Source organism: Variovorax durovernensis (genome assembly GCF_977011995.1).
Genome location: NZ_CDRNCW010000001.1, coordinates 1121224 through 1235112, shown reverse-complemented (window position 1 = coordinate 1235112; position 113889 = coordinate 1121224). Strand labels below are relative to the sequence as shown.

Below are 113889 nucleotides of genomic sequence, written 5' to 3'. Positions count from 1 at the left end.
AGCCGTGACATTTTGCTCACGCTTTCCGCCTTTTTTCAGCGTTACAAATAGTGCTTTGTGGCCCCGTGCTACGTAACGCGTAACGGGTTTGTACCCGTAACGTAACCCTTTCGCGCGTTCCCGGCGCCGTAACGTTCCCCTCCCCACTTCATGGGAGGTCGCACGTGGCTTCCAGAGGGAAAAATTACTTTTCAAAGTGTTGCTCAGCCGATCGTCCTTCCCCCTGGACCCGGCTGGCGGGAAGCTGGCCGCCATCCTGCTTACACCTTTTGGCTAGCACAGCTGAGCGTGAGTCTTGTGGTTTTCTCTTGTTGATACACGGAGTTACTGTGTATAACATCCACCTCGACAGCCTTTGTTAACACTTCCTGAAAGGGGTAAATCATGCTTAGCCAAATTACTCGTTTTTTAAAGGACGAGGAAGGCGCGACCGCAATTGAGTACGGAATTATTGCGGGCCTTATTTCCGTTGCCATCGTCGGCGTTCTTGCCGGTGGTGACGGTCTCGGCGCCAAGCTTTCCGCTGTCTTCACAGCCATTACCACCAAGGTCTCTGCCATCCCGCTGACGTGAAATTGCATCCGTCGCTTTCTTTCCTGGTTTTCCTTAGCTCTTCCGAAGAGGTTTCATCATGATTAATTCCATCATCCGTTTCCTGCGCGACGAAGAAGGCGCGACCGCTATCGAGTACGGAATCATTGCGGGACTGATCTCCGTTGCCATCGTTGCAGTGATTCCGGGACTGGGCACCAAGCTCGCACTGGTTTTCACCACCATCAACAACAAGCTGATCATCCCGAGCTGAGCCTTCGACCAAGCGATGCAATTGGCGTGTTTGCTGTGGTTGCTGTTCGTCGCCGTCTATGACTTCCGTCAACGCCGCGTCCCCAACTGGCTCGTGCTTGCCGGCGCCGCAGTGGCGCTGGCCGCACTCGCCCTCGGGATGCAGCCCTTCGGCATCGAATGGTCCACCGCACTCACGGGAGCGGCCGTCGGCTTCGGCGCCTTGCTGCTCCTGTACGCCGTTGGCCTCATGGGAGCTGGCGACGTGAAATTCGCAGGCGCGCTCGGACTCTGGGTGGGCCTGCAGGCATTGCTGCCGATCTGGGTCGTGGCCAGCCTGCTGGCAGGCCTTCACAGCGCGCTCTGGCTCGCGCTGCAGCGCTGGCCCGTGGCACCGCGGCTGTCGCTGATGTTGCTGGGGCGCTCGTCGGCGGCCAGCAACGGCACAGCGCCCGCAACGGCGCGCAGGCGCATCGTTCCTTACGCGGCCTATCTCTCTTTGGCCACCGCGGCCTGGATGGTCTGGGGGCGACAGGGCTAGCAGTCACCTGCCTCTGTCACAGCAGGCCCTTCATTCCTCCAATCCCATGATCGCTTGCCCCCAAATCTTCATCCGCCGCCCATGATCAACCTCACCAAGATCCTCGCCGCCATCCTCGTGCTCCTGGCCATCGCACTCGGTGGCTATGCCTGGATGCTGAGCCGCCAGGCACCCGCTCCCGTCGCTGCGGCCACGGGTCCCTCCGCGGCCCCCACCAAGGCCAAGGAGGTGCTGGTCTACCCGGTCGTCGTGGCAGCCAAGACGCTGCCCGCGGGCGAGGCGATTCCCGCGGATGCACTGCGCGTGGAACGCCTGACGATCAACCCGGCGGGCGCGTTCCAGGACGCGTCCGTGGCGGCCGGCCGCGTGCCGGTGATCGATCTCGCCGAAGGCACTCCGCTGATGGAAAACCAGCTCGTCTCCGGCCTGGCGCTGCGCGTCGCGGAAGGCGAGCGCGCCGTCGCGATCAAGACCGACGAGATCATGGGCGCGGGCAACAAGATCCAGCCCGGCGACTTCGTCGACGTGTTCATCACGCTCAAGTCGGACGGCAAGGACGTCGACCGCAGCCAGGCACGCCTGCTGCTCTCCCGCAAGCGCGTGCTGGCCTTCGGCAGCGCATCCGTCGATGGCATGCCGTCCAAGGCACCCGACAAGGCGGCCGCCCAGCAGGCCCAGCGCAACGAGATGGCGCGCACCGCCGTGCTGGCGGTGCCGGTGGACGAGGTGAACCGGCTGACCATCGGCGACGCCAGCGGCCGACTGATGCTGGCACTGCGCAATCCCACAGACATGTCGCAGCCGGACCTGAAACTCTTTGCCGAACTTCCCACCGCATTGCAACCTGTGTCGTCCAAGGCGGGCGAGGCGCGCCGCGCGCCACTCGAAGGACTCGATCTCGCACAGGCCGGCCTGACCGCTCTCGATCTGTCCACCGGCGGCAAGGGGTCGAGCGTCAAGCCCGCGGCCGTCGAAGCGCGCGCGGTCGCCGCCACCACGAGCCGGCGCGCCGCGACCGGTACCGGCACGCGCGGCGGCCTCCAGGTCGAAGTGATTCGCGGCGAGCGCAGCGAAACCGTGAACTACTGATCGAACAGCCAGCAGATACCCGCCTTCCAGGAAGAACACATGCACCACACGCCTCGCGCGCAATCGACCCGAGCCGCTACCAGCAGCAGCCCCGTCCAGGTTTCATCGTGGCTGCTGCGCCCGTCCCTGGTCGCCCTGTGCGCGATGACGCAAGCCGTCTGGCCGCTGGCATCCACCGCCGCCGATGCACAGACCGCAATGCAGCAGCCCGTGCAGCGGGCACTTGTCCTCGATGCCGGTACGCAGAAAGAGCTGCTGCTCGACAAGGGCATCGACCGCATGGCGATCGGCGACGAGGCCGTGGCCAACGTCACCATCACCCGCAAGACACCGAGCTCTGCCGCGGCACGGCTGATCGTGACCGGCAAGGCCGCGGGGCGCACCTCGCTGATGGTCTGGGAAAAGGGCAGCACCGTCGCCACCACCTACCCCGTCGAAGTACGGCGCCGTTCGTCCACGCTCACCGGCACCATGGACAACATGATCACGCACCAGGCCGCGCGCGAGACCGCGCTGGCCAGCACCCCTGAGAAGACGGAGCTGATCGACCGCTCGGTGGTGAACGTGCGCAGCAGCACGGTGCAGGTCGAAGTCAAGGTGGTGGAATTCAACCGCAGCGTGCTCAAGCAGGCAGGGCTGAACATCTTCAGCACCCGCCCGAATTCGAGCGGATTCAGCTTCGGCGTTTTCTCGCCGTCCTCCCTCTCGTCCGCAAGCTTCGCCGCCAATGGCCAGATTACTGGCACATACAACAACCCGCTGGCGCAGGCCTTCGACCTGCTCTTCAACTTCAGCAAGGCCGGCATCGGCTTGAACGTCGGCTTCCTCGAAGGCAACGGCATGGCCCGGGTGCTTGCCGAGCCCACGCTGGTGGCGCTGTCGGGCCAGAGCGCCAGCTTCCTGGCCGGCGGCGAGTTGCCGATTCCCGTGCCGCAGGGACTGGGCACCACGAGCATCGAGTACAAGCCTTTCGGCATCGGCCTCACGCTGACACCGACCGTGCTTTCCAACGAACGCATCGTGCTCAAGGTCGCGCCCGAAGCCAGCGACCTGGACTACACGAACGCACTCAACCTGAACGGCATCGCCGTGCCCGCCATCACCACGCGCCGCGCCGACACCACGGTGGAACTGGGTGACGGCGAGAGCTTCATCATCGGCGGCCTCGTCAGCCGCACCACCTCCTCGAACGCCAGCAAGGTGCCATTGCTCGGCGACCTGCCGATCATCGGCACCTTCTTCAGCAAGAACAACTACCAGATGAGCGAGAAGGAGTTGGTGATCCTGGTCACGCCGCACCTGGTGAAGCCCATTGCGCGCGGCACCGACCTCGCACCGTACCTGCCCGGCGGCGCCGAACAACGCGACGGTGCGGTGTGGCGCTCGTACTTCCTCGGCGGCTTGATCGACACGCCGGTTCCCGGCTTCTCCCGCTGAGCACGATGACGCGGACCATGCATCGCAGCAGGCAGGCCCCATGAACGCTCCACGCGACAGCATTCCCGAGACAGGCAGCGAGACCTACCTGTTCGCGTCGAGCAACGGCAGCCACATCACGTGGCTGACCGATGCGCTCGGCACGCTGGGGTCGGTGGTGATCCTCGCGCCGGACACCAAGTCGATCGACGAGCGCATCGCACTGCTCGGGCCGGTGGCGGTGTTCATCGATTTCTCGCCCGACCAGGGCGCCAACGCCATCCAGCTCCACCAGCGCCTGAAGCGCGACTGGCCGACGCTTCCAGTGCTGGCGACCGGTGTTTCGGCCGAACCCGCCGCCATGCTCTCTGCATTGCGCGCGGGGGTGGACGACTTCATCGACATGGCCGCGCCGCCCACCGATGCGGTAACGACGCTGCGCGCCCTGCTCGACCGCCGCAGCACCCTGCAAGGCGGCACACGCGGCAGCACGCTGGCATTGCTTGGCGCGCGTGCCGGACTCGGCGTGACCACGCTGGCAACCAGCCTGGCCCTCACGCTGCACGACCAGCTCGCGCAGGCACCCGCGCGCCCGCCGGGCCGCAGCTCCAGGCACGGCGTCGCGCTGCTCGACCTGGGCCTGCCGGCACGCGACGGCCTGCTCTACCTCGACACGCAAAGCGGCTTCAGCTTCGTCGACGGCGTGCGCAACCTGCGCCGGCTCGACCAGACCCTGCTGCACACGGCGCTGGCGCACCACACCAGCGGCGTGGCCATCCTGCCGCTGCCCGCGAGCCTCGCGCAGGTGCGCGAGATCTCGCATGCCGACTCCGTCGCGCTGATCAAGCGGCTGGCCGACTTCTTCGACTTCCAGGTCGCAGACCTCGGCGGCTTCTCGACCATCGACTTCATGGCGCAGACGGTGCGCGAGGCGCAGCAGGCGTGGGTCGTGTGCGACCAGAGCATCGGCGGCATCGTGTCCACCGCCAACATGCTCAAGGAACTGCGCGCGCGCAACGTCGAGACCGAACGCCTCTCCCTGGTGGTCAACAAGTTCGACAGCCATGTCGGCCTCACGGCCAAGGACATCGCCGAACGGCTGGAGCTGCCGCTGCGCCACGTGCTGCCTTCGCGCAGCGCACAGCTGATGGCGGCCGCGAGCCGCGGAGAAATGCTGGTGCGCACCTCGCGCAGCGACCCCTACGCGCAGGCGGTGACGGGCCTGGCCCGCAGCCTGCACCAGGAATACATGTCTGCCACGGGCCAACCTCCGGCCAAGGATCCACGCTGGGTTGCGCTCATGTCGCAAGTCACCGGCCTCTGGAAGAGTTCACACGAAGGCTGAACCCATGTCCACCGATATCGAATTCGCCGACGACGACCAGGCGTTCATCAACTCCCAGCAGTTCCAGGACATCAAGAGCTGGACGCACGACCACCTGCTCAGCCGCATCGAGGAGCTGGGCGCGGAGTTCGGCCGCTGGTCGCGCGCCTCGATCCAGCAGTTTGTCGAACTGGAGGTCGACAGCTTCGTGCGGCTGCGCCGCGTGCCGATCAACGACCGCGAGATGCAGCTCATCTCCGACGCGCTGACCAAGGAGCTCGCGGGCTTCGGGCCGCTGGAAGACCTGCTCAACGACCCTGCCGTGGAAGACATCCTGATCAACGGCTACCAGAACGTCTACGTGTCGCGCCACGGCATGCTGGAGCGCGAGACGGTGCGCTTCGCCGACTCGGAGCATGTGATGCGCATCGTGCGCCGCATCCTCGCGCCGCTGGGCCGCCGGCTTGACGAGTCGAACCCGATGGTCGACGCGCGCCTGCCCGACGGCGGCCGCATCAACGTGATCATCGAGCCGCTGGCCATCGACGGCCTCTCTGTGTCGATCCGCAAGTTCCGCAAGGAACCGCTCACGCCGATGGACCTGGTGAAGCTCGGCACCTTCGACGCCGGCATGGCGCAGTTGCTCGAGATTGCGGTGCGCGCGCGCTGCAACATCCTCGTGAGCGGCGGCACCAGCTCGGGCAAGACCTCGCTGCTGAATGCGCTCGCAAGCTACATCCCCGCGCGCGAACGCGTCATCACCATCGAGGACACGGCCGAACTCTCGCTGGGCACCAGCCACGTGGTGCGGCTCGAAAGCCGCCCCGGCGGCTTCGACGGCACGGGCGTGGTGTCGATCCGCGACCTGCTGCGCAACAGCCTGCGCATGCGGCCCGACCGCATCATCGTTGGCGAAGTGCGCGGTGCCGAGGTCATCGAGATGATGCAGGCCATGAACACCGGCCACGAAGGCTCGATGGGCACCATCCACGCCAGCTCGCCGCGCGAATGCCTCTACCGCCTCGAAATGCTCGCGGGCTACCAGGGCAGCGAGGTGAGCCTGCGCCGGCAGATCGCCAACGCCATCGATTTCATCGTTCAGATCGGGCGCCTGTCGGGCGGCCAGCGCCGCATCATTTCGCTGAGCGAGGTCACGGGCGTCAACGACAACGTGGTCGCGATGCAGGAGCTGTACCGCTACGAGCCGGTCGTCTCGCCCGATGGCGAGGAACGCGACCGCTGGGTGTCGCTGGGCATCGCGCCGCACTCGCCCAAGATCACGCGCTTCCGCCAGTCGATGTCGCGCGCGCATGGAGACAACCGTGCGTGAAGCCCTGCTCGTCGTGGCGTGCATCGCGCTGCTGATGGCGGCGGCGGGGCTCATGCTGTGGCAGTGGGCGAAGAACAGGCAGGTGCGGCTGGCCACCGAGCGGCACCTGAGCCAGCAGATCCTCGCGACCAGCACGGCGACCACGCCGATACCGATGCCAGTGAGGGACAGGGAGCTTCCGGGAGAAGGAATGTCGTCGACCTTGACGACGGACCCGTGGCTCGACACCGGCCCCGCGACCACCGAAGCCGCGCATGTCAGCCTGCTGGAGCGGGCAATGCCGGGCTGGCTGATCGGGGTTGTCGAGCCACGCACCATCGCTCTCGCGCTTGCCGTGATCCTCGCGCTCTGCATGTTGATGGGAGTGCTGGTCGGCTGGCTGGCAGCGACAACCCTGCTGTTCGTACTGCTGCTCGTCGGCGGCTTCATCCTGTGGCTGCGGCTGCAGAAGTTTCGCCGCAAGCTGGTCAACCAGCTGCCGGGCTACATCGACGCGATGGTGCGCCTCATCACGATCGGCAACTCCACGCAAGCGGCTTTCCAGCTTGCGATTGCCACCACGGAAGCCCCCCTTCGCGGCCATCTGGAGCGCTCGGCAGCGCTGGTTCGCGCTGGCGTAGACCTCGATCGCGCGCTGCATCAGACCGCCACCAACTTGCGCATCGAGGAGATGTTCCTGCTGGCGTCCATCCTTGGTCTAGGCGTGCGCTACGGCGGCCGTGCGGACCTGTTGCTCGAACGCGTGGGCAACTTCATGCGCGACCGCGAACAGGCAGAACAGGAGCTGAATGCACTGTCCGCGGAGACACGTCTTTCGGCATGGATCCTGGGCCTGCTACCGATAGGCGTAGGCGGCTTCCTGATCATCACCAACCCCGGCTACTTCATGGGCATGTGGAACGACGAGACCGGCCGCATCCTCATCTATTCCTCCGCAGCTCTGCAAGTAGTCGGCGCGGCGCTTCTCTACCGTCTTGCGAGGCTGGCATGACGTTTACCTCCAACCAGTTGGCCATCTTCAGCCTGGTACTGCTCGCACTGGGGCTGATTGCCGGTGCGGGCGCCCTGATCGCGGCGGAGTTGCGCCGTGCGCGCAGCGGCCAAGTCATCGGCCGTGCCATCCGGCAGGCTGCGCTCACCCCGGGACCGCAGTCGGTGACCACCGCCGAGGCGGAAGCCGAAGGTGCATTCAAGCCCGAGCTCGACCTGCCCTTCCATTGGCTGGATTCAAGGCTTGGACGAGCCTTCGTGGCGGATGAAGACCGCAACATCATCGACCAGTGCGGCCTGTCGTCGAAGCGGACGCAGTTGATCTTCCTGGTGTCCCGTATCGGTCTGGCTTTCATTTTTCCGCTGCTGGCTTACCTGCTCTGGAGCAGCGGGCACGAGCAGGGCACAGTCGTCTCAGTCTTGGCCGCCTGTGCCGTGCTCGGGTTCATGGCGCCCAAGTGGGTGCTCGGGCGCATTGCCGCCGGCCGGCGCGAGCGCGCGGCTGGGGAGCTACCGCTCTTCATCGACCTGCTGCGCCTGCTGCAAGGCGTCGGCCTGAGCCTCGACCAGAGCCTGCAGATCATGGCGACCGATTTTTCGCACGTTCTGCATGTGCTGGGCTATGAACTGGGCATCGCCAACGCGCAGTACAGCCAGGGCCGCACACGCGAACACTCTCTACATCGCCTAGCGACGCTGCACAAGAACGAGAACCTGCGGGGCCTTGTCTCGCTACTGGTGCAAGTCGACCGCCACGGCGGCGCCGTGCAGGAGCCGCTTCGCGTCTTCAGCGATCGCCTGCGGGAGAGTAGGCGTTCGGAGTTGAAAGAGCGCATCGGCAAGATCACCGTGAAGATGACCGGCGTCATGGTGGTTTCGCTGCTGCCGGCGCTGGTCATCGTCACGGCGGGTCCGGGCTTCATCGCGATATTCCGTTCATTGGGAGCGATCAGTAAATGACTCACTTTGACCCCTCCATGCCCCCGTGCTCGCACCGCGTGGCTCGCATGCTCACCTTTGGCGCGATCATGGCCTCGGCCCTTTTCGTCAGTGGATGCAACCTCCTCAAGGACACGTCCTCGGCCTATGTCGCCAGCGCCAACGCCCAGGAACGCGCGGCCGCCGAGGCGTCCGCGGAAACCAAGTCGAGCGCGAACATCGACAGCAAGGCCACCTACCTCAAGCTCGTCGAGCAGATGCAGAAGGATGGCCTGTGGTTTGCATCGCTCGCGCATATCGACGCGCTCGAGCAACGCTGGGGCGTGTCGCCGGAATCCACTCGGGTGCGCGCCGATGCCTTGCGCCAGACCGACCAGGCCGCGCTGAGCGAGCAGGCCTACAAGCGCCTGATCGGCACACCGCTGGAGAGTGCCGGCTACCGCGGCCTCGGCCTGCTGGCTGGCGCGCGTGGCAGCTACGCGGAGGCCGTGCAGTTCCTGGGAAAGGCGCAGCGCCAGACACCGACCGATGCCCTTCTGCTCAGCGACCTGGGGTACGCCAGCCTGCGCGCCGGACAGATCGAGGAAGCCCGGCTCCCGTTGATGCAGGCGCTGCAACTGCGCCCGGACAGCACGCAGGCCCAGTCCAACCTCGCGCTCTACCTGGAAGTCACCGGCCAGCGCGAGCAGGCGGACCGCTTGATGGAAGTCAACCGCATGCCCGCGGCCTCGCGCGCGGCCGTGCGCGAGGCCGCGCAGCAGATGCGCACAGGCGGTAATCAGCCGCTCGCGGCTACCGGCGCGGCGCCAGTCGCCACCGCACTGCGGCCGCTTGCGAGCACTCCGCAGCCCGTGCGCGACGACACCGTACCGCCCCCGTTGATGCTCAAGGCGTCGCGCTGGGCCGGCATGGGCGGCCTGCGAACGGCCAGCCAGCTGAACCCGTCCGTCGCCGACTCCGCGCTGTCGATGCCACCGAACTCCACCCCACAAGGTACCCAATGAAAAAAGAACACGCCCATCGCCTCGCCCTGCTGGCCGCCGTGTTGGTGATCGCTGCGCCCGCTGCAGTGGCACAGGAGGCTGCGAAGCCGGTCCAGCCGGAAGCACCTCCGGCCGCCGCCCAACCGGCACAAGCCGGCCCGGAAGAAATGAACACGGCAGGAGAAGTGGTCTATGAGCGGCTGCAGGTCGGCGACGCCACCCGGGGCTTGCTCGCATGGCAGCGCAGCGGCGAAATTGCCTCTCCCACGCCGCGTCCGATTGCCGGCGACGTGGCAAGTCGCAGCTACGAGCGCTACATGAAAAGCTTCGAGTTTCCGATTCCGGAACGCATGAGTTCGATCGTGAAATCGTCCTCAGCGGGGAGCGGCGCGAGCAAGTAGCGCTCGCTACTGGTTTGACGGTCGGAAGGTCACCATGAAATCACCGGGCATTCGTACCTCGGCACGCAGCCAGCGCGGCGTGTACGCGGTCGAGTTCGCCCTGGTGTTTCTCATCCTGTTTGCGTTGATCTACGGAATCATCTGCTACGGGATGATTTTCACGTTTCGCATGGGCTTGCAAAACGCGGCGGAGGACGGCGCGCGCGCGGCACTGCAATACCAGAATACGGTGGATGGTCGCAGGCAACGGGCACAAACCGTGGCGGGAATCCAAAGCAACTGGATGCCTTCCATCGTGAATCTGGCACCGACGGCAAAAGTCTGCACCGTCGAAGACGGCAATTGCGTTTCGCCCAAATGCGGAACCACTTGGGTCATGCGTTGCCAGGTCGTCGTGACGATCACCGCAAGCAACCTTCGTGCATTGCTGCCGCCGCTTCCGAATTTCGCGGTTCCCGATCAGATCGTCGGTCAGGCCACCATGCTGCTCGACGGAAAGTCGCAATGACCACGATCAAGAGAGCATCCCTCGGCAGAGGCTCGGCCAGGCTGCAGAGTGGCTTGGCCGCGATCGAGTTCGCACTTGTATTCGTGGCGCTTTTCCTTGCCGTTTATGGCGTAGCTTCGATCGGCGCGGTGCTCTATGTACAGCAGGTTGTTTCGCGCGCCGCCGAGGACGGTGCAAGAGCAGCCTTGCAGCTGAGCCTTGATGTCGCAGCCAACGACAGCCGGGTCCAGTCCGCCGTTTACCAGTCCCTTGCATCGTCGTCGATAACGCCTTCCGCGGCAGGAAGCTCCATTGCCTCGAAGTTCGCCTGGCTGAAATCCAATGTGCCCGCGAGCCTGATCACCGTGGATCTTTCGATTCCGACTCAGATCACGGTGAAAGTCGCGTACCCCTATGGGAACAATCCCATCGTTCCCCCGCTTCCATTTACGGGACTTGCTGTTCCCACCAACTTGCGGGGCAAGGCAACGACGGCCAAGCCCTTGCCTTGAGGTTTCTATGGGGCCACTCTTTCAAAGACCAGCATCACATCGGAATCGGCAGCGTGGTTCCGTGCTGGTCAACGCGGCCATTGCATTGAGCTTGATCATCATCACGCTAGTCGGCACCGAGATCGGGTATCTGTTTTTTCTGAAAAGGGAATTTCAGAAGTCAGCCGACCTCGCAGCGCTGTCGGGAGCCCAGGCTCTCACCACGAGCAGTTGTACCGAAGCCGCAGCCGCCGCCATTTCGAATGCATCGCAGAATCTGCCAACGGGGTTTCAACTGAACTCGGCCGATGTGGTCTGCGGTCGCTGGGATCCGTCGAGCATTCCGGGGCCCAAGTACTTCTCCGCAGGTGTAGCGCCTTTCAACGGTGTGCAGATCTCGTTGCAGCGAACACCTGCGATGCTGCTGACGGGAATCTCGGGTGGCATTCAACGCCAGATTCAGGTGCAAGCGCTTGCGGTCAAGGATGAACCGTCGGTTGTTTTCTCCGTGGGCGCCAAGCTCGTCGATGTAAGCCCCGGAGGCGCGCTGACCTCTATTCTGAAGATCGCAGGCGTGAATGTGGATAACGCCTGCGTCGGTTGCTACACAGGACTCTTGACCGCCAACATCTCCGCGGGAGACTTGTTGAATGCACTGGGAATACCAGTGAGCGCGGACCTGACGGTTGGCGGCTTGAACGCACTCCTGGCGGCCAAGAAGGTCAGCATCGGGCAACTCGTCAACGTCATTGCAACCCTTGCCAATCAAAGTGGCCTCCTGGCCGCCAACGCGCAGCTTCTCGGTGCCCTGGTAAATGCCGGCATCAATGTCGACTCCCTTCTCGTGCAACTCGGCACCGACCCCGCGGCTACCGACGGCTCGAGAGGCTTGTTCACTGTCATCAAGGCTCCCACGAGTTCTGCAGCCCTGAACACCCAGATCAACGCCTTCGATCTTCTGAAGACGGCCCTCAGTGTGGGGACTTCGGAACACGCCGTGACGTTGAATCAGCAACTCGGTGCACTGGGACTCAATGTCGAAGCACGTGTCATCGAGCCGGCATCCATCGGAATTGGCGGTGTAGGTACGACGGCGTACAACTCGCAAATAAGAGTTTTCGCATCCATCAACACGAACACGAGCATCGTGGGCGGCATCCTGAGTACCCTGGCTACGCAAATAACCCTTCCGATATCCATCGACATCGGAAACTCGCTCGGCACCGTGACCAACATCGACTGCAGTTCGACGCCAACCAAGGCGACCATAAGAGTCGATGCTCCTCTTCTCAGCGCCTGCATCGGACAGATCTCCTCCACCGCGCTGTGGTCCAAATCGAATGCCTGCCTGACCGATCTGCAACCCATGTCCCTGGTCAGGATCCTGGGCGTAGATTTACTGGCGGGAAAAGCATATTTGCCAGCCCTTACCAACTCCAGCCAAGTGGTCCTGTCTCCGGGCGATACCGTCACCACTGGAGGGAACCCTCTCGCAATCGGCACCACGGTTTCCACGCTCCTTAGCGACCTCTTGAAACTGCTTCTCGGGAATGCGGGAACTGGAAGCGGAACACCTGCGACCCGTCCTGCAACGCCGGCCATTGCCGCTACGCTGGCGAATCACTACATTCCGACGACCACCGGTGCCAGCATGAACCAAAGCGCAGTCGACGCCGTTCAGGCGGCCCTGACTGCCGACGGCTTGACATGGAACCGCCCCCTGCTCGGCCTGCTTTCGCAGTCGATGCCTTCCGAATGGGCCGGCAACGTGGCCAGCTGCAAGACTTCATTCAGCAGTTATCAGACTTCCTGCGTTCGCTCCGCGCTGGTCGACTCGCTGCAAACCGCAAATCAGAACGGACTCCTGACTGGCATCTTGAATGGTCTGGTACAACTCATTTCAGGCCTGCTCGGAGTCGGCTCTTCTGACGGCGGCACTCCTCTGCTGGCAGGCCTTCTCGGTCCACTGGTCAATCTGTTGCAGCCGGTCCTCGATGTCTTAGGCAAGTTCGTTTCCGATCTACTGCAGATGCTGCTTGGACTGCAGCTCGGACAGACCGATGTTCACCTGCATTCCATCAGCTGCCGCAATGCGAAGCTCGTCTATTGAAGAAAGCCGGAGCAAGTTGCCAATTTCTTATCGTTTCAAATGAGCTCTCCCGCCAATTTCGACGAACTCGACCTCTTTGTCTGGGAGGGCAAAGCCGACATCCTCGACCGCATCGCGCGTTGCATGGCGAGCTTCGACGTGGAGGTGATCCGGGCCGACGGGCTGCCGCCGCCAGCGCCCGAGCGCGGGGTGGCGCTGCGGCCTTCGGTGGCGATCATCAGCGTCACGGTCATTGACGGCGGCGGGCTGGCGCATGCGACGGAGCTGTTGCAGGGCATGCCGGTGATCTGGGTCGCGGCGGGTTCGCGCGAGCGGGACTCGCGCACCTATCCGCCCGAGTACCTGCACGTGCTGCCCTACGACTTCACCTGCGCCGAGCTGCGCACGATGGTCGCGAAGCTGGTGCGGCAGTTGCGCGCGCGCGAGGTGGCGCCGCAGGCGCCCGACGTGCTGGTGGCGCACTCCGACGCGATGAAGTCGCTGCTGGCCGAGGTGAACGCCTTCGCCGATTGCGACCACAGCGTGCTGGTGCGCGGCGAAACCGGCGTGGGCAAGGAACGCATCGCGCAGCAGCTGCACCTGGGCCATCAGCACTACAGCAAGGGCGCTTTCGTGGCGGTGAATTGCGGCGCGATTCCCGACGGGCTGTTCGAGTCGCTGTTCTTCGGCCACACGAAGGGCTCGTTCACGGGCGCGGTGCATGCGCACCGCGGCTATTTCGAGCAGGCCACGGGCGGCACGCTGTTCCTCGACGAAATCGGCGACCTGCCGCGCTACCAGCAGGTCAAGCTGCTGCGTGTGCTCGAAGACAACGCGGTGACGCGGCTCGGGGCGACGTCGCCGGTCCGCGTCGACTTCCGCCTGGTGGCGGCGACCAACCGCAACCTGCGCGAGATGGTGGCGAGCGGCGAGTTCCGCGCCGACCTTTTCTACCGGCTCGCGGTGATCGAGCTTCATGTGCCCAGCCTCGAGGAGCGCGGCGAGGTCGACAAGATCGCCATCTTCAAGGCCCTGCTGAGCAACGTGCTCGGCGACGAGCTGGAGACGCTCGGCGAAACACCGCACTGGCTGAGCGACGCGGTGGCCGAGACCTACTTCCCGGGCAATGTTCGCCAGCTGCGCAACCTCGCGGAGCGCGTGGGCGTGATCGCGCGGCAGCTGCACAGCTGGGACCAGAACCTGATCCAGCGCGCAATTGCGCTGACGCGCGGCACGCCGACACCGACGATCTCGGCGGACCGCAACGGCGCGGGTGGCGGCGGCGGGATCGGGCTCGACGGCAGCAGCGACCGCAAGGGCTGGAACAGCAGCGAGCGCAACCGCATCATCGCGGCGCTCGAGGTCAACGACTGGAAGCGCCAGGACACCGCGCAGCACCTGGGCATCAGCCGCAAGGTGCTGTGGGAGAAGATGCGCAAATACCAGATCCTCGACGGCGAACCGGGCATCCCCGAAGACGCCTGAGCTGCACCGCCACGACGCCGGTCAGGGGGTCGAAAGGCGCGGGGCTTTGCGCAGCAGCGGGTTCGCACCTGCCGGGCCGGCGGCGCGCTCGACCACCGGTTCGCTCGCGCATGCGGTGTTGCTGGAGATGCACAGCGCGCCCAGCAGGCCGTCCTCGGTCAACGCAGGCCGGCTCGGCGAGCCGAAGAGCCGGTCGATCCATCCGTTCGGTCCCACCGGGTCGATGCGAAGTTCACCGGTGGTGCGCGCCAGGCGCAGCTCCGAGATGCGCAGGTCGAACACGCCGTCGATGTAGTCGAACAGCAGCGTGTAGTAGTCGAGTTGCGCGTCGAGCACCTTGGGCAGGGTCTCGCGGCCGAATTCCATGAGACGGCGGCGGCCGCGGAAGGCCTGGCCCGACGTGCTCACGGCTTCCATCAGCTGCCGCTCGCGCTCGCGGCCCGACACGGTGCGGGCCCATGAGGCGGAGGTGAGTTCGAACAGGTTGAGCTTCACGCCTTCGAGCTTGGCTTCCTGGTTAGTCACTTCGGCCAGCGCGGACTTCAGCCGCAGTTGCCGGTCGAAGCCGTTGCCGAAGTTCCAGTTGAGTTCGAAGCCCGCGCGCGTCGGGTTCTGGGTCACGTCGCTCGGGTCCCTGGTCTTGACGACGACGGCGTCAAGGGTCGGATACAGGCTCGCGTCCTGCTGGTCCGCCAGCGCCCTGGCGCGATCGATGCGGCCCTGGGCTTCGGCAATCTCGGTGCTGCGCGCCTCGGCGCGGCGCAACGCTTCTTCCTGCGAGCCGATACGCCATTGCGGCGGTGCGGCAAGCACGGGCAGCGACTCGGCGTTGGGCGAGAACTTGAAGTAGTTGCGGAACTTGGCCATCGCCTCGTCGCGCTGCGCCTCGAAGTCGGACTCGCGCGCAGCCACGAGCGCGCGGCGCGACGCGGCCATGTTGAGGTCGTTGTCGCCGGTCACGCCCAGCGCGACGCGGCGGGCTTCGGCCTTGGAGAGCTCGGCGACCACCTCGGTGGCCTTGTGCGCGATCTGCTTCTTCAGGTCGTAGCGCTGCACCTGCAGGTAGGCGGTCAGTGCGTCGAGCACCACTTTCTGCGAGGTGGTGATGACGGCCTCGTCGTCAGCCTGGTTGCCGGCTTCCGCGGCGCGCTGCGCGGCGCTCATGCCGCCGCCGTCGAGCAGGCTCATGCGGGCCTGGGCGGTGAGCACGGTGTAGCCCTGTGTCTTGGCACCGGTCGCGCCGCTGTTGTAGTTGCCCGATGTCGTGCCGAAACTGAAGCGCGGGTAGCGCGCCTGCTTGGCCGCATCGACGCCGTAGCTGCTGGTGTTGGCGGCGGCCTGGGCCGTCTGCACCTCGGGGTAGTCCTGGGACAGCGCAACCAACGCCTGCTTCACCTGCTGCGCATAACTGGCCGCGCCCAGCGACGGCGGGGACAGGCGGCGCGCAAGCGTGAGCGGCAAAGACGGCTCCTGCGGCGCCTGCTGCGATTCCTGTTGTTGCTGTTCCTGCGCGAAGGCGGCGGGCGGCAGCGCTAAGCTGGCGCACAGCGCCGCGCACACCACACCGGTGCCCGTGCGGCGCCGGCTGTTCAAGGGTGCGTTCCTCATGGTTCGCGGAAGGCTTCGCGCCGCAGCTTGAGCACGGGACGCAGGATGTACCAGATGAACGGATCGGTGCCGACCCGCAGGTCGACCTCCGACTCCATGCCGGCGGTGATGCGGTTCTCGTCGCGCCCCACGTGCGACTGCGACATGCTGATGAGCAGCCGGTAGTAAGGCGCGCCGTTCGAGATGGCGGGGTCGCGGTCGGCGTCGGCGGCCACCAGCTTGACCTTGCCGTCGACGGCGCCGTAGCGCAGGTAGTCGTAGGCGGTGATCTTCACGCGCGCCGTCTGCCCCACTTCGATGAAGCCGCGGTCGTTCGGGTTGAGCCGCGCCTCGACCATGATCTCGTCTTCGTCGGGCACCACTTCGAGAATCGACTCGCCCGGCTTCACCACCCAGCCGGGGCTGGAGTTGCGCAGGCCCTTGACGATGCCGTCCGACGGCGCCTTCACCACCGTGCGCGAACGCTGCGTGCGGGCCCGTGCGAGGTCTTCGCTCAGGCTTGCGAACTGGCGCTCGACGGTGGCCAGTTCGTCCGATGCGCGGCGCCTGTAGCGGCCTTCCGCCTCTGCCATCTTGGCCTGCGCCTCGGTGATGGCGGCGTCGGCCGAGACCACGCCCTGACGCGCCACCGCGAGTTCGCTGCGCACGCTCTCGACCTGGCGTCGCTTCTCCAGCACCTCGACCTGGCCGACCAGCTTCTCGCTGAGCAGTTGCTCGGAAATCTCGAGTTCCTTCTGCATCAGTTCGAGCCGGTCACCGAGGCCCTTGACCTTGGCCTGCTGTTCCAGCTTCTTGCTGCGCGCCTGCTCCAGTCCCGACACCGCGCCCGCCATGACGCCGCGCTGCTCCAACGCGCGCGCCTGGTAGGCGCCGGTCTCGCCTTCGAACACGCCCTCGTCGATGTCCTTGGCAAAGGAATCGCGGCGCAGCGGCTGGCCCCGGCTCTCGGCCATGAGGCGCACGCGCGTGGCCTGCGTGGCCGCGTAGCGCGCCGTGAGTTCCTCGAGGTTGAGGCCGCTGCCGCCCAGGTCGATCTCCACCAGCGGCTGGCCCGTCTTGACCTTGTCGCCTTCCTTCACCAGCACGTTGCTGACGATGCCGCCTTCCAGATGCTGGATGGACTTGACGCGGTCAGAAGGGATCACGCGGCCCGGCGCGACGACCACGGTCTCCATGGGAAAGCCCAGGCCGATCAGTGCCAGCACCGCGATCGCCCCGCCGATGATCCATTGCCGCCGTCGTCCCTGCGGCGATGTCTGGGCCGCGCGCTTGTCCTGCTCGTCCTGCAATATTTGCGGAAGGTCTGATTTCAAAATTTGCGGCCCCCGTCGCTCGTCGTGTTCACGCCATGGAGCGGGTGGCCGCGGCCCCCGCGCTGTCTTCGGTATCGCCCACCGCCACCAGCGGCTTCTTCACGCCGAACAGCTTGGGCACCATCACCGCCGCGGAGCCCTGTTCGACGTTGCCCTGCCCGGTCACGTGGTAGACCACGGTGGCCGCGGAGACGATGCGCAGCGAATGCGTGACCACCACCACGGTGCGCACCTTGGCCACCGCGAGCATGGTGGCGAGCAGGTTGCGCTCGCTCTGGAAATCGAGGTCGTTGCTGGGCTCGTCGAGCACCAGCACCGAGGGCTTGCGCAGGAAGCTCATGGCCAGCGCGAGCTTGCGCCGCTCGCCGACAGAGAAGCCCGTGCCGCCCTCGCCCACCACGGTGCGGTAGCCGTCGGGCAGGCGCGATATGAAGTCGTGCGCGCCGGAGAGCTTGCAGGCCGCGACGATCTGCTCGTCGCTCTGGCCCGGCGCGCCGCGCCGCATCACGTCGACCAGCGCGCCGCCGAACCAGTAGACCTCTTGCGACAGATAGCTGATCCAGCGCGACAGCTCTTCGCGGCCGAACTGCGAGAGGTCGTATTCGCCGATGCTCACGGTGCCGCGCGTGGGCGTGTACAGGCCCGACACCAGCTTCACCAGCGTCGACTTGCCCGCGCCGTTGCGCCCGACGATCACGTGCAGCCCGCCGGGGCCGATGTCGAGGTCGACGTTCTCCAGCACCTGCTGCTGCGCGTTCTGCGTGAAGCTGAAGCTCACGTCGCGCAGCGTGACGCGGCCCAGCGGCTGCGGCAGTTCCATGCCCGTGGGCGGCTTCTCGACCGGCTCGCGCAGCACGGCTTCGAGCCGCTTGGCGGCTTCCTTCGCGGTGGCCAGCGAGCGCCAGTTCGACACCAGGCCGGCCACCGGCTGCAGCGCCTTGAGTGCCAGCATGTTGGAGGCGACCAGGCCGCCCACCGTCATCCATTGCTCCATCACCGACACCGCACCCACGGTGACGACGATGACCGAGAACACGGTCAGCAGCACGGTGGTGCCGTCACGCGCGGTCTCGATCTGGCCGTTCTTGGTGAAGCTCTCGGTGAGCCAGGCGTTGTAGGTCTGGCGCCACATCTCGATGGTGGGACCGTCGTTGGCCTGCGTCTTCAGCGTCTCGCGCGCATGGCAGATCTCGGAGGTGATGCGGTCCAGGCCGCGCCCGCGTTGCACTTCCTCCACACGGCCGGTGCGCACTTCGTCGGCCCACCACCACGCCAGGAAGGACATGATGGCCAGGAACACCGCCACCACCGGCAGCACCGGCAGCGCGACGATGCCGATCACGATCAGCGCGAAGATGGCCATGGGCAGGTCGAAGATCGACTGCGCGAGCCCGCCGGTGACGGTGCCGCGCACCGAACCCACGTCGCGGAAGTACAGCTGCCACGACGACGCGGGCCGCGACTCCAGCGCGCGCAGCGGGCGCGACAGCATCGAATTCAGCAGGGCACCCGACACGCCGTGGTCGATGATGGCGCCCGCGTTGCGCAGCAGGCGCGAGCGCCGCGTGCGCAGCCAGAACTCGATGCACAGGAAGAAGAAGATGCCGCTCACCAGAGCGGCGAGCGTCGAGGTGCCGCTGCGCGACAGCACGCGGTCATACACCTGCAGCAGGAAGATCGAAGGCAGCAGCCCGAACAGGCTGATGGGGAGCGAGCGCCACGCCGCGCCCTTGACCAGCGGATAGGCCGCGCGAAACGCTTCATGCAACGCGCCCGCATAGGGACTGGCACCAGGTTCGTCTGGCGTGTCGGCAACCAACTGGCTGGGCAGGAGGAACTTGATCATGGGGAAAAGCCGATCCGTCGGGCAATGACGCCTGTCTCATTATCAACTGTTACCCAGCTGTTACAAGGCAAAAATTCACTCTCCACGCGACTCAGCACACAGGCACGCGCACCTTCGACGGCTTGGCTTTCACAGACTGCTCCGGTCCCGGTTGCGCGGCGCTTCCCGTTACCGCGCAACCGGCCGGACTCCCTGACCTGACAGCTTTCGTTTGATGGGGCAAACCCTCTGCGAACACCAATGCGATGTTGGCGCACAACAGCATGCAGAGCACCCATGCGCACAGCAGCTGGAGCCAGCCCAGCCACCAGCGTCGTGGTACCGCCGGTGCCTCATGCTCGTAGGGCGAATGCAATAACGCGTTCCATCTCATGGCAATGCTTTCAAGACCCGGGCAAGCCGGGAAAGACCGATGCCCGCCGAGCTCTTGGCCAGCACCCAGTCGCCCGGTTGCAGGAGGCCGCCGAGCGCGGTGGACAGGTCGGACACATCGACGAACCAGTGCGAGCGCACCTTGGTGCGAATGCGCGTGTGCAGCGCCCGCATCAGCGGGCCGCACAGCAGCACGCGATCGGGCTGCGAGGCCAGCAACTCGGCCTCCAGGTCAAGGTGGTGGCGCTGCGCGGCGGGGCCGAGTTCCTGCATGTCGCCGAGGATCGCCACGCGGCGGGCCGGCTCGCAGGGGGCTTGCGACAGCATCTCCAGCGCCGCGCGCATCGAGCTCGGGTTGGCGTCGTAGGTCTCGTCGATCAGCTTGAAGCTGCCGCCGCCGATGTGAATGGTGTGCAGCGCGCCGCGCCCGCCCGGCGGCTCGAAATGCGCAAAGGGCTCGACCGCCGCGGCCAGCGGCAGGCGCAGCGCCTGCAGCGCCGCGAGCGCGGCAATGGCGCTCGCGCCCATGTGGCGGCCCGGCGCATTGAGCCGCAGCTGGAAGGGCTCGCCCATCACCAGCGCCTGCACCTCGCCGTGGTCGAAGGCGAGCAGGCGCACGTCGGCGTCCTTGTGCTCGCCGCAGGTCACGATCTGCAGCTGCTGCGTCATCGCGGCTTCGGCGAAGGCCGCGAACTCGGGCATGTCGCGGTTCAGCACCACGCTGTCGCCAGGGGCCATTGCCTGGAAGATGCGGCTGTCCAGCCGCGCAGCGGCTTCCGAAGGGCCACGGTGCTTTTGCGACGCGGCCGACAGCCCGGTCACGACGACGAGCGAGGGCCGCACCAGTTGCGCCGAGGCCGGCATCTGCGATGCACCCATCTCCATCACCCAGTAGGCCGCGTGCCGCGGCATGCAGGTCATGTTCCAGGCGATGCCCGAAGGCAGGCTGATGTTGCCTTCAGGCTGCGCGACCTCGCCCCACACGGTGAGCGCGCCGGCCAGCATGGCGGTGACGGTGCCGCTGCCGGCGCCGCTGCCGAGCACGCCGCACACGCGGCCGGTGAATTCGCAGCGCGCATGGTCGCCCAGCAGCAGCACCGACTGCAGCACGTTCTGCACCTTGAGCACCGGCACGCGCTTGTCGAGGTGCGGCTTGGGGTCGGTGCACAGCACGGCGGCGGCAGGCTGCAGCACGCCCTTGAGCGTGACGGCCGCCAGCGGCGTCTTCGACGGGCGCGTCTGGTGGTCGAACACCACGCGGCCCTTGCGCATGAAGGAGCGCTGCGTCACGCCGCTGGCGCGCCAGCCGTCCTCGGGCTTGACGACCCACTCGCCGCCGGTGACGCGAGCCATCTCGCTCGCGGTCCAGGCCGGGCCGTCGTCGCGCGCGCCGCCGCCGGTGCCGCCAACACCGCTGGCCGCCGCCAGCGCGCGGCGCTCCAGCAGGTAGCGGTGGTAGGCCACGAAGCCCGATACGTACTGCTCGACGTCGTCGATGCGCACGCGGAACGAGTGATGCCGGATGAAGAAGGATCCCACCACCGTCGAAGGCCGGCGGAAATACATCGCCATCTCGGGCCAGAAGAAGCCGTTGAGCAGGTAGTGCGCGCGGTAGTCGAGCGCGCGGTAGAACTTCTCGGTGTCCAGCTCGTCGAGCAGGTGCCGCATCGCGGGCATGCCCTCGAGCCGCTGCAGCATCTGCTGCGCGGCCAGCATGAGTTCGAGCAGCGTCGGAAACGTGGTCTTGCGGTCGAGCACGAAGTCCAGGTACCCCGCCACGTTCTGCAGGCCGAAGCGAAAGTATTTTTCCTGCGGGCTCCAGTGCGTGAGCTCGTTGACGCAGCAGCTCAGCCAGTGGTCGTGCGACTGCCATTGCTGGCCCGCGATGAAATAGTCGAAGGCTTTTTCGACCACCGCCAGCCACTGCGGGTCGCGCGTGAGGCTGTACAGGCGCATGAGGCCGTAGACCGCCTCGCCGTCGTAATAAATGATGCGCGAGGCCTGCTTGACCGATAGGTCGGTCGCATGCAGCACGTGGTTGAAGCGGCCGGTCTCCGGGTCTTGCAGCGACGCGATGCCGAGCGCGAGCTTGTCGATGAGCGGCAGCCAGTGGCGCGTGTCCATCAGCTCGCAGTACTTCACGAGCGCGAGCACGCAGGCCGCGTTGCCACCCAGCTTGATCTCGCCGCCGGTGTCCACCAGGAAGGCCGCGGCGCGGCCGTCGGCCAGCGTGTAGTCGCGGATCAGCCAGCTGGTCAGGTGGTCGATCGCGCGGTCGATGGCCGAGCGCAGGGTCTCGTCGCGCGTGAGCTCCCATGCTTCGAGCATGGCGTAGACCGCGCTCGCATGGCGCATGGCGTCGTAGGTCGGAATGCGCCGGTCGAAGCACGGGAAGTAGCCGTACACGAACAGGCCGTCGCTCTGCACCTGCCGCGCGAGGTACGACGAACCGCTGCGCACGAGGTCGAGCACCGATTGCGGGTTGAGCGCCGGCAGCTGCCGGCGGCCCGCGTCGAGCCCCGTGCCGACGAGCTTGTGCACCACGCCGTCGGGCTGGCAGAACACACCCACCATCGCGAGCAGGTAGACCGGCTGTTCGGCCGGCATGTCCAGCGGCGGCGCGCGCTCGAAGCGGGCCAGGCCGTAGACCTCGAAGTTGCGCGGGTTCACCACCGAGTGCGCGATGGTCGAGTCGCCACACAGCATGGCGTTGGCATTGAGCTCCTGCTCGGTGAAGGCGAGCTCGAAGTCCTGGTCGAAGGCCAGGCCGAGGCGGAAGTAGTTGCGCTTGACCGCGGTGAGCTGCGTCTTGAACTGCACCCACTCCATCGGGCTCGCGCCCTCGACCCAGTCGATGCGCAGCCACGGCGACACGATGCCGCGCTCGCGCACCCAGCGCCCGACGGACTCCGCGCCCTCGCGCCATGCCGTCTCGAAGTCGGCGGCGCGCGCATGCACCACGTGGGCACGCTGCGCGCCGTCGCTGACCGAGAAGAACAGCGTGAACGCCGGGTACGGGGCGGGCAAGGCCGCGCACACCGACACCAGGCGTTCATGGCAGGCATGGAGCTGATCCTGGAAAGACATCATGCGGCCCCGATCGAATGCGGGAAACCGGTCGCGCCCGTCATCTGCCCATGCCTCGACGTGTGCGCGGACCGGAAACTGCCGTCGAAGTCATCGCTTGGCACCGGCTTCAGCGGTAGCTGAATTCGGCGCGGCGATTGAGCTGATAGCCCTCCTCGGTGGTTGCGAGCGACGCGGGTTTCTCCGTGCCCCAGCTGATGGCCTCGATGCGCTCGGCCGGCACGCCCAGTTGCATGAGCGCGCGCTGCACGGCGTCGGCACGGCGCTGGCCCAGCGCCAGGTTGTATTCGCGGCCGCCGCGCTGGTCGGTGTTGCCTTCGATCACGACCCGGCTCGACGTCCGGTTGCGCATGTAGCTCGCGTGCGCCTCGACGATCTTCACGTACTCGGACTTGATGTTGTATTTGTCGAAGTCGAAGTAGACGATCTTCGACACGCCCGCCGGGCCGTTCTGCACCGGCGGCGGTGCAGCGGGCTCCACCTTCGCCACGGCGCTCGCGCCCTTGTTCGAGTAGTAGTAGGTCGCGTCGTCGCGACCGGTCTTGGGTGCCGCGCAGCCGACCAGGATTGCTCCGAGTGCGACGATGGCCAGTATCCGGAAATTCTTTTTCATATCCAATCCTTTCGCGGGACAGGCCGGTGGCGGCCTGTCCCTGGTGCTTCCGCTCCCCACCCCTCCTTCTGCTGTTCTTGTGAATCAGCCCAACAGGCCGTGAAGGATGTTGGTCACCGGCGACAGCGCACTGCCGGCCGGGCTGTGTTCGACCAGGCTGGTGATCGGCGTCACGACGTCGGTCACCAGCGGCGTGGTCACGTGCTCCACGGTGTTCACCACGCTGATGACGACATCGGTCACCGGTGCGGCCGCATGGGACGCGCCGGCCAGGATGTCGGTCACCGGCGCCGTGGCATCGGACGCCGCGTGCGTGACGTTCGAGGCGACCGAGCTGACGGTGTCCGTGACGCCGCTGGCGACGCTGCTCACCGGCTGCAGGATGTTGGCCACCGGGCTGCTGCCACCCAGCAGGCCGCCGAGCAGTCCGCCGACGAGGCCGTCGTTGCCCAGCAGGCTGCCGACCAGGCCGTCGTTGCCGAGGACACCACCGAGCGCGCCACCCGAGCCGGTGCCGCCACCGAGCAGGCCGCCCACGAGGCCGTCACTGCCGAGGACGCCGCCGAGCAAGCCGCCTTCGCTGCCGCCGAGAACGCCACCCAGGACGCCTTGATCGCCCAGCACACCGCCGAGCAGACCACCGTCGGTGCCGCCACCCAGCAGGCCGCCAACGAGGCCGTCGCTGCCGAGGACGCCGCCGAGCAGGCCGCCTTCGCTGCCGCCGAGTACGCCGCCCAGGACGCCGTGGTCGCCCAGCACACCGCCGAGCAGACCACCGTCGGTGCCGCCACCCAGCAGGCCGCCCACGAGGCCGTCGCTGCCGAGGACGCCGCCGAGCAGGCCGCCTTCGCTGCCGCCGAGTACGCCGCCCAGGACGCCGTGATCGCCCAGCACACCGCCAAGCAGACCACCGTCGGTGCCGCCACCCAGCAGGCCGCCAACGAGGCCGTCGCTGCCGAGGACGCCGCCGAGCAGGCCGCCTTCGGTGCCGCCGAGTACGCCACCCAGGATGCCGTTGTCACCCAGCACGCCGCCAAGCAGGCCGCCGTCACCGCCGAGCACACCGCCCAGCACGCCGTTGTCACCCAGCACGCCACCGAGCAGGCCACCGTCACCGCCGAGCACACCGCCCAGCACGCCACCGAGCAGGCCACCGTCGCCGCCGAGCACTCCGCCCAGCAGGCCGTTGTCACCCAGCACGCCACCGAGCAGGCCACCGTCACCGCCGAGCACGCCGCCCAGCACGCCGTTGTCACCCAGCACGCCGCCCAGCAGGCCGTTGTCACCCAGCACGCCGCCAAGCAGGCCACCGTCGCCGCCAAGCACACCACCCAGCAGGCCGTTGTCACCCAGCACGCCACCGAGCAGGCCGCCGTCGCCGCCGAGCACACCGCCCAGCACGCCGTTGTCACCCAGCACGCCACCGAGCAGGCCGCCGTCGCCACCGAGCACACCGCCCAGCAGGCCGTTGTCACCCAGCACGCCGCCAAGCAGGCCACCGTCGCCGCCGAGCACGCCACCCAGCAGGCCGTTGTCACCCAGCACACCGCCGAGCAGGCCGCCGTCACCGCCGAGCACACCGCCCAGCACGCCGCCGTTCAGCAGGTTCGCCACGCCGTCCGTGAGGTAGTCCACCTGCGTATCGACGGCATGCAGCACCGCGGTCGTCGTACCCGTGCCCAGCAGTTGATCGGTCAGCGGGCTCAGCAGGCCGCCGACGCCGTCGGTCACCTGGCTCACCACGCTGTCGACCGGGTCGAGCACGTTGGGGCTGTTCGAGTTGAAGGAGGTGCCGAGCACCGGGCCGAGCAGGCCGTCGACCGTGTCGGTCAGGCTGTCCGTGAGGCCGACCACCGGCGTGAGCACGTCGCCCAGGCCGAGGTCGCCGAGAACGCCGTGGTTCAGGCCGTTGGCCACGCTGCCGACAACGCTGTCGACCGGGTCGAGCAGCGCTGCGCCGGTACCCGGCGTGCCGCCGTTGCCGATGCCGCCCAGCACACCGCCGAGCACGCCACCCAGCAGGCCGTCGCTGCCCAGGAGGCCACCGACCAGACCGTCGTTGCCCAGCAGGCCGCCAACCAGGCCATCCGGCCCGAGCAGTCCGCCGCCGAGGCCGTCGCCGCCGAGCACGCTGCCCAGGCCGTTGTCGCCCAGCAGGCCGCCGACGAGGCCGTCGTTGCCGAGCAGGCCACCCACCGGGCCTTCGCTGCCCAGGAGGCCGCCGACCAGGCCGTTGTCGCCGAGCACGCCGCCGAGGAGGCCGTCGTTGCCCAGCAGGCCACCCACCAGGCCGTCGTTGCCGAGCACACCGCCGAGCAGGCCGTCGCCGCCCAGCAGGCCGCCGACCACGCCGTTGTCGCCGAGCAGGCCACCCAGCAGGCCGTCGTTGCTGAGCAGGCCGCCCAGCGCGCCGTTGTCGCCCAGCAGGCCGTCGACCACGCCCTTGTCGCCGAGCAGGCCGCCGAGGGCACCGCCCAGCAGGCCGTCGTCGCCACCGAGCAGGCCGCCGAGCGGGCTGTCGGTGATCAGGCCGGACACCACGCCATGCTCGCCGAGCAGGCTGTCGACCAGGCCGCCGTGGCCCAGCAGCTGGCCGGTGAGGCCGTCGCTGCCCAGCAGGTTGGACAGTGCACCGTCGCCGCCGAGCAGGCCACCGACGAGGCCGTCGTCACCGAGCAGGCCACCCACCGCGCTGCCTTCGCCGAGCAGGCCGCCCAGCAGGCCCTGTTCGCCAAGCAGGCCGCCGGTGAGGCCGCCGATGGCGCCCTTGTCTCCGAGCAGGCCACCCACGAGGCCGTCGCTGCCCAGCACTTCACCGAGCAGGCCGCCGACGACACCCTTGTCGCCCAGCAGGCCACCGACCAGGCCGTCCTGGCCGAGCAGGCCGCCGACCAGGCCCTTGTCGCTGAGCAGGCCGGACACGAGGCTGCCTTCGCCCAGCACGTTGCCGAGCACGTCGCCGATGACGCCGTCCTTGCCCAGCAGCTGGTCGGTCACGCCGCCGAGGCCCAGGGCACCGGTCAGGCCGCTCACGATGCCGTGGTCGCCGATGAGGTTCTCCAGGCCGTTGTGCAGCGCGTCGGTCAGGTAGTCGACCTGCTGGTTCAGCGTGCCGAGGATCTGGTTGGTGGCGCCGGCGCCCAGCAGGCCGTCGAGCGCCGGGCTCAGCGCGCCGCCCAGCAGGTGAGTGACGTCGGCGACGGTGTTGTCGACCGGGTCGAACTCGTTGGGGTTGTTGGGCGTGAAGGTGGTCCCGAGCAGCGGAGACAGCACGTTGTCGACGACGTCGGTCACGCCGTCGACCACGTGGGTCACGGGGGTGAGCGCACCGCCGAGACCGAGCGCGCCGCTGACGCCGTCGACGACGTGGCTGACGAGGCCGTCGCCCGGATCGAGGAGGTGGTCGCCATCGGCGTCGGCGTCTGCATCCGCATCCGAGTCGGCATCTGCATCCGCGTCAGCGTCCGAATCGGCGTCGGCGTCGGCATCCGAATCGGAGTCCGCGTCGGCGTCTGCATCGGAGTCGGCATCTGCGTCGGCATCCGAGTCGGAGTCGGCGTCAGCGTCTGCATCCGAGTCGGCATCTGCATCGGCATCCGAATCGGAGTCCGCGTCGGCGTCGGCATCCGAATCAGCATCGGCGTCTGCATCGGCGTCGGCATCGGCATCGGCATCGGCGTCTGCATCCGAGTCGGCGTCCGAATCCGCGTCGCCGTCGGCATCGGCATCCGAGTCCGCGTCGGAGTCCGCGTCCGCATCGGAGTCAGGTGTGGTGGGCGTGGTCGGGGTCGTGGGCGTGTTCGGATCGCCGGAGGACACGAGCAGCGGAATGCCGGACGTGCCGCCACCGCCACCGCCGCTGAGCGCGGCACCCAGTGCCGCGGCACCCAGGGCACCCAGCGCGAATTCGCCCAGGCCGATGCCGCTGCCGGCAGCGAGCTTCTTGGTCACGGCCAGCGCGGCCGCGTCGGCGTCGCTGTCGGGCGGGGTCACTTGCAGGTCGCCCGAGGCGACATCCACATTCACTTGTTCGAGGCCGCCCGGCAGCTTGGTCGAGCCGATGGTGGCGTCGGTGCCGCCGGTGAAGACGCCGGCCAGCGGCGCCTTGTTGGTGGCGGAGCCGGGGAACAGCACGTTGGCGTGGCCGTCTTGCGGCACGATCACGCGGTCACCGGCAATCAGGGTCTGATTGCCATCGACCGGAATGCGGACACCGTCGCGCATCACTGCGACGCCGGGCGTGGCATTCGATAATGTCCCGATGCTGGCCGGACCGGCAGCAGCAGCGGGCGCCGCCGAACTCAACGCGCCGGGAGTGCCGAGCGGAGTAACGGTGGCCTGGGCAATGACAACAGGAGCTGCGCCATTGGCGGCGGCAAGTCCTTCGGTCGAAACGGTCGATGCTTGTGGAGCGTTCATGGCAGCCTCTGTGACAAAAGATGCCTACTAAGGGGCAACTAGCGTGCCGCTTTGGTCCAGCCCCGTGCCAAGCTGCTTGCCGATGACGCAACCTGTTGATTTGTATGGATATTTTTCTTTTTGGCGGCCTGCCGGCCATGTGTGGAAACAGCTCGTAAGCAGGTCATTTCGCGATTCGTTACGTTACGGCGTAACGCTTCGTACCCGGAACGCCGGACACATCGAGCCCCCGAAAAAGCGACCTTTCGGCTGACCTCCTCACCCGTCTTCACCCCTCTTCGCCTTCCCTACCCTTCTCGCACCTATCTATATATGTTCAACCCCTCCCAGGAAGACGTGCGCCGCTTCTTCTGCGACGTGTACGCCAAGCACCGGCAGGGCTTGCCGATGGAAGCGCTCGAGACCATCGCCGCCGGCTGGATCGACCAGCACCCCGAATATCACGAGGACCTGGCCGATGCCGACGCGGCGGTCGCGCGGGTCTATGACGGATCGAACGGGCGCGAGAACCCGTTCCTTCATCTGTCGATGCACCTGTCGATCAGCGAGCAGTGCTCGATCGACCAGCCGCGCGGCATCCGCCAGGCCGTCGAGTTGCTGGCCGCGCGGCGCGGCTCGCTGCTGCATGCGCACCACGAGGCAATGGACTGCCTGGGCCAGATGATGTGGGAGAGCCAGCGCGCCGGCCGGCCGCCGGATGGCGAGGGCTACGTCGCCTGCGTGCAGCGCCGGGCCACGAAGGACTGACCCCCAGGCTGCGCGCACTTCGTGTCGCTTCGCCAACCCCCTTGCAGGGGGCAACACCTGCGGCCCGGCAAAGCCGGTTCCGCGGCGTTCCTGGCGAAAACCGGCTAGCCGCCGCGCTTTTGTCTGGCCGCTGGTGGCACCGCCCCCTGCTCTTTGGCCGCCTCGCGCAGCAGCGCGGCCATCGCGGCGCGCAATGCCGAAGGCTCGGCGTCGCTGCGCTGCAGCAGGCCGACCGGCTCCTCGGTGCCCGCCGTCTCGATGCGCAGCCGCACCAGGCGGCCTTCGGCCAGTTCGCCACGCGCGGCGCCCAGCGGCGTGATCCACACCGCGTCGGACACCGCCACCAGCGCGCGCGCCACCGCCACGTCGAGCGTCTGCAGCGCATTGGTCGGCAGCACCAGGCCACGGGCCGACAGGAAGCTCTCGGTGTTATGGCGCGGGATCGTGCCTTCGCCGTACACCACCAGCGGATAGCCGAGCACCGCCTGCACCGACGCCGCCTTCAGCGCCAGCGGATGCCCCGCCCGCACCGCGAACACCAGCGGCTCGGTGTGCAGCAGCTCGAAGCTCAGGCCGCCCATCAGGCGCGGATCGCTCATGCGGCCGACCACCAGGTCGAGCTCGCCGGCGCGCAGCTCGTCGAGCAGCGCGCCGTTGGCGGCGCTCTTCACCACGATCTGCACCTGCGGCCAGCCGTCGCGCAACCGCGCCAGCGCCGTCGGCAGCAGGGCCGGCGCCACGCTCGGCAGCGCGCCGATGCGCAGCCGCTCGATGCGCCCGCCCGCCGCCGGCGCCACCGCCTGCGCGCTGGCATCCAGCGCCTCCAGCACGCGCAGCGCATGCGCCAGCAGTTGCTCGCCGGCGGCCGTGAGGCCCTGCACGCCGCGCCGGCCGGCCTTGCTGCGATCGACCAGCCGGGTGCCGACGATGGCCTCGAGTTCGGACAGCGTCTTCGACACCGCCGGCTGGCTCAGCGCCAGCCGCTCGGCAGCGCGCGCGAGGTGCCGCTCCTGCGCCACGGCGACGAGGCAGCGCAGATGGCGCAGCTGCACGTTGCGCAAGAAGTCCTGGCGAAGATCGGTGGGGGTTTTCAATGCCTGCTGGTTATTGATAACGGAGCAATCTTCAATTTACATCATCGAACGGTGCTTCGAGAATCTGGGCTTCCGGATTCGTCCCACGACAGGAGACAACGTTCATGTTGACCAAGACCAAGGGCAGCTCGCCCATCCTCACCCCGCGCGACTGGGAAGCCCATCCCAGCTACGTGTACCCCGGCTACAAGTCCACCGTGAAGCGCGGCCCGCAGAAGCCGCTGATTCCGCTGAAGGCCTCGCTCGGCGAGCTGCAGCAGCCGGTGTACGGCCACGACAGCATCGGCGAGTTCGACCACGACCTCACGCGCAATGCGCGCAAGAACGGCGAGCCGCTGGGCGAACGCATGATCCTCACGGGCCGCGTGCTCGACGACCGCCGCCGTCCGGTGGCCAACACGCTGGTCGAACTCTGGCAGGCCAACGCCTCGGGCCGCTACGTGCACAAGGTCGACCAGCACGACGCGCCGCTGGACCCCAACTTCCTGGGTGCGGGCCGCTGCCTGACCGACAGCGAGGGCCGCTACCGCTTCCTCACCATCAAGCCCGGCGCCTATCCCTGGGGCAACCATCCGAACGCCTGGCGTCCGCAGCACATCCACCTGTCGCTGTTCGGCCAGAGCTTTGCGAGCCGCCTGGTCACGCAGATGTACTTCCCCGGCGACCCGCTGCTGCAGTACGACCCCATGGTCACCGGCACGCCCGAGCGCTACCGCAACCGCCTGATCGCCGACTTCAGCCTCGACATCACCGAAGAAGGCTACGCACTGGGCTACCAGTTCGACATCGTGCTGCGCGGCGCAGACGAGACCCCTTTCGAGAACCGCTGAGCCAGGAGACGCAAACCATGTTGATGACCGCACAGGAAGCCGACTTCGGCCAGACCCCCTCGCAAACCGTGGGCCCGTACTTCGCCTACGGCCTCACCGCCACGCAGTACGGCTACGACTTCGACCAGCCCTTCGATGCCGTGCTCGCGCTCGACAACGCCAGCGGCCAGCGCATCCGCCTCGAAGGCCGCGTGATCGACGGCGACGGCAACCCGATCAACGACGCGCTGGTCGAGATCAGCCAGCCCGACGGCGAGGGCCGCTATCCGCAGACGCCCGAAGAAGCGCGCGCCATCGGCTTTCGCGCCTTCGGCCGCGTCGGCACCGGCACCACCGAGGGCAACCGCTTCGTGTTCCACACCGTGAAGCCCGGTGCCGAGTCGCCCGGCGAAGCACCGCACATCAACGTGATCGTGCTGATGCGCGGCCTGCTGCTGCATGCGTTCACGCGCGTGTACTTCAGCGACGAAGCCGAAGCCAACGCGAAAGACGCAGTGCTGCAGAGCGTGCCGGCCGAGCGCCGTCACACGCTGATTGCGGAGCGCGTGGAGCAAGGCGGCGCGGTGACCTACCGCTTCGACATCCGCATGCAAGGCACGGACGAGACGGCCTTCTTCGACATCTGATCTCAGGGAAATCCCGGACAAAAAAATGCCCGCTCTCAGCGGGCATTTTTGTTTTGAACCGGGGCTGCTTATTCGGCGCCGTGGTGGATGCGCGACTCGGGCACCGTCTTCAGTTCGCCGGGCAGCGAGCTGATGTAGGAGGCCAGCGTCTTGAGCTCGGCCGTGGTGAACTTCTTCTCTTCGACCTGCTGGCCCATCACCGCGTTGGAGCGGCCGAGGTGCGGGTTGTTCTTCACGCGGTACGACTTGAGCGCGACGAACAGGTAGTCGGCATGCTGGCCGGCCAGCTTGGGCACGGTGCCGTCGTTCGGCGTGTTGAAGTTGGCGCCGTGGCACTTGGTGCAGCTGTTGTCGGCGTTGCGGGTGATGAGCGCCTCGACGTTGGCGGGCGTGGCCTTGGCCAGCGTGGAGGGCGGTGCGCCGCCGTCCTTCAGGCCGAGCTGGCTGTAGTAGGCAGCGAGGTCGGCAATGTCCTGCTCGGTGAGCGTGTCGGCAATGGCACGCATGGTGGGGTGCTTGCGGTCGCCGCCCTTGTACGCGGTGAGCGCGGCCGTGATGTAGGTGGCGCTTTGGCCGGCGATCATCGGCACCTTGTGGATCTCGGGGAAGCTGGCCTGGTAGCCGATGATGCCGTGGCAGCCCACGCACATGGCTACCTTCTTTGCTCCGTCCTGGGCCTTGCCAGTGACTTGTTGGGCTTCAGCCGAGACCGTCACGCAAGCGACAGCAAGGGCAAACATCGTGGTCAACAACTTGTTCATTTTGCGCGCACAATCTCGTGGAGAGTACAGTTTTTCGGATCAACATTCGATTATATGCAGGGGTCCCCTGGAACCCTGTGCAGGCCAACCCTGAGGCCGCACGACGCAAATCGAGTGTGTTCTTTTCTCCACCCCGGCCTCAGTCCCACTCATCTCACTCATGAAATTCCAGGGCTCAGACAATTACGTCGCCACGAAAGACCTGATGCTCGCGGTCAACGCGGCCATCACCCTCAAGCGTCCTCTGCTCGTCAAGGGCGAACCCGGCACCGGCAAGACCATGCTGGCCGAGGAAGTGGCACAGTCGCTCGGCCTGCCGCTGCTGCAGTGGCACATCAAGTCAACCACCAAGGCACAGCAGGGCCTGTATGAATACGACGCGGTGAGCCGCCTGCGCGACTCGCAGCTCAAGGACCTGGACGGCGGCGAGCGCGTCAGCGACATCAACAACTACATCATCAAGGGCGTGCTCTGGCAGGCCTTCACGGCCGACCAGCCGGTGGCGCTGCTGATCGACGAGATCGACAAGGCCGACATCGAATTCCCGAACGACCTGCTGCGCGAAATCGACCGCATGGAGTTCTACTGCTACGAGACGCGCGAACTCATCCGCGCCAAGCACCGGCCCGTGGTGTTCATCACCTCGAACAACGAGAAGGAACTGCCCGACGCCTTCCTGCGCCGCTGCTTCTTCCACTACATCAAGTTCCCGGACGCGGAGACGATGAAGCACATCGTCGCGGTGCACTTCCCCGGCCTCAAGCAGGAGCTGCTCACCGCCGCGATGAAGACCTTCTACGACGTGCGCAACCTGCCCGGCCTGAAGAAGAAGCCCTCCACCTCCGAGCTGCTCGACTGGCTCAAGCTGCTGGTGGCCGAAGACATTCCGCTCGAGGCGCTGCAGAGCAAGGACGACAAGGTCGCCGTGCCGCCGCTGGTGGGCGCGCTGCTCAAGAACGAACAGGACGTGACGCTCTTCGAGAAGCTCGTCTTCATGCAACGCAACAACCGCTGAACCCATGAGCGGCCAGAAACACTCCACCAAGCAGCTCATGAAGCTGGGCATTGCCCAGGCGGTGCTGTTCATGGTGGGCGCGATGCTCGGTCGCGGGCTCGGGCTGCTGCTCGGCCTCGACGCCTTCGGCAGTGGCGAATACAACAAGCGCGAGCTCTTCGGCATTGCGCTGATCGGCCTGGGCGGCGGTGCAGGTGCACAGGCTGCGCGCGTCTGGTACGTGCACAAGTACGGCGATCCGCGCGGCTGAAGCCGGCGCAAGCTCAACCTCGAACAGAGCCGGAGAAAAGATGGCGTTCGTCGAACCTGTCACGCTGAAGGCCCGCGGCCTCGCGCTGGTGCCGCTCTCGCTCGCGCACGAAGAAGGCCTGCGCGCCGCGGCCGCCGACGGCGAACTGTGGAAGCTGCGCGTCACCTCCGTGCCCGAGCCGCAGGACACGCGCGCCTACATCGAGACCGCGCTCAAGACCGCCGACCGCTTCGCCTTCGCCGTGACCGACGAGGCCACCGGCACGGTGCTCGGCAGCACCAGTTTTCACGACATCCTGCCGGCGGTGAAGCGCGTGGAGATCGGCTACACGTGGTACGCCGCGCGCTGCCAGCGCACCCACGTCAACACCACCTGCAAGCTGCTGATGCTCACGCATGCCTTCGACGCGCTGGGCTGCAACGTGGTGGGCTGGCGCACCGACAACTTCAACTTTGCGTCGCAGCGCGCCATCGAGCGCCTGGGCGCGAAGAAAGACGGCGTGATCCGCGGCCATGCGATGCGCCGCGACGGCACCATCCGCGACACCGTCATGTACAGCCTGCGCGCGGGCGAATGGCCCGAGGTCAAGGCACAGCTGCTGTACCTGCTCGACAAGCCGCGCGGCTGACTGACAGACACACAAGGAGCGCCCCATGCTCATCGACTTTTTCTACACCCTGCGCTCGGCCAAGCTGCCGGTGTCGGTCAAGGAATACCTCACGCTGCTCGAGGCCCTGCAGGCCGACGTGGTGGGGCCGAACTCCGACGGCGCCTACGGCATCGACGATTTCTACTACCTCTCGCGCACCGCGCTGGTGAAGGACGAGAAGCACTACGACAAGTTCGACCGCGCCTTCGCCGCCTATTTCAAGGGCGTGGAGATGCTGACCGACTTCACCAAGGAAGTGCCCCTCGACTGGCTCAAGAAGACGCTGGAGCGCGAGTTCACGGCCGAAGAGAAGGCCAAGATCGAGAAGATGGGCTGGGACGAGCTCATGGAAACGCTCAAGAAGCGCTTCGAGGAGCAGAAGGAACGCCACGAGGGCGGCAGCAAGTGGATCGGCACCGGCGGCACCTCGCCCTTCGGCAACGGCGGCTACAACCCGCAGGGCATCCGCATCGGCGGCGCGGGCAAGAACAAGAGCGCCGTGAAGGTGTGGGACCAGCGCGCCTACAAGGACTACGACGACACGCAGGAGCTGGGCACGCGCAACATCAAGGTCGCGCTGCGCCGGCTGCGCAAGTTCGCGCGCGAGGGCCATGAGGAAGAGCTGGACCTCGACGACACCATCCATTCGACCGCGGCCAACGCCGGCTTCCTAGACATCAAGATGCGGCCCGAGCGCCACAACAACGTCAAGGTGCTGCTGCTGATGGACGTGGGCGGCACCATGGACGAGCACATCCAGCGCGTGGAAGAGCTGTTCTCGGCCGTGAAGACCGAGTTCAAGCATCTTGAATTCTTCTACTTCCACAACTGCGTGTACGACTTCATGTGGAAGAACAACAAGCGCCGCTTCTCCGAGAAGTTCGCGACCTGGGACATCCTGCGCAAGTACAACAAGGACTACAAGCTCATCTTCGTCGGCGACGCGACCATGAGCCCCTACGAGATCCTGCAGCCAGGCGGCAGCGTCGAATACAACAACGAAGAGGCCGGCGCGGAATGGATCCAGCGCCTCACCCACACATTCCCCAAGTTCGCGTGGATCAACCCCGAGCCGCAGGGCGTGTGGCAGTACCGCCAGAGCATCGCGGTGATGCAGCAGCTCATGTCCAACCGCATGTATCCGCTGACCTTGCGCGGCCTCGAAGAGGCCATGCGCATGCTGTCGAAGTAAGTAGGACGAAGCCGGCGATCTGGCGGGGCCTTCAGGAACCGGCCGGGCTTGCTGTCAGAATCCGCCCATGTTCAGGGTGGTTCCAGTTTCCTTGCCGGCGTGGTGGCCGGCTTTGCTTTTTTCCGGCGTCCTGCTTCTGCAAGGCTGCAGCCTGCTGCCGAAGAAGGAGCCGTCCGAAGGCAAGCCCGTGGCCGGCCTCGTGCGCGGCGGCAGCGCCGCCGATACCACCAAAGACGACAAGAACACAGACGACAAGAAGGACAAGGCAGACAAGCGCGACGCCTTCACCGTCGACGTGCGCGGCCCCGAGGCCGTGCGCGACTACCTCGCGCTGCACCTGGAAATCCAGCGCTACCGCGAGCTCGACGACCTCGGCGCCACCGAAATCTCCCGCCTCATGGTGGCCGCCGAAGCCAATGCCCGCGAGCTGCTGGGCACCCTGGGCTACTTCACCCCCACGCTGACGCTCGAACTCAACGAGACGCCCCAGGGCGCCAAGGCCCCGCGCGAGATCGTCATCAGCGTCTCGCCCGGCGAGATCACCAAGGTGAGCAATGTGCAGATCAGCTACGGCGGCCCGATTGCCAATGACGCCACGGCCGAGGCCCAGCGCGATTCGATCCGCACCGGCTGGGCCCTGCGCGCCGGCCAGCCCTTCACCCAGCAGGCCTGGGACGAGGCCAAGACCACCGCGCTGCGCAGCCTCACGGCCAAGCGCTTTCCCACCGGCAACATCGAAATCAGCCGCGCCGAGGTCGATGCCGACCGCCACGAAGCGCGCCTGAGCGTCACCTACCAGTCGGGGCCGGCCTACAAGTTCGGTCCGCTGGTGCTGCGCGGCATCCAGCGCTACGACCCCGACGGCGCGCGCCGCATCGCCCGCCTGCCCAGCGGCCAGGACTACGACCAGCAGAAGCTGCTCGACGCCCAGCAGAGGCTGGCCAGCAGCGGCTACTACGATTCGGTGTTCCTCACGCTCGACACCGAAAGCGGCAACCCGCTGGCCGCGCCCGTCATCGCGCAACTGCGCGAGGCGCCGTTGCAGAAGGTGGTGCTGGGCGCCGGCTTCACCACCGACAACGGCCCGCGCCTGTCGGTCGACCACATCCACAACCAGGTGCCGCTGCTCGGCTGGCGCGCGGTGTCGCGACTGTCGGTAGACCGCGACATCAAGTCGCTCAGCACCGAGCTCAACGCCATTCCCGACGACCACGGCTGGCGCTGGTTTTCCGGCGCGGAGCTGAAAAGCGAGCAGTCGGGCAGCTACGTTGTCGACAGCGGACGCCTGCGCGGCGGGCGCAACAAGTCGAGCGACCACATCGACCGCAGCTACTTCCTGCAGTACGACTACTCGCAGAACCGCGGCACCAATGCACCGCCCTCGGCCTCCGCCGTCACCGCCAACTGGGGCTGGACCGGGCGCTACTTCGACAACAACTCCGCGCCCTCGCGCGGCTTCGGCCTTGCGCTCGAAGTGGCTGCGGGCTACACGCTCACCGGCGAGCAGACGCCCTTCACCCGCACCTACGCCCGCTGGCTCGGCGTGGTGCCGCTGGGCTCGAGCGACGACAAGGAAACCAACGCGCGCCGCAGCCGCCTGCAACTGCGGCTCGAAGGCGGCGCGGTGGCGGCCAAGGACACCGCGCAGATCCCCTCCACGCTGATGTTCCTGACCGGCGGCGACACCACCGTGCGCGGCTACAGCTACAAGCAGATCGGCACCGTTCGCGCCGACGGCACGACCGTGGCCGGCCGCTACCTGGGCGTGGCGAGCGTCGAGTGGCAGCGCCCCTTCGTCTACAACAACAAGCTCACCGACTGGGAGAGCGTGATGTTCGTCGATGCCGGCGCCGTGGCCGACAAGCCCGCCGAGCTCAAGCCCAAGGTGGGCGTGGGCGTGGGTGCGCGCTGGCGCAGCCCGGTGGGGCCGGTGCAGGCCGACCTCGCCTACGGCGTGGACAGCAAGAGATTCCGCCTGCACTTCCGCCTCGGCTTCAACTTCTGATTGCCTGCCGATGCAGACCGACGCCAACAACACCGATCCCGCCGCCACGCCGACGCCGCCCCCCGCCGTGCGGCGCTCGCGCACTCGCCGCGCGCTGCGCGCATTCGCCTGGACCGTGCTCGGCCTTCTCGTGGCCGTGCTGCTGCTGGGCGCGGGCGCGTGGTGGTGGCTGGGTTCGAACAAGTCGCTGGCCTTCGCGCTCGCACAGGCGGCGCAGCGGCTGCCGGCCGGGCAGACGCTGGAAAGCCGCGACGTCACCGGCTCGCTGCGCACCGGCGGCCACATCGGCTGGCTCAAGTACCAGAGCGAAAGCATCGCCGTCGAAGTGAACGACGCCACCATCGGCTGGCAGCTCGCGCCGCTGTTCCAGCGCAAGGTGCAGCTCGGCGAGGTGCATGCCAGGCAGGTGCTGATAGAAAAGCGCGGCCCGCCGAGCGACAAGCCCACAGAGCCGCTGCAGCAGCTCGCGCTTCCGGTCGACGTCGACGTGCCCTTTCGCATCGACGAAGTGCGCTGGGCCGGCCCGCCCGCGCTGCAGGCGCTCAACCTGTCGGGCAGCTACAGCTACAAGGCCGCCGAGCATGCGCTCGAGGTCAAGGGCGTGGACATTGCCGACGGCCACTACAGCGCGCGCGTCAAGCTGCAGGGCCCCGCGCCAATGGCGATCGACGCCTCGCTCAACGGTCGCGTGAAAGCGCCGCTGGCCGAAGACCACGACATCGACGTGCTGGCCGAAGCCACCGCCAAGGGCACGCTCGCAGGCACCGAGGCCCGCCTGCAAGTGGCCGCCGAGCTCAAGCCCGCCGAGGAAAACGCCGACGCCCCGATGGAAGCCAGGCTGCAGGCGCAGATCGCGCCGTGGCTGCCGCAGCCGGTGATCGATGCCAAGGCCGACCTGCGCAACGTGGACGCCTCCAGCCTGTGGCCCGGCGCGCCGGAGACCCGGCTCACCGGCACCGTCGAACTCACGCCCGACGCCGACACCGGCCCGGCCGCATGGAAGGCCTCGGCCGACATCCGCAACAGCGTGGCCGGCCCGTGGGACGAGGAGAAGCTCCCGGTCGAACAGGTGCAGGCCCGCGTCGGTTTCGACGGCACCAGCTGGACCATTCCCGAAGCCACCGTGCGCGCAGGCGGCGGCCGCATCGACGCGGCCGGCAAGTGGAGCCCCGCGCCCGCCCCCTGGCAGGCCCAGGCCACCGTGCGCGGCGTGCGGCCCGGCGCGCTGTACAGCGAGCTTTCCGGCGCGCCGGTGAGCGGCACGATCAAGGCGGAGCAGAAAGAAAGCACCATCAGCTTCGACGCCGCGCTGCGCGCCGAAGGCGGCGCCGGCAACAAGGCGCTGCCCGGCTTCGCGCTCGACCGCGCGCTGGCCCAGGGCCAGTGGAAAGACCAGGTGCTCGACCTGCGCACGCTGCGCATCGAAGCACAGCGCGCCAGCCTCGACGGCAAGCTGCAGGTGCGCGTGGCGGACCAGGCCGGCAGCGGCAAGCTCAACCTCGTGCTGCCGGGCGGCAGCGCGCAGGTCGAAGGCCGCATCGCGCCCACCACCGGCGGCGGCGACATCAAGGCCAGCATCGACGATGCCGACGCCGTACAGCGCTGGGTGCAGGGCCTGCCGGGGCTGTCGAACGTGTTCGCGAACGCCAGCGCCAAGGGCTCGGCCAAGCTCGACGCAAGCTGGCAGGGCGGCTGGCAGACCATCCAGCGCCGCCTGCAGAACGCGAACGCGCCGGCGCAGCGCGGCATTGCCGAGCCCACGCTCAAGGCCATGCTCGGCGTGCCCCGGCTCGACCTGCACCTGCCGGCCTCGGAGCCCGGCGCCGCCGCCACCGCCGTGCAGCTGAACGGCCTGCGCGCCGAACTCGCTGGCAGCCTCGCGCAAGCCAGCCTCACCCTGCAAGGCGAAGCCACCACCGGCACCCAGAAATTCACCATCGACACCCGCGCCAGCGGCGGTCTCGCTGGCACCGACCAGTGGCGCGCCGCGCTCGCCAGCCTGCGCCTGCAGGCGCAGGACAGCGCCCGCCCCGGCGCCCCCTGGGTGCTGGAACTGAGCCGCGAAGTGACGGCCACCATCCGCAGCACCAGCGGCAATGCCGCGCGCCTGGACGTCGAAGCCTCCGCCGCCGCGGCCACCCTGCGCGGCCCCGTGCCCGGCACCGTGCGCATCGACTGGCAGCCGCTGCGCTTCAGCCAGAGCGGCACGGCGCCCAACCGCGTGTTCCGCGTGCAGTCCAAGGGCCAGCTGCAGGGCCTGCCCATGGCCTGGGCCGGCGCGCTCGGCGCCAACACCACGCTGGGCGAATACGGCATCAGCGGCGACCTGATGTTCGACGGCGACTGGGACATCGACGCCGGCGACACGCTGCGTGCCAAGGCCCGCATCGCGCGCCAGAGCGGCGACATCCGCGTGCAGGCCGGCGAGGCCGCGCTGGTCACGCGCATCGTGAGCACCGGCACGGGCACCGCCAGCGAACGCACCATGAACTCCGCCACCGCCCCCAACGGCGTGGAGGCCCCCAGCACCCCGGCCGGCCTGCGCCAGGCGGAGCTGCGGCTCGATGCGCAGGGCGACGCCGTGCGCGCCACCCTGGCGTGGGACAGCGAACGCGCCGGCAAGATCAACGCCGACATCGACACACGCGTACAGCAGCGCGCCGGCGGCTGGCAGTGGGCGCCCGACGCGCCGCTGGGCGGCACCATCAAGGCCAGCCTGCCCAACCTGGGCGTGTGGTCGATGCTGGCGCCGCCGGGCTGGCGCATTGCCGGCACGCTCGACGCCGCCGCCACCCTGTCGGGCAACCGCGCCGTGCCGGGCTGGAACGGCACGCTGGGCGCCGACAAGCTCGCGCTGCGCGCGCCCGTCGAAGGGCTGGACCTGCGCGACGGCCGGCTGCGCGCCTCGCTGAACGGCGAGCGCGTGGAAATCACCGAATTCACGCTCAAGGGCGGCGCCGGCAGCTCCGCGCGCATTGCCGGCCAGAGCGGCAACCGCAGCACCGCGGCCAGCGAGGCCCGCTCCGACGGCGGCACGCTGTCGGCCACCGGCGACCTCAGCTGGGGCCCGGCCAGCGGCACTGCATCGGGCGTGCGCATGGCCATTCAGGGCCAGTTGCGCGCGCTGCGCGTGCTGGTGCGCACCGACAGGCAAGTCACGCTGTCGGGCGACCTGCAGGCCAGGCTGGACAACGGCCAGTTCACCGTGCGCGGCAAGCTCAAGACCGACCGCGCCGTCATCATCCTGCCCGACGAAACCGCGCCCAGCCTGGGCAGCGACGTCGTCGTGCGCTCCGCCGCCAAGGACCGCGAGGCCGCCGAGGCGGCACAGCGCGAATCGGAGCGTGCCGATGCCCAGGCCGCGAAGCCGCAGACCGCCAAGCCGCCGGACATCGTCGTCAACTTCGACCTGGGCGACGACTTCGCGGTGCAGGGCCGCGGCATCACCACCCGCCTGGAAGGCAACCTGGAAATCCGCAGCACCCGGCTGAACGCCCCGCCACGCATCACCGGCGAGGTGAAGACCGTGAAAGGCCAGTACCGCGCCTACGGTCAGCAACTCGACGTGGAAACCGGCGTGGCCCGCTTCAACGGCCCCTTCGACAACCCCGCGCTGGACATCCTGGCCATTCGCCCGAACCTGTCGCAGCGCGCGGGCGTGCAGATCACCGGCACCGCGCAGTCGCCGCGCGTGAAGCTGTACTCCGAGCCCGCCCTGTCGGACGCAGAAACCCTGTCATGGGTGATTCTGGGACGCGCATCGGCCACCAGCGGCGGCGAATCGGCGCTGCTGCAGCAGGCCGCGCTGTCGCTGCTCGGCAAGATCGGCGGCAGCGGCTCAGGCGGCAGCCTGGCCAGCCGCTTCGGGCTGGACGAACTGGGCTTCAAGGGACCGGGCAGCGGGGGCGACCTGCGCGAATCGGCGGTGACGCTGGGCAAGCGGCTGTCGAAGGACTTCTACATCACGTACGAGCGCAGCATCGGCGGGACCTTCGGCACGCTGTTCATCTTCTATGACCTGACGACCAAGCTCACGCTGCGGGGGCAGGCGGGGCAGACGAGCGGGCTGGATCTGATCTATACGGTGAAGTACGACTGAGGGCGAGAGCCCCACGGACTTGGCGTTATTCCCGTCGAATCAAAGGTGAGCTCTTGTTACAGTAACGGCTCAACGAGGAGAAAAAATGATCAGAGTCGCTACCGCAGTCATTTCCCTGGCTGTTATCGCTGGCTGCGCCGGAAAAATGGACTACGTACGCCCCAAGGCTCCGACGGCCGTGGAAAACACGAAGATCATCAACAAGTCACGCCAGGCCGTCTGGGATGCAGCGGTGCCCCAATTGGGCAAGGAATTTTTCGTCATCAACAACCTGGACAAGTCGTCGGGTCTGATCAACATCAGCTATTCGGGTGACCCGGAAAAGTATGTGGACTGTGGCCGCATCATCTCGTACGTCAAGAACGCGCGCGGTGAACGCACTTACGACTTCCCGGCAGCGAAGCAGCAGATGGAATACGAGGTCATGACATCCAATCTGTTCTTTCTGAGCAGGCAGATGAATCTCGACGGGCGCGTCAACCTGATTTTTGAAGAGATCGGCCCAGAGCAGACACGCGTCTCAGCCAACACGCGATATGTCTTGAAGCTTGACCATACCGTGCGCGACGTCAATGGACGCTCCGTCAACACATCCAACAGCATTGCATTCAACACGAATACCGCAGCCAGTTTCCCGCGTCCTGAGAATATGGAGGCCGTCAACTGCCGGTCGACTGGACTGTTGGAGCAAGATCTTCTGTCGAACATCAGGTAAACAACACACGTCCAGGCGGGACCGGTTCCAGACGCGCTAAACTGCGCCGCGTCGTTCGGCTCTTGCCAGCGTACCGCCGTCTTCGTAGTTCAATGGATAGAACGGGGTCCTCCTAAGACTCAGATACAGGTTCGATTCCTGTCGAAGGCACCAAAGACCCGAATCACGGCGTCTCATCCAACATCAGAAACCCGCACGCTTCAAGGCGTTGCGGGTTTTTCTTTGCCCCGCCGCCTCTCACGGAGACACGTTTGCTCGGCAGATGAAGGGCAAGCGGCTCGCCCTCACGCATCGACGAGCCCGCCCGAGCTCAGTCAAGCACATTCACCCCCTGGTCGCGCAAGCGCTGCGCAAGCGACTCCCAGCGCTCGGCTTCCCAATCGGCAAGGCATTGTGCGAGCAGTGCGTGCGAATGCACCTCTGCTGTGATCGTGATTTTCCGGGAGCGCAGCCATCCAGCCTTTTCGGTCCGCACGAAGTGCACCTGATCGTAGGGCGCTGCATCCATCGGCACATGACTCACGTACAACTCAGCCTTGGCGCTCGGAGCCTGGAAGACGATGGCTGGCAACGGCCCCTCCTGGGTTTCGTGCCACGCCCCCATGACACTTCGCCAATCAACCGATCTGACAAGCGCAATGGCTGCTTCAGCGTTGTCGACGCGGCCGATGTCAGCGGTATCAGTCGAAGGAAGGCCGAATTGGATGGTTGTGTACTGGAGCATGGATTCGGATTCGTTAGCGCCCAGCACGGTACTTTGCTGCCGGGCGAGATATCAGACCTGGCTTTGATCGTAAGGCCAGCCGATTCCAGACTTCCTCGCTCAGAACGGCCCGCCGAACCGGCTGGCAATCAACAAAGGTCAGCCCTTTGTGACGTGACATCTCCCCGAATCACTTTCCCATCCGTTCCGAGAAGTACTGGGCATTTCCCGTTGCCTATGCAGCCCCGTTCCTCTCTACAGTAAACGCCCTCGTCACCCGACACCCCACCAAGTGGGCAAGGAGCGCATCCCCTTCAAGCACCTGAACGAATGAACCGCACCGCCTCGCAGCGGGTCATCGGCGCATAGCCGCATCGATGCAAATGCGAGGTCTTAAAAGGCGACGGCCGGGATGCGTCAACACCCCGGCCGTCTGACCAAGTGAAGTGCCCAACCTTGGAAAGGATGCACCCCAAATGGCTACCCGGAATATAGCCCGCCCCTCCACGCCCGTAGCTCACGCAGAGGCCCCGCGCGACGCGGCAACGCTCCTGGAGGAAAAGAGCACGCAGCTCTACTCGCTGCTCTGCTACTGCCACGGCAACGGCCCACCACAGCAGGAAGATGCAGGCCCCGAACATCGCGGCAATGTGTTCTGGCTTGCCTCTGAATTGGCAAGAGAAGTGATGAACCTGATCCAGGTCTGCATCCCTCGAGAGCGATAAGGGACAGGCAGCAGGCGGCTGCGGTGCGGCCCCGTCAGCAACGGCGATCCCCAAAGCTAACATCGCCCGCACCGCAAGCACTTGCTCGTGTTCCCTGCCTTCCCCCCATGTCCCTCGCCCTGCAGTTCATCGCCGCCATCGCCCTGCTGGCCGCGCTTCACACCACCGTGATGGCCGTCCTCGCCCGCGTGCTCGGCATCGCAGTCCGAGAGGTGTCGCTGGGCTTTGGCCCGACTCTGCTGTCCGTGGGCATCTTCCGCCTGCGCGCGTTGCCGTTCGGCGGCGCTGTCGTGCTCAAGAACACGCTCACCGACACCAAGCCGGACGATGCCGCGCCCGATTGGGCCGACGACGCCTTCGACACCCAGCCGCGCGCGGTGCGCGTGCTGCTGCCGCTGTCGGGCATTGCCGCGCTCATCGCCGTGGCCTTCGCGTTGCGGCCCGACGCGGCATGGAGCAGCCTCGTCAACGGCTTTCCGCAGATCGTCACGGGCGCTCTCTCGCCGCTCTCCACCGCGCAGCATCTGCTCGGCGGCGCGACGAATGTGGGGTCGCTCGGCTTCGCATCGTTGCTCGGCATGCTCGCCGCGAAGTTCGCCGCGCTGAACCTGCTTCCGCTGCCGACCATGGGCGGCGGCCAGGCCTTGCTTACGTTGCTCGACCCATGCCCGCACGATCAGCCGCGCTGGAAAGAACTGCTGATGCAATGGTCTGCGTGGCTGGCAATAGCGCTGGGCGCGACATGGATCGTGGCCATCGGCGTGTTCCTCGCACGCTGAAGAAAAGATGAAGAAAACAAGGCCGCAAAGCCCTGCGGCCCCAACTGTTAATTACTGGTAACACGGCACGGCTCCAATCGGGCGCGGGAACGTTCCCAGCCTTCTTCATCGCAGCCCCCGTGACTTCTGCCACCGCCCCACGCCCTCCCCGCTCCCTCAACATCCTCGGCCGCCGGCTGCTGGCCACTTTCAGCGTCGTGCTGCTGCTGACCCTCGCGGGCTCGGGCATCGGCATCTGGTCGCTGGCCAAGGTGACTGGCGCCACGCATGAAGCCATCCAGCAGAACGGCGTGTCTGAACGCCTGGTGGTCGATGCCTATCGCCTGCAGGCGATCAATGCCGAGCGCTACAAGGCGATGGCGCTGAGCTCCGAGCCCGAGGTCGGCGAGATCCTGGCCGCCGACATCCAGGCGACGGAGAAGCAATACAACGAGCTGATGCAGCAGGTCGACCAGCGCCTGAAGTCGGAGCCCGACCGCGCGCTGCTCGCGCAGATCGAAACCGCGGGCACCGGCTTCAAGGCGACCGTGAAAGAGCTGATCGCGGCGCGAGATTCGGGCCTGACGGAGCGCATCCGCAACGTCTATTCGCAGCGCTTCCAGCCGGGCTCGGCCGCGCTGCTGGCGGCGGTGTCCAGGCTCGCGCAGGCGCAGCGCGACGCCATGGACGCAGCCGACACCCGCATCGACGGCCTGAGCGCTTCGGCGCGGCTGGCGCTGGTGGTGTTCTGCGCGGCGGCGCTGCTGGTGGGCGCGGTGCTGGCGCAGTGGCTGGTGCGCAGCATCAGCAGGCCGATCCGCGCGGCCGGAGAAACGGCGCAGCGCGTGGCCAGCCTCGACCTGCGGCAAGACATCGAAGGCCACGCACGCGACGAGGCCGGGCAGATGCTGCAGGCGCTGGGCGCGATGCAGGGCGCGCTGCGCGAACTGGTCGAGCGGGTGCGCGAGTCGGTGCAGAACGTGCGCGTGGCGGCCGGCGACATGGCGCAGGGCAATTCGGAACTCTCATCGCGCACGGAAGAGGCCGCGTCGAGCCTGCAGCAGACGGCCGCCGCGCTGGAGCTGGTGATGCACAACGTGGCGCAGTCGAGCGAGGCGGCGGGCCGGGCCGAGCAGATGGCGGGCGCCGCGGCCACGGTGGCGGCGCAAGGCGGCGAGGTGGTGTCGCAGGTGGTCGGCACGATGCAGGACATTCACCGCGCGTCGCACAAGATGGCGGACATCATCGGCGTGATCGACGGCATCGCCTTTCAGACGAACATCCTCGCGCTCAACGCGGCGGTGGAAGCCGCGCGCGCCGGCGATTCGGGCCGGGGCTTCGCGGTGGTGGCGGCGGAGGTGCGGCAGCTGGCCACGCGCTCGGCGGCGGCGGCGCGCGAGATCAAGGGGCTGATCGAGAACTCGGTGCAGCGCATCGAGGCCGGCACGCAGCTGGCCGACAACGCGGGCCAGACGATGAGCCGCATCATGGCGTCGATCCAGCAGGTGGCGGGCACGGTGAACGACATCACCGAGGCCACGCACGCGCAGACGCGAGACATCGGCCAGATCAACACCGCGGTCTCGCGGCTGGACCGCATGACGCAGCAGAACTCGGCGCTGGTGGAAGAGTCGGCCGCCGCATCGCAAGGCCTGCGCGACCAGGCACGCAGCCTCGAAGCGCTGATCAGCCAGTTCGTGCTGCCGGGCGACAGCGAGGCCGCGCAGCAAGATGCGCAGTGGCTGCCGGCACGGGCGGATGCTTCTTCTTCGGCTCGCAAGGCGCGGCTGTCGGCAACGCCCAAAGACCGTCTGCTGCCGGCTTGAGCAGCCGCCTCAGCGAATCAGGTCCATCGAGGCGATTTGCGGCGTGACCTTGGCTTCGGTCGCGGTCAGCAGCTGCCCGTTCGATTCCTTCCAGCACATGAGGTTGGTGATGCCCGAGCCCGCCGGGCCGGGCGCCTGGATCGACACCGCCTTCCAGCCCTTGCATGCGCCGCCCACGGTGGTGGGCCGGTCGAGAAACACGTACTCGGTGCCGGCGTCGATGCGCATCACCCCCACCACGCCGGGTGGAAACGGCTTGCGCGTCTGGGCGGATGCCGCGCACGCGGCGGCGGCCATGACGATGCCGATGAAGAAGATCCGTCCCATGCCTGCTGCTCCGGTGTTGTCGAGGCCGGATATTACTTTTGCGCTTCGGTCCGCTCCCGCCACGGCTTGTGCACCCCGTCGACCGACCGCACGCTGACGAACTGGCTGGCCCGCAGCTTCAAGCGCTCGACGGCGGCATCGAGCGAGGGCTGGGCCATGATCACGACCTCGCCATGCCGCAGGCCGTCCAGCGCGATCTCGGCCACGCCGGCATAGCCGCCGCTCACGCCTTGCTTGAAGTGGAACGAGCAGGACCAGCCGCCCTTCAGGTCGACGGAAATGGGATGTGAGGTCAAGGGTACGCGAGAGCTCTGGAACTGCCCGGCGCCATGCGGGCGGGCGTGTCCATGGATTGTTTTTTTGGCGGCTCCAGTGTCGCGACGGCGCCGGCAGCGTCAATCCCATGAACGGGTTAATTGGCGCGGCGCATGGCCTGCCTCATCCCCCGTTTCCGTGATGGTCCGAAGACATCAAAGCCGTTTCAATCGGCGCCTCGCGGCAGCGATCGGTGCGCCGCATTGGAACTGTCTTCAGAAGAATCAACGAGGAGATCGAACATGGATCGGAGAAGGTTTGCGCTCAGCGCAGTGGGCATCGCGGTGTTGAGCGGATGCGGTGGCGGTGGCAGCGGAGGTGGCGGTGGCCTCGTCTTTCCACCGGTCGGTGCGCCGCCCGCCCCCGCCCCCGCCCCCGCCCCGGGCGAGCCTTCCGCGCCGCTGCCGCCCGCGCCGCAACCGCCGGTACCGCCCGCACCCAACCCACCGGCGCCGCCGGCCGGCCCCGAGCTTGCAACGCCGACCTTGCTGCCTGCAGCGACCATCCTCACGCAAAGCATCGTCAACAAAGACAACGATGCCGGCGTCGGCCCCGGCCAGGCGAACTTCTGGGACCTGCGGCCCGACTTCTGCATCGGGGATGGCTGGAACAGCCAGTTCGCGGGTGCGCTGGCATTGAATGTGAAAGTGGACAGCAGGTCGGAGGGCTTCGACAACGACCAGAAGTTCAGCGAGCTGACAGCGCTGGGCCCCGAGATGACGGAGGCAGACGGCATGAAGGTCGTCTCGACCACGACCGACCCGCAGTTCCAATCGAACGGTGTCGCGGCATTCCTGCATGCGGTGCCCGATGCACGGCTGCAGCAGACCTTGGACCTGCGGCAGGCCGTTGGCCGAGTGGACTTCAGCTGGAGCGGCATATGGGGCGTGGAGCGCGGCAACTTCGTTGGCAACGGCGATGGCGTCTCGGAGCCGGCCTTCATGCAGGTGGTGGTGCGCGACCCCAGCGGTAGGATGCTCAAGACGATCTTCAAGACCGAAGCCGGCGTCCAGTCAGGCTCGTGGGGGTACGTCCGGCTCACTGAATTCGCCGGCCAGGAGGTCGTGCTGTCGTTCGAACAATGCAACCGTGGCCAAGGCACGTCCATCGAGATGGTGTCGGTGAGTGACAACGCACGTCCGCCCCGCGAGTTCATCGTCAACGGCGACTTCCGCGCCGGCCTGTCCGGCTGGACCGTGTCGCAGACGCGCGGCGTGCAGAACGTCCGCTCGGCCATCAGGACGCTGCGCAATCTCGAGGTGCAGCGCACCTTCTACGCACAACCCAACCAGTCGTGGGGGCGCATGACGGACACCTTCCACAACCCCACGGCATCGTCCATCACGGCCAAGGTGACGTATGCCAGTTTCCTTGGCTCCAACGGCGCCGGCGTGATCTACCCGCCGGCTGGCGCGCCGCTGAAAGGGCTGACGGTGTGGGACGGCAATGGTCAGAGCCGCGACGCGGGCTTCGTCTTCGGCGCGGCGGACAGCGTCGACTACACCTCTACCTCGACGCTCAACACATCGGACGGCGACGGCGTGGTGAGGGTGCAATTCGACATCACGGTGCCGGCCGGTGGCACGATCACGCTGGCCAACTTCCTGATCCTGGCGGGCACGAACACCTGGATCGGCGCCACGAGCACCGCGGCCCGCGCCACCGAGGTGGACACGCAGGCCGCCGCCATTGCCACGAACTTCCGCACCGACGTGCTCTACCAGCGCGGCCTGACACAACTACAGCTGGACACGCTGAAGAACTTCTGAGCGCAGCAAGCCCCCAGGGCACTCACACCACCCGGTGCTCCTCCACCACGAAGGCAGTGATCTCCGCCAGGAAGGTGAGCGCATGCGCCATCGTCACCTGCCCCTGCGGCGACGCGAAGGCGGCGTTCAGCGTGTCGGTGTCCTCGAACCACAGCTCGACGATGCCGTCGATCGGCAACTCGGGGTAGCCGCAGGGCGTGCCCTTCACGAACTCGCGCGCGGTCACCACGTTCTGGCGGTAGCCGCTCACGCCCGGCATGCGGCGCACATGGTCGGCATGCACGCGCCATTCGCGCCGGAAGTCTTCTTCGGATTGCGCAGCAGGCCGGCGCAGCAGCGAGATGCGCTTGAGCAAGCCATGAAGCTCCTGTGGCAGCGCGATGACTTCGGTCTGCGCGACGCTCACGATGTGCAGGCCACCCAGAAAGTGCTCTTCGTCCGCGCGGATGGCCGCGGCCAGTTCACCGTGGCCGAAGGCTTGCGAAGCCTGCGCGGCCTCGTCGAAGCGCAGTTGCGAGAAGCCGTCGAAGTCCCACGGCCCGCGCGCGAAATCGATGCCGCGCTGCAGCCGGTCGACCACCAGGTTCTGCCGGTAGCCGCGCAGCGTGGGCAACTGCGCCACCAGCGGGCCGTGCCTGTCGCGCCAGTGGGTGCGAAAGGCTTCGTCGGTCCACGCGGGCTTCTTGCGGATCAGGCCCATGCGCAGGTTGGTGGTGGTCGTCGTCGGCTCGGTCATTGCGTGCTTGTGTCCTTGTCGCTGGATGCCGCGGCTGCTTCGGCCCGCGCACGCGCAAGGCCCGGGGCGCGCTTGGCCAGCCACACGCCGTGGCGCACCGGCCAGCGTTCGTAGCCGGGGTCCGCGCCGAGCGCGGCGGCCGCGTGGTGCGGCCAATAGGGGTCGAACAGCGCCTCGCGGCCGAGCGCGATCAGGTCGGCGTCGCCGGCGGCGAGCACGGCCTCGGCCTGCTGCGCGTCGACGATCATGCCGACGGCCTGCGTGGGCACCTGCGCCTCGCGCCGGATGCGCGCCGAGAACGGCACCTGGAAGCCCAGACCGCGCGGCACCGGCAGCGCGCGCGTTTCTTCCGTGAGCCCGCCCGACGAGCAGTCGATCACGTCGACGCCGCAGCGCTTGAGTTCGCGCGCGAGCACCACCGAGTCGTCCAGGCTCCAGCCGTCGAGCGTGCCGTCCACCGCCGACAGGCGGCAGAACAGCGGTTTGTGCGCAGGCCATGCGGCACGCACGCGCTGCGCGATTTCCAGCGCCAGCCACATGCGGTTATCGCGGCTGCCGCCGAGCGCGTCGCCCCGGTGGTTGGCGTTGGGCGACAGAAAACTCGCCACGAGGTAGCCGTGCCCGAAGTGAAGTTCGACCACGTCGAAGCCCGCCTTGTCGGCCCGCACCGTCGCATCGACGAAATGCTTCACGACCGAGGCAATGCCGTTGGCGTCCAGCGCGCGTGGCGCCGACCAGCCCGGCCCCGCCGCAAGCGCGCTGGGCCCCAGGCGCTCCCAGGGTTCCTCATCGGCTGCCATGCGTGAGTCGCTTAGCGCCGCGCCGCCTTCCCACAGCGGCTCGCTGCCGGCCTTGCGCCCCGCATGCGCGAGCTGCACGCCGATGGCGCTGCCCTGCGCGTGCACGAAGTCGACCACGGCCTTCAGCGGCGCGATCTGGCTGTCGTTCCACAGCCCGAGGTCGGCCGTGCCGATGCGCCCGCGCGGATCGACGGCGGTGCTCTCGGTAAGGATCAGCCCTGCCCCGCCGAGCGCGAACTTGCCCAGGTGCACCATGTGCCACGGCGTGGCATGGCCACGGTCGGCGGCGTGCTGGCACATGGGCGAGATCACGACACGGTTGGCCAGCGTGAGGCCGCGCAGTTGCAGGGGCTGGAACAGCAGGGGGAGAGAGTCGGACATGGAGGGCAGGATTCAATGCGCCGCTTGGGGCACGGTGGTGGCGGGCCGCGTGCCGAGCCAGGTGCCGCTCATCACGGCGGCAAAGCCGAGCAGGTGCCACCACGTCAACGCTTCGCCGAGCAGCAGCGCCGCGAACGCAACGCCGAACACCGGCACCCAGTAAAGAAATACGGCCGTGCGCGCCACGCCGATGACGGAGATCGCACGGTTCCAGATGAGGTTGCCCGCCGCAGTGGCGGCAATGCCGGAGAACAGCACCAGCGCCCACGGCCATGCGCCGGGAAACAGCTCGGCCGTGCCCAGCCGCGAAGGCCCGAGCAGGGTGTGCACCACCAGCATCGCGGTGCCGATCATGTAGATGACCCAGCTGATCGACAGCGGGTCGATCTGCCGCGCGAGCTGCTGCACGCCCACGCCGCCGACCGCGAAGCTCACCACGGCCAGCGCCAGCATCAGGTCGCCGATGCCGGCGCGCGACAGCCCCACGCCGGGGTGGCTCAGCACCACGGCTGCCACGCCCGCGAAGCCCAGCGCCACGCCCAGCATGCGCCGGGGCGTGAAGCGTTCGCGGAACACCAGCGCGGCCATCAGCGCCGACACCAGCGGGCTCAACGCCATGATGAGCGCACCGTTGGTGGCCGTGGAGCGCAGCAGGCCCTGCGCGAACAGGATCTGGTTGGCATAGACCATGAGGAACGCGCAGCCCGTCATGGCCCCGAGCTGACGCGCGCCGAGCGCAGGCACGCCGCCCCGGCGCCACAGCACGATGGCCGACAGCGCCACGCACGCCACCACCATGCGCAGCGCGGCCAGCGGCAGCGACTCGAAGGACGTGGTCAGCGCCTTCACGGCGGACACGTTCACGCCCCACAGCACCATGGCCAGGAGCATCCAGCCCTGCACGGCGGCGGGTGTCGCGCCAGGTGGCGGTGTGGACTGTTTCATTTCAGATGTTCGAGGAGCAGTGCGCGCCCCGCGAAGCGTGGGCCTTTCGGGAGCGCCCGCGGAACCGGCTCTGCCGGGCCGCAGGGTGCGCCCCCGCGAGGGGGTGTCCGAGCCACACGAAGTGGGCGAGGCTGGGGGTGGTCAACCTTCCAGTTCGTTCCACATCTCGATGTCGCGCTCCGCGGTCCAGATGCGCGGGTGGACGTGGCCGGTGGCTTCGTCGTACGCGCGGGTCACGTCGAAAGGCATGCAGTGGTCGAAGATCACCCAGTGGCCGTAGGTGGGGCGCAGCGCGGCCACGGTTTCCTTGTAGATCACGTTCAGCGTCTTGCCCGCGGCCACGCCGCTGTTGACCAGCGTGTACACGTCGGAGATGAAGGCGCGCGTGGAGGCGATGGCCTTGCGCACGTCGCCCGCGTTTTCCAGCGCGGCGCCGCGGCCGGGCACCAGCTTCTCGAAGCCGAAGCCGTCGAGGCGGTCGAGCGTGGTGGGCCAGTCGCGGAAGTAGCAGTCGCCGGCATAGGCGGTGCTCTGGTATTCGACGAGGTCGCCGGCAAAGCAGATCTTCTGGTCTTCGAGGTAGGCGATGGTGTCGCCCTTGGTGTGGCCGCGGCCCACTTGCGCGATCTTCACTTCGAGCTTCTTGCCCAGCCACACACTCATGGTGCCGTCGAAGGTCATAGTGGGCCAGGTGAGGCCCGGCGGCACCGATTCGACATTGCGGAACAGGCGCGGGAAGCGGCCGATCTCGCTGGCCTTGTCCTGCTCGCCGCGCTCGACGATCAGGTCATAGGTGTCGCGGCTGGCAATGATCTGCTCGGCGCCTTCCTTGAAGTAGGCCGACGCGCCCAGCACGCGCACCGCGTGGTAGTGGCTCAGCAGCACGTACTTGATGGGCAGCGGCGTGACTTCGCGGATGCGGCGGATCACGTCCTGCGCCATTGCCGGCGTGGCCTGGGTGTCGACCACCATCACGGCTTCGTCGCCGATGAAGATGCCGGTGTTCGGGTCGCCTTCGGCGGTGTAGGCGTAGGCATTCTCCGAGAGGCGGGTGAACGAGACCTTCTTTTCTTCGAGGTCGGCCTGGCTGGCGAATTTCCTGGTGGTGGCGGTCATTGGATGTCCTTTGAAGTGAGCGGTGGAGTCAGTGCGTGCCGAGGTACGCGGACTTCACCTTGGGGTTGTCGAGCAGTTCGCGGCCGGAGCCTTCGAGCGTGATGCAGCCGGTTTCGAGCACATAGGCGCGGTCGGCCACGCCCAGCGCCTGCTTGGCCATCTGTTCCACCAGCAGGATGGTGAGACCCGAGCTGCGCAGCTGGCGGATGGCGTCGAAGATGTCCTTGATGATGAGCGGCGCGAGCCCCAGCGACGGCTCGTCGAGCAGCAGCAGGCGCGGCTCGCTCATGAGCGCGCGGGCAATGGCCAGCATCTGCTGCTCGCCGCCCGACAGCGTGCCCGAGGGCTGGTGCTGGCGCTCCTTCAGGCGCGGGAAGCGCGCGAACTCGCGTTCGATGGCGCTCTCCACGAAAGCCTTGTCGTTGCGGCGCGAGTAGGCGCCGAGCATCAGGTTCTCGCGCACCGTCTGGTCGGGAAACACGCCCCGGCCTTCGGGCGACAGCGCCACGCCAAGGCCCACGCGCTTGTGCGAGGGCACGTGCGTGCAGTCGTTGCCGTCGATCAGCACGCGGCCCGCGGCCACGGGCTCCAGCCCGACGATGCTCTTGAGCAGCGTGCTCTTGCCGGCACCGTTGGCGCCGATGATGGTGACGACCTCGCCCGCGCGCACTTCCAGGCTCACGCCCTTGACGGCCTCGATGGCGCCGTACGAGACCTTCACCGATTCGATTTTCAACATGATGGTTTCGGTCTTTCTGCTCAGGCAGCCACGGCTTGCGCCTGCGGTTCTTCGTCGTCGACGCCCAGGTAGGCCTCGACCACGCGCGGGTTGGCCTGCACTTCGGCGGGCTTGCCTTCGGCGATCTTGATGCCGTAGTCGAGCACGATCACGTGGTCGGAAATGGACATCACCAGGTCCATGTGGTGCTCCACCATCAGGATCGACACGCCGCACTTGCCGATGCGCAGCAGCAGTTCGCCGAGCTCGGCCGTCTCCTGCGGGTTCAGGCCGGCGGCGGGCTCGTCGAGCAGCAGCAGTTGCGGCTCGGTGGCCAGCGCGCGCGCCAGTTCCACGCGGCGTTGCAGGCCGTAGGGCAGGCTGCCGGCGGGCCAGTGCGCCAGATGGCCGAGGCCGACCAGGTCGAGCAGCTGCAGGGCGCGTTCGCGCGTGGCGCGCTCCTGCTTGCCGGCGGTGGGCCACGCCACCAGCGACGACAGGAAGCCATTGCTCATGCGGCTGTGGCGGCCCAGCATGACGTTGTCGAGCACCGACAGGTCCGCGAACAAACGCAGGTTCTGGAAGGTGCGGCCCATGCCCAGGCAACAGATGGTGTGCGCCGGCTGGCCCACGATGTTCTGGCCCAGGAAGCGGATCACGCCCGCGTCGGGTTCGATCACGCCGGTGAGCATGTTGATCATGGTGCTCTTGCCCGCGCCGTTCGGCCCGATCAGCGCATGGATGTGGCCGCGCTGCAGGCGGAACGACACGTCCTGTGCCGGCTTCACGCCGCCATAAGACTTGGTCACGCCCTGCACCACCAGCAGCTCGCCTTCGCCGCCGGGGCCGATCTGCCCCGGTATGCCGTTGCCGCCGGTGCCTTCGCCGCGATGGCGCGACTTCATGAACCACTTGTTGAACAGGCCCACCACGCCGCCCGGCATGACGTACAGCGCGAACAGCAGCAAAAAGCCGTAAAGGAAGTGCTGCGCCGAGGGCCAGCGCGCCAGCAGCGCGTCGGTCAGCGTGAGCAGCACCGCGCCCACCAGCGGGCCGTACATCGAGCCCGCGCCACCGAACAGCACCAGCAGCAGGATGAAGATCGACAGGTGGAAGGTGATGAAGTCGGAGTTGATGTACTGGTTCTGCTGCGCCACCAGTGCTCCCGCAATGCCGCATGTGACGGCCGCGACCACGAAGGCCATGACCTTGGCGCGGTACACGCGCACGCCCACGGAAGACGAGGCGATTTCGTCCGCCTGCAGCGACAGCAGCGCGCGGCCGAAGCGCCCGCCCAGCAGGTTGCGCAGCAGCAGGTGCAGCGCGGCGCACAGCACGATGCCGAGGATGACCCACTGCGTGGTGTCCAGCGGCGCACCCTTCCAGGTGAGCGGCCGGATGCCGTAGATGCCCTGCGCGCCGCCGAACACGTCGGTCCATTCGCCCACGAGCTTCTCGACCACGATGCCGAAGGCCAGCGTGACCATGGCCAGGTACGGCCCCTTCACGCGCAGCGAAGGCAACGCGATGAGCACGCCGCACAGGCCAGAGATGACGGCGGCCAGCGCGAGCGCGAGCCACGGGTCCATGTCGGTGCGCGAAGTCAGCAGCGCCACGCCATAGGCGCCGGCCGCGAACAGCCCGGCCTGGCCGAGCGATTTCTGTCCCGCATAGCCGACCAGCACGTTCATGCCGGCGGCGCACAGGTAATAGACGCACATCATGAAGGCGATGCGCAGGTAGTAGTCGTTGCCGGACATCGACACGATGCCGATCAGCACGGCCGCGAACGCGACCACGCCGGCGGGGTGGGCGAGGCGCTTCATACCTTCTCCACCGTCGAGCGGCCGAACAGGCCCGTGGGCCGGAAGGCCAGCACCAGGATGACGAGTGCGAACACCGCCACCTCGCGCCACTGCGCCTGCCACAGGTTGACCATCGACTCGAGCACGCCGAGCAAAAAGCCGCCGATCACGCAGCCGCGCGGATTGCTCAGCCCGCCGATCATCGCGCCCGAGAAGCCCTTGAGCCCCACGGTCAGCCCCATGAACAGCGATGCCTGCGCGATGGGCGCGAGCAGGAAGCCCGACAACCCCGCCAGCGCCGAGCTGACGACGAAGGCGCCGATCATCATCGCGTTGGTGTTGATGCCCATCAGGCTGGCCACGTTGCCGTTCTGCGCCACCGCGCGCATGGCCTTGCCGACCATGGTGCGGTTCATGACGCGGTCGAAGCCGAGCATCACGACCACGGCCACGCCCAGCGTCAGCAGTTCCTGCGGGCGCACGCCCACGCCGAACATGCGGATCACGGTGTCGCCCACCGGCGCGGGCACCACCACGGGCTTGGGCCCCCAGATGGCCAGGCCCACGCTCTGCAGGATCACGCCGAAGCCCAGGGTGCTCATCACCCACGCCATGCCGGGGCGGCCCGCGAACGGGCGCACGCCCAGCACATAGAGCAGCCAGCCCAGCAACCCCATCACGCCGAGCGCGGCCACCAGCGCGAACAGCTGCGCGCCCGCGCCGGGGATGGCGTCGCCGAAGGTGGTGGAGTCGAAAGGCTTGCCCAGCACCAGGAACAGAGCGCTCATGCCGATGAACGCGCCGGCCGAGACGAACTCGCCGTGCGAGAAGTTCAGCGTCTTGGTCGTCGTGAACGTGATGCTGAATCCGAGCGCCACCAGCGCATAGGCACCGCCGACGGCGAGCCCGCTGATGAGCGCCTGCAGGAGCGCTACAACCATGGTCTGTGTCTCTTCTTGCTTCTTGCTTTGCTTACTGCTTGAAGTCGGCCGGCTTCAGGCCGTCGATCAGCGCGTCGCTGTAGGGCAGCAGCTTGCCGTCCTTCCAGCGGATCCAGACCAGGTCCTTGGCGGTCAGGGCTTCGTGGTTGGTCTTGCTGAAGGGCTTGTCGTAGGTCTTGAGCACGCCCTGCACCGGCGTCTTCAGGTCTTCGAGCGCGGCACGCACGGCGGCGCCGTCGGTGCTGTTGGCCTGCTTCATCGCCTGGGCCAGCAGTTGCATCGAGTCATAGCCATGCAGCGCGAAAGAGAACGAGCCCGGCGCCTTCAGCTTGCTGCCGATGCGGTCGAACAGCTTCTGCTGCGCGGGCGTGCGGGTCTCGCTCACGGTACGCATGAAGATCGGCTTCTCGGCCAGCGCCTTGCCGGCCGCGTCGTAGAAGGTGATGTTGTCGGCGGCCCAGGAGGTGAGCGTCAGGGGGAAGTAGTTGATCTTCTCCATGCTGCGCACCAGCTGCGCGATGGGCGTGCCCTGCGCCCACACCACCACGGTGTCGACGTTGGCGGCCTTCATCTTGCTCAGCTGCGAGGTCATGTCGGTGTCGCCGACGCCGAAGCGCTCGGTGGCCGCGATCTTGATGTCCTGCAGCTTGGCGATTTCTTCCATGTCCTTCAGGCCGCCCTGGCCGTAGCCGGTGGTCTCGGCCATGAGGCCCACCACCTTGGAGCCGGCGGTGTTCTTCTTCACGTAGGCCATGAGCGCGGCCACCTGCTCGCGGTCGACCATCGACACGCGGAACATGTAGTTGTCGGCGCCGGGGCTCATGGGCTTGGTGATGTCAGTGCCCGAGCCCACGTTGCCCAGCACCGGAATCTTCTTCTGGTTGGCAATGTGCTTCCACGCCATCGCGTTGCCCGAGTTGGTGGGGCCGAACACGGCGACCACCTTCTCGTTGTCGATCAGGTCGCTCATGTTCTGGATCGACTTGGGCGGGGCCGACACGTCGTCGCGCGTGACCAGCGCCAGCTTCTTGCCCAGCACGCCGCCGGCGGCGTTGATGTCGGCAATGGCCGCTTCCATGCCCAGCACCGCGGCCTGGCCGCTCTGCGCCGAGGGCGATGCCGACAGGTCGCCGTTGTAGCCCAGCTTGATGTCTTGCGCCGAGGCACCGGCGGTGAAGGCAGCGAACGCGGCCGTGGCGAGCAGGGTCTTGTACAGACGAAGGGTTTTCATTTTTTGTCTCCTGATGGATTGACGGACGGGGAAGCGATGGGAAAGCTCAAGCGGCTCAGACGGCGAGGAAGCCGCCGTCCACCGGCAGCACGATGCCGGTGACGTAGCGCGACATGTCGCTGGCCAGGAAGATCACCGGGCCGACGAGGTCTTCGGTCTGGCCGACGCGGCCCATGGGGATGCGCGTCATGAACGATTCGAGGCGGCCCGGGTTGTCGCGCGTGGCGGCGGTCATGGGCGTTTCGATGACGCCGGGCGCGAGCGCGTTGACGCGCACGCCGGCAGGCGCCAGCTCTTGCGCGAGCGACTGCGTCAGCATCTTGATGGCGCCCTTGGAAGGCGAGTAGCCCAGGCTCGCGCCCTGCCCCGCATAAGCGGCGATCGATGCGATGTTGATGATGGAGCCCTTCGTCTGCTTGAGCACCGGAATGAAGGCCAGCGTAGTGTTGAAGGTGCCGTGCACATTCACGTCGATGGTCTTCTTCCAGTTGGCGGCGGCGTTCGGGCTCGCGGTGGTCTCGCGGATGATGATGCCGGCGTTGTTCACCAGCAGGTCGACGTTGCCGATCTCCTTGCCCACGCGCTCGGCGAGCGCATGGCAGGCCTCGGGCACGGTCACGTCGAGCACGAAGGACCAGGCTTCGCCGCCTTCATTGCGCACCAGTTGCTCGGTCTCGCGCACGGTGGCTTCGTTCATGTCGGTCACGACCACGCGCGCGCCGGCCTGCGCCAGGCCGAGGGCAAGCGCGCGGCCGTTGCCCTGGCCCGCGCCGGTGACGAGGGCGAGGCGGCCTTCGAGCAGGCGCGGCGCGACGTTGGAGGGAAAGGCCATCGGTGTCTCCTTCTATCTATGTATGTACGGAATGCGGATGCGTCGGCTGGCGCAGAGCTCAGGCCTTGCGGCTCACCGGCACGGCTTCGCGCTGCTCGACCTTCAGTTGCGCCGTTGCCGTGGCCTCGGCCTGCGCGAGCTGCAGGCCCGCCACGTAGCCGAAGGTCAGCGCCGGGCCGAGCGTGATGCCCGCGCCGGGGTAGTTGCCGCCCATCACGCTGGCCGCGTCGTTGCCGACGGCGTACAGGCCCTTGATCGGCTGGCGGTTGGCGTCGAGCACGCGTGTCTTCTCGTCCGTGACGAGACCCGCGAAGGTGCCGATGTCGCCGACCACCAGCTTGATGGCGTAGTACGGGCCGTTCTCCAGCGGCGCGACGCAAGGGTTGGGCGTGACGTTGGCATCGCCCTGGTAGCGGTTGTAGGCCTTGCTGCCCTTGCCGAAGGCGGGGTCGTCGCCGGTGCGCGCCCCCTTGTTGAACTCCTGCACGGTGGCTTCGAGCGTGGACGGCGCAATGCCGATTTCCCTGGCCAGTTCGCCGACGGTGGCGCCGCGCTTGAGGTAGCCGCTCTTCAGGTGGCGGCCGATGGGCAGCGGCGCGGGAGCGACGCAGCCCAGGCCGTAGTTGCGCAGCGCCTTGTGGTCGCACAGCAGCCAGGCCGTGACCTCGGGCTCGCCGTCGCTTTCGCAGGCCTTGACCATCGCCTGCACGAAGTCGTGGTACGAGTTGCCTTCATTGGCAAAGCGCCTGCCCTTGGGCGTGACCGCGATCACGCCGGGCTTGGCGCGGTCGATGAAGTGCGGCATCACGCCCTTGGTGCCGTCGGGGCGGGTGGTGACCGAAGCCGGCACCCACGCGGCGGCATGCGGAATAGTGCCGTCGACGCGGCCGCCCACGGCTTCGGCCAGGCGCAAGCCGTCGCCGGTGTTGGTGGAAGGCGAAGGCGAGTAGTGCTCCTTGCCGGTCGGCGCGTGCGGGAAGAGCTGCTTGCGGCGCTCCACGTCGTACGGGAAGCCACCGCAGGCCAGCACCACGCCGCGCTTTGCAACCACGCGCACGCTCTTGCCTTCGTGCTGCACCACCGCACCGGAGACGCCGTCGTACTCGACCACCAGCTTCTTCACCGGCGACGACAGCCACACTGGAATGTCCAGGTCCATCGCGGCCTTGGCGAGGCGGCCGGCCAGCGCGTTGCCGTTGGTCAGCGTCATGCCGCGGCCGTGGCCCAGCACGTCCAGGAAGTGCCGGGTCAGCCGCTTGGTGACGTACCAGAACGAGGTGGGCGACTTGAAGGCCCGCATGAAGTGTTTGATCTCGGGGCCCGAGCCCAACATCATCCCGAACACGGTCAGCTCGGGCAGCGGCGGCGCCAGCAGCTTGACGCGCTTGCCGAGTTCGCGGCCGTCGAACGGGCGCGTGACCATCGAGCGGCCGCCCTGCTGGCCGCCGGGCGCTTCGGCGTGGTAGTCGGGGAACACGGGCGGCATGTCGAACTGCACGCAGGTGTTGCGCGTGAAGAAGTCGATCGCCTTGGGGCCCATGTCCAGGAAGGCACCGACGCGCGCCGCATCGAAGTGCGTGGTGGTCTCGTGCTTCATGTAGGTGAGCGCGGCGCCCTCGGGTTCGTGAATGCCCTGCTCCGTGGCCAGGCGCGTGCCCGGAATCCACAGCCAGCCGCCCGAACGCGCGGTGGTGCCGCCGAAGCGCGGCTCCTTGTCGACCACCAGCACCTTCAGCCCCTGCGAAGCCGCCGTGATGGCGGTGGACATGCCCGAGGCGCCGCTGCCGACGACGAGGACGTCGCATTCAAAAGTGTTCTGTTCCATCTCTGCCTGTTTCGCCTGTTTGTGTACGACTTAAGTTGCGGCGGAGTTTAGGTAGCGATATTGATATGGTCAAGTCGTTTAGTTACCATCAGATGATCAGTCATCATCGATTGACTGTGACCATATCAGTAGAAACCCTGATGGATATACTCGCCCCCACCCTCATTCCCCACGCCGGGCGCCCCATGGAAAAGCCAAGACGTGGCATTCAGTCAGTCGAAATCGGAACCCAGCTGCTCGTGGCGCTGGGTCGGCACGTCGCGCCAATGGCGCTGCGCGACCTGGGCAAGGCCGCGGGCGTGCCCGTCGGCAAGGCACACCCCTACCTCGTCAGTTTTCTGAAGGTCGGCTTCGTCGTTCAGGACGGCGCGGGCCGCTACGAACTGGGGCCGCTGGCCCTGCAGCTGGGGCTGGCCAAGCTGCAGCGGCTCGACCCGATCAAGGAGGCGTCGCCGCTCATCGAGGCGCTGGCCTCGGAAACCGAACAGAGCATCGCGGTGGCCGTGTGGGGCAACTTCGGCCCGACCGTCGTGCGGCTCGAGGAACCCATCCACCCGCTGCACGTGAACCTGCGCACCGGCACCGTCATGTCACTCGCCTACACGGCCACGGGGCGGCTGTTCGCGGCCTACCTGCCGCCCAAGGTGGTCGAAAAGATGATGCTCGAGGACCTGGCGCGCACCCGCCCGGCAGACGGCCGCGGCTCCACCACCGAGCTGTCGCACTCGCAGATCGAGGCGCTGCTGGTCGAAACCCGCCTGCACGGCATGTCGCGCACGCTGGGCCAGCCGATCCCGGGCATCGATGCCTTCTGCGCGCCGGTGTTCGACTCGACCAACAACCTGGTGCTGGGCATCACGGCCATGGGCCCCGAAGCCACCTTCGACAGAGACTGGAACGGCCGCGTGGCCGTGCCGCTGAAAGCCTGCGCACTCGAAATCTCTCGCAGGCTCGGCTTCGTGCCGATCGACGAAGCCGGATGAAGTTAACCTCGCGTTAACTACCAATGATCAACTTTTAGCGTCAATTCTTCGCGATTGACAGCGTGAGTGTGACTTTCTGCATCCGGGGATGGACCGCGGCCGTTCGAAGTCTTCTTTAATCGGGGTCGTTCATCCACCAGCGAAACCGCTCACGCACATATGAGGTTCGGAAGCCGCCGCAACCTGGTCGCCCCGCCTGAAGACCGCTGCTACCCCATGCACGGCACGGCCGCCTGCGTGATGGCGCTGACCCAGAGCGGCGCCTCGGCATCGGAACTGCTGCGCGGCACCGGCCTCGATGAAAGCGAGCTGCTGTCGCATTCGAGGAAGGTCTCGTATGCGCAGATGCAGGTCATTCTTCGCAATGCAGTGGCGCTGTCGCCGGGGCCGGAAGCGCCCTTCGAGGCGGGCCGGCGCGTCAGCCTCGCTTCGCTGGGCGTCTGGGGCCTGGGCATGACCAGCGCACGCACCTACCGCGAGCTGGCCGAGTTCGTGGTCAAGTACCAGTGGGTGCTGGGCCCCATGGTCGCATTCGGCTTTTACGAGGCCGACGGGGAAGCCTGGTGGAGCTACACCCCGCTGCTGGTCTCGGACGCGCACGGCGCCGAATACCGTCTGAGCATGGAATTCGCTATCTGCATGGGCTACAAGCTGTCCGAGATCGCCTTCGGCCCTGACTTCAAGCCTCTATCCGTCTCGCTGCGCTACGAGGCGCCCGTGCATGCGCACCTCTACGAAAAATTCTTCGGCTGCCCCGTGCGCTTCGGCCAGCCGGTCGACAGTTTCTATTTCGATCCGGCCCTCCTCGAGCGCAGGATGCCTCACGCCAATGCGATCAGCATGGCGATGGTGCGCGCCGGCTGCGACGTGCTGCTGAAGAAGCTTTCCGCCCGGGTCGGCATCGAAGCGCGGGTGCGCGCCCTGCTTGCGGCGCAGCACGCGGAAAAGCCCGCGCTCGACATCGATGACATCGCGGGCGAGCTGAAGATGAATCCGCGCACTTTGCGGCGCAGGCTCCAGGAAGCCGGCACGTCCTTTCGCGGACTGCGCTCGAACGTGCTGATGGACCAGGCCATTGCCTACCTTCGCGACACCGACCTGACGCAGGAAGAAATCGCGGCCCGGCTGGGGTTCAGCGACGGCTCCAACTTCCGCCAGGCGTTCAGGCGCTGGACCGACCAGCAGCCCGGCGCCTTCAGGCCCAAGAGGAAATCCGGCGCGCCACCGCAGGGCGAATCGGGACAGTTGTAGGCACTCGCCCACGCGCTTGACTAGCTTTCTCCCGCATGCACCGGCCGCGGCTGCGGCGAACCTTCAGGCTTACTTAGTTGGCTTTGGAGACCTGAACAATGAAAAGCATCATCCTCTGGCTTTGCGGCGTGCCCCTGATCGTGATCATCGGCCTGAAGATCTTCGGCATTCTCTGACCCTCACAGGAAACATCCCCCGGTTGCTCGAGAGACGGTTCCTCCTCACGGCGCATCCGCGTCGTTAAGCGCTCCTTCGGGAGCGTTTTTTTTGGGCCGCGCCCGGTGAGCGGGTCAGTGGGTTTCGCGGCGCAACTGCTGCACGTCTTCATGCAGCGACAGCGCCCATTCGCGCCGGTCGCGGCCGTGCGACTCCTGCGGCTCGCCGTAGCGCACGATGGCCAACAGTGGCGGCGCGCGCAGCGTGTTCCACAGAGAGGCGAGCAGGTTGTCGTCGCCGATGTAGCGCGGCGCCTGGCTGGTCTCGCCGGTGGCGGCATCGGCAAAGCGCAGCGCGGCGGGCAGCACCGGCGCACCCGAAGAAATGGCCGCCTGCAGCAGGTTGGCATGGAACGGCAGCAGCCCGCGCCCGTCGCTGGTGGTGCCTTCGGGGAACACGCCGATCAGGTCGCCCTCGCGCAGGGCCTCGGTCATGTGATGCACCACGCGCAGCGCGTCTCGGCGGCGCTCACGCTCGATGTAAAGCGTGCCGGAGCCGGTGGAAAGCGTGCCGATCAGCGGCCAGCTCTTGACGTCCGACTTCGACACGAAGCGCACATGGCGCGCTGCGTGCAGGCAGGTGATGTCGAGCCACGACAGGTGATTGCAGATGAGCAGCACCGGCCCTTGCGCCGGCGGCGTGCCCTGCACCTTGAGCGTGATGCCCATGATCTGCAGCATGCGCCTGGACCACGCCTGCACGCGCGCATTGCGCTCTTCCTGCGGCAGGCTGGGGAACTTGTGGCGAATGGTCCACCAACCCACCACCGCGTGCCCCACCGCGTGCAGCAGACGCGAGCAGGCCTTCAGAGAATGAAGCATAGGGCGTGCGTCCTCTCAGCTTTCAATGCGTGATCGCGGAACACCGCGGAGCCGGCTTTGCCGGGCCGCCGGTGTTGCCCCCTGCAACGGGGTTGGCGTAGCGACACGAAGTGCGCGAAGACTGGGGGTGAGCTTCATTTCTAGCCGTGGACCACGCGGCCGGCGACCAGCGTATGGCGCGCGCGGCCCTGCATCGGATAGCCGGCGAACGGCGTGTGCTTGCCCTGGCTCTTGAGCGCGTCGGGCCGCACCTGCCATTCGAGCGCGGGGTCGACGATGCACAGGTCGGCCACGCCGCCTTCCACGATGCGGCCGATGCCGGTGTCAGCGTCGGCGGCGGCCAGCAGGCGGGCGGGCGCCGAGGTCACGACCTCGATGGCGCGCGCAATGCCCGCGCCGCTGCGCTCGCTCCACAGCAGCGCGAGCGGCAGCAGCAGCTCGAGCCCGGTGGCGCCCGCTTCGGATTCGGCGAACGGCAGCGTCTTGGCGTCGGCCTCGACCGGCGTGTGGTCGGACACCAGCGCGTCGATGGTGCCGTCGGCCAGCGCGGCCGAGAGCGCATCGCGATCGCCCTGCTGGCGCAGCGGCGGGTTCAGGCGGGCGCGGCTGTCGAAGTAGCCGATGTCGGTGTCGACCAGGTGCAGCGAGTTGATGCTGACGTCGCAGGTCAGCGGCAGCCCCTGCGCCTTGGCGTCGCGCACCAGCGCCACGCCGCGCGCGCTGGAGATGCGGCACAGGTGCACCCGGGCGCCGGTGGCCTTCATCAGCTCGACGATGGTGAAGATGGCGATGGTCTCGGCCGACACCGGCACGCCGGCCAGGCCCAGCCGCGTGGCCAGCGGGCCGCTGGCGGCGACGCCCTTGCCCAGGTCGCGGTCCTGCGGGCGCAGCCACACTGTGTAGCCGAAGGTGCTGGCGTACGACAGCGCGCGCTGCAGCACCTGCGTGTCGGTCAGCGGCACGTCGGCCTGGCCGAAGCCGATGCAGCCGGCCTCGGTGAGCTCGGCCATTTCGGTCAGCACGCCGCCGGCAAGGTTGCGCGTGAGCGCGCCCAGCGGGAACAGGCGGGCGCCCTGCAGCTTCTCGGCGCGGAACTTGAGCATCTCGACCAGGCCGGGTTCGTCGAGCACCGGGTCGGTGTCCGGAGGGCACACGAGGCTGGTCACGCCGCCGGCAATGGCCGCGGCCATTTCGCTTTCGAGCATGCCTTCGTGCTCGTAGCCGGGCTCGCGCAGGCGTGCGGCCAGGTCGACCAGGCCGGGCGCGACGATGCAACCCGTGGCGTCGATGGTGCGCTCGGCCTTGAAGCCGGCGGGAATGCTGGCGCCGATGCCGGCGATCTTTCCGTCGGCGATGACGATGTCGGCTTTTTTGTCGGTGCGCGATGCGGGGTCGACGACGCGGCCGTTGGTGATGTGGATGTTCATGCGTCTGTACTTCCGGTGACAGTCATGGCCTTTTCGGGAAACACCGTGGAACCGGCTTTGCCGGGCCACTGGTGTTGCCCCCGGCAGGGGGTTGGCGAAGCGACACGAAGTGCGCGAAGACTGGGGACGAGCAACATGTCTATGCTTCGTTACCTGCGACGATGCTCATGACGGCCATGCGGACCGCGATGCCGAAGGTGACCTGCGGGAGGATCACGCTCTGCTTGCCGTCGACCACGGCGGAGTCGATCTCCACGCCCCGGTTGATCGGGCCCGGGTGCATCACGATGGCGTCGGGCTTGGCCAGTTGCAGCTTCTCCGGCGTGAGGCCGAAGGTCTTGAAGAACTCCTGCGACGACGGCAGCAGCGCGCCGCTCATGCGCTCGTTCTGCAGGCGCAGCATGATGACGACGTCGCAGTCCCTGATGCCCTCTTCGAGCGTATGGAACACGCGCACGCCCATGCCGGCCATGTCGGCGGGCACCAGTGTCTTGGGGCCGACCACGCGCACCTCGGCGCAGCCCAGCGTGGTGAGCGCATGGATGTCGGAGCGTGCCACGCGCGAATGCAGCACGTCGCCGACGATCGCGACCGTGAGGTTCGAGAAGTCTTTCTTGTAGTGGCGGATCGTGTACATGTCGAGCAGCCCCTGCGTCGGGTGCGCATGGCGGCCGTCGCCGGCGTTCACCACGTGCACATGCGGCGCCACATGCTGCGCGATAAGGTACGGCGCGCCCGACTCACTGTGACGCACCACGAACAGGTCGGCCGCCATCGCGCTCAGGTTGGCGATGGTGTCGAGCAGCGACTCGCCCTTGGTGGCCGAGGAGCGCGCGATGTCGAGGTTGATGACGTCGGCGGAGAGGCGCTTGGCCGCGATCTCGAAGGTGGTGCGCGTGCGCGTGCTGTTCTCGAAGAACAGGTTGAACACGCTCTTGCCGCGCAGCAGCGGCACCTTCTTCACCTCGCGGTCGCTCACGCTCGTGAAGTTGGCGGCCGTGTCGAGGATGTGCGTGACGATGTCCTTGGGCAGGCCCTCGATCGACAGCAGGTGGATCAGCTCGCCATGCTTGTTGAGCTGGGGGTTTCGCTTGTAGAGCATCAGCGGTTCTCCTCGACCTTCAGGCTGAAGGCGCCGTCGTCGGCTCGCGCGAGTGCCAGCAGCTGGGTAGCCGGCAGCGTGAGCGTGGTGGCGGCGAAGTCCGCGGCCACCGGCAGCTCGCGCCCGCCGCGATCGACCAGCACCGCGAGCCGCACGCAGGCCGGGCGGCCGAAGTCGAACAGCTCGTTGAGCACCGCGCGGATGGTGCGGCCGGTGTAAAGCACGTCGTCGAGCAGCAGCACGTCGGTGCCGTTCACGTCGAAGGGCAGCGCCGTCTGCGCGCTGGCCGAGAGGCCGCGCCGCGCGAAGTCGTCGCGGTGCATGGCCGACGAGATGACGCCGGGCGCGCCGGGCAGGCCCAGGTCTTTCTGCAGCCGCTCGACCAGCCAGGCGCCGCCGGAGGTGATGCCGACCAGCCTGGTTTCAGGGCGCATCAGCGTCTTTACGCCGGCCAGCAGATCGATATACAGCGACTCGGCGTCGGGGACAGGAGAGCTCACGATGGTTGCTCCAAGGCAATGAAAAGGGAAATTCGAGGAACACCGTGGAACCGGCCTTGCCGGGCCACCGGTGTTGCCCCCGGCGAGGGGGGAGGAGACGCGACACGAAGTGCGCGAAGCCTGGGGGAGAGCCTCGTCATTGGAGACTCCTCAGGAATTGCTCCAGGATGATGCAGGCAGAGGCGGCATCGGCATCTCGGGCGCCTGACGACAGGGCCTCGGTGGTGCTGTAGCGCTCGTCGACCTCGAACACCTGGAGATTGAAACGGCCGCGCATCTGGCGCGCGAACTTCTGCGCGCGGCGGGTGTTCTCGTGCGGGGCGCCGTCGGGGTGATAAGGGACGCCGACCACCAGCGCGTCGGGCTGCCATTCCTTGATGCGCGCCTCGACCTGTGCGAAGCGGGCGTCGGCACCCTCGGCCTTGATGGTCGCTTGCGGGGTGGCGGTGCCCAGCAGCCGGTTGCCGCTGGCCACGCCGGTGCGCTTCAGGCCGTAGTCGAAGGCCAGGAAGGTCTGGAAATGGGCAGGAACGGCAGCGGGAACGGAAGGGGAAGCGGAAGCGCCGGGAGCAGGAGCGTCTGGCATGACGGCGCTCAAGCGTGTCCGGCCAGCGGCGAGAGCTTCCAGGCCTCCAGGCCCAGCAGCAGCAGCGCCTTGTCGTAGCGCTGGTCGACCGGGGTGTCGAAGATCACGGCCGGGTCGGCGCCTACGGTGAGCCAGCTGTTCTCGGCCAGTTCCGACTCGAGCTGGCCCTCGCCCCAGGCCGAATAGCCCAGCGAGACCAGCACCTTGCGCGGGCCGGCGCCGGTGGCCAGGGCCTCCAGCACGTCCTTGGAGGTGGTCATCTCGAGCCCGCCGGGGATGGTCATGGTCGAGGCGTAGACCGATTCCTCGGGCTTTTCGGCCTGGGTGAAGACCGGCTCGTGCAGCACGAAGCCGCGCTCGGTCTGCACCGGGCCGCCCTGGAAGACGGGGGCCTCGCCCAGCTCCGGGCGGGCCAGGTGCAGCTCGATCTTCTCGAAAAGCACCTTGAGGTTGATGTCGCTGGGTTTGTTGATCACCAGCCCGAGCGCGCCGCGCTCGCTGTGTTCGCAGAGGTACACGACGCTGCGGTTGAAAGTTTTGTCTTCCATCCCGGGCATCGCTATCAAAAAGTGATGCGTGAGGTTCATCGGGGCAGAATCGGCAGCCATATGCCTCCGATTTTACTGGCCGTCGACAAGACCTATCCCAAAGGGCTCATGTGGTTCCGCCGCGACCTTCGCGTGGACGACAACGCCGCCCTCTACCGCGCGCTGCGGGCCTGCCGCCAGGTGGTCTGCGTTTTCATCTTCGACAAGGCGATCCTGGACCCGCTGCCCACGGTCGACCGGCGGGTGGAGTTCATCCGCGAATCCCTGGTGGAGCTCGAAGCCGAGCTGCGCGCGCTGGGCGGAGGGCTGATCGTGCGGCACGGCCTGGCGGTGCAGGAAATCCCGGCGCTGGCCCGCGACCTCGACGTGCAGGCCGTGTTCGCCAACCGCGACGACGAGCCCGACGCGCTGGAGCGCGACGCCAAGGTGTTCGGCGCGCTGGCCAACGCGGGCGTCACCTTCCACACCTACAAGGACTCGACCGTCTTCGACCGCGACGAGGTCATGACCAAGACCGGCCAGCCGTACACGGTGTTCACGCCCTACAAGCGGGCCTGGCTGGCCAAGGTCGATTCCTTCTTCCTCAAGTCGTACCCGGTGCGCGGCCATGCCGATGCGCTGGCGCCGCCGCCCGAGGCCTACCGCGAGCCGGTGCCCTCGCTGGGCGAACTCGGCTTCGAGAAAAGCAACCTGTCGACGCTGGAAATACCGACCGGCACCAAGGGCGCCGGCGCGCTGTTCGAAGACTTCTTCGAGCGCATCGACCGCTACGACGACGCGCGCAACTTCCCGGCGGTGCGCGGCCCCAGCTACATGGGTGTGCACCTGCGCTTCGGCACGGTGTCGATCCGGCAGATGGCGAGCCTGGCGCACCAGCTTTCGCTGCAGGGCAATGCCGGGGCGGCAACCTGGCTGAGCGAGCTGATCTGGCGCGACTTCTACTTCCAGATCCTGGCGCACTTCCCGTACGTGCACACGGGCGGCGAGTCGAAGAGCTTCCGCCCCGAGTACGACAAGATCCAGTGGCACCACGGCAAGCACGCCGACCAGCTGTTCGACGCCTGGTGCCAGGGCCGCACCGGCTACCCGCTGGTGGACGCGGCCATGCTGCAGATCAACCAGAGCGGCTACATGCACAACCGCCTGCGCATGGTGGTGGCGAGCTTCCTGTGCAAGGACCTGGGGCTGGACTGGCGGCGCGGCGAAGCCTATTTCGCGCTGCACCTGAACGACTTCGAGCTGGCCTCCAACAACGGCGGCTGGCAGTGGGCCAGCTCGAGCGGCTGCGACGCCCAGCCCTACTTCCGCATCTTCAACCCGGTGACGCAGAGCGAACGCTTCGACCCCGAAGGCAAGTTCATCCGCCGCTACCTGCCGCAGCTGGCGGGGCTGTCGAACGCGGCGATCCACGCGCCGTGGCTGGCGTCGCCGGTGGAGCTGGAAGCCGCCGGCATCAAGCTCGGCGAGACCTATCCCAGGCCGGTGGTCGACCATGCCGAGGCGCGCGAGAAGACGCTGCAGCGCTATGGGGTGGCGCGGGCCAAGGCGCTGCAGAAATGAAAAAGGGGCCGCGAGGCCCCTTTTTCATTTTTCTCATTTCTGTCGAGGCATGTGCCTCAGGCGGCAGCGGCCACCAGCGCCGGCTCGCTCGTGTACGCACGCACCAGGCGCAGCAGTTCTTCTTCCGAATACGGCTTGCCCAGGTAGTGGTTCACGCCCAGCGTGCGCGCGTAGTCGCGATGCTTTTCGGCGATGCGCGAGGTGATCATGATGATCGGCAGCTCGGCCAGGCCGGCGTCGGCGCGGATGTTGCGGGCCAGGTCGAAGCCGTCCATGCGCGGCATCTCGATGTCCGACAGCACCACCGCCGGGCGCTCCTGCTGCAGCCGTTCGAGTGCCTGCAGGCCGTCGGCCGCGAGCGACACCCGATAGCCTTCGCGCTGCAGCAGGCGCTGCGTGACGCGGCGCACGGTGATGGAGTCGTCCACCACCAGCACCAGCGGAATCTGCGGCGCCACCGGGGCCAGCAGCGCCGGCTCCTGCGGCACGCCCTGCTCCGCCTCGGCCGATGCCGTGCGGGCCGGCGCCGCCGCCAACGCGGCAGCCTGGCGCTCGCGCGCCTGCTCGCCGTGCACCGCCGCCAGCGCCACCGGGTTGTAGATCAGCGCCACCGCGCCCGAGGCCAGCACCGAGATGCCGGCCAGGCCGGGCAGCCGTGCCAGCTGCGGGCCGAGGTTCTTCACCACGACTTCCTGGTTGCCCAGCACTTCGTCCACGTGCAGCGCCACGCGCTGCGCCGCGCTTCGCACGACCACGAGCGTGTTGTTCTTGGCCGCCGCGTGCTCGCTGCGGGTCGAGGCCTGCAGCAGCGCGCCGGCCCAGTAGAACGGCACCTGCTCGCTGCCGAAGGGATGGCTGTTGTGCAGGTAGGCCGCTTCCAGGTCGGTGCCGCTCACGCGCTGCACCAGTTCCACCAGGTTCGACGGCACGCCGATCGACACCTCGCCCGCACGCAGCATCACCACGTGCGTCACGGCGGTGGTCAGCGGCAGCACCAGCTTGAAGGTGGTGCCCTGGCCCGGCGTGCTGTGGGTTTCGATGCGGCCGCCGAGCGCCGCGATCTGCGCGCGCACCACGTCCATGCCGATGCCGCGGCCGGCCAGCTCGGAGACCTGCCCCGCCGTCGAGAAGCCGGGCTTGAAGATCAGTTCGGTGGCTTCCTCGGCGGACAGCTCCTGGTCGGCGCCGATCAGGCCCAGCACGCGGGCGCGCTCGGCAATGCGCTTGTTGTCCAGGCCGGCGCCGTCGTCGCGGAAGCTCACTGAGACGTCGTTGCCTTCATGGTGCAGGTCGATGACGATCAGGCCGCTGGCGTCCTTGCCGGCCTTCTCGCGTGCCGCAGCGTCCTCGATGCCGTGGGCCACGCAGTTGCGCAGCAGGTGCTCGAAGGCGGGCGTCATGCGGTCCAGCACGCCGCGGTCCATTTCGATGGAGCCGCCGACGATGTCCAGGCGCACCTGCTTGCCGGTGTCCTTGGAGGCCTGGCGCACCACGCGGTAGAGGCGGTCGGAAATGCCTTCGAACTCCACCATGCGCGTGCGCAGCAGGCCGCGCTGCAGTTCGCGCGTCTGGCGCGCCTGCACGCTGAGGTCGTCTTCCGTCGCCTGCACCGTCTTCTGCAGGGTGCGCTGCACGGTGGCCACGTCGTTCACCGACTCGGCCATCATGCGCGTGAGTTCCTGCACGCGGGTGAAGCGGTCGAACTCCAGCGGGTCGAAGCTCTGTTGCGAATCCTTGGCCTGCGCGAGGCGCGACTGCATCTGGCTTTCGGCCTGCACCTCGATGTCGCGCAGCTGCTGGCGCAGGCGGTCCAGGTTGCCCGTGAGGTCAGACAGCGAGCCGCGCAGCTGGCCCAGCTCGGCCTCCAGGCGCGAACGCGTGATGATGACCTCGCCGGTCTGCGCGACCAGGCGGTCGAGCAGCTGGGTGCGGATGCGCACCGCCTGGCTCGACACGGCGCGCAGGGGTGCGAGCAGCGTGGGCGCCGGGCGCGGTTGCAGCGCGTATGCCGTGGCCGGTGCGATGTCTCCGGCCGTGTCGTCTTCGTCGCCCGGTACGGGCGCCGCGTTCTCGTCGTTGGCCGGCACGCCGGCTTCGGGCGCGACCTGCACCAGCTGGGCGGCGGGCGCGGAAGCGCTGGCGCTCGCCACGAGCTGGGCCAGCTCGACCTGCGTGGCGTCGTCGGCCGCGCGCAGCGCGTCGAAGGTGGCCTGCAGCGCGTCGAGGCGGCCGAGCAGTTTTTCGATGTCGGCACGCTCGGCGCCTTGCGAGCCCAGGAGTTCGATCTCGGACTCCATGCGGTGCGCGCGTTCGCCCAGGCGCATGGCGCCGGCCAGGCGCGCGCTGCCCTTGAGCGTGTGCAGCGTGCGCAGCACCGAGGCGCGCGGCGCGCTGTCGTCCGGGTGGTGCGCCCACTGGCGCAGCGATTCGCCGAGCTGGGGCAGCAGTTCCGCCGCCTCTTCCTCGAAGATCGGGAACAGGTCGACGTCGACCGCGTCGGCCAGGTCGATGGCGTCCTCGGAGTCGTCGAGCGCCACGTCGGCGATGCTTTCGGTGGACACCACCTGCTGCAGCGGCCGGGCTTCGGCGCGCATGGCGACTTCGGTCGGCATCGGCGAATTGGCGATGTCGCGCAGCGCCTGCAGCGTGCCCTCGGCCGGGTCGCGCAGGAAGCCGACCGCGAACTGGTGCAGCAGGCGGCGCAGCTCGTCGGCCGCGGCCACCAGCACCATGCCCTGCTCGCGCGTGCCGCTGCCTTGCATCTGCAGGTGCTGCAGCGCGGATTCGAACAGGCGGGCCATGCCCGACAGGCTGTGGAAGCCGACGGTGGCCGAGCTGCCGGCCAGCGAGTGGGCCAGCGCGACGGTCGAGTCGGGCAGGCGCTCATGCGATTCGAGCGCCCATTCGCCGACATCGGTCGCCAGCTGGCGGGACCATTCGTCGGCTTCGTTGAGGTAGACGTTGTAGAGGGCAATGCCGATGCGCAGCGGACCGATCACCTTGACCTGGTCTTCGGCGCTGGAGGAGACGGCGATTTCCTCGACTGCCTGCTGCGGCTGTTGCACCTGGTGGGCAGCCTGGGCCTCGACCGGCTCCGGCAGCTCGTCGGCGACGAGGATCTGCGGCTCGACGGGCGCGGCAGGCGCTTCGACGATGGGTGCGAGCACTTCGGCGATGACCGGCGCGGGTTCGGGCTGCGGCTCGACTTCGAGCTCGATGGCAACGGGCTCCAGCTCCGGCTCCGGTTCAGCCACAGCGGCAGGCTCATGCTCGGGCTCGGCCGCCAGCTGCAGTTCCGGCTCTTCTTCTTCGTGCGGCGGCTGTGCCGCTTCGATGACTTCGGGCTCGTGAGCCTGAACGGGCACTGGCTCCAGCTCGGGCTCCCAGGCCAGGTCGGGCAGGCTGGGCGCCGCAGGCGATTCGGGCTCGACGCTGGCCACGGGTTCGGCCGGCACCTCGGGCTCGGCGGGCGGCTGCACCTCCAGTTCGGGCTCGGCGCGTGCCTGCGTCTTTGCTGGGGCGAGGAAGTCGAACTCGTCGCCGCTGGGCAGGCTCAGCAACGGTGCGGGTTCGGTGTTCTGCTTGGCTTCGAAATCGATGAAGTCGGTCGACGCGAAATCGTCGTCGGCCTCAGGAGGCTGCGCGGACACGGGCTCGGCCCAGTCGAGGGGCTCCAGCGCCGGTTCCTGTGCGGATTCGGGGGCAGCATGGGCTGCGGGCGACACCGGCTCCGGCGTCAGCGACAGGTCGGGCAGGTCCGGAAGCGCCGGCATCGGCAGCGGCGCCACGGCCGGCGCCACCACGGGCGTCTCGGCGGCAATGTGACGCGCCGCGACCGCCAGGGCCTCGGCATCGGCCACGCGCACTGGCGGCGGCACTGGCTCTCCGGCCAGCAGTGCGTTGGCTACGCGGCTGAACGGAGCGGCCTGCCACGAATGCGGCTGGCCGGACGCGATGGCCTCGACCCATTCGCTGAATTCGCGCAGGGTTCTTTCGGTGCCGGACAGCAGCTCGGGCGTGGCCGCGCGCTGGTCGGCCAGCCAGGTGTTGAGCACCTGCTCCAGCGACCAGGCAGCGTCGCCGAATTCGGTGAGGCCGACCATGCGCGAACTGCCCTTCAGCGTGTGGAAGGCGCGGCGCAGGATGGTGAGCTCTTCGGTGTCGTCCGGATAGCTGGCGAGTTCGGCAATGGCCTCCAGGCCGTTCTGCACCACCTCGCGGGCCTCGTCCAGGAAGATGTTCTGCAGGTCGTCTTCTTCGAGCTCGGTGACTTCGGTGTCGGGCAACGCCGACGGGCCGGCGATCTTGTTCGTCCAGCTGTCGGCCTTGTTGCTGAATTCCTCGATCGGCGAGACCTTGGCCTTGCGGTTGGGCGTGGCCAGCGCGGCCAGCTTCGAGGCGATCTGGGCGTCGACTTCCTCGATGCTCAGCACGGCTTCGGCGGCAGGGGCCTGGTCCTCGGCGGCACTGTCGGCGGCCGAGCTGTCGGTGGCCTGGCGGCCCATCAGCGGCTTGAGTTCGCCCGCCTCTGCGTCGAACACGAACAGGCGCTTGGCCAGCGCGGGCTGGTAGCCCAGCATGTCGATCAGGAAGCCGAGCGCGCCGAGGTTGTTGCCCAGTGCGTCGAAACCGGCCATTTCCTCGGCCGGCGAGGCGCTGACGAGCATTGCCTCGACGTCGTCGCGCATGCGCTGCACGGTGTGCGCGGCCTGGTCGAGGCCGAGCACCGAGAACACGCCGCGCATCTGCATGAGCTGCGTCGGCACGGTACGCAGCAGGCCTTTTTCGGCCGGCCGGCGGAAGTACTGGTCGAGCGACTTCTCGAGTTCGCTCAGGTGGCTGCGCAGTTCGTCGACCACGGTGCCCATGGTCTGGCGGTCGCTCACGCGGCGGTAGAGGTCTTCCATCCACGGCTCGAGCGGCTCGGAATGGCCGCCGCCCTGCACGCGTTCGATGCGGCCGGCCAGCTGCAGCGTGCGGGCCGTGAGCTGCGGGTCGCTCGGGTCGAGGTCTTCGAGCGCGGCCTCCAGGTAGAGCACCGAGGTGGCGACTTCCATCGCGAGTTCGGTGTCGGGCGGCCGGCCGGCGCGCAGCGAGGCTTCGACCGCGTGGGTCAGCGCCTGCACCATCGGCAGGCTCGGCGGATGCAGCTTCTGCAGCGATTCGCCGAGCTGCGCGAAGGTGTCGGCCACCTGGCGCGTGCGCGAAACGTCGCCGCCCGAAAGCGCCGACCACATTTCCTTGGCGGTCTCGATGCGCTTGCGGGCCTGCGAGAGCACCAGCGGATCGAAGCGGCCGAACTGCTCGACGGTGTAGTCGACGCGCGGTTCGTTGGCGATGCCCCAGGCGCTGCGCACGGTGCGCAGCGTGGGCGCTTCCTCGCGCGCGGTGGGCACGGCCTGGGCGCAGAAGAACAGCAGGTCTTGCCCGAGGCGGTCGGACACCACGCTGTCGCCGCGCGCGAGCGTGGCGTATTGCAAGAGCACGCGCGAAGCGGCGCGCTTGACGTAGGCGTCGGGCGGGATCAGGCCCAGTGCCAGCGCCTCGAAGAAACCGGCGGCCAGCGTCCAGAAACTGGCAACGCGCGGCAGCAGCGCGCCGCGGCCCAGCCCCAGGCACAGCGCATGCAGCCGGCGCGCGGCCTGCGTGTCGCCGGACTTGACCAGCTGCAGCACTTCGCGGTCGAGCCGCGAGCGCACGGACGGGTCGTAGGCGATGGCGGCCTGCGTGAGCGCGGGCTTGATCTCGACCCAGCGCCATGCCATGCCCCAGAGGTCGGCAGGATGCACGCGCTCGTTGCCGACCAGCTCCAGCACGTCGCGGTACTGGGGAAACAACGCCACCGACGACACCGGCTTGCCGGCCAGCAGGGCGTTGAGGAAATCGGTGACGGCGAAGCCGGCACGCTCGATCTTGTGGACCGCTGCTTCGGTGCAGCGCTGCGGGTCGGCAATGAAGCCCTGCACCGCGAACTCGATGGCGCCGAGCACCAGCGCGGGCGACGCGTGCCCCACCATCTGCAGCGCGCCGACGGCCTGGTGCAGTTGCTGGCGGGCCATCTGCAACGGCCCGCTGTCGGGCTCAGCGGGCGAGCCCACGTCGCGCACGAAGCGCCGCAACGACTTGCCGACACCGTCGAGGGATTTCTGGATTTCTCCCAGCACCCAGGCCAGCGGCCCGAGGTCTTCGGTGGCCGGCAAATTGCCGGCGAGGGGGGCCGTGGCAGGGGTTTGAATCGACACGTTGGGTGCTCGCCGTTCTTTAGCTGTCAGTTTTCCGATGGGCGCTGCGCGCCCAGAATGCACAAAGCCATCGCGGCCACTTCAATGAACACCACGGAACCGGCTTTGCCGGGCCGCCGGTGTTGCCCCCGGAAGGGGGTTGGCGAAGCGACACGAAGTGCGCGAAGGCTGGGGGAGAGCATCGTCACGCAATCTTGAAACGGGCTACCGAGCGGCGCAGTTCTTCGGCCATCTGCGAGAGTTCGCGCACCTGCTGGGCCGTGGTACGCGTACCTTCTCCGGTCTGTTCCGTCACCGCAAAAATGTGCTGGATGTTCGCGGCCACCACGTTGGCCGAATCGGCTTCGCGGGAGGCGGATTGCGAAATCTGCTCGATCAGGTCGGCGAGTCGGCGCGACACGCGGTCGATCTCGGACAGCGCGGTGCCCGCGTTGTCGGACAGCTTGGCCCCTTCGACCACACCCTGCGTGGAACGCTCCATGGCGCCCACCGCGTCCTGCGTGTCGGTCTGAATGGCCTTCACCAGCGCCGAAATCTGGCGCGTGGCGTCCGCGGAGCGTTCGGCCAGTCGCTGAACTTCTTCCGCCACCACCGAGAAGCCCCGGCCGGCTTCACCGGCGGATGCGGCCTGGATGGCTGCGTTCAGAGCCAGCACGTTGGTCTGTTCGGTAATGTCCGAGATCAGCTCGGTGATTTCACCGATCTCCTGGGACGATTCGCCCAGGCGCTTGATCCGCTTGGAGGTTTCCTGGATCTGGTCGCGGATGGAGTTCATGCCGCCGATGGCGTTCTGCACGGCCTGCAGGCCCGACGATGCGGCCTGCAGCGACTGGCGCGCCACCGTGGCCGACTCTTGCGCCTGGGAAGACACGCCGTTGATTCGCTCGGCCATGGTCAGCACCGACTGGCCGGTTTCGCGAATCTCGCGCAGCTGTTCGGTCGAAGCGGCGAGCAGTTCGGTCGAGGTGCTTTCCACCTGCGACGTCGTCTGCGCCACGCGGGTCGCCGTGTTCTGCACGTTGCCCACCAGCAGGCGCAGTTCTTCCACCGTGTAGTTCACCGAGTCGGCGATGGCGCCGGTGATGTCCTCGGTCACGGTGGCTTCCTGCGTCAGGTCGCCTTCGGCCACTGTCTGCAGTTCGTTCATCAGCCGAAGAATGGCGGCCTGGTTGGCGTTGTTCACGCGGCCGGCTTCTTCCGAAGCCTGCTCGGCGGCCAGACGCTCGCGTTCGGCGACGGCGGCACGTTCGCGGCCTTCGCGCACCTGCACGAAACCGATGGCGCCGGCGAGTGCCAGGGCGGCCAGCGACAGCACGAACAGCAGCACGATGGTGCCGGCGCCCAGGCCGGTGCGGGCCGAGAGCTTGTCCTGCAGGTCGCCGAGCGACTTACGCAGCGGCTCGCTGTCGGTCAGGATGGAAGCCTGCGCTTCGCGCGCCGCCACCAGGCCCTGCAGGTTGCCCAGAATGGCGGAGGCCTGGGTGCGCATCTGCTCGTAGGTCTTCAGGATGGCTTCGAGCTGCTCACGCGTCTGCGGGTCTTTCGAGCCGGGGAAACGCTGCTGCGCATTGCCGTCGAGCAGGCCGCGGGTGGTTTCCTGGAAGGTGTTCAAGTCCTTGCCCAGCAGGAACACGGCGTCGGGGTTCACACCCTCGACCGTGAAGAACTCGTTGGTCGACTTGCCGATGCGCTGCGTCAGCATCACGAGCTGGCCGGCGGCCGAGATTTCGGGCAGCGTGGCGTTCTGCTGCATCTTCAGCGACGCGACGGTTTCCGTCATTTCGAGCAGCGTGGACGACTGCTGGTTGATGTCGCGCAAAGCGGCACCCACCTGCGTCAGGATCTGGCGCTGGGCCAGCACGGCCTTGGCGCTGGTGTCGGCGCGGGTGACGAGAGGATTGATCTTGTTCATCTCCTCGTCGTACTGGTTGCCCACGCGCTCCAGGCGCAGCGATTCGTCGCCGTTGGTCAGGCCCTGCACGCGGCGCGTGAGGTCGTCTGCGCTGTCCTTCACTTCGACGAACGCCGAGGCGCTGCCGACGAGGGCCTGCGAGATCGACTTGGCAAGACGCTGCGACTGCATCAGCGACTGGCCGGTGGCCGCCACCTGTTGCGCCAGGCGTTCCGCGCGAAGAATGGCGGAGCCTGCCACCAGCAGCAGCAACAGCACCACCACCGCCAGCAAGATCGCCAGGATGCGCTGCTGCCTGGCGGGGGCGGCGCCCACGCGGCCGCCCGAGGTGTCGGGCACGGCGTCGAGCGCGGCGGCGCCGGGCTCGTTGGCGGCGTCGCCGCCACCGGGCAGCTCGACATCGCCGAAGCTGGTGTCGGTCGTGCCGCCCTTCCTGGCGAGCCTCACGGTCTTTTCGTCCGGAACCTGAACCGTGTCGACATCGTCGAGCGATATCGCACCGGAGCCGTCGACGGGGGCCTTGTCGTTCCCGTTGTTCACGGGCAGTAATTTCTTGAACTTGTCGGCGATCGAGCTCACGGTCGGTCCTTCAGGTGGTTTCGGGTGCTGCGTGCCGAGGCACTACGCACCAATACTCAAAAACTGGGGTTGCTGCGAAAGCGCCTGCAGGTTGACTTCCTGCCAGCGCTCCCCTGCCGCGTCGGTGTACAGATGCCCGTGCCAGGCAGGTGCTTCTGCGCCGGGAGGCTCGGAGGCCGTGAAGGCTTCCGCACCTCGCAACCCCGCCAGTCGATCGACCAGCAATGCGCAGTTGACTTCGAGCAGTTCGTTGAAAGCAACGAGCCGCGACTGGATGCGCGCCGCCTCGGAGGCCGCCTGCGTGCCTGGGCCGCCGGAGGCGAATGCCGACAGCTGCACCACGCCGTAGAGGCCGCCGCGCAGATTGGCCACGCCTAGGAACCACGGCTCCGTGTAGGGCACGGGCTGCGGCGGCGTCCAGGGAAAGATTTCGCCGGCATGCCCCAGCGGGAAAAGGTATTTGCCCTCGCCCGCCTCGACCGCCAGCCACGTGGCAGCCACGCCGGTGGTGCGAGCGGCCTGCAGGCGGCTCGCCAGCCGGGACTGGAAGGCTCTCAGAGCATCGCGATTCGCCATGGACTGGGCAGGCTTTCGCTCAGTTCAGCGCGCTGATCTTGGACATCAGGTCGGCTGCGTTGACCGGCTTCACGATGTAGTCGCGGGCGCCCTGGCGCATGCCCCAGACGCGGTCGGTTTCCTGGTTCTTGCTGGTGCAGAGAATGATCGGGATGGCCGCGTACTTCGGGTCGCGTGCGATGGCGCGCGTGAGCTGGAAGCCGTTCTGGCCGGGCATCACGACGTCCATCAGGATCAGGTCGGGGTGCTCTTCCTCGAGGCGGCGCATGGCGTCGTCCGCGTTTTCCGCGGTCTTGACGGCAAAGCCATTCTTCTGGAGGAGGTCGGTGAGGAAGACGAGCTCGGTCTTGGAGTCGTCGACGACGAGGATTTTGCGAATGGGCATTACTGCGCTTCCTGTTGAACGATGCCAAACTGCTGCACGGCCTGCAGCAGCTGGTCTTTGGTGAATGGCTTGGTCAGGTAGTCCTGGGAGCCGACCATGCGGCCGCGCGCCTTGTCGAATACACCGTCTTTCGAAGACAACATGACGACGGGGACGTTGGAGAAATGAGCGTTGCGCTTGATGATGGCGCAGGTCTGGTAGCCGTCGAGCCGCGGCATCAGGATGTCGCAGAAAATCAGGTGCGGCTTGTGGTCGTTAACCTTGGAGAGCGCATCGAAACCGTCTTCCGCGAGAAGAACCTCGTGCCCGCCCTGCTTCAGAAAAATCTCGGCACTGCGCCGGATGGTGTTGCTGTCGTCGATGACCAGCACCTTGTAACCAGATCCATTCGGGCCCATTGCAAACGCTCCTGCTCATGAGACTTGGAAGCCCGCCGCGCCGAACACCGACGCAGACCGCGTAGCTCTATCTATGCCATGCTTTCAGATTTCAACCATTTCGAAGTCTTCCTTGCGCGCACCGCACTCAGGACAGGTCCAGTTCATCGGAACGTCGGCCCAGGCCGTGCCTGCCGCGATACCGTCCTCTGGTACACCAACCGCTTCGTCATAGATCCACCCACAAATCAGGCACATCCAAGTTTTCGTATTCATCGGAGCTTAAAGTCCTTGTTCATTAAATGCAACGAGTGTATCTATGCGTATCTCACTGGCGGACTGTAAACGTCGCGCCTATGCCACCATCCAGGGGATCGAGCCCGGCGTATGACCATCTACTTACTTCCAGCAGATAACGCCCGCAAACCGGGCGATCTTAACGACCCCCCGCAGGCCGAGGACGAGGTAGCCGAGCGCGACCTGAATCCGCCCTGCGTGCTGGTGTTCAATGCCAGCGACCCCAGCGGCGCGGGCGGGCTGGGCGCCGACGCGCTGGCCATGGCCTCGGTGGGGGCGCACGTGCTGCCCGTCGTCACCGGCGCCTACGCCCGGGACACGGCCGAGATTTTCGACCACTTCGCCTTCGACGAGGAAGCCATCGCCGAGCAGGCGCGCTCGATCCTCGAGGACGTCGAGGTCCAGCTCATCAAGGTGGGCTTCGTCGGCACGCCGGACGCGCTGAGCACCATCGCCGAGACCGCCGCCGACTACCCCGACGTGCCCGTGGTGGCCTACATGCCCAACCTGTCGTGGTGGGACGAAAACCTGATCGAGCCCTACCTGGACGCCTTCCGCGAGCTCGTTCTGCCCCAGACGACCGTGTTGGTAGGAAACCACAGCACGCTGTGGCGCTGGCTGCTGCCGGACTGGAACGGAGAGCGGCCACCCACTGCGCGCGACATTGCCAAGGCCGCCGGCGAGTTCGGCGTGGCATACACGCTGGTGACTGGCCTGGTGCTGCCGGACCAGTTCATCGACAACGTGCTGGCCTCGCCGCAGTCGGTGCTCACGAGCGAAAAGTACGAGCGCCTCGAAGCCGTGTTCACCGGCGCCGGCGACACCCTGTCGGCCGCGCTGGCCGCCCTGCTGGCCAGCGGCACCGACCTCGTGGCCGCGACCACCGAAGCGCTGGCCTACATGGACCGCTGCCTCGACGCGGGCTTTCGCCCCGGCATGGGCCATGTGCTGCCCAACCGCCTCTTCTGGGCCGAACCGGAAGACGACGAAGAGGATGAAGACCCGGACGCCCCGCAGGACTTCGCCCTCCCCCCACACGACACCCGACACTGAAATGTTGCTCGCCCCCAGGCTGCGCGCACTTCGTGTCGCTTCGCCTACCCCCTACCGGGGGCGGGCCGGCCGCTTCGGGCGGCCGTGCGCGGCGGCCCCCACTGAAAAAACCCTGCTGAGTCCCGATGCCAAATACTGACCGCAACAACACCCTTTTCGAACGCGCCCGCGCCGTGATCCCCGGCGGCGTCAACTCGCCCGTGCGCGCCTTCAAGGCCGTGGGCGGCACGCCGCGCTTCATCCAGCGCGCGCAAGGTGCCTATTTCTGGGACGCCAACGACAAGCGCTACATCGACTACATCGGCTCCTGGGGTCCGATGATCCTGGGCCACGGCCATCCCGCCGTGGTCGAGGCGGTGCAGAAGGCCGTGCTCGAAGGCTTCTCCTACGGCGCGCCGACCGAGCGCGAGATCGAACTGGCCGAGGCCATCCTCGCGCTGGTGCCGTCGATGGAAATGGTGCGCCTGGTCAGCTCGGGCACCGAGGCCGCCATGAGCGCGCTGCGCCTGGCGCGCGGCGCCACCGGCCGCAAGAGCATCATCAAGTTCGAGGGCTGCTATCACGGCCACGCCGACGCGCTGCTCGTGAAGGCCGGCTCCGGCCTCGCCACCTTCGGCAACCCGACCTCGGCCGGCGTGCCGCCCGAGGTGGTGCAGCACACCATCGTGCTGGAGTACAACAACCTGCAGCAGCTGGAAGAAGCTTTCGCACTGCATGGCAAGGACATCGCCTGCCTGATGATCGAGGCCATCGCCGGCAACATGAACTTCGTGCGCGCCACGCCCGAATTCGCCAGGCGCTGCCGCGAGCTCTGCACGCAGCATGGCGCGCTGCTGGTGTTCGATGAAGTGATGACGGGCTTTCGCGTGGGCCTGCATGGCGCGCAAGGCGTGCTGGGCATCAAGCCCGACCTCACGGTGCTGGGCAAGGTCATCGGCGGCGGAATGCCGCTCGCGGCCTTCGGCGGCCCGCGCGCGATCATGGAACAGCTCGCGCCGCTGGGTCCGGTCTATCAGGCCGGCACGCTGTCGGGCAATCCGGTGGCCACGGCCTGCGGCCTCGCCACCTTGAAGGAAATTGCCAAGCCCGGTTTCTACGAGGCGCTCGGCAAGAGGACGCGCTCGCTGGTCGACGGCCTGAAGGCCGCAGCGGCCGCCGAGGGCCAGCCCTTCAACGCCGACAGCGAAGGCGGCATGTTCGGCTTTTTCCTGATGAAAGATCTGCCGCAAAACTATGCCACCGTGATGACAACCGACAACGCGAAATTCAATGCGCTGTTTCACGGTTTGCTCGATCGCGGCGTGTATATTGCCCCCGCGCTTTACGAGGCAGGCTTCGTGAGCGCAGCCCACAGCGACGACGACATCGCCGCCACCATCGAAGCCGCAAGACAAATCTTCAGAACCCCCTAGCCCATGAACTCCCTGCGCACGCTGCCGGTCTTGAGCATCGCTCTTCTCATTCCCGGCCTCGCGTCAGCGCAGGACTCTTTCGACCTGAAGAAAGTCTGGATCAACCCGGGCTTCTACTCGGCGCACTTCGACAGCGGCAAGGGCCTGGAAAACGTCAACCAGGGGCTGGGCTTCGAGTACCCGCTGAACGACACGTACCGTGTCACGGCGGGTACCTTCCGCAACAGCGACCGCCGGCAGTCGAACTACCTCGGGCTGTATGTACTGCCCATCGAGTTCTACGGCGTGAAGTTCGGCGCCGTGGTCGGCGGCTTCGACGGCTACCCCAACTACCGCAACGGCAACTGGTTCCCGGCCATCCTTCCGGTGGCGGCCATCGAAGGCAAGAACTGGGGCCTGAACATCGCCTACGTGCCGACCATCAAGAACCGGCTCTATGGCGCCGTCACCTTCCAGCTGAAATACCGGTTCGGGGAATAGGCTCGCCCCAGGCTACGCGCACTTCGTGTCGCTTCGCCAACCCCCTACCGAGGGCAACACCTGCGGCCCGGCAAAGCCGGCTCCGCGGTGTTCCTGAAGGAGCCTCTCGTCAGTGCCTGAAGTGGCGCACGCCTGACAGCACCATCACCACGCCGCGCTCGTCCGCGGCGTCGATCACTTCCTGGTCGCGCATCGAGCCGCCCGGCTGGATGACGCAGCTCGCGCCCGCGTCGACCACCACGTCGAGGCCGTCGCGGAACGGGAAGAAGGCGTCGCTGGCGACTGCCGTGTCCTTCAGCGAAAGGCCGGCGTGCTCGGCCTTGATGCTGGCGATGCGCGCGGAGTCGAGGCGGCTCATCTGGCCGGCGCCCACGCCCATCGTCATGCCGTTGGCGCAGAAGACGATCGCGTTGCTCTTCACGTACTTCGCGACCTTCCAGGCGAACAGCAGGTCTTGCAGCTGCTGCGGCGTGGGTTGCTTCTTGCTGACCACCTTGAGGTCGTTGATCGACAGCTCGTGGTTGTCGGCGGTCTGGATCAGCAGGCCCGAGCCGACGCGCTTGACGTCCATGGCGTTGCGGCCGTTGTCCCAATCGGTCGCGCCGCCACGGGAGCCAGGCGACCCTGCGGTCGCGGGCAGTGCGATTTCGAGCACCCGCACGTTGAGCTTGGCCTTGGTGGCCTGGAACACTTCGAGCGCCTCGGGCGTGTAGCCCGGCGCCATCAGCACTTCGACGAACTGCTTGGCAATTTCTTGCGCGGTGGCGCCGTCGACCGGGCGGTTGAAGGCGATGATGCCGCCGAAGGCCGAGGTCGGGTCGGTCTTGAAGGCCTTGCCGTAGGCTTCGGCCGCATCCTTGCCCACTGCCACGCCGCAGGGGTTGGCGTGCTTCACGATCACGCAGGCCGGCACGTCGAAGCTCTTCACGCATTCCCACGCCGCATCGGCGTCGGCGATGTTGTTGTAGCTCAGCTCCTTGCCCTGCAGCTGCTTCGCAGACACCAGCGAGCCGGGCGCCGGGTACAGGTCGCGGTAGAACGCGGCCTGCTGGTGCGGGTTCTCGCCGTAGCGCAGATCCTGCACCTTCACGAAGCGGCCGTTGCTCTGCGCCGGGAACAGCGAGCGCTTGGGCGCGCTCTGGCCGATGCTGGCGTCGAAGTCGATGGCCGAGAGGTAATCGCTGATGGCGCCGTCGTAGTCGGCGATGCGGTTGAACGCAGCCACGGAGAACGCGAACTTGGTCTTGTCGCTGAGCTTGCCGTCGGCCTTCAGCTCGGCCAGTGCCACCGCGTATTGCGATGCGTCGGTCAGCACGCCGACGTCTTTCCAGTTCTTGGCCGCGCTGCGCACCATGGCCGGGCCGCCGATGTCGATGTTCTCGATCGCGTCTTCGAGCGTGCAGCCGGGCTTGGCAACGGTGGCTTCGAAGGGATAGAGGTTGACGATCAGCAGGTCGATGGTGTCGATGCCGTGTTCCTTGATGGCCGCCACGTGCGCGGGCAGGTCGCGGCGCGCCAGCAGGCCGCCGTGGATCTTCGGGTGCAGCGTTTTCACGCGGCCGTCGAGCATTTCGGGAAAGCCGGTGTGGTCGGCGACTTCGGTCACCGGCAGGCCGGCGTCGGCCAGCAGCTTGGCGGTGCCGCCGGTGGACAGCAGCTTGATGCCCAGCGCATGCAGCGCCTGGGCGAATTCAAGGATGCCGGTCTTGTCGGATACGGAGATGAGTGCAGTCTGAGCCATGGATATGCCGTGGAGTTATTTCAAAAGTTTGTGCTCGACCAATTTCTTGCGGAGCGTGTTTCGGTTCAGGCCGAGCCATTGCGCGGCCTTCGACTGGTTGCCCTCGGCGCGCGTCATCACGACATCGAGCAGGGGTTTCTCGACCACGCGCACGAGCATTTCGTACATGCCGTCGGGTTCGGTGCCGCACAGGTCGCGAAAGTAGCTGTCCAGACTGGTGCGCACGCAGTCCTCGATGTGTTTCTTGCTCATTGCTTCTTCTCTTCTTCTCAATCGACGGCACAAGCCGCCTCCTCTTCACCAGACAGTTCGCTGTCTGCCTCGTGCTGCACGGGCATGCGTTCCATGCGGTCCGCCAGCCCGTCGAAATAGTCGCCGACCGCGCGCAGCTGCTCGCCGCAGTCCTCGATGGTGTTCATGCGCGCGCGAAACGCCTCGCCCTCCGGCAACGTGCGTACGTACCAGCCGATGTGCTTGCGCGCCGTGCGCACGCCGCTGTAGTCGCCGTACAGCGCATAGTGCTCCACGAGGTGGTCGAGCAGCAAGCGGCGCACTTCCGCCACCAGCGGCGGCGCGCGGTGCGTGCCGGTTTCCAGGAAATGCGCGATCTCGCGGAAGATCCACGGCCGTCCCTGCGCGGCGCGGCCGATCATCACCGCGTCGGCGCCGGTGGCCGCGAGCACGTCGCGCGCCTTCTCGGGCGAACGGATGTCGCCGTTGGCCACCACCGGCACGCGCACCGCAGCCTTCACCGCGGCGATGGTGTCGTATTCGGCGTGGCCCTTGTAGCCCTGCTCTCGCGTGCGGCCGTGCACCGTGAGCATCTGCACGCCGGCCGACTCGAAGTCGCGCGCCAGCTTCACGGCGTTGCGGTGATCGTGGCTCCAGCCGGTGCGCATCTTCAGCGTGACCGGCACATTGAAGGGCCGCGCGGCATCGACCACCGCCTGCACGATCTCCAGCGCCAGCGGCTCGTCGCGCATCAGCGCCGAGCCCGCCCACTTGTTGCAGACCTTCTTGGCCGGACAACCCATGTTGATGTCGATGATCTGCGCGCCGCGCTCGATGTTGTAGACCGTGGCCTCGGCCATCATGTCGGCGTCGGTGCCGGCGATCTGCACCGCAATGGGGCCCGGCTCGCCGTCGTGGTTGGCGCGGCGCGATGTCTTGAGCGTGCCCCACAGCTCCTTGCGCGAGGTGACCATCTCGCTGACCGCGTAGCCCGCGCCCAGCGCGCGGCACAGCATGCGGAAGGGCCGGTCCGTCACGCCGGCCATGGGCGCGACGAACAGGCGGTTTTCCAGCGTGTGGGTGCCGATCTGCAAGGTCATTTGGGAGGAGGCGGTGCGCGTTCGGCTGCTGAAAAATGAGGCACGATTGTAGCCACGTGGCATTTCAGCGACTGAAACGATTTGCGCCTGGGTACCAGTGAAAACACGGGTGCATGCCGGGGCCTTATCCCACGCTGGCGCGACGTGAGCGCTGCCTATACTGCGCGACCCTATGCAAGCCTGGCTCGACTCCCTCCTGGCGCTTCTGGCGCTGCCGCAGTACGGTCTCTCTACCCTGTTTGTCGCCGCGTTCGTCTCGGCGACCCTTCTGCCGGTGGGCTCCGAGCCCGTGCTCTTCGGCCTGCTCAAGCTCAACCCCGACTTGTTCTGGCCGGCCATCGCGGTGGCGACGGTGGGCAACACGCTGGGGGGCGCGGTCGACTGGTGGATGGGCTACGGCGCGCACAAGGTGGCCGACAAATACTCGCACTCGAAACACCATGTGCGGGTTTTGGGCTGGCTGGAGAAGCTCGGCCCGAAGGCCTGCCTGCTGAGCTGGCTGCCGGTGGTGGGCGATCCGCTGTGCGCGGTGGCGGGCTGGCTCAAGCTGCCGTTCTGGCCCTGCGTGGCCTACATGGCCATCGGCAAGTTCCTGCGCTACGTCACCATGACGGTGGCTCTGCTGCAGATCTTCTGATCGGCTTCGCCCCGCCCCGTATCAGCTCAGCAGGCCGTAGGGACCGCCGCGCTCGAGCGCGCGCTTGTACGCCGGGCGCGCGTGGATGCGCTCCAGGTAAGCCATGAGCTTCGGCCGCTTCGCATCGAGCCCGCCGCGCGCCTGCGCCGCCTCGACCGGAAAGCTCATCTGGATGTCAGCGCCGGTGAACACGTCGCCGGCAAACCATTCGCTCTTGCCGAGCTCGGCCTCCATGAAATTCAGGTGGCTCACGATGTTCGGATTGATGAACGCCGACTTCGTCTTGCTTGCGATGGCCTTGGCAATCGGCTTCGCGAAGAACGGCATCTTTGTGGTCTCGATGCGGTCGAACACCAGCTTGAGCAGCAGCGGCGACATCGCCGAGCCTTCGGCGAAGTGCAGCCAGTAGCGATAGCGCACCGCATCCGGCGTGCCCGGCGCGGGCGCGAGACGGCCGTTGCCGAAGCGCTCGATGAGCGTCTCCACGATCGCCCCCGACTCCGCGAGCGTGAGCCCGTCACCCGTCGTAACCACCGGTGACTTGCCCAGCGGATGCACGGCCCGCAGCGAAGCGGGCGCCAACATGGTCTGCGGATCGCGCTGGTAGTGGACGATCTCGTAAGGCAGTTCGAGCTCTTCGAGCAGCCAGAGCACGCGCTGCGAGCGCGAATTGTTGAGGTGGTGGACGGTGAGCATGGGGGCGGATTCCTTTGCCAACCTGAACGAGGCGCGTAAGGCCGATGAGGCAGCGGCGCATTGTGCACCCAATGGCCGCGCATCAACGCGGGTCATACTTCCCGGAGCAGGCATTGAACAGCACAGTCAAAACACTCAGGTTGCCTTTGACCGCACTGATTTTGGTGGGCACCTCTCCCGGGGGGTATCTGCGCGCAGTCGCCAGCTCCTTGCATCTATAGCCAAGCTTCGGCACACGGTACGACAGGTAAGCGAGAAGCTCGTAGCCGACGAATATGTCGCGAAACGGCGCAACGCGCGGATCCAGCAGCATCTTTCGGCTATAGGCGCGAAATCCTTGGGTCGTATCGGTCCAATGAAAGCCCGAGAACAGGCTCAGCATCGGCGCGTGCACACAGCGGATGGCAATGTTCCGCAGGAGGGGCGTGTTTTCCGCCACTCCGCCAACGACGTAGCGCGAAGCCTGCACGAAGTCCACGCCCTCTTCGATCGCCTCGATGAAGCGGGGTATGGCGTCGGGGTCATCCTTGTCGTTGCCATCGATCGACACGATGCCTTCATACCCTTGGTCCAATCCAAACGCATACACGCAGCGGAGCTGGGCACTCAGCTTCCCCGGCCCCGTCTTGACCAGCAGGCCTCGGACTCCCTTGCCTTGCAGGACTCGCGGCTCGAGAGACCCGTCTTTGCTGCCTCCGTCCACGATGATGATGTCCGCATGCTCGGCGATGCCCAAAGCCGCCATGCGATCGAGCAGGTTGCCAATGCGTCGCCCTTCATTGATGACAGGTATCACCACGCAATGGGAACGGCGCTTGCCCGACCAGAAAACGATGTCGTGGGCGGGAACCTGCCAGGCCGAACGCGAACCGGGGTTTGAGGAAGAAGTCATGCGGGATCGACAGAGAACCTTGCGACGCGCCGGGCGGGGGCGCCCGGGAAAACCAGGAGCCGCTTCACCGCGCCCCCTCGGCCCACTCTCCCCGGTAGTTTTCGACTGCGACCTTCAGTGCTCGGCCGATGGACTCGAGATGCGATTCGTCCGCCGTTGCCACCATCTCGATGCAGACCATGGATTCGGCCAGGTGCTCCCGCAGAACGTCTGCCATCCTGCGATGGTCCGTGCCTCGGCTGCCCAACGGCGCCAGGTCGGGTTCGCTGGCATGGATGTGGCCGATCAGCGAAGCGCACTCAGCCACGACTGCCTCGGGATTTTCATTGTTGATGACGACGGCTCCAATATCCAGCTGCATGCGGATCGCAGGATGCCCGAGCGCCCTGACCACCCTGGCGGTTTCCTCGCTGGTGGTCATGAAGTTGGCGCCGTACCGCACCGGATTGGGCTCAAGGCAGACGATGACACCGTCCTGAGCAGCCCTGTCTCCGAGGCCTTGGAAAAACTCCAGGGCGACATCGAGCGCATCGGCGTCTGTCAAACCCGTTCGATCCCGATTCCTGGGCGAACCGAACACCAATCGCGTGGCGCCGAGTACGCCGCCTATCCGGCAGACCGCGCCAAGTTGCTCCGACAGCGCCTGCCGGGATTCAGTTGAGCCGAAGACATTGAGCCCTGGCTTGCCGAACAGCAGCGCCTGCATGCCCGTGATTTCAATGCCGCGTTCCGACCACCAGCGGCGAACCTTGAGCATGTCGGCCTCCGTCGCCGACCGGGGTTCGGGAAAGTATTTGCCCGGCGCGATGTCGATCGCATCGATGCCGTGGTCCCGCAACAGGGCAAGCACCGCAGCGTCTTCCGCGACATCCCATGCAATGTTCGAAATACCCAGCCTCATGGAGCACCGCCTTGCGCAACCTTCGCTGCTTTCACCTCGGACTGGGCATAGGCTCGCACAGCTTGGAGCGACTCACGCTGGCTATATTGGTAGGAGCCCGAGCCTCCGAAAAGCGCGGCGTACCGGGTCCGCATGTCGTAGGTCGTCGGGGGACCGGGCAATACATGGTCGAAAGGCTTGTCGAACGCTTTGCTGGCCACATCGGCAACGCTGACCGGTTCCGCCGTGAGGTGCACCAGTTTCAAATCGGCATTCAAGGCGAGCTGGATATCGTGCCAAAGATTGACCATGGGGTAGAACTGGAAAACACCGCGGCCATCGATGGCATCGAGGTTGTTGTCGTTCAAGAAATCGAAGATGACGTTCTTGCGCAATCCCGGTCCCACAAGGCCTGGAAGCCGAACGATCAGGGACTGGCTGAACCGCTGCTCGATGAATTTCTCGAGCATGCGCCGATGTCTGCCGTATGCGTGCAGTCCATCTTCGTTTACCAGGCTGTCTTCGTCGATGCCTATTGGCAGCTGAAAGACGTCAACAGTGCTGATCAGAACAAAGGTCCGGCATGTTACCTTTTCGAGGTGACGCAGAAGATCTTCGATGTTTCTCCTGTCGCTTTCCGGGTCGCGGTTGGCGAGCCATTTTTGAGCAGGCGCGGCGGCGCAAAAAAGGAGATCGAACTCCGAACCTTGAATCTGCTCGATATTCGACGACCGGAAAACTGCTGAAAAGTCTCGCTGCCTTTGCAACGTGGACCCGACGAATCCGCTATGGCCGATGAGTCCGCTCTGGTGTCTCATGCTCCGCATTCCTTTGCCTCCTCGAGGTTGGAGAAAATTCTGTAGGGCTCCATATGTTTCAGGTATGCGGCCTTTTCCGTATCGGTCATGCGCCCAAAGTTCGAAGGAATGAAAGCCGCCCGAAAACCCGTCCGTGCTCCGTACCGGGGAGCGAGGCTCATCACCTCGTCTTTGAAGATGTAGGTGATGTCTGGGGTATTCCGATGGCACTTCGACAGAGCGGATATCGCCAACTCGACGTCGGCTTGCTGCTTCTCCCCCTGGATGGAAGCTTTTGCCATTTCAAATAGGCTGAAACCACCGATTGCAAATGAAGCAATGATCGATCCCAGCATCGCGTACCTGTAGGCCGAGGCATGCCCTCTCGAGCCTGCTTGCAATTGATCCGAAGAAAAAATAAAAACAGCGGAAAAACAAAGAAAAATCAAAGCAAAATATCTTTGATCGAAATATCCGGTCAACAGGTATGGAGCAAGCGACGCGGCTCCCACAAGAATAACTACTAACGCCGTCCATCTTTGTCTTTTTTCGATCCGCGAAAGGGACGCGAGAAAAAATCCAAGCGAAATAATCACCAACGGAAATTTTAACAGACCGCCCAGAAAGGAAGCGAGCAGCGGGAATATATTTCCAAGCCATCTGAGCACCCACAGAACCGGTGCATTGGCGGCGGCAAGCTCGGCTTTTGCGGGAAAGTCGAGCACAAAAGCCTTTGCAACGGAAGCCGCCACCCAGCTATTGTCCGATATCCACATTTTCCCGAAATACACATAGGAATAAACAATCCACGGCAAAAGCCCGGCAAGAAATCCAAGCAAAGCCAGCGCACGAAAAAAATTGCTCGCCTTCCTGATCAAGAAGCACACAAAAATTGCCAGGAATCCATAAACCAAAAAATCGAAACGAACCAGCGCAGAGGCTCCAAGAAACAATCCTGCGACAAAAGGCCGAGCCCTGATCAGGCAGCAAATTCCCACGAGAAATGCCAGTATTGCGGCAGGAATAGATCGCCCGGCCAGTACTTCGTCCAAGTATCCCGGGTAGAGAAACAGCGCGGATGCTACCGCGGTTACACCAAGCCTTGAAACCCCAAGCCAGCGTCCCGCCTGTGCAATCAGCCACCAGCTTGCCGCAGCAGCCAGAACATTCAGGACAACCGCAACTCTTGGATCTGCACCTGCGACGAGCTGCAACAACGAAATCAGCACCGGATAGCCCAGAGGGAACGAGGCCGAGTGCACTTCGGAGAAGTAACTTCTGTAGGTATTGAATTCGTAAAATCGCTCGCTCCAGATGGTCTTTGCCAACTCCAGATAAGCCCAGCTATCGGGGGAAAATGCACTGGCCCCCACAATGCCTGCCGTTGCAATCAGCAATAGCATCGCGCTAGCAAAAGGCAGCACTCCGACTCCGGAAATTTTTTCCCTCATTCTTCTTCAACCCCAGAAAAACTCACAAGCCGACCATCAAAATGTCCAGGGCATCGTAGATATTGTCTATCTTCCCGCCCAACAGCGAAAGCATGCCCTTGGGCTCCCGATGCATTTCAAAAAGAATGGGGCGCCCATCGTCGCTTTCATTCTTTACCAATACCGTTTTTATTTCGAACAGAGATTTTTCGTAGACCGCATCTCTTATGGCAGGCATGTAGCGCGCAGCATCGCGTACCATCCTGTCGACCCGAGTTACCTGAGAATATTCTTCCAGACGCCGGTATGGATCTATATTGAAATCGTCGATCCAATGCATGTGCGGTGTGTAACGAACATGAGACAGGCTGTGCAGGTTTTCGGCGGGGAACGGCATCACAGAGAAAAATGGTCCATCCATGACCGTCACGCCCAAGCCGGAAAGAACCGAGGGCATCTTCATCAAGGCCAGTTCCGTGATTTCCTGCTTCAGCCTAGTGCTGGTCCCATGAAAATCACCCGCCAACTGATTCAAGCCGCTGTATGAACAGTTGAAGACCCAGCGGCATCTGATGGTCTTGCTCTTTTCGCCGTTGCCTTCTAGTTCGACCTCCAGCTCCCGATCCTCCACGGTCAAGATCTTCCTGGCAGAGGTCTTCAACAAGACTTCGACGCCGCATTCATTCAGTTCCTCGCGTGCCTGATGTGCCAGTACCGCCGCATCGAAGGCGTATTCCTGCGCGAGATACACATCTTCGATCAACCGCTCTTCGAACAGGCGGCGATGGTTCAAATCCGCAGGTTCGAGGGTTGCGCCGATCTCCTTACAGAATCGCATGAACTGCCGGGCCGTGACTTTGGAGTTTCTTCTGGCAATCGCATAGAGCTTGGTGAAATCCTTTCTCACCGCATCCGGCCAATCGCGCACGAACCTCGGCAGATTGACTCGGCTTCTGTGAGCCGTGACAAAGCTTCTGGGGTAGTGATAGCCATTGTGGACGCGCGCCTGGTTGTTGTAAGACGCGCGCGTCATCAGCGCGGATTCACGTTCGACCAGAAGTACCCGGGCGAGCCTCCTCTGCTTTGCCAGATGAACCGCAAGGGCACAGCCGTAGAAGCCGCCCCCGATCACCACCGCGTCGAACTTCGTGTCCATGCGTTCAGGTGAACCTGTCGGCCGCGGACTCCGGGCAGGGCCGGGAGTGCAGCTTTTCGACGTTCAGCTTTTCGTGGTGCGTCATGCGAACGCTGGTGAATTCCTGCCCCACGTAGTAGAGCGGGCCCTCGGTGGACAGACTCACCATGTTGAGAATGTATTCACCCAGCACCCAGAGAACCAATGAGATAAGAAAAAACATGCCCGACTGCTGCAGCGACATGCTGATCCAGCCTTCAGCGACGTGCGCTTTCAGCAACCCGACTGCGACCACGTAGCCGGAGTAGAGAAGATTGGCCACGGCGCCAAAGAGAGACAGGCTGGTGACGATGCGCATCGGCGCTCTCGTCGTAGACACGATCAGCCTCATTCCCTTGTCGATGCTGTTGATGAGGTGCTTGGCATGCCTCGCCTTGGGTTCGGCGCTGTATGTGAGATTGGTTCTCGCGAAGCCGCCCGTTGCCGGCAGATGCCGGTAGGTCAGGGCCGGCTGCGGGTGCTGCATGATGAAGTTCACCACGCGCTTGCTGAGCACCCTGTAGTGCGGCGCTTCCTTCGCCAGGTGAAGATCGTTGAACCACTTGTAGAGAACATTGAATGCCGCAAAGGCCAACCGGTAACTTAGGCTTTGAGGCGGACGCCGGTCATTTGCGGCAAAGACGACATCGGCTCCCGACACTGCATGCTCGAGCATGGTGGGGAGATAGTTGATGTCCTCCAGCATCGGGTCGATCACGACGACAAAATCCCCTAACGCGTTCTCGAATCCGACCCAGGACCCGCTATCGGCGTCCACCTCCTTGGCAAGTGCGTAGACTTGGAGATTCGGCATGCCGTGCTCACCGGTCAAGCTCTTGAGGGCGGCCACGCTGTCATCTTCGGATGCGTTGTCCACGATGATCAATTCGTAGTCGCTCACCAATGTGCCCAGGCAATTCGATATGTCGCCGACAATCTGCCCCAGCTCATTGGCCTGATTGCGCACGACACAAACAACGGATAGAAAAATCGGGAAAAAAGGCATCGTGGAATCTTATGTTGCATCCATGGCGCAGCCTAAACATTTCTGGATCGCAAGACTTCGACCCGCTGCGTGACCGCTCCAAGGCCGGCAAGGACATGCCGACGCAATTTCCGCGCTGTCGAATGGCCCGGGAGCCGATGCGCAAATAGCCGAGCCGCCCGGCATTGCAGCTCGCCTTCAATGCACCCGCAGGCGCGGGTGCCGATACTCGTCGACCAGATTAAGAACTGAACAGGAAGTTCATCACGTCGCCATCCTTGACGACGTATTCCTTGCCTTCCGAGCGCATCTTCCCCGCGTCCTTCGCGCCCTGCTCGCCCTTGAACGCGATGTAGTCCTCGAAGGCGATGGTCTGGGCGCGGATGTAGCCCTTCTCGAAGTCGCCGTGGATCACGCCGGCCGCCTGGGGGCCGGTGTCGCCGATGTGGATGGTCCAGGCGCGCACTTCCTTCACGCCGGCGGTGAAGTAGGTCTGCAGGCCCAGCAGCTTGAAGGCGGCGCGGATCAGGCGGTTCAGGCCCGGCTCCTCCTGGCCGATCTCGGCGAGGAACATCTTCTTGTCTTCGTCGTCCATCTCGGCCAGGTCGGCTTCGATCTTGGCGCAGATGGCGACCACGGGGGCGCCCTGCTTGGCGGCGTACTCGCGCAGGCGGTCGAGATACGGGTTGTTCTCGAAGCCGTCTTCCGACACGTTGCCGACGAACATCGCGGGTTTGGCGGTGATGAGCGTGAAGCTCTTGACCAGCGGCAGCTCTTCCTTGGTGAACTCGAGCGCGCGCACCGGCGTGTTCTCGTTCAGCGCGGCCTGGCAGCGCTCGAGCAGGCCGACGAGCTTCTGCGCGTCCTTGTCGCCGGAGCGGGCGACCTTGGTGTGGCGGTGCAGCGCCTTCTCGACCGTGGCCAGGTCGGCCAGGCAGAGTTCGGTCTGGATCACTTCGATGTCGGAGATCGGGTCGACCTTGCCGGCCACGTGGATCACGTTCTCGTCGTCGAAGCAGCGCACCACGTTGACGGTGGCGTCGGTCTCGCGGATGTGCGCCAGGAACTTGTTGCCCAGGCCTTCGCCGGTGCTGGCACCTGCCACCAGGCCGGCGATGTCGACGAACTCGACGATGGCGGGCACCACGCGCTCGGGCTTGACGATCTCGCTCAGTTGGGCGAGCCGGGGATCGGGCACTTCCACCACGCCCACGTTGGGCTCGATGGTGCAGAAGGGATAGTTTTCCGCTGCGATGCCGGCCTTGGTCAGCGCATTGAAAAGGGTGGATTTACCGACGTTGGGCAGGCCGACGATGCCGCATTGCAAACTCATGGGAGGTCCTCTTGGGTAACCGGCGATTTTAGGCGAGCATGGCTGCATGCCCGCCCGGCAGGTCTTGGAACCGCTATTAACCACTCCCGGAAAGCTCAGGGTTAGCCCCGATGGGCAAACGTTTGCGCAAACGTTTCCCTTGGTTAACATCGGAGCCCCCGGCAAAGACCGGCGTACCGCTTTGATCAACCACCTCAGGAGACATTCACCATGAAATTCACCCGCCGTACCCTGCAAAGCGCTGCTGCATTGACGCTGCTGGGCGCCATCGCCGGAACGCCCGCCTTCGCCCAGGACAAGCCGAAGGTCGCGCTGGTCATGAAGTCGCTGGCCAACGAGTTCTTCCGCACCATGGAAGACGGCGCCAAGGCGCACCAGAAGGCCCACGCCTCCGAATACACGCTGGTGGCCAACGGCATCAAGGACGAGACCGACACCTCCGCCCAGATCAAGATGGTCGAGCAGATGGTGGCGCAGAAGATCAACGCGCTGGTCATCGCGCCGGCCGATTCGAAGGCCCTGGTGCCGGTCATCAAGGCCGCCATCGACAAGGGCATCCTGGTGGTCAACATCGACAACCAGCTCGACGCCGCCGCGCTCAAGGAAAAGGGCATCCAGGTGCCCTTCGTCGGCCCCGACAACCGCGCCGGCGCCAAGCTGGTGGGCGACGCGCTCGCCAAGGAGCTGAAGTCGGGCGACAAGGTCGGCATCATCGAAGGCGTGTCGACCACCTTCAATGCGCAGCAGCGCACGCTGGGCTATCAGGACGCGATGAAGGCCGCCGGCGTGACGGTGGTGGGCGTGCAGTCCGGCCAGTGGGAAATCGACAAGGGCAACACGGTGGCCGCCGGCATGCTGCGCGAGCACCCCGACCTGAAGGCGCTGCTCGCCGGCAACGACAGCATGGCGCTGGGCGCCGTGGCCGCAGTCAAGGCCGCCGGCAAGACCGGCAAGGTGCTGGTCGTGGGCTACGACAACATCGGTGCCATCAAGCCGATGCTGAAGGACGGCCGCGTGCTCGCCACGGCCGACCAGTTCGCCGCCAAGCAGGCCGTGTTCGGCATCGAGACGGCACTGAAGGCCATCGCCGACAAGAAGAAGCAGGCCGACATGCCCGCCGAAGTGAAGACCGACGTGGTGTTGGTCACGAAGTAATGCTCGCCCCCAGGCTTCGCGCACTTCGTGTCGCTTCGCCTTCCCCCTACCGGGGGCAACACCTGCGGCCCGGCGGAGCCGGTTCCGCGGTGTTTCTGGAATAAGGTTGCCAATCGATGGCTGATAACAATCGCAGCGCACCCGTGCTCTCGCTGAGCAGCATGGGCAAGGACTATGCGGCGCCGGTGCTGGACGACGTCTCGCTCGTGCTCAACGCCGGCGAAGTGCTGGCCCTCACGGGCGAGAACGGCGCCGGCAAGAGCACGCTGTCGAAGATCGTCTGCGGCCTGGTGCAGCCCACGCGCGGCCAGATGCTGCTCGACGGCAATCCCTTCACGCCCGGCTCGCGCCGCGACGCCGAGCGGCTGGGCGTGCGCATGGTCATGCAGGAGCTGGGCCTCGTCACCACCCTCTCGGTGGCCGAGAACCTGCTGCTCGACCGCCTGCCCAACAAGACCGGCTGGATCCGCCGCGGCAAGCTGCACGAACTGGCCGCGCGCCAGCTCGCCAAGATCGGCATGGAGAACATCGACCCGGCCACGCCCGTGGCGCGGCTGGGCATCGGCCAGCAGCAGATGGTGGAGATCGCGCGCAACCTGCAGGACGACACGCGCGTGCTGGTGCTCGACGAGCCCACCGCCATGCTCACACCGCGCGAAACCTCGCACCTGTTCGAGCAGATCGACCTGCTGAAGGCGCGCGGCGTGGCCATCGTCTACGTGTCGCACCGCCTGGAAGAACTGCAGCGCATCGCCGACCGCGTGGCGGTGCTGCGCGACGGCCGGCTGGTGGACGTGCGCGCCATGGCCGGCGTGCGCGAATCCGAACTGGTGCAGCGCATGGTCGGCCGCGCGGTGCACGAGCACGAAGGCCGCGAGCGCCGCACCGCCGGCCCGGTGCTGCTGAGCGCGCGCGGCATCGGCCGGGCGCAGGTCGTGCGCGACGTCGACATCGACCTGCACGCGGGCGAAGTCATGGGCCTGGCCGGCCTGGTCGGCTCGGGCCGGACCGAACTGGTGCGGCTGCTGTTCGGCGCCGACCGCGCGGACCGCGGCGAGATCACCCTCCACGAAAACGGCCAGCCCACGCAGCACGCGCGCAAGGGCTGGCGCTCGCCGATGCAGGCCATCCGCGCCGGCATCGGCCTCGTCACCGAAGACCGCAAGTCGCAGGGCCTGCTGCTGACGCAATCGATCCGCGTCAACGCCACGCTGAGCGACCTGGGCGCCATCTCCCACGCCGGCTGGCTGCAGCGCGCCAAGGAGCGCGGCATTGCGCAGAAGCTGGTGGAACTGCTGCGCATCCGTTCGCGCAGCATCGAACAACCGGTTGCCACGCTCAGCGGCGGCAACCAGCAGAAGGTGGTGTTCGCGCGCTGGCTGCACCGCGAATGCAAGGTGCTGCTGCTCGACGAGCCCACGCGCGGCGTGGACGTGGGCGCGCGCGCCGACCTGTACGCCGAACTCGACCGCATGACCGACGCCGGCAAGGCGCTGCTGATGGTGTCGAGCGACCTGCGCGAACTGATGGCCATGTGCGACCGCATCGGCGTGATGAGCGCCGGCCGGCTGGTCGCGGTGTTCGAACGCGGCGAGTGGACCGAACAATCGCTGCTCGCCGCGGCATTCAGCGACGCGGCAGGACGCGCCGCCAACAATCCGCCGACGGCATCCCCCGTTTCCGATTCGACCCCGGTTACCGCCGACACAAAATGAACGCCGAAGCCTCCACGAAATCCACCCCGCCGTCCTCGCCCTCCGCACTCAAGGGCCAGCTCGGCACCTACCTGGGCCTGACGGTCGTGCTCGTGGGCATGATCGCGCTCTTCGGGTCGCTCAGCGAATACTTCCTGACGCGCGAGACCTTCGTCTCCATCGCGAATGAAATTCCAGCGCTGGCCGTGATGGCAGTCGGCATGACCTTCGTGCTGATCATCGCGGGCATCGACCTTTCCGTCGGCTCGGTGCTTGCGCTGAGCGCGGCCGTCACGGCCGCGGCCATCCTCGAATGGAAGCTGTCGGTGCCGGTGGCCGCGGTGCTGGGCCTCGTCACCGGGCTCATCTGCGGCACGGTCACCGGCGCGGTGTCGGTCGCCTGGCGGCTGCCGAGCTTCATCGTCTCGCTGGGCATGCTCGAGGCGGTGCGCGGCGGTGCCTACCTGGTGACCGATTCGCGCACGCAGTACGTGGGCGATGCCATTTCGGGCCTGGCCGCGCCGTGGATCGGCGGCATCTCGGCCGCCTTCGTGCTGGCGGTGGTGCTGGTCGTCATCGGGCAGCTGGTGCTCACGCGCACGGTGTTCGGCCGCCACGTGGTGGGCATCGGCACGAATGAAGAAGCGATGCGCCTGGCGGGCGTCGACCCGCGCCCGATCCGCATCATCGTTTTCGCCGTCACCGGGCTGCTGGCCGGGCTCGCGGGCCTGATGCAGTCGGCCCGCCTCGAAGCCGCCGACCCGAATGCCGGCGTCGGCATCGAGCTGCAGGTGATCGCGGCGGTGGTCATCGGGGGCACCAGCCTCATGGGCGGGCGCGGCTCGGTCATCAACACTTTCTTTGGCGTATTGATCATCGCGGTGCTGGAGGCCGGCCTCGCGCAGGTGGGCGCCAGCGAGCCGAGCAAGCGGATCATCACCGGCGCGGTGATCGTCGTGGCCGTCATCATCGACACGTTGCGCCAGCGCCGTGCCGAACGCCGGCTGGCCTGACAGCACCCCGCCAACCAGGAAAAGGACAAGCCCCATGGCCACCATCAAGGACGTCGCGCTCAAGGCCGAGGTTTCGGTCACCACCGTCTCGCACGTGGTGAACGACACGCGCCACGTGAGCGCCAAGGTACGCGAGCGCGTGGAGCTCGCCATCCGCGAGCTGGGCTATGTGCCCAACGCGATGGCGCGCAGCCTGAAGAGCAACACCACTTCGACGCTGGGCATGCTGATTCCCAACAGCTCGAACCCCTACTTCGCCGAGATCGTGCGCATCGTGGAAGACCGCTGCTTCGGCGCCGGCTATACGCTGGTGCTGTGCAACACCGACGACGAGCCCCACCGCCAGAGCGTCTACCTGCAGGTGCTGGCCGAGCGCCGCATCGACGGGCTGATCGTGGTGTCGACCGGCGCGGGCGACGAAGAATCCCTCATGAAGCAGCTGCGCGGCCTGCGCATGCCCACCGTGCTGGTCGACCGCGAGATCGCCGACCCGGCCTGCGACCTGGTGGAAACCGCGCACATGCAAGGCGGCCTGCTCGCGGTGCGGCACCTGCTGTCGCTGGGCCACAAGCGCATTGCCTGCATCGGCGGGCCGGTGGGCGTGATGCCGAGCGAGCAGCGCATCGAGGGCTGGCGCATGGCGCTGGCCGAGACCGGCGCAACACCCGACATCGCGAACGCCGAAGCGCTGCTTTGGCGCGGCGGCTTCACCAGCCAGGGCGGCTACGAGGCCATGCACGCCATCCTGCGCACCGAACAGAAACCGTCGGCCGTGTTCGTCTGCAACGACCTGATGGCCATCGGCGCGCTGCGTGCCGCGCACGAAAGCGGCGTGCGAGTGCCGGACGATCTTTCGATCGTCGGCTTCGACGACATCGAACTCTCGGCCTATACCAGCCCGCCGCTCACCACGGTGGCACAGCCCAAGGAGCGCATCGGCGCGCTGGCGGTCGACATGCTGCTCGAGCGCGTCGGCGGCAAGCGCCGCGATGCGCGCAAGGTGGTGCTGCAGCCCGAACTGCGCGTGCGCGCCTCGACTGCGCGGCACGCGAGTTTCCGCGAGCCCGCCGCTCCCGTTCCGGCCGAAACGCCTTCCACGCAAACACGAAAGTCCCGCACCCCGTGAGCCTGAAGCCTTCCTCCAGCAGCCCGGCCCAGGCCCCACGCATCGTGGTGCTCGGCAGCCTCAACATGGACCTGGTGCTGCGCGTGCCGCACGCGCCGGCCGCGGGCGAAACCCTGCTGGGCCATTCGATCGCCACCATCCCCGGCGGCAAGGGCGCCAACCAGGCCGTGAGCTGCGCGCGCGAAGGCGCTCAGGTGCGGATGATCGGGTGCGTCGGCGACGACGCGCACGGCTCGGCACTGCGCGATGCGCTCCAGCGCGACGGCATCGACACCGCCGCCCTGCGCACCGTGGCCGGCGAGCCCACCGGCACGGCGCTGATCCTCGTGGAAGACGGCGGCCAGAACCGCATCGTGATGATTCCCGGCGCCAACGCGCGGTTGGAGGTCGACGAAGCCGCGCTGACGCAGCAGGTGCAGGGCGCGGCCTTCCTGGTGGCGCAGTTCGAGACGCCGCTGGACCAGGTCGCGCGCGCCATCGCCGTGGCGCATGGCGCGAGCTGCAAGGTGATGCTCAACCCCTCGCCGGTACAGGCGATCGCCGAGCCCCTGTGGCCGCTGATCGACACGCTGGTGGTCAACGAGATCGAGGCGCAGACGCTGTGCGGCCAGTCCGCCGACAGCCCGCAGGAAGCGGCGCAGGCCGGCCGGGCGCTGCGCGCCAAGGGCATTGCCCGCGTGGTCGTCACGCTGGGCGCGCGCGGCGCGGTGGCCGTCGATGCCGACGGTGCGCGCCACCATCCCGCGCCCAAGGTGCAGGCGGTCGACACCACGGCCGCCGGCGACACCTTCCTGGGTGCGCTCGCGGTCGCGCTGGGCGAAGGCCAGTCCTTCGACGAGGCCGTGCGCCTGGGCATCCGCGCCGCGGCGCTATGCATCCAGCAGCCCGGCGCCCAACCCTCCATTCCGCAGCGTAACGCCGTGCTGCTCAGCCCGCTGCCTCCCGACTGGATCAAGCTGTGAAACGCTCCCCCCTGCTGCACGCGGAACTGTCCCATGTGATCGCCTCGCTGGGCCACGGCGACATGCTCGTGCTGGGCGACGCCGGCCTGCCGATTCCCGACGGCCCGCGCCGCATCGACCTGGCCGTGGCGCGCGGCGTGCCGAAGCTCACCGACGTGCTGCAGGCGGTGCTGTCGGAGATGCAGGTCGAAGGCATCGTGGTGGCCGGCGAAGCGCTGGACGACGCGAAGAACCTGCCGGGCTGGTATCCGCAGTCGCTGGGCATCGCGCCGCAGACGGTGTCGCACGAGGAATTCAAGCGCCGCACGGCGAAGGCCCGGGCCATGGTGCGCACGGGCGAATGCACGCCCTACGCCAACATCATCCTGGTCGCCGGCGTGAAGTTCTGAAACGCCGCTCGGGCGCCGGTCACTCGAACTTGTAGTTCGCGCCCACCGCCTGCCCGACCTTGAGCACGTGCTCCACGCCCTGGATCACGATGCAGTTCATGCCGAAGGTGATGCCGCCGTCCACGCGCGGATCGGCGCGGTAGGTGCGCAGGGTGTTGCCGACCTCGGGGCTGCTGAGGGCGGTGGCCGGGTCGATGTCCGGGATCGGGCAGCGCGTGCAGGGCTTGACCGGGCGCAGTTCGGCTTCGCCTTCGCCGGTGGTGATGTGCAGCGCTTCCACCCGGTCCTCGTCGTGCGACTCGATGCCCGCCAGCACGATATTCGGTCGAAACCGCTCGATGCCCACGGCATCGTGGCCCTGCGCGGCAAGGCGCTCATTCAGCTCGGCCAGCGAGCCTTCGCTCGCCACCAGCACCGGGTAGCCGTCGGCGAACTGGTTCTCGGCCTCGATGCCGCCGGTCCACTTCAGGCTGGACAGGCGCTTCTGCCCGGGGTCGAAGCGCACGAGGCGCAGGGTCTGCGGCTTGCCGGGCTCCGACAGGAAATCGCTGAACCACTGGGCGGCGATGTCGCCCATGTCGTAGGCCGCCACTTCGTCCTTCCAGACGCGCACGCGCACCGGCTTCTCGACGCGGTCGAAGGCCAGGTGCAGCGCCAGCATGCCGGGCGCGCGCAGCACCACTTCCATGAGCTTCATCTGCGGCTTGATCAGCGCCATGCGCGGCAGCTGCCGCTGGGTGACGAATTCGCCCTGGGCGTCGACCACCATCCAGGCGCGGTCGAACTCCAGGCCGGTCTCGGTCAGCAGCACTTCGGGAAGCTCGACCCCGCCGCAGGACTTGACCGGGTAGATGAACAGGCGCGCGATGGTGGCTTCGAGGTCGAAAGCGGGCTGGGACACGGTGGGGGTTCCTTGGAAATCGGCGGCAATTGTCCCGCAGCTTTGGAAAGTACCCTGATCCCTTCCAGGGATACCGCGGAACCGGCTCCGCCGGGCCGCTGGTATCGCCCCCGCGAGGGGGTGGGCGAAGCGACACGAAGTGCGCGCAGCCTGGGGGCGGGCGTAATCCATACAATTGTTCGATGGCCCTACCTCCAGAAGTTTGCATTCGCGGCGCCGGCATCGTCGGCCGCACGCTGGCCCTGCTGCTCGCGCGCGAGCGTGTGCGCGTCGCGCTGGTGGTGCCTCCGGCCACGCAGGGCAAGCAAGACATACGCGCCTATGCGCTGAACACCGCCTCCCGCACGCTGCTCGAATCGCTGCGCGCCTGGCCCGACGCCGCGCACGCCACGCCGGTGCGCGAAATGCTCGTGCACGGCGACGAAGGCGGCCAGGTGCAGTTCAGCGCCGCGCGCCAGAAGGTCGATGCGCTGGCCTGGATCGTCGACGTGCCCGCGCTCGAACAGCAACTGGCCGACGCGGTGCGCTTCCAGCCCCTGATCGAAATCGTGGCCGAGCCGGTCGCCGCGCCGCTCACCGTGGTGTGCGAAGGCAAGGCCAGCGCCACGCGCGAGGCGCTCGGCGTGAGCTACGAGGTCACGCGCTATCCCCAGCACGCGATTGCGGCTCGGCTCGACGCCGAGCAGTCGCACGACGGCATCGCGCGCCAGTGGTTCAACGACAAGGGCGAAGTGCTCGCGCTGCTGCCACTGGGCGGCTTGCACGGCAAGACGGTCGCGCTGGTCTGGTCGGTCGACCAGTTGCGCGCACCGGCCCTGCTTGCGCAAGGCGACGAAGAATTCAATGCCGCAGTCACCGAGGCCAGCCACGCGGCGCTCGGTGCGCTCAAGCTCACCAGCGAGCGCGGTGCCTGGCCGCTGGCCCGCGCCATCGCGGACCGCTGGACCGGCGCCATGCCCGGCCAGCCGGCCCGCTCCTGGGCGCTGGCGGGCGACGCTGCCCATACGGTGCACCCGCTCGCCGGCCAGGGCCTGAACCTGGGCCTGGCCGACGCCTCTGCGCTGGCCGATGTGATCAAGAACCGCGACTACTGGCGCAGCGTGGGCGACGCGCGCCTGCTGCGCCGCTACGAACGCGCCCGCCGCGCCGACGTGCTGCAGATGAGCCTGGCGACCGACGGCCTGCAGCAACTTTTCTCGCACAACCTGGGTCCGCTGCCTGCATTGCGCAACTGGGGCATGCGCGGTTTCGACCGCACGCGCCTCGTCAAGCACTGGATCACGGCGCAGGCGATGGGCCTGAAGGCCTGACGCCCGCCATCTTCTCGAATCGAACCAACGGATCTCCCGATGACACTCGCACGCAACCTCCTACTCGCCGCCTGCACGCTGGGCGCGGTCGTGGCCGCCACAGCCGGCGAAGCCGAGATCCGCAAGAACCTGCCTGCGCGCATTCCGCAGTTCCCCGCCATCGACGAAGTGTCGAAATCGCCGATTCCGGGGATCTACGAAGTACGCGTGAACAGCTCGCAGATCTTCTACACCGACGAGCAGGGCAACTACCTGATCCAGGGCAACCTGATCGACGTGAAGTCGCGCAAGAACCTGACCGAGGAACGCGTCGAGAAGCTCAGCGCCGTCGCCTTCGACCAGCTGCCGCTGAAGGACTCGATCAAGATCGTGCGCGGCAACGGCAAGCGCAAGCTCGCTGTGTTCGAAGACCCGAACTGCGGCTACTGCAAGCGCTTCGAGAAGGACATGAAGACGATCGACAACGTGACCGTGTACCTGTTCCTGTACCCGGTGCTCGGCCCCGATTCGAACATCAAGTCGCGCGACATCTGGTGCAGCAAGGACAAGGGCAAGGCCTGGGGCGACTGGATGGAGTCGAGCACTCGTCCCACCACCGCGCCCGCCAGCTGCGACGTGACCGCGCTGCAGCGCAACGTCGAGTTCGGTCGCAAGTACAACATCACCGGCACTCCCACGCTGATCTTCAGCGACGGCACCCGCACGCCCGGCGCCATTCCCGCAGAGCAGGTCGAGAAGCAACTCGCCGCTTCGTCGAGCTGATGGCGACGAAGGCCCCTGCGCGGCGCAGTACCGCCGCTACCGCCGTGCCCGTGGCCGGCGTGCGCTTTCGCGTCGAATGCGCGGATCTACATTCGCGCCTGTTCGGCGTGACGCTGACCATCGACGCGCCCGCCGCGCAGCAGCGCGTGTCGCTGCCGGTGTGGATTCCGGGCAGCTACCTGGTGCGCGAATTCGCCAAGAACCTGCAGGGCCTGCGCGCCACGCAGGGCCGCCGCAAGCCGACCCTGACGCAGCTCGACAAATGCAGCTGGCTGGTCGAATGCACGCCCGGCCAGCCGCTGGTGCTGAACTACCAGGTCTGCGCCTACGACAACTCGGTGCGCACCGCTTGGCTGGACGCCGAGCGCGGCTTCTTCAACGGCACCAGCGTGTGCCTGCGGGTAGAAGGCCAGACCGACGCGCCGCATGCGCTGGAGATCGTCGCGCCCGTGCTGGCCGACGATGCCGCGCGCTGGTCTTGCGCCACCGCGCTCGTGCCGCTCAAGACCGACAGGCACGGCTTCGGCAGCTACCGCGCCGCCGACTACGACGAGCTGGCCGACAGCCCGGTCGAGCTGGGCGCCTTCTGGAGCGCCGATTTCGACGCCTGCGGCGTGCCGCACCGCTTCGTGGTCGCGGGCGCCGCGGCCTCGTTCGATGGCGACAGGCTCATTGCCGACACCAAGGCCATCTGCGAAGCCGAGATGCGCTTCTGGCACGGCGACAAGGCCGGCAAGCGCGGCGGCCCGAAGCTGCCTATCGACCGCTACGTGTTCATGCTCAATGCGGTGGACGACGGCTACGGCGGTCTCGAACATCGCCACTCCACGGCGCTGATCTGCAACCGCCGCGACCTGCCGCAGCGCGGCGAGAAGAAGAAGCAGCCCGAGGGCTACACCACGCTGATGGGCCTCATCAGCCACGAGTACTTCCACACCTGGAACGTCAAGCGCATGCGGCCCGCCGAGTTCGCGCGCTACGACTACAGCCAGGAAAACTACACGCAGCTGCTGTGGTTCTTCGAAGGCTTCACCAGCTACTACGACGACCTGCTGTTGCGCCGCGCCGGCCGCATCGACGACGCGGCCTACCTTCGCCTGCTGAACAAGACCATCAACCAGGTCATGCAGACGCCGGGGCGGCTGGTGCAGCCGGTGGCCGACGCGAGCTTCGACGCCTGGGTCAAGTACTACCGCCAGGACGAGCAGACGCCCAACAGCACGGTGAGCTACTACACCAAGGGCGCGCTGGTGGCGCTGTGCTTCGACCTCACCTTGCGCCATGAAGGCAAGGGCACGCTCGACGACGTGATGCGCCACCTGTGGACGCACGGCGGCGGCGGGCCGATCAGCGAAGCCGATATCGCGGCCGCGCTCGAGGCGGTGAGCGGCCGCTCGTATGCGGCGGAACTCGCGCGCTGGGTGCATTCGACCGAGGAGCTTCCGCTCGCGCAGCTGCTGCGCGCACACGGCGTTGCCACGCTGGAAGACCCGTCGCAACAGGCACAGGCACTGGGCCTGCGCGTGGCCGAAACCAACGGCAGCGTGCAGGTGAAGGTAGTGCTGCGCGGCGGTGCGGCCGAGAAGGCGGGCTTTTCGGCGAACGACGAGTGGATCGGCATCGAGCTGCCTGCCGTCGGCAAGAAGGGCCAGCAGCGCCCGGCGCAAGCCTGGCGCATCGCCAAGCTCGACGACCTCGCGCTGTACCTGGGCGATGCGACGAAGTTCACAGCCATCGTGGCGCGTGACCGCAAGCTGCTCAGGCTGCCGCTCGCGCTGCCTGCCAATTCGACCACCTGGCGCCTGTTCGCGCACGACGCCACCAAGGCGGCGGGCTGGCTGGCCGGCTAGGCGCTTTCTGCCGCGGCGGGGTGCCGCACGAACATCATCGGCTGCGGCTCGCCGACCAATACGCAGGGCTTGCCGGTCCTGCGGCAGTGGTCCTGCACGCGCCAATAGGCGCCGTGGCTCACGCAGCCGGTCTGGCAGATCACCAGGTCGGCGGCACGCAGGCTGGCTTCGAGGGCGGGATCGTCAGCGTCGGCACCGCCGTCGTGGTGCAGGTAGCGGCCTCCCGCGATCTCGACCAGCTGGCGTGCGAGCGACGGTGCCTCGTCTTCATGGCCGACGCACAGCACGGCTTTCTCGCGCAGATCGGCGGGCGCTTGCAGCCGGGGCGGCCGCAAGTGGCGCCGGCTGCCCGGCGACAGCAGCGCATTCAGGCGCCTGGGCAGCGCCCCGCCCGCGGCGGCACGCGCGGCCAGCTCCTCGCGCACGATGGCAATGGCCGAATCGCGCGCCACCAGGGCACCGCGCAAACGGACGATCTGCGCCTCCAGCCTTTCGACCAGCGCGGCCTGCTCGGCCAGCAGGCGCGAGCAGCGCTCCTGAGCCCGGGCATAGGCCCGCAGCAACACGGCATGTTCTTGCATCGGGAACTCCATGGCGGGCATTCTAGATGAGAGTAATTCTCAACTAAAGCCCATGTGGTGTTCAGTGCGAAACCGACTTCGAGAACACGTTCACCACCACCACGCCCGCGATGATCAGCCCGAGCCCCGCAATGGCCGGTCCGTCGAGCTTCTGGCCGAACCACAGCCAGCTCACGAGCGAGATCAGCACAATGCCCACGCCCGACCAGATCGCATAGGCGATGCCCGTCGGAATGGTGCGCAGCGTCAGCGAGAGGAAGAAGAACGCGACCGCATAGCCGGCCACCGAGGCCAGCGTGGGCCACAGCCGCGTGAAACCATCCGAGCCCTTGAGAAAACTGGTGGCGATCACCTCGGCCACGATGGCGACGAACAGATAGGCGTAGTTGGAACTCATGGCAGGCACTCTATGGGAACTCGCCATGCCCCGCCACCCGCAGCGGCCATGCTGGGTATAGTGAAGCGCGTTTTTTCCCCTTCCCCCGGAGACACCATGAGCTACGAAAACATCGAAGTACGGACCGAAGCAGGCAAGGTCGGCATCATCACCCTCAACCGCCCGAAGGCCCTGAATGCGCTGAACGATGCGCTGATGACCGAGTTGGGCCAGGCCCTGAAGGCCTTCGATGCGGACGATGCCATCGGCTGCATCATCCTCACGGGCAGCGAGCGCGCCTTCGCGGCCGGCGCCGACATCGCGGCGATGGCCAAGTACAGCTTCATCGACACCTACAAGGGCGACTACATCACGCGCAACTGGGAAACCATCCGCTCGATCCGCAAGCCGGTGATCGGCGCGGTGGCCGGCTTCGCGCTGGGCGGCGGCTGCGAGCTGGCGATGATGTGCGACTTCATCATCGCGGCCGACAACGCGAAGTTCGGCCAGCCCGAAATCAAGATCGGCGTGATCCCTGGTGCCGGCGGCACGCAGCGCCTGCCGCGCGCGGTGGGCAAGAGCAAGGCGATGGACATGGTGCTCACGGCACGCATGATGGACGCGGCGGAAGCCGAGCGCGCCGGCCTCGTGAGCCGCGTGGTGCCCTTCGAGAAGCTCGCCGACGAGGCGCTGGGCGCGGCGCTGATCATCTGCGGCTATTCGCAGATCTCGGTGATGGCGGCCAAGGAATCGGTCAACCGCGCCTTCGAGGGCGGCCTGAGCGACGGCGTGATGTTCGAGCGCCGGCTGTTCCACGCGCTGTTCGCCACGCAGGACCAGAAGGAAGGCATGGACGCCTTCCTGAACAAGCGCCAGCCGGACTTCAAGAACGCCTGAGGGCGGATGCGCGAGGCCGGATGTGTTCCGGTCAGCGCGTGAGCAGCGCGCGCAATGCGTCCAGCGCCTGCGCGGGCGGTGTACCGACCAGCGCGGTGCCATTGGGTTGCGGCGTCCAGCGCACCTGGCCGCCGGCGATCTCCAGCACGGCGACGAGCGCGCTGCCGCGATAAAGCGAGAGACGCGCCTCCACCGGCGCGGCGAGTGCTTCGTCGGGCGTCGTTGCCGAACGGGCCACGGTGCCGACCAGCGCGGGCAAGCCTTCGATGTCGCCGCGCGCGTGGCGCACTTCGGCACCTGAGCCTGTGAAGCTGAAGGACGTCCACCGGTCCAGGGCCGTGAAGGCCGCGGGGCCTTCTCCGCGTGCGACTGCCTTGGGCACTGCAGCGCGTGATGCGGGGGCGCGCAACGCGCCGGAGGCGTCTGCGCTTGCGTTGTCGCCTTGATACTGCGGCGGAGTTGCTGCCGGTGCGGGCGCTGCAATCGGCGACGGTGGTGGTGGCGGCGGCGCGATGCCTGGTGCAGGCGCTGCGGCCGGCGCCGGAGCCTCCGCCGCATAGGCGCGGCGGCGTTCTTTTTCCACGCGCTCTTCACGCTGCTCATCGCTTCGCGCGGGAGCGGCCTGTTCGGCCACGATGGCTGGAGCAGGAAGTGCAGGCGCCGGCGCGATGGGCGCGGGGGCAGCCTGCGGTGGCGGCGCAGGGCGGCGAGCGGCATCTGCGCCAGCGATGCCCGGCGCTTCCTTGGACAAGGCATTGCGCTGGGCCTGCGCTTGTTTCTGTTCGGCGGCCGGCGCCTCTCGCGCGGCTGCTGCGGATGGCGGCGGCGCTGGCTGAGGTGCAGCCGGCGGTTCGGCCGGAGGTGCGGCCTCCGCCGAAGGTTGAGCCGGCGCGGATGCAGGTGCGGGGGGCGGTGAAGCCGCTGGCGCAGCGGCGCCGGCAACGCGTGCTTCGCCGTCCAGTTGCGCATCAGGCACAGGTTCGCGATGCCAGAGCACCGTCACGAAAGTCGCCAGCAGCACGGTCGCAAAAGCTGCATTCCAGGGCATGCGCGAACGCGGCTCGCCACCGCCGCCGAACACGCGGCGCCACCAAGGCGCGGCGCTCGCGCTGTTGGCGGCGGCGTTCTTCGCGGCCGGCACGGTGGCGGCAAGGTTGTGCGCCATCTTCAGGATGGCATCGCGCGTGCGCGGGTCGGGGGTTGCGTCGCTGTCGGGCGCATGGTCCAGCGCGCGGCGCAGGACCGGGTCGCGCAGGTCGCGTTCATCGTCGCGGTCGAAACCGGTGGTGCCGTTGCCGCTCATGCCCGCTGCTCCAGCACCGCAAGGTAACGCGCCATGCAGCCGCGCAGCTTCTGCAGGCCGTAGCGCAGGCGGCTGCGCACGGTTTCGAAGCCGATCTCCAGGCTCGCAGCCAGCGCCTCGACGGTCAGGCCGTCTTCGTGGTGCAGCAAGAATGCGGCGCGCTGGTCGGTCGGCAATTCGTCGAGACAGGCCAACAGCCGGCGGCCCGCGGCGCGCCAGAAAGCGAGCTCTTCGGCCGACGGATGCGCGGCGGCGTCCATCGCGCCGCGCACGCCGCGGTCGAGCGTGGGCACGGGATCGCTGTCGTCGTCGAAATGCGCATCGAGCGCCACTTCGCGTCCGCTCACGCGCAGGCGGTCCATGGCAAGGTTGTGCGCGATGGTGAAGGCCCAGGTGCGCCAGGTGGCGCCCTGCGGCGAGAAGCTGCCGCGCGCCGAGATGATCCGCACCCAGGTGTCCTGGAACACCTCGTCGGCCTGCGCCGCGAGCCGCGCGCCCAGCAGACGCTTGACGAAGCGGAACAGCCCGCCCTCGTGGCGCGCATAGAGCACGTCGAACGCGGCGGCGTCGCCCTGCGCGTAGGCCAGCATCAACTGGTCGTCGGGCATGGCCTGTCGCTCGGTGGCGCTGTCGGCGGAAGGGGCGCGGGGAAGCGCGGACATCGGAGGATTTTCACCCGAGCTTGTACGGGCGACGAGCCACATCGGGGTTTGGCCCCGCAAAAATCGACTCGGGTGGCCAGCAGGCTGTTGAACTCAGGCAAAAACCTGGGCTATAATTTTGGGCTCGGCACTGAACAATGCCGAACGGCTCTTTAGCTCAGTCGGTTAGAGCGATGGAATCATAATCCACAGGTCCGCGGTTCGAGTCCGTGAAGAGCCACCAACAATAAAAGCCTTGCAGGTCAATGACTTGCAAGGCTTTTTTCTTGCCCGGGAGATAATCCGCGGCAATGCCCGCCCCCATCCGCTCCACGCCGACCATGCCTGCCGCCCGCGCAGGCCTGATCCGCTGGGTCTTGCTGTGGTTCGCGCTGTCGCTCGGCGTGGCCATCGCGTCGCCGGTGGTGCATCCGCAAGCCGTGGAGCTGGTCTGCTCGAGCGCAGGCTCGGTCAAGGCCATCGTGCATACCGACGACGGCGCGCAAGAGCTGGGCATGGGCCACATGGACTGCCCGCTGTGCGTGCTGGCAGGCGCGCCGCCCGCGACACCCACGGTCAAGCTTCCCGCGCTCATGCCGCTGTCCCATGCGGTGCGGCCGGCTCCGGTCGCGCACATCGCCGCGGCCACTGCGGCGCCCCCGCCGGCGCGCGGGCCTCCCTCGCTCTCCTGACGCTTCCCGTTTCGTTCGTCCGCGCATGTGATGCCTTCGCCTGAAGGCGGGCTTCATCGCATCGCGCTTCCCCGCACAACGCATCGATCGGCGCTCGCGTCCGGGCGCCAGAGAGCTTTTTCTTCATGACTCATTCCACGCTTTCACGCCGTGGCCTGCTGCTGTCCGGCGGCAGCGCGCTTGCGGCCCTGGCCCTCGCAGGCTGCGACAACAGCAAGGTGCTGCCCGCCAGTTTCAACGGCGTCGACATCACGGGCGCCAAGTACGCACAGGACTTCCGCCTGACCGACCCCGACGGCCGCGAGCGCACACTGGCCGACTTCAAGGGCAAGGCCGTGATGATGTTCTTCGGCTTCACCCAATGCCCCGACGTGTGCCCCACAGCGCTCGTGCGCGCCGCCGAGATCAGGCGGCTGCTCGGCGCCGACGGCGAACGGCTGCAGGTGATCTTCGTTACCGTCGACCCCGAGCGCGACACGCCCGTGGTGCTCAAGGCCTACACCCAGGCCTTCGACCCGAGCTTCATCGGCCTGTACGGCGACCTGCAGAAGACCAGCGACACCGCGAAGGACTTCAAGGTCTTCTACAAGAAGGTGCCCACCGGTTCCTCGTACACCATGGACCACTCGGCCTTCAGCTACGTGTTCGATCCCAAGGGAAAGATCCGCCTCGTGCTGCGCCACGAGCAGAGCGCGGAAGAATGCGCCCAAGACCTGCGGCAGATCCTCAAGACGTCTGCCTGAGCATCAACTCGATCCATCATTCAAGGAGATTCTTTCCATGACACCCATTGCACGCATCCTCGCCCTGTCGGCCGCATCGTTCCTCGTGGTGGCTACGGCACACGCGCAAGTCACAGTCAAGCAGGCGTGGGTCCGCGCCACCGTGCCCCAGCAGAAGGCCACCGGCGCATTCATGCAGCTCAGCGCCGCGAAAGACACCAGGCTGGTGTCGGCCAGTTCGCCCGTCACGCCGGTCGTCGAAGTCCATGAGATGGCGATGCAGGACAACGTGATGCGCATGCGGCAGATCCCTGCCCTCGAACTGCCCGCCGGCAAGACCGTCGAACTCAAGCCCGGCGGCTATCACGTGATGCTGCTAGACCTCAAGCAGCAGGTGAAGGAAGGCGACACCGTGCCGCTCACACTCGTGTTCGAAGGCAGGGACGGCAAGCGCGAAACGGTGGAGGTGAAGGCACCGGTGCGCGCGCTCAATGCGTCGGCGCAGCCGGCTGCGGGGCACGGCGATCACAAGCACTGAGCGCATCGGCCCATCAGGGGAAAGCTGCTTGTTGTCACCAGCAGGCGGCGGCACCCAAGGTTCCGCTGCTGCTCTGAGTGCCGAGCTGGTCGATGGTGTACGTACCGCACAGCGTGTCGCCGGCCTGTGCGTTCACGGGTGTAGCGGTGGCGGTGAATCCCGTGCTCGAAGATGCGGTGACGTTAAGTTGATAGAACGCGGTGCCGCTGGTCAGCACGTCGAGTGGAAAGGCGCTGCTGGCGCCGTAGCCCAGGTTGGGAGCGGTAGCGGCATAGGTGTTGTTCATCGTGAAGTAGCGCTCCTGCCGCGTCGCCAGATCCAGCAGCGCCGTCTTCGCATCGGTGCGGCGCGACTTCTGCACATAGCGTACATATGACGGATAAGCGATGGCAGCAAGGATCGCCACTATGGCCACCACGATCATGACTTCGATCAGCGTGAAGCCTGTGCCGGCACGCCGGCTTGCGTTGGAGTGTTGAAGTTTTTTCATGGTGATCAACGCAGCTTGACCCACGTCAGCCGTTTGCCCTTGCCATTGGCCGCGGGGTTGATCTTGGTCACCACACCCGTGCCGCCGACGGTCTGCTGCACCAGGTAGGGCCACTTGTTCGCAGTGACGATCGACGGCGTACCGGTCGCACTCAGGCCGATGCCACTCACGATGCCGCCGTTGTAGGTGACGAAGTTGCCGTTCTGGTCGCCGAAGAACGAAGCATTGGGCGCGCCGCCGGTGTCCAGCGACACCGCCATCGTGTAGCCCGCCGCGGGCTGGGTGTCGCAGGTAAGGACCTGCGACACCGCGGGAATGGTGGTGTTGACCAGGAACATGCCATAGGCCGTGGTCGGGCTGTAGATAACCTGCTCGTTGCCCGTGCTGGGCAATGGCAGCGTCCACCCGAACTGCGTGTTGGAGCCCGCGCCGCCCTTGCAACTGCTCGACCCCTTCCAGCAGACCTTGTTGGTGCTCAGCGTGCGATAGCCGGAGATGGAGCCGCTGCCGGGCGCAGTCGCGGTAATGCTCTGGGTCTGCAACGTGGTGGTGTCGACCGTTTGCGAGCCTGTGAGCGCCGCATACTGCGCGGACGCGCCACCCACCGCGTTCCACCCGCTCATGTTCCAGTCCCAGATGCCGTACAACGCCTGGGTCGCGGATGCATAGGTGGCGGCGCTGGTCTGCGTCTGCGGGAATTGCTGCCCGGTCCCGAAGCTCACGACCACGCCCGGTTGCCCGGAAGCACCGATGCCCTGCACCGACGAAACCGTCACGCGCGTCGTGATCGGCTGCCCGACCGCAGTCTTGAAGATGGGCGCCGCCGGTGCCAGCCACTTGGCGGGGTCGGAGTCGGTCAGGTCGAAGCGCCACAGATTGCCCAGCACATCGCCGGCATAGACGTAGTCCGTCACGTGGTCGCCATCAAGGTCGGCCGAGGTCACGTAGGCAATACCGTTGCGGGCCGTGATCGTGGTGCCGCTCTTGGTGGGTCCGGCACCGGTGTCGATGAAGCGGAACGTGATGCCTCCCGTGGCCGGATCGATCAGCATGATGAACAGGCCCGCCGTGCCCGTGCTGCTGTTCAGGCCGTTGCCGAACAATGCGGCCCACTGGCCGTTGTGCAGGCGGCGAATGATCGGTGTTCCGTAGGTGCTGCCGAGGCTGTTGCCGCAGCTCGCGTTGCCGACGCAGGTGATGGCGCCGGTGCCCGAGCCCGAGGTCCATTCGCCGCGCACCAGCGAAGCCGCGTTGGCTTCGGAGAACTGCGTCGGGTCGGTCACGTCCAGTGCATAGATCACACCGCTGGCCACCGAGGTCTTGTCGCCGATCGGTCCGGACGCACTTCCCCCGGCGCCCGCGCCGCTGACCAGCCACGTGTGCCAGGCGCCGTTGTAGTACAGGTCACCGGTGCCCGGCGTGGCGTCGGTGTAGAGGCTGTGCGAATACTGCGTCGAGCTGAAATCGAGTGCCGGGGTGGTGGAGTGGATCACGTTCATGATCGCCGCCGGCATATACGCGAGTACCTCGTTGCCATCGTTCGTCGTCTTGACGAAATTGCCACTCGCGTCATACGTGCCACTGCGAAAGCCATGCAGGAATCCGTCGTTGGCACCGATGTAGACCACGTTCTGGCGCCCGCCCTGCGCCGTGGCGGCGGTGGTGCCGGCAAAGTCGGCATAGGAGCCTGCGGTCTCCGCCGCGGTGCTCTTCGGATAGAGCGCGTCGAGCCATGGCCCCTTGTAGGGCAGCGACGGCGGCCCGATCCATGTCGGGCTGGAGTCGATGATGTCGCCGAGCACACCGGTGCGCGTGCGCAACGTGCCGCCGGTGCTGGCCAACTCGTTGCTCCTGTCTCCCCGCAGATATCGCACCCGGATATCGGTCTGCGTCGAGTCGCCCGCGCTGAGCGCGGTCTGCTGCGCCTTGGTGAGATTGCCCCACAGGAACGGGATGCCCGCAGTTCCGTTCCAGCTCAACATGCTGCGGCTGCCCGGCGCCTGCGCCGTGTTGGTCTTGGTGGTGGCCTGGCAGGTGCCTCCGGTCAGCACGCAACTGGCATCCCAATTGGCGATCGGATTGATCGACACGATGCCCGTGGAAGGGTCGCTCATCAAGTCTTGCGCGGTCAGTTCACCCCACGAATTGGTCTGGTGGTAGTAGGCCAGGTACACCTGAGTGCCGGCCTCCACGCGCGCCGACTGCTGCACGTTGGTGCCGGCCGAACTGCTCGACTGGTTGACGGGCGCAGCCTTGAAGCAGGTGATCTCGTGCACGTTGCTCGAGCCGCCGGTGCCGGCCGAGAAGCCGAAGCGGAAGCTGTCAGGCAACGGGCCGTTGGTGGCAGTGATCGACTGCTTGTTGATGACGTTCTGGGCCGCGCCGCCGTTGACGCTGTACGAAAGGCTCAGCAGGCCGTCCTGTGTGACTTGCAATCCGTAGGTGATTGGCGTGGCGCTGCCACGCAAGGGCATGTTGACGCCCTGCTGGTTCGAGATGGAGACGCCCGCCGGCAGGTTGCTGTACGCGGTGCCGTTGAGAAGCAGCGGGTAGTCGAGCAGCGACGTCGTAGTCGCATTCCCTGTCGGAGTCGAGGTACTGGTGCTTGTGGTGCAGTTCTTTCCCTTCTTGTCGCACGTCTGCGTGGTCGTCGTCGTGATGCTGTAGTCCATCACCTTGCCGCTCTTGCAAGTAGCCTTCACCGCCGCGGTCTGCTGCGCCGAGGTGAGCCCGCTGGGATAGTGAACGGGATCGAGGGCGTTCAGCGAAGCCCAGGTGATATTGCCAGCGCCTCGCACACTGATGCGGCCGGCCTTGAAGCCAGGCCCCGTGGCGGTGTTGTCGCTGGGGTTCGAGAAGTTGCCGTACTCGTCGATGCCGATCCCGAGGTATCCACCGACGACGCCTTCGTACTGGCCGTTCACGTTGGAGCAGCTGTAGCC

Annotated in this window: 100 protein-coding genes and 2 tRNA genes (1 of these 102 only partly in view); 51 read left to right on the top strand and 51 right to left on the bottom strand. The window is 66.8% G+C overall.

Features of this window, described 5'->3' with window-relative positions; translation table 11 throughout:
* Nucleotides 1–384: 384 nt before the first annotated feature.
* The 15 genes from ACWV14_RS05720 to ACWV14_RS05650 all read left to right on the top strand — a co-directional run bounded on the left by ACWV14_RS05720 (nt 385) and on the right by ACWV14_RS05650 (nt 14348).
* On the top strand, nt 385–573 hold the full coding sequence (locus tag ACWV14_RS05720) for a Flp family type IVb pilin (RefSeq protein ID WP_454907756.1): 189 nt from the start codon (nt 385–387) through the stop codon (nt 571–573).
* A 58-nt stretch (nt 574–631) separates the two neighbouring features.
* Nucleotides 632–805, top strand: a complete 174-nt coding sequence (locus ACWV14_RS05715) for a Flp family type IVb pilin (RefSeq protein ID WP_454907757.1) — start codon at nt 632–634, stop codon at nt 803–805.
* 15 nt (nt 806–820) lie between these two features.
* Nucleotides 821–1324: an A24 family peptidase gene (locus tag ACWV14_RS05710; RefSeq protein WP_454907758.1), complete on the top strand. Its 504-nt coding sequence runs from the start codon at nt 821–823 to the stop codon at nt 1322–1324.
* An 81-nt stretch (nt 1325–1405) separates the two neighbouring features.
* Nucleotides 1406–2413, top strand: coding sequence for a Flp pilus assembly protein CpaB (gene cpaB, locus ACWV14_RS05705; protein ID WP_454907759.1), 1008 nt, complete (start codon nt 1406–1408; stop codon nt 2411–2413).
* 39 nt (nt 2414–2452) lie between these two features.
* Nucleotides 2453–3850: a type II and III secretion system protein family protein gene (locus tag ACWV14_RS05700; RefSeq protein WP_454907760.1), complete on the top strand. Its 1398-nt coding sequence runs from the start codon at nt 2453–2455 to the stop codon at nt 3848–3850.
* A gap of 40 nt (nt 3851–3890) precedes the next feature.
* Nucleotides 3891–5174: an AAA family ATPase gene (locus tag ACWV14_RS05695; protein ID WP_422085018.1), complete on the top strand. Its 1284-nt coding sequence runs from the start codon at nt 3891–3893 to the stop codon at nt 5172–5174.
* Between the two features lie 4 nt (nt 5175–5178).
* On the top strand, nt 5179–6483 hold the full coding sequence (locus ACWV14_RS05690; protein ID WP_454907761.1) for a CpaF family protein: 1305 nt from the start codon (nt 5179–5181) through the stop codon (nt 6481–6483).
* Nucleotides 6476–7474 carry a type II secretion system F family protein gene (locus tag ACWV14_RS05685; protein ID WP_454907762.1) on the top strand — a complete coding sequence of 333 codons (999 nt, stop codon included), beginning with the start codon at nt 6476–6478 and terminating at the stop codon, nt 7472–7474. Before ACWV14_RS05690 ends, ACWV14_RS05685 begins: the two co-directional genes overlap by 8 nt.
* Entirely contained in the window at nt 7471–8433 is a 963-nt protein-coding gene (locus tag ACWV14_RS05680) for a type II secretion system F family protein (RefSeq protein WP_454907763.1), read from the top strand. Before ACWV14_RS05685 ends, ACWV14_RS05680 begins: the two co-directional genes overlap by 4 nt.
* Nucleotides 8434–8480: 47 nt before the next feature.
* Nucleotides 8481–9416: a hypothetical protein gene (locus ACWV14_RS05675; RefSeq protein ID WP_454907764.1), complete on the top strand. Its 936-nt coding sequence runs from the start codon at nt 8481–8483 to the stop codon at nt 9414–9416.
* Complete coding sequence (locus ACWV14_RS05670; protein ID WP_454907765.1) at nt 9413–9796, top strand: DUF3613 domain-containing protein; 384 nt, start codon at nt 9413–9415, stop codon at nt 9794–9796. Before ACWV14_RS05675 ends, ACWV14_RS05670 begins: the two co-directional genes overlap by 4 nt.
* A gap of 34 nt (nt 9797–9830) precedes the next feature.
* On the top strand, nt 9831–10304 hold the full coding sequence (locus ACWV14_RS05665) for a TadE/TadG family type IV pilus assembly protein (protein ID WP_454907766.1): 474 nt from the start codon (nt 9831–9833) through the stop codon (nt 10302–10304).
* Entirely contained in the window at nt 10301–10795 is a 495-nt protein-coding gene (locus tag ACWV14_RS05660; RefSeq protein WP_454907767.1) for a TadE/TadG family type IV pilus assembly protein, read from the top strand. Before ACWV14_RS05665 ends, ACWV14_RS05660 begins: the two co-directional genes overlap by 4 nt.
* Nucleotides 10796–10856: 61 nt before the next feature.
* Nucleotides 10857–12884 (top strand): TadG family pilus assembly protein, encoded by a 2028-nt coding sequence (locus tag ACWV14_RS05655; protein ID WP_454907768.1) that lies wholly within the window; start codon nt 10857–10859, stop codon nt 12882–12884.
* Nucleotides 12885–12923: 39 nt separating this feature from the next.
* A complete protein-coding gene (locus ACWV14_RS05650; protein ID WP_454907769.1) occupies nt 12924–14348 on the top strand; it encodes a sigma 54-interacting transcriptional regulator in 1425 nt (474 codons plus the stop codon).
* A 21-nt stretch (nt 14349–14369) separates the two neighbouring features.
* On the opposite strand, the gene ACWV14_RS05645 is transcribed toward ACWV14_RS05650, so the two are convergent.
* The 6 genes from ACWV14_RS05645 to ACWV14_RS05620 all read right to left on the bottom strand — a co-directional run bounded on the left by ACWV14_RS05645 (nt 14370) and on the right by ACWV14_RS05620 (nt 27606).
* A complete protein-coding gene (locus tag ACWV14_RS05645) occupies nt 14370–15941 on the bottom strand; it encodes a TolC family protein (protein ID WP_454907770.1) in 1572 nt (523 codons plus the stop codon).
* 11 nt (nt 15942–15952) lie between these two features.
* Nucleotides 15953–17269 carry an HlyD family type I secretion periplasmic adaptor subunit gene (locus ACWV14_RS05640; protein ID WP_454907771.1) on the bottom strand — a complete coding sequence of 439 codons (1317 nt, stop codon included), beginning with the start codon at nt 17267–17269 and terminating at the stop codon, nt 15953–15955.
* A gap of 28 nt (nt 17270–17297) precedes the next feature.
* Nucleotides 17298–19115, bottom strand: coding sequence for a peptidase domain-containing ABC transporter (locus tag ACWV14_RS05635; protein WP_454907772.1), 1818 nt, complete (start codon nt 19113–19115; stop codon nt 17298–17300).
* 369 nt (nt 19116–19484) lie between these two features.
* Entirely contained in the window at nt 19485–22577 is a 3093-nt protein-coding gene (locus ACWV14_RS05630) for a glutamate ligase domain-containing protein (RefSeq protein WP_454907773.1), read from the bottom strand.
* A gap of 106 nt (nt 22578–22683) precedes the next feature.
* Complete coding sequence (gene pal, locus ACWV14_RS05625; RefSeq protein ID WP_454907774.1) at nt 22684–23187, bottom strand: peptidoglycan-associated lipoprotein Pal; 504 nt, start codon at nt 23185–23187, stop codon at nt 22684–22686.
* A gap of 84 nt (nt 23188–23271) precedes the next feature.
* Nucleotides 23272–27606 carry a hypothetical protein gene (locus ACWV14_RS05620; protein WP_454907775.1) on the bottom strand — a complete coding sequence of 1445 codons (4335 nt, stop codon included), beginning with the start codon at nt 27604–27606 and terminating at the stop codon, nt 23272–23274.
* 312 nt (nt 27607–27918) lie between these two features.
* Here ACWV14_RS05620 and ACWV14_RS05615 point away from each other — a divergent pair, with 312 nt between their 5' ends.
* Nucleotides 27919–28353 (top strand): DUF1841 family protein, encoded by a 435-nt coding sequence (locus tag ACWV14_RS05615; RefSeq protein ID WP_081271722.1) that lies wholly within the window; start codon nt 27919–27921, stop codon nt 28351–28353.
* A gap of 104 nt (nt 28354–28457) precedes the next feature.
* Here the strand turns inward: ACWV14_RS05615 and ACWV14_RS05610 are convergent, their stop codons facing one another.
* Entirely contained in the window at nt 28458–29447 is a 990-nt protein-coding gene (locus ACWV14_RS05610; protein WP_454907776.1) for a LysR substrate-binding domain-containing protein, read from the bottom strand.
* Between the two features lie 104 nt (nt 29448–29551).
* Between ACWV14_RS05610 and pcaH the strand changes: the two genes are divergently transcribed.
* Entirely contained in the window at nt 29552–30277 is a 726-nt protein-coding gene (gene pcaH, locus ACWV14_RS05605) for a protocatechuate 3,4-dioxygenase subunit beta (RefSeq protein ID WP_237676071.1), read from the top strand.
* A 17-nt stretch (nt 30278–30294) separates the two neighbouring features.
* Entirely contained in the window at nt 30295–30903 is a 609-nt protein-coding gene (pcaG, locus tag ACWV14_RS05600; protein WP_422085000.1) for a protocatechuate 3,4-dioxygenase subunit alpha, read from the top strand.
* A gap of 68 nt (nt 30904–30971) precedes the next feature.
* Here the strand turns inward: pcaG and ACWV14_RS05595 are convergent, their stop codons facing one another.
* Nucleotides 30972–31664: a c-type cytochrome gene (locus tag ACWV14_RS05595; protein ID WP_454907777.1), complete on the bottom strand. Its 693-nt coding sequence runs from the start codon at nt 31662–31664 to the stop codon at nt 30972–30974.
* Between the two features lie 160 nt (nt 31665–31824).
* Between ACWV14_RS05595 and ACWV14_RS05590 the strand changes: the two genes are divergently transcribed.
* The 8 genes from ACWV14_RS05590 (at nt 31825) to ACWV14_RS05555 (ending at nt 41742) form a co-directional block, all read left to right on the top strand.
* On the top strand, nt 31825–32679 hold the full coding sequence (locus tag ACWV14_RS05590; RefSeq protein WP_422084999.1) for an AAA family ATPase: 855 nt from the start codon (nt 31825–31827) through the stop codon (nt 32677–32679).
* A gap of 4 nt (nt 32680–32683) precedes the next feature.
* Entirely contained in the window at nt 32684–32929 is a 246-nt protein-coding gene (locus ACWV14_RS05585; protein WP_422084998.1) for a hypothetical protein, read from the top strand.
* A 40-nt stretch (nt 32930–32969) separates the two neighbouring features.
* The gene (locus ACWV14_RS05580) at nt 32970–33557 is read left to right on the top strand and encodes a GNAT family N-acetyltransferase (protein WP_454907778.1); all 588 of its coding nucleotides are present in this window, start codon (nt 32970–32972) and stop codon (nt 33555–33557) included.
* A gap of 25 nt (nt 33558–33582) precedes the next feature.
* The gene (locus ACWV14_RS05575) at nt 33583–34770 is read left to right on the top strand and encodes a vWA domain-containing protein (RefSeq protein WP_422084996.1); all 1188 of its coding nucleotides are present in this window, start codon (nt 33583–33585) and stop codon (nt 34768–34770) included.
* Between the two features lie 67 nt (nt 34771–34837).
* A complete protein-coding gene (locus tag ACWV14_RS05570) occupies nt 34838–36775 on the top strand; it encodes an autotransporter assembly complex protein TamA (protein ID WP_454907779.1) in 1938 nt (645 codons plus the stop codon).
* A gap of 10 nt (nt 36776–36785) precedes the next feature.
* Nucleotides 36786–40874, top strand: coding sequence for a translocation/assembly module TamB domain-containing protein (locus ACWV14_RS05565; RefSeq protein WP_454907780.1), 4089 nt, complete (start codon nt 36786–36788; stop codon nt 40872–40874).
* Nucleotides 40875–40959: 85 nt separating this feature from the next.
* Complete coding sequence (locus tag ACWV14_RS05560; RefSeq protein WP_454907781.1) at nt 40960–41589, top strand: hypothetical protein; 630 nt, start codon at nt 40960–40962, stop codon at nt 41587–41589.
* A gap of 78 nt (nt 41590–41667) precedes the next feature.
* Nucleotides 41668–41742 (top strand) — tRNA-Arg (locus ACWV14_RS05555).
* Between the two features lie 157 nt (nt 41743–41899).
* Here ACWV14_RS05555 and ACWV14_RS05550 read toward each other — a convergent pair.
* Nucleotides 41900–42313, bottom strand: a complete 414-nt coding sequence (locus ACWV14_RS05550; RefSeq protein WP_454907782.1) for a hypothetical protein — start codon at nt 42311–42313, stop codon at nt 41900–41902.
* 455 nt (nt 42314–42768) lie between these two features.
* On the opposite strand from ACWV14_RS05550, the gene ACWV14_RS05545 reads away from it, so the two are divergent.
* The 3 genes from ACWV14_RS05545 to ACWV14_RS05535 all read left to right on the top strand — a co-directional run bounded on the left by ACWV14_RS05545 (nt 42769) and on the right by ACWV14_RS05535 (nt 45601).
* Entirely contained in the window at nt 42769–43017 is a 249-nt protein-coding gene (locus tag ACWV14_RS05545; protein ID WP_454907783.1) for a hypothetical protein, read from the top strand.
* 107 nt (nt 43018–43124) lie between these two features.
* A complete protein-coding gene (locus tag ACWV14_RS05540; protein WP_454907784.1) occupies nt 43125–43796 on the top strand; it encodes a site-2 protease family protein in 672 nt (223 codons plus the stop codon).
* A gap of 119 nt (nt 43797–43915) precedes the next feature.
* Nucleotides 43916–45601, top strand: a complete 1686-nt coding sequence (locus tag ACWV14_RS05535) for a methyl-accepting chemotaxis protein (protein WP_454907785.1) — start codon at nt 43916–43918, stop codon at nt 45599–45601.
* Nucleotides 45602–45610: 9 nt separating this feature from the next.
* Here ACWV14_RS05535 and ACWV14_RS05530 read toward each other — a convergent pair whose 3' ends face one another.
* Both ACWV14_RS05530 and ACWV14_RS05525 read right to left on the bottom strand, forming a co-directional pair.
* Nucleotides 45611–45928, bottom strand: a complete 318-nt coding sequence (locus tag ACWV14_RS05530; protein ID WP_422084985.1) for a hypothetical protein — start codon at nt 45926–45928, stop codon at nt 45611–45613.
* A gap of 32 nt (nt 45929–45960) precedes the next feature.
* The gene (locus tag ACWV14_RS05525) at nt 45961–46224 is read right to left on the bottom strand and encodes a hypothetical protein (RefSeq protein WP_454907786.1); all 264 of its coding nucleotides are present in this window, start codon (nt 46222–46224) and stop codon (nt 45961–45963) included.
* Between the two features lie 261 nt (nt 46225–46485).
* Between ACWV14_RS05525 and ACWV14_RS05520 the strand changes: the two genes are divergently transcribed.
* Complete coding sequence (locus tag ACWV14_RS05520; protein WP_454907787.1) at nt 46486–48012, top strand: hypothetical protein; 1527 nt, start codon at nt 46486–46488, stop codon at nt 48010–48012.
* A gap of 22 nt (nt 48013–48034) precedes the next feature.
* Here the strand turns inward: ACWV14_RS05520 and ACWV14_RS05515 are convergent, their stop codons facing one another.
* The 10 genes from ACWV14_RS05515 to ACWV14_RS05470 all read right to left on the bottom strand — a co-directional run bounded on the left by ACWV14_RS05515 (nt 48035) and on the right by ACWV14_RS05470 (nt 59342).
* Entirely contained in the window at nt 48035–48748 is a 714-nt protein-coding gene (locus ACWV14_RS05515; protein ID WP_454907788.1) for an EthD domain-containing protein, read from the bottom strand.
* Nucleotides 48745–49929 (bottom strand): NADH:flavin oxidoreductase/NADH oxidase, encoded by a 1185-nt coding sequence (locus ACWV14_RS05510; protein ID WP_454907789.1) that lies wholly within the window; start codon nt 49927–49929, stop codon nt 48745–48747. The genes ACWV14_RS05515 and ACWV14_RS05510 overlap by 4 nt, the downstream gene beginning before the upstream one ends.
* Nucleotides 49930–49941: 12 nt before the next feature.
* Entirely contained in the window at nt 49942–50874 is a 933-nt protein-coding gene (locus ACWV14_RS05505; RefSeq protein WP_454907790.1) for a DMT family transporter, read from the bottom strand.
* Between the two features lie 141 nt (nt 50875–51015).
* Nucleotides 51016–51990: an MBL fold metallo-hydrolase gene (locus ACWV14_RS05500; RefSeq protein WP_454907791.1), complete on the bottom strand. Its 975-nt coding sequence runs from the start codon at nt 51988–51990 to the stop codon at nt 51016–51018.
* Between the two features lie 28 nt (nt 51991–52018).
* Nucleotides 52019–52729: an ABC transporter ATP-binding protein gene (locus ACWV14_RS05495; protein ID WP_454907792.1), complete on the bottom strand. Its 711-nt coding sequence runs from the start codon at nt 52727–52729 to the stop codon at nt 52019–52021.
* Nucleotides 52730–52749: 20 nt separating this feature from the next.
* On the bottom strand, nt 52750–54534 hold the full coding sequence (locus tag ACWV14_RS05490) for a branched-chain amino acid ABC transporter ATP-binding protein/permease (protein ID WP_454907793.1): 1785 nt from the start codon (nt 54532–54534) through the stop codon (nt 52750–52752).
* Nucleotides 54531–55454 carry a branched-chain amino acid ABC transporter permease gene (locus ACWV14_RS05485; protein ID WP_198087395.1) on the bottom strand — a complete coding sequence of 308 codons (924 nt, stop codon included), beginning with the start codon at nt 55452–55454 and terminating at the stop codon, nt 54531–54533. Before ACWV14_RS05485 ends, ACWV14_RS05490 begins: the two co-directional genes overlap by 4 nt.
* Before the next feature lie 31 nt (nt 55455–55485).
* Nucleotides 55486–56685: an ABC transporter substrate-binding protein gene (locus ACWV14_RS05480; RefSeq protein ID WP_422084976.1), complete on the bottom strand. Its 1200-nt coding sequence runs from the start codon at nt 56683–56685 to the stop codon at nt 55486–55488.
* A 55-nt stretch (nt 56686–56740) separates the two neighbouring features.
* Nucleotides 56741–57517 carry an SDR family NAD(P)-dependent oxidoreductase gene (locus ACWV14_RS05475; RefSeq protein WP_454907794.1) on the bottom strand — a complete coding sequence of 259 codons (777 nt, stop codon included), beginning with the start codon at nt 57515–57517 and terminating at the stop codon, nt 56741–56743.
* A gap of 58 nt (nt 57518–57575) precedes the next feature.
* Complete coding sequence (locus ACWV14_RS05470) at nt 57576–59342, bottom strand: FAD-dependent oxidoreductase (protein ID WP_454907795.1); 1767 nt, start codon at nt 59340–59342, stop codon at nt 57576–57578.
* Between the two features lie 185 nt (nt 59343–59527).
* On the opposite strand from ACWV14_RS05470, the gene ACWV14_RS05465 reads away from it, so the two are divergent.
* On the top strand, nt 59528–60325 hold the full coding sequence (locus ACWV14_RS05465; RefSeq protein WP_454907855.1) for an IclR family transcriptional regulator: 798 nt from the start codon (nt 59528–59530) through the stop codon (nt 60323–60325).
* Between the two features lie 159 nt (nt 60326–60484).
* Complete coding sequence (locus ACWV14_RS05460; protein ID WP_454907796.1) at nt 60485–61576, top strand: AraC family transcriptional regulator; 1092 nt, start codon at nt 60485–60487, stop codon at nt 61574–61576.
* Between the two features lie 290 nt (nt 61577–61866).
* Here ACWV14_RS05460 and ACWV14_RS05455 read toward each other — a convergent pair whose 3' ends face one another.
* From ACWV14_RS05455 to ACWV14_RS05430, 6 genes are all read right to left on the bottom strand, one after another.
* Complete coding sequence (locus ACWV14_RS05455) at nt 61867–62613, bottom strand: lysophospholipid acyltransferase family protein (RefSeq protein ID WP_454907797.1); 747 nt, start codon at nt 62611–62613, stop codon at nt 61867–61869.
* 140 nt (nt 62614–62753) lie between these two features.
* Nucleotides 62754–64040, bottom strand: coding sequence for a dihydroorotase (locus tag ACWV14_RS05450; protein ID WP_454907798.1), 1287 nt, complete (start codon nt 64038–64040; stop codon nt 62754–62756).
* Between the two features lie 139 nt (nt 64041–64179).
* The gene (locus tag ACWV14_RS05445; RefSeq protein WP_081268856.1) at nt 64180–65142 is read right to left on the bottom strand and encodes an aspartate carbamoyltransferase catalytic subunit; all 963 of its coding nucleotides are present in this window, start codon (nt 65140–65142) and stop codon (nt 64180–64182) included.
* Nucleotides 65142–65642 carry a bifunctional pyr operon transcriptional regulator/uracil phosphoribosyltransferase PyrR gene (pyrR, locus tag ACWV14_RS05440; RefSeq protein WP_454907799.1) on the bottom strand — a complete coding sequence of 167 codons (501 nt, stop codon included), beginning with the start codon at nt 65640–65642 and terminating at the stop codon, nt 65142–65144. Before pyrR ends, ACWV14_RS05445 begins: the two co-directional genes overlap by 1 nt.
* 136 nt (nt 65643–65778) lie before the next feature.
* Nucleotides 65779–66228: a Holliday junction resolvase RuvX gene (ruvX, locus tag ACWV14_RS05435; RefSeq protein ID WP_454907800.1), complete on the bottom strand. Its 450-nt coding sequence runs from the start codon at nt 66226–66228 to the stop codon at nt 65779–65781.
* 8 nt (nt 66229–66236) lie between these two features.
* Nucleotides 66237–66836, bottom strand: coding sequence for a YqgE/AlgH family protein (locus ACWV14_RS05430; RefSeq protein ID WP_081268859.1), 600 nt, complete (start codon nt 66834–66836; stop codon nt 66237–66239).
* On the opposite strand from ACWV14_RS05430, the gene ACWV14_RS05425 reads away from it, so the two are divergent.
* Nucleotides 66837–68336 carry a cryptochrome/photolyase family protein gene (locus ACWV14_RS05425; RefSeq protein WP_454907801.1) on the top strand — a complete coding sequence of 500 codons (1500 nt, stop codon included), beginning with the start codon at nt 66837–66839 and terminating at the stop codon, nt 68334–68336. It abuts the gene before it with no gap.
* A gap of 56 nt (nt 68337–68392) precedes the next feature.
* On the opposite strand, the gene ACWV14_RS05420 is transcribed toward ACWV14_RS05425, so the two are convergent.
* From ACWV14_RS05420 to ACWV14_RS05395, 6 genes are all read right to left on the bottom strand, one after another.
* Nucleotides 68393–74578 carry an Hpt domain-containing protein gene (locus ACWV14_RS05420; RefSeq protein ID WP_454907802.1) on the bottom strand — a complete coding sequence of 2062 codons (6186 nt, stop codon included), beginning with the start codon at nt 74576–74578 and terminating at the stop codon, nt 68393–68395.
* A 184-nt stretch (nt 74579–74762) separates the two neighbouring features.
* A complete protein-coding gene (locus ACWV14_RS05415; protein ID WP_454907803.1) occupies nt 74763–77069 on the bottom strand; it encodes a methyl-accepting chemotaxis protein in 2307 nt (768 codons plus the stop codon).
* Nucleotides 77070–77111: 42 nt separating this feature from the next.
* Complete coding sequence (locus ACWV14_RS05410) at nt 77112–77645, bottom strand: chemotaxis protein CheW (protein ID WP_454907804.1); 534 nt, start codon at nt 77643–77645, stop codon at nt 77112–77114.
* Between the two features lie 19 nt (nt 77646–77664).
* The gene (locus ACWV14_RS05405; RefSeq protein WP_081271090.1) at nt 77665–78030 is read right to left on the bottom strand and encodes a response regulator transcription factor; all 366 of its coding nucleotides are present in this window, start codon (nt 78028–78030) and stop codon (nt 77665–77667) included.
* Nucleotides 78030–78428 carry a response regulator gene (locus tag ACWV14_RS05400; RefSeq protein ID WP_081271091.1) on the bottom strand — a complete coding sequence of 133 codons (399 nt, stop codon included), beginning with the start codon at nt 78426–78428 and terminating at the stop codon, nt 78030–78032. Before ACWV14_RS05400 ends, ACWV14_RS05405 begins: the two co-directional genes overlap by 1 nt.
* 84 nt (nt 78429–78512) lie before the next feature.
* On the bottom strand, nt 78513–78683 hold the full coding sequence (locus ACWV14_RS05395; protein ID WP_007838397.1) for a rubredoxin: 171 nt from the start codon (nt 78681–78683) through the stop codon (nt 78513–78515).
* Nucleotides 78684–78794: 111 nt separating this feature from the next.
* On the opposite strand from ACWV14_RS05395, the gene thiD reads away from it, so the two are divergent.
* The 3 genes from thiD to ACWV14_RS05380 all read left to right on the top strand — a co-directional run bounded on the left by thiD (nt 78795) and on the right by ACWV14_RS05380 (nt 81649).
* Nucleotides 78795–79757: a bifunctional hydroxymethylpyrimidine kinase/phosphomethylpyrimidine kinase gene (gene thiD / locus ACWV14_RS05390; RefSeq protein WP_454907805.1), complete on the top strand. Its 963-nt coding sequence runs from the start codon at nt 78795–78797 to the stop codon at nt 79755–79757.
* Between the two features lie 125 nt (nt 79758–79882).
* A complete protein-coding gene (hemL, locus tag ACWV14_RS05385) occupies nt 79883–81169 on the top strand; it encodes a glutamate-1-semialdehyde 2,1-aminomutase (RefSeq protein WP_454907806.1) in 1287 nt (428 codons plus the stop codon).
* Between the two features lie 3 nt (nt 81170–81172).
* Nucleotides 81173–81649, top strand: coding sequence for a hypothetical protein (locus tag ACWV14_RS05380; protein ID WP_454907807.1), 477 nt, complete (start codon nt 81173–81175; stop codon nt 81647–81649).
* A 109-nt stretch (nt 81650–81758) separates the two neighbouring features.
* On the opposite strand, the gene purH is transcribed toward ACWV14_RS05380, so the two are convergent.
* Genes purH through dusB form a run of 3 tightly spaced genes read right to left on the bottom strand, consistent with a single transcriptional unit; the run spans nt 81759 to nt 84721 of the window.
* The gene (purH, locus tag ACWV14_RS05375) at nt 81759–83390 is read right to left on the bottom strand and encodes a bifunctional phosphoribosylaminoimidazolecarboxamide formyltransferase/IMP cyclohydrolase (RefSeq protein ID WP_454907808.1); all 1632 of its coding nucleotides are present in this window, start codon (nt 83388–83390) and stop codon (nt 81759–81761) included.
* A 15-nt stretch (nt 83391–83405) separates the two neighbouring features.
* Nucleotides 83406–83642 carry a Fis family transcriptional regulator gene (locus ACWV14_RS05370; RefSeq protein ID WP_454907809.1) on the bottom strand — a complete coding sequence of 79 codons (237 nt, stop codon included), beginning with the start codon at nt 83640–83642 and terminating at the stop codon, nt 83406–83408.
* Between the two features lie 17 nt (nt 83643–83659).
* A complete protein-coding gene (dusB, locus tag ACWV14_RS05365; RefSeq protein WP_454907810.1) occupies nt 83660–84721 on the bottom strand; it encodes a tRNA dihydrouridine synthase DusB in 1062 nt (353 codons plus the stop codon).
* A gap of 172 nt (nt 84722–84893) precedes the next feature.
* Between dusB and ACWV14_RS05360 the strand changes: the two genes are divergently transcribed.
* A complete protein-coding gene (locus ACWV14_RS05360) occupies nt 84894–85358 on the top strand; it encodes a YqaA family protein (RefSeq protein WP_454907811.1) in 465 nt (154 codons plus the stop codon).
* A 21-nt stretch (nt 85359–85379) separates the two neighbouring features.
* On the opposite strand, the gene ACWV14_RS05355 is transcribed toward ACWV14_RS05360, so the two are convergent.
* The 8 genes from ACWV14_RS05355 to ychF form a co-directional block, all read right to left on the bottom strand.
* Complete coding sequence (locus ACWV14_RS05355; RefSeq protein ID WP_454907812.1) at nt 85380–86054, bottom strand: glutathione S-transferase; 675 nt, start codon at nt 86052–86054, stop codon at nt 85380–85382.
* 82 nt (nt 86055–86136) lie between these two features.
* Nucleotides 86137–86946: a glycosyltransferase family 2 protein gene (locus ACWV14_RS05350; RefSeq protein ID WP_454907813.1), complete on the bottom strand. Its 810-nt coding sequence runs from the start codon at nt 86944–86946 to the stop codon at nt 86137–86139.
* A 64-nt stretch (nt 86947–87010) separates the two neighbouring features.
* On the bottom strand, nt 87011–87847 hold the full coding sequence (locus ACWV14_RS05345; RefSeq protein ID WP_454907814.1) for a sugar phosphate isomerase/epimerase family protein: 837 nt from the start codon (nt 87845–87847) through the stop codon (nt 87011–87013).
* On the bottom strand, nt 87844–88644 hold the full coding sequence (locus ACWV14_RS05340) for a pyridine nucleotide transhydrogenase (RefSeq protein ID WP_454907815.1): 801 nt from the start codon (nt 88642–88644) through the stop codon (nt 87844–87846). Before ACWV14_RS05340 ends, ACWV14_RS05345 begins: the two co-directional genes overlap by 4 nt.
* Nucleotides 88641–90074 (bottom strand): hypothetical protein, encoded by a 1434-nt coding sequence (locus ACWV14_RS05335; protein WP_454907816.1) that lies wholly within the window; start codon nt 90072–90074, stop codon nt 88641–88643. The genes ACWV14_RS05340 and ACWV14_RS05335 overlap by 4 nt, the downstream gene beginning before the upstream one ends.
* Before the next feature lie 22 nt (nt 90075–90096).
* A complete protein-coding gene (locus ACWV14_RS05330; RefSeq protein ID WP_454907817.1) occupies nt 90097–91209 on the bottom strand; it encodes an FAD-dependent oxidoreductase in 1113 nt (370 codons plus the stop codon).
* Between the two features lie 4 nt (nt 91210–91213).
* Nucleotides 91214–92233: a glycosyltransferase gene (locus ACWV14_RS05325; RefSeq protein WP_454907818.1), complete on the bottom strand. Its 1020-nt coding sequence runs from the start codon at nt 92231–92233 to the stop codon at nt 91214–91216.
* Between the two features lie 220 nt (nt 92234–92453).
* The gene (ychF, locus tag ACWV14_RS05320) at nt 92454–93545 is read right to left on the bottom strand and encodes a redox-regulated ATPase YchF (protein ID WP_422084955.1); all 1092 of its coding nucleotides are present in this window, start codon (nt 93543–93545) and stop codon (nt 92454–92456) included.
* Nucleotides 93546–93755: 210 nt separating this feature from the next.
* Between ychF and ACWV14_RS05315 the strand changes: the two genes are divergently transcribed.
* The 6 genes from ACWV14_RS05315 (at nt 93756) to rbsD (ending at nt 99884) form a co-directional block, all read left to right on the top strand.
* Nucleotides 93756–94700: a substrate-binding domain-containing protein gene (locus ACWV14_RS05315; protein WP_454907819.1), complete on the top strand. Its 945-nt coding sequence runs from the start codon at nt 93756–93758 to the stop codon at nt 94698–94700.
* A gap of 116 nt (nt 94701–94816) precedes the next feature.
* A complete protein-coding gene (locus tag ACWV14_RS05310; protein ID WP_454907820.1) occupies nt 94817–96415 on the top strand; it encodes a sugar ABC transporter ATP-binding protein in 1599 nt (532 codons plus the stop codon).
* Entirely contained in the window at nt 96412–97407 is a 996-nt protein-coding gene (locus ACWV14_RS05305) for an ABC transporter permease (RefSeq protein ID WP_454907821.1), read from the top strand. Before ACWV14_RS05310 ends, ACWV14_RS05305 begins: the two co-directional genes overlap by 4 nt.
* A gap of 34 nt (nt 97408–97441) precedes the next feature.
* Nucleotides 97442–98533: a LacI family DNA-binding transcriptional regulator gene (locus tag ACWV14_RS05300; protein WP_422084951.1), complete on the top strand. Its 1092-nt coding sequence runs from the start codon at nt 97442–97444 to the stop codon at nt 98531–98533.
* On the top strand, nt 98530–99495 hold the full coding sequence (rbsK, locus tag ACWV14_RS05295; protein ID WP_454906173.1) for a ribokinase: 966 nt from the start codon (nt 98530–98532) through the stop codon (nt 99493–99495). Before ACWV14_RS05300 ends, rbsK begins: the two co-directional genes overlap by 4 nt.
* Complete coding sequence (rbsD, locus tag ACWV14_RS05290; RefSeq protein WP_454906175.1) at nt 99492–99884, top strand: D-ribose pyranase; 393 nt, start codon at nt 99492–99494, stop codon at nt 99882–99884. Before rbsK ends, rbsD begins: the two co-directional genes overlap by 4 nt.
* 19 nt (nt 99885–99903) lie before the next feature.
* Here rbsD and ACWV14_RS05285 read toward each other — a convergent pair whose 3' ends face one another.
* Entirely contained in the window at nt 99904–100785 is an 882-nt protein-coding gene (locus ACWV14_RS05285; RefSeq protein WP_454906177.1) for an MOSC domain-containing protein, read from the bottom strand.
* Between the two features lie 182 nt (nt 100786–100967).
* On the opposite strand from ACWV14_RS05285, the gene ACWV14_RS05280 reads away from it, so the two are divergent.
* The 3 genes from ACWV14_RS05280 to ACWV14_RS05270 are packed head-to-tail and all read left to right on the top strand — an operon-like array spanning nt 100968 to nt 104707.
* Complete coding sequence (locus ACWV14_RS05280) at nt 100968–102095, top strand: FAD-dependent monooxygenase (protein ID WP_454906179.1); 1128 nt, start codon at nt 100968–100970, stop codon at nt 102093–102095.
* Nucleotides 102096–102134: 39 nt separating this feature from the next.
* On the top strand, nt 102135–102857 hold the full coding sequence (locus ACWV14_RS05275; protein WP_454906180.1) for a DsbC family protein: 723 nt from the start codon (nt 102135–102137) through the stop codon (nt 102855–102857).
* Nucleotides 102857–104707 (top strand): M61 family metallopeptidase, encoded by a 1851-nt coding sequence (locus tag ACWV14_RS05270; protein WP_454906182.1) that lies wholly within the window; start codon nt 102857–102859, stop codon nt 104705–104707. The genes ACWV14_RS05275 and ACWV14_RS05270 overlap by 1 nt, the downstream gene beginning before the upstream one ends.
* Here ACWV14_RS05270 and ACWV14_RS05265 read toward each other — a convergent pair.
* Nucleotides 104704–105288 (bottom strand): DUF2325 domain-containing protein, encoded by a 585-nt coding sequence (locus tag ACWV14_RS05265; RefSeq protein ID WP_422084944.1) that lies wholly within the window; start codon nt 105286–105288, stop codon nt 104704–104706. The genes ACWV14_RS05270 and ACWV14_RS05265 overlap by 4 nt on opposite strands.
* Before the next feature lie 61 nt (nt 105289–105349).
* Entirely contained in the window at nt 105350–105685 is a 336-nt protein-coding gene (locus tag ACWV14_RS05260) for an SMR family transporter (protein ID WP_454906185.1), read from the bottom strand.
* Nucleotides 105686–105781: 96 nt separating this feature from the next.
* Between ACWV14_RS05260 and ACWV14_RS05255 the strand changes: the two genes are divergently transcribed.
* Nucleotides 105782–106561 carry an enoyl-CoA hydratase gene (locus ACWV14_RS05255; protein ID WP_422084943.1) on the top strand — a complete coding sequence of 260 codons (780 nt, stop codon included), beginning with the start codon at nt 105782–105784 and terminating at the stop codon, nt 106559–106561.
* A gap of 31 nt (nt 106562–106592) precedes the next feature.
* Here ACWV14_RS05255 and ACWV14_RS05250 read toward each other — a convergent pair whose 3' ends face one another.
* Together ACWV14_RS05250 and ACWV14_RS05245 are read right to left on the bottom strand one after the other, a co-directional pair.
* Nucleotides 106593–107864 (bottom strand): hypothetical protein, encoded by a 1272-nt coding sequence (locus ACWV14_RS05250; protein ID WP_454906187.1) that lies wholly within the window; start codon nt 107862–107864, stop codon nt 106593–106595.
* Nucleotides 107861–108526: a sigma-70 family RNA polymerase sigma factor gene (locus ACWV14_RS05245; RefSeq protein ID WP_454906189.1), complete on the bottom strand. Its 666-nt coding sequence runs from the start codon at nt 108524–108526 to the stop codon at nt 107861–107863. The genes ACWV14_RS05250 and ACWV14_RS05245 overlap by 4 nt, the downstream gene beginning before the upstream one ends.
* A gap of 146 nt (nt 108527–108672) precedes the next feature.
* On the opposite strand from ACWV14_RS05245, the gene ACWV14_RS05240 reads away from it, so the two are divergent.
* The 4 genes from ACWV14_RS05240 (at nt 108673) to ACWV14_RS05225 (ending at nt 110457) form a co-directional block, all read left to right on the top strand.
* Nucleotides 108673–108749: transfer RNA gene (locus ACWV14_RS05240), tRNA-Met, on the top strand.
* Between the two features lie 67 nt (nt 108750–108816).
* Nucleotides 108817–109197 carry a DUF2946 family protein gene (locus tag ACWV14_RS05235; protein ID WP_422084940.1) on the top strand — a complete coding sequence of 127 codons (381 nt, stop codon included), beginning with the start codon at nt 108817–108819 and terminating at the stop codon, nt 109195–109197.
* Nucleotides 109198–109322: 125 nt separating this feature from the next.
* A complete protein-coding gene (locus ACWV14_RS05230; RefSeq protein ID WP_454906191.1) occupies nt 109323–109940 on the top strand; it encodes an SCO family protein in 618 nt (205 codons plus the stop codon).
* Between the two features lie 37 nt (nt 109941–109977).
* Entirely contained in the window at nt 109978–110457 is a 480-nt protein-coding gene (locus ACWV14_RS05225; RefSeq protein WP_454906193.1) for a copper chaperone PCu(A)C, read from the top strand.
* Between the two features lie 34 nt (nt 110458–110491).
* Here the strand turns inward: ACWV14_RS05225 and ACWV14_RS05220 are convergent, their stop codons facing one another.
* Both ACWV14_RS05220 and ACWV14_RS05215 read right to left on the bottom strand, forming a co-directional pair.
* Complete coding sequence (locus ACWV14_RS05220; protein WP_454906195.1) at nt 110492–110947, bottom strand: type IV pilin protein; 456 nt, start codon at nt 110945–110947, stop codon at nt 110492–110494.
* Nucleotides 110948–110952: 5 nt separating this feature from the next.
* Nucleotides 110953–113889, bottom strand: partial view of a PilC/PilY family type IV pilus protein gene (locus ACWV14_RS05215; protein WP_454906197.1) — the 3' portion only. The gene runs 507 nt beyond the window's last position; 2937 of the gene's 3444 nt are visible here — the last part of the coding sequence; the start codon falls outside the window, past its right edge; its stop codon occupies nt 110953–110955.

Excerpts from the sequence above, each read along its gene's own strand:
- ACWV14_RS05720 (WP_454907756.1), top strand. The coding sequence starts at position 385 with ATGCTTAGCCAAATTACTCGTTTTTTAAAGGACGAGGAAGGCGCGACC.
- ACWV14_RS05715 (WP_454907757.1), top strand. The coding sequence starts at position 632 with ATGATTAATTCCATCATCCGTTTCCTGCGCGACGAAGAAGGCGCGACC.
- ACWV14_RS05710 (WP_454907758.1), top strand. The coding sequence starts at position 821 with ATGCAATTGGCGTGTTTGCTGTGGTTGCTGTTCGTCGCCGTCTATGAC.
- cpaB (WP_454907759.1), top strand. The coding sequence starts at position 1,406 with ATGATCAACCTCACCAAGATCCTCGCCGCCATCCTCGTGCTCCTGGCC.
- ACWV14_RS05700 (WP_454907760.1), top strand. The coding sequence starts at position 2,453 with ATGCACCACACGCCTCGCGCGCAATCGACCCGAGCCGCTACCAGCAGC.
- ACWV14_RS05695 (WP_422085018.1), top strand. The coding sequence starts at position 3,891 with ATGAACGCTCCACGCGACAGCATTCCCGAGACAGGCAGCGAGACCTAC.
- ACWV14_RS05690 (WP_454907761.1), top strand. The coding sequence starts at position 5,179 with ATGTCCACCGATATCGAATTCGCCGACGACGACCAGGCGTTCATCAAC.
- ACWV14_RS05680 (WP_454907763.1), top strand. The coding sequence starts at position 7,471 with ATGACGTTTACCTCCAACCAGTTGGCCATCTTCAGCCTGGTACTGCTC.
- ACWV14_RS05675 (WP_454907764.1), top strand. The coding sequence starts at position 8,481 with ATGCTCACCTTTGGCGCGATCATGGCCTCGGCCCTTTTCGTCAGTGGA.
- ACWV14_RS05670 (WP_454907765.1), top strand. The coding sequence starts at position 9,413 with ATGAAAAAAGAACACGCCCATCGCCTCGCCCTGCTGGCCGCCGTGTTG.
- ACWV14_RS05665 (WP_454907766.1), top strand. The coding sequence starts at position 9,831 with ATGAAATCACCGGGCATTCGTACCTCGGCACGCAGCCAGCGCGGCGTG.
- ACWV14_RS05660 (WP_454907767.1), top strand. The coding sequence starts at position 10,301 with ATGACCACGATCAAGAGAGCATCCCTCGGCAGAGGCTCGGCCAGGCTG.
- ACWV14_RS05650 (WP_454907769.1), top strand. The coding sequence starts at position 12,924 with ATGAGCTCTCCCGCCAATTTCGACGAACTCGACCTCTTTGTCTGGGAG.
- ACWV14_RS05635 (WP_454907772.1), bottom strand. The coding sequence starts at position 19,115 with ATGATCAAGTTCCTCCTGCCCAGCCAGTTGGTTGCCGACACGCCAGAC.
- ACWV14_RS05630 (WP_454907773.1), bottom strand. The coding sequence starts at position 22,577 with ATGATGTCTTTCCAGGATCAGCTCCATGCCTGCCATGAACGCCTGGTG.
- pal (WP_454907774.1), bottom strand. The coding sequence starts at position 23,187 with ATGAAAAAGAATTTCCGGATACTGGCCATCGTCGCACTCGGAGCAATC.
- ACWV14_RS05620 (WP_454907775.1), bottom strand. The coding sequence starts at position 27,606 with ATGAACGCTCCACAAGCATCGACCGTTTCGACCGAAGGACTTGCCGCC.
- ACWV14_RS05615 (WP_081271722.1), top strand. The coding sequence starts at position 27,919 with ATGTTCAACCCCTCCCAGGAAGACGTGCGCCGCTTCTTCTGCGACGTG.
- pcaH (WP_237676071.1), top strand. The coding sequence starts at position 29,552 with ATGTTGACCAAGACCAAGGGCAGCTCGCCCATCCTCACCCCGCGCGAC.
- pcaG (WP_422085000.1), top strand. The coding sequence starts at position 30,295 with ATGTTGATGACCGCACAGGAAGCCGACTTCGGCCAGACCCCCTCGCAA.
- ACWV14_RS05595 (WP_454907777.1), bottom strand. The coding sequence starts at position 31,664 with ATGAACAAGTTGTTGACCACGATGTTTGCCCTTGCTGTCGCTTGCGTG.
- ACWV14_RS05590 (WP_422084999.1), top strand. The coding sequence starts at position 31,825 with ATGAAATTCCAGGGCTCAGACAATTACGTCGCCACGAAAGACCTGATG.
- ACWV14_RS05585 (WP_422084998.1), top strand. The coding sequence starts at position 32,684 with ATGAGCGGCCAGAAACACTCCACCAAGCAGCTCATGAAGCTGGGCATT.
- ACWV14_RS05580 (WP_454907778.1), top strand. The coding sequence starts at position 32,970 with ATGGCGTTCGTCGAACCTGTCACGCTGAAGGCCCGCGGCCTCGCGCTG.
- ACWV14_RS05575 (WP_422084996.1), top strand. The coding sequence starts at position 33,583 with ATGCTCATCGACTTTTTCTACACCCTGCGCTCGGCCAAGCTGCCGGTG.
- ACWV14_RS05570 (WP_454907779.1), top strand. The coding sequence starts at position 34,838 with ATGTTCAGGGTGGTTCCAGTTTCCTTGCCGGCGTGGTGGCCGGCTTTG.
- ACWV14_RS05565 (WP_454907780.1), top strand. The coding sequence starts at position 36,786 with ATGCAGACCGACGCCAACAACACCGATCCCGCCGCCACGCCGACGCCG.
- ACWV14_RS05560 (WP_454907781.1), top strand. The coding sequence starts at position 40,960 with ATGATCAGAGTCGCTACCGCAGTCATTTCCCTGGCTGTTATCGCTGGC.
- ACWV14_RS05550 (WP_454907782.1), bottom strand. The coding sequence starts at position 42,313 with ATGCTCCAGTACACAACCATCCAATTCGGCCTTCCTTCGACTGATACC.
- ACWV14_RS05545 (WP_454907783.1), top strand. The coding sequence starts at position 42,769 with ATGGCTACCCGGAATATAGCCCGCCCCTCCACGCCCGTAGCTCACGCA.
- ACWV14_RS05540 (WP_454907784.1), top strand. The coding sequence starts at position 43,125 with ATGTCCCTCGCCCTGCAGTTCATCGCCGCCATCGCCCTGCTGGCCGCG.
- ACWV14_RS05530 (WP_422084985.1), bottom strand. The coding sequence starts at position 45,928 with ATGGGACGGATCTTCTTCATCGGCATCGTCATGGCCGCCGCCGCGTGC.
- ACWV14_RS05520 (WP_454907787.1), top strand. The coding sequence starts at position 46,486 with ATGGATCGGAGAAGGTTTGCGCTCAGCGCAGTGGGCATCGCGGTGTTG.
- ACWV14_RS05515 (WP_454907788.1), bottom strand. The coding sequence starts at position 48,748 with ATGACCGAGCCGACGACGACCACCACCAACCTGCGCATGGGCCTGATC.
- ACWV14_RS05510 (WP_454907789.1), bottom strand. The coding sequence starts at position 49,929 with ATGTCCGACTCTCTCCCCCTGCTGTTCCAGCCCCTGCAACTGCGCGGC.
- ACWV14_RS05505 (WP_454907790.1), bottom strand. The coding sequence starts at position 50,874 with ATGAAACAGTCCACACCGCCACCTGGCGCGACACCCGCCGCCGTGCAG.
- ACWV14_RS05500 (WP_454907791.1), bottom strand. The coding sequence starts at position 51,990 with ATGACCGCCACCACCAGGAAATTCGCCAGCCAGGCCGACCTCGAAGAA.
- ACWV14_RS05495 (WP_454907792.1), bottom strand. The coding sequence starts at position 52,729 with ATGTTGAAAATCGAATCGGTGAAGGTCTCGTACGGCGCCATCGAGGCC.
- ACWV14_RS05490 (WP_454907793.1), bottom strand. The coding sequence starts at position 54,534 with ATGAAGCGCCTCGCCCACCCCGCCGGCGTGGTCGCGTTCGCGGCCGTG.
- ACWV14_RS05485 (WP_198087395.1), bottom strand. The coding sequence starts at position 55,454 with ATGGTTGTAGCGCTCCTGCAGGCGCTCATCAGCGGGCTCGCCGTCGGC.
- ACWV14_RS05480 (WP_422084976.1), bottom strand. The coding sequence starts at position 56,685 with ATGAAAACCCTTCGTCTGTACAAGACCCTGCTCGCCACGGCCGCGTTC.
- ACWV14_RS05475 (WP_454907794.1), bottom strand. The coding sequence starts at position 57,517 with ATGGCCTTTCCCTCCAACGTCGCGCCGCGCCTGCTCGAAGGCCGCCTC.
- ACWV14_RS05470 (WP_454907795.1), bottom strand. The coding sequence starts at position 59,342 with ATGGAACAGAACACTTTTGAATGCGACGTCCTCGTCGTCGGCAGCGGC.
- ACWV14_RS05465 (WP_454907855.1), top strand. The coding sequence starts at position 59,528 with ATGGAAAAGCCAAGACGTGGCATTCAGTCAGTCGAAATCGGAACCCAG.
- ACWV14_RS05460 (WP_454907796.1), top strand. The coding sequence starts at position 60,485 with ATGAGGTTCGGAAGCCGCCGCAACCTGGTCGCCCCGCCTGAAGACCGC.
- ACWV14_RS05455 (WP_454907797.1), bottom strand. The coding sequence starts at position 62,613 with ATGCTTCATTCTCTGAAGGCCTGCTCGCGTCTGCTGCACGCGGTGGGG.
- ACWV14_RS05450 (WP_454907798.1), bottom strand. The coding sequence starts at position 64,040 with ATGAACATCCACATCACCAACGGCCGCGTCGTCGACCCCGCATCGCGC.
- ACWV14_RS05445 (WP_081268856.1), bottom strand. The coding sequence starts at position 65,142 with ATGCTCTACAAGCGAAACCCCCAGCTCAACAAGCATGGCGAGCTGATC.
- ruvX (WP_454907800.1), bottom strand. The coding sequence starts at position 66,228 with ATGCCAGACGCTCCTGCTCCCGGCGCTTCCGCTTCCCCTTCCGTTCCC.
- ACWV14_RS05430 (WP_081268859.1), bottom strand. The coding sequence starts at position 66,836 with ATGGCTGCCGATTCTGCCCCGATGAACCTCACGCATCACTTTTTGATA.
- ACWV14_RS05425 (WP_454907801.1), top strand. The coding sequence starts at position 66,837 with ATGCCTCCGATTTTACTGGCCGTCGACAAGACCTATCCCAAAGGGCTC.
- ACWV14_RS05410 (WP_454907804.1), bottom strand. The coding sequence starts at position 77,645 with ATGGCGAATCGCGATGCTCTGAGAGCCTTCCAGTCCCGGCTGGCGAGC.
- ACWV14_RS05405 (WP_081271090.1), bottom strand. The coding sequence starts at position 78,030 with ATGCCCATTCGCAAAATCCTCGTCGTCGACGACTCCAAGACCGAGCTC.
- ACWV14_RS05400 (WP_081271091.1), bottom strand. The coding sequence starts at position 78,428 with ATGGGCCCGAATGGATCTGGTTACAAGGTGCTGGTCATCGACGACAGC.
- ACWV14_RS05395 (WP_007838397.1), bottom strand. The coding sequence starts at position 78,683 with ATGAATACGAAAACTTGGATGTGCCTGATTTGTGGGTGGATCTATGAC.
- thiD (WP_454907805.1), top strand. The coding sequence starts at position 78,795 with ATGACCATCTACTTACTTCCAGCAGATAACGCCCGCAAACCGGGCGAT.
- hemL (WP_454907806.1), top strand. The coding sequence starts at position 79,883 with ATGCCAAATACTGACCGCAACAACACCCTTTTCGAACGCGCCCGCGCC.
- ACWV14_RS05380 (WP_454907807.1), top strand. The coding sequence starts at position 81,173 with ATGAACTCCCTGCGCACGCTGCCGGTCTTGAGCATCGCTCTTCTCATT.
- purH (WP_454907808.1), bottom strand. The coding sequence starts at position 83,390 with ATGGCTCAGACTGCACTCATCTCCGTATCCGACAAGACCGGCATCCTT.
- ACWV14_RS05370 (WP_454907809.1), bottom strand. The coding sequence starts at position 83,642 with ATGAGCAAGAAACACATCGAGGACTGCGTGCGCACCAGTCTGGACAGC.
- dusB (WP_454907810.1), bottom strand. The coding sequence starts at position 84,721 with ATGACCTTGCAGATCGGCACCCACACGCTGGAAAACCGCCTGTTCGTC.
- ACWV14_RS05360 (WP_454907811.1), top strand. The coding sequence starts at position 84,894 with ATGCAAGCCTGGCTCGACTCCCTCCTGGCGCTTCTGGCGCTGCCGCAG.
- ACWV14_RS05355 (WP_454907812.1), bottom strand. The coding sequence starts at position 86,054 with ATGCTCACCGTCCACCACCTCAACAATTCGCGCTCGCAGCGCGTGCTC.
- ACWV14_RS05350 (WP_454907813.1), bottom strand. The coding sequence starts at position 86,946 with ATGACTTCTTCCTCAAACCCCGGTTCGCGTTCGGCCTGGCAGGTTCCC.
- ACWV14_RS05345 (WP_454907814.1), bottom strand. The coding sequence starts at position 87,847 with ATGAGGCTGGGTATTTCGAACATTGCATGGGATGTCGCGGAAGACGCT.
- ACWV14_RS05340 (WP_454907815.1), bottom strand. The coding sequence starts at position 88,644 with ATGAGACACCAGAGCGGACTCATCGGCCATAGCGGATTCGTCGGGTCC.
- ACWV14_RS05335 (WP_454907816.1), bottom strand. The coding sequence starts at position 90,074 with ATGAGGGAAAAAATTTCCGGAGTCGGAGTGCTGCCTTTTGCTAGCGCG.
- ACWV14_RS05330 (WP_454907817.1), bottom strand. The coding sequence starts at position 91,209 with ATGGACACGAAGTTCGACGCGGTGGTGATCGGGGGCGGCTTCTACGGC.
- ACWV14_RS05325 (WP_454907818.1), bottom strand. The coding sequence starts at position 92,233 with ATGCCTTTTTTCCCGATTTTTCTATCCGTTGTTTGTGTCGTGCGCAAT.
- ychF (WP_422084955.1), bottom strand. The coding sequence starts at position 93,545 with ATGAGTTTGCAATGCGGCATCGTCGGCCTGCCCAACGTCGGTAAATCC.
- ACWV14_RS05315 (WP_454907819.1), top strand. The coding sequence starts at position 93,756 with ATGAAATTCACCCGCCGTACCCTGCAAAGCGCTGCTGCATTGACGCTG.
- ACWV14_RS05310 (WP_454907820.1), top strand. The coding sequence starts at position 94,817 with ATGGCTGATAACAATCGCAGCGCACCCGTGCTCTCGCTGAGCAGCATG.
- ACWV14_RS05305 (WP_454907821.1), top strand. The coding sequence starts at position 96,412 with ATGAACGCCGAAGCCTCCACGAAATCCACCCCGCCGTCCTCGCCCTCC.
- ACWV14_RS05300 (WP_422084951.1), top strand. The coding sequence starts at position 97,442 with ATGGCCACCATCAAGGACGTCGCGCTCAAGGCCGAGGTTTCGGTCACC.
- ACWV14_RS05280 (WP_454906179.1), top strand. The coding sequence starts at position 100,968 with ATGGCCCTACCTCCAGAAGTTTGCATTCGCGGCGCCGGCATCGTCGGC.
- ACWV14_RS05275 (WP_454906180.1), top strand. The coding sequence starts at position 102,135 with ATGACACTCGCACGCAACCTCCTACTCGCCGCCTGCACGCTGGGCGCG.
- ACWV14_RS05270 (WP_454906182.1), top strand. The coding sequence starts at position 102,857 with ATGGCGACGAAGGCCCCTGCGCGGCGCAGTACCGCCGCTACCGCCGTG.
- ACWV14_RS05265 (WP_422084944.1), bottom strand. The coding sequence starts at position 105,288 with ATGCAAGAACATGCCGTGTTGCTGCGGGCCTATGCCCGGGCTCAGGAG.
- ACWV14_RS05260 (WP_454906185.1), bottom strand. The coding sequence starts at position 105,685 with ATGAGTTCCAACTACGCCTATCTGTTCGTCGCCATCGTGGCCGAGGTG.
- ACWV14_RS05255 (WP_422084943.1), top strand. The coding sequence starts at position 105,782 with ATGAGCTACGAAAACATCGAAGTACGGACCGAAGCAGGCAAGGTCGGC.
- ACWV14_RS05250 (WP_454906187.1), bottom strand. The coding sequence starts at position 107,864 with ATGAGCGGCAACGGCACCACCGGTTTCGACCGCGACGATGAACGCGAC.
- ACWV14_RS05245 (WP_454906189.1), bottom strand. The coding sequence starts at position 108,526 with ATGTCCGCGCTTCCCCGCGCCCCTTCCGCCGACAGCGCCACCGAGCGA.
- ACWV14_RS05235 (WP_422084940.1), top strand. The coding sequence starts at position 108,817 with ATGCCCGCCCCCATCCGCTCCACGCCGACCATGCCTGCCGCCCGCGCA.
- ACWV14_RS05230 (WP_454906191.1), top strand. The coding sequence starts at position 109,323 with ATGACTCATTCCACGCTTTCACGCCGTGGCCTGCTGCTGTCCGGCGGC.
- ACWV14_RS05225 (WP_454906193.1), top strand. The coding sequence starts at position 109,978 with ATGACACCCATTGCACGCATCCTCGCCCTGTCGGCCGCATCGTTCCTC.
- ACWV14_RS05220 (WP_454906195.1), bottom strand. The coding sequence starts at position 110,947 with ATGAAAAAACTTCAACACTCCAACGCAAGCCGGCGTGCCGGCACAGGC.